The sequence below is a fragment of the Streptomyces sp. NPDC003016 genome (assembly GCF_053591455.1).
In genome coordinates this window covers 1-111875 of record NZ_JBSFTV010000002.1, presented here as the reverse complement: position 1 = coordinate 111875, position 111875 = coordinate 1, and the positions used below count along the sequence as shown (strand labels likewise).

At 71.8% G+C, this 111875-nt stretch carries 104 protein-coding genes, 2 tRNA genes and 1 riboswitch (1 of these 107 running past the window's edge); of the genes, 47 read left to right on the top strand and 59 right to left on the bottom strand.

The genetic code is table 11. From position 1 onward, the window contains the following. Positions 1–390, bottom strand: partial view of a Uma2 family endonuclease gene (locus ACWDZ4_RS01940; RefSeq protein ID WP_451506515.1) — the 5' portion only. The gene continues 201 nt to the left of window position 1, outside the view; 390 of the gene's 591 nt are visible here — the first part of the coding sequence; the start codon lies at positions 388–390; the stop codon falls past the left edge of the window. A 112-nt stretch (positions 391–502) separates the two neighbouring features. Next, positions 503–626: riboswitch (cobalamin riboswitch) on the top strand. A gap of 139 nt (positions 627–765) precedes the next feature. Here ACWDZ4_RS01940 and ACWDZ4_RS01935 point away from each other — a divergent pair. After that, positions 766–3159 carry a ribonucleoside-diphosphate reductase subunit alpha gene (locus ACWDZ4_RS01935; RefSeq protein WP_451506514.1) on the top strand — a complete coding sequence of 798 codons (2394 nt, stop codon included), beginning with the start codon at positions 766–768 and terminating at the stop codon, positions 3157–3159. A gap of 2 nt (positions 3160–3161) precedes the next feature. Further along, the gene (locus ACWDZ4_RS01930; RefSeq protein ID WP_451506513.1) at positions 3162–4169 is read left to right on the top strand and encodes a ribonucleotide-diphosphate reductase subunit beta; all 1008 of its coding nucleotides are present in this window, start codon (positions 3162–3164) and stop codon (positions 4167–4169) included. A 114-nt stretch (positions 4170–4283) separates the two neighbouring features. Here ACWDZ4_RS01930 and ACWDZ4_RS01925 read toward each other — a convergent pair whose 3' ends face one another. The 9 genes from ACWDZ4_RS01925 to ACWDZ4_RS01885 form a co-directional block, all read right to left on the bottom strand. Next, positions 4284–5024: a D-Ala-D-Ala carboxypeptidase family metallohydrolase gene (locus ACWDZ4_RS01925; protein ID WP_451506512.1), complete on the bottom strand. Its 741-nt coding sequence runs from the start codon at positions 5022–5024 to the stop codon at positions 4284–4286. Positions 5025–5169: 145 nt separating this feature from the next. Continuing rightward, positions 5170–5802 carry a peptide deformylase gene (gene def, locus ACWDZ4_RS01920; protein ID WP_451506511.1) on the bottom strand — a complete coding sequence of 211 codons (633 nt, stop codon included), beginning with the start codon at positions 5800–5802 and terminating at the stop codon, positions 5170–5172. An 80-nt stretch (positions 5803–5882) separates the two neighbouring features. Beyond that, the gene (locus tag ACWDZ4_RS01915) at positions 5883–6869 is read right to left on the bottom strand and encodes a tetratricopeptide repeat protein (RefSeq protein ID WP_093803323.1); all 987 of its coding nucleotides are present in this window, start codon (positions 6867–6869) and stop codon (positions 5883–5885) included. Positions 6870–6986: 117 nt separating this feature from the next. Beyond that, positions 6987–8279, bottom strand: a complete 1293-nt coding sequence (locus ACWDZ4_RS01910; protein ID WP_451506510.1) for an HD domain-containing protein — start codon at positions 8277–8279, stop codon at positions 6987–6989. 103 nt (positions 8280–8382) lie between these two features. After that, positions 8383–9816 carry an HD-GYP domain-containing protein gene (locus ACWDZ4_RS01905; protein WP_451506509.1) on the bottom strand — a complete coding sequence of 478 codons (1434 nt, stop codon included), beginning with the start codon at positions 9814–9816 and terminating at the stop codon, positions 8383–8385. Positions 9817–9982: 166 nt separating this feature from the next. Next, the gene (gene rsrA, locus ACWDZ4_RS01900) at positions 9983–10309 is read right to left on the bottom strand and encodes a mycothiol system anti-sigma-R factor (protein ID WP_093799134.1); all 327 of its coding nucleotides are present in this window, start codon (positions 10307–10309) and stop codon (positions 9983–9985) included. Next, a complete protein-coding gene (locus ACWDZ4_RS01895; RefSeq protein ID WP_451506665.1) occupies positions 10306–10965 on the bottom strand; it encodes a sigma-70 family RNA polymerase sigma factor in 660 nt (219 codons plus the stop codon). The genes rsrA and ACWDZ4_RS01895 overlap by 4 nt, the downstream gene beginning before the upstream one ends. A 234-nt stretch (positions 10966–11199) precedes the next feature. Next, positions 11200–11859 (bottom strand): alpha/beta hydrolase family protein, encoded by a 660-nt coding sequence (locus ACWDZ4_RS01890; protein WP_451506508.1) that lies wholly within the window; start codon positions 11857–11859, stop codon positions 11200–11202. A gap of 52 nt (positions 11860–11911) precedes the next feature. Then, a complete protein-coding gene (locus tag ACWDZ4_RS01885; protein ID WP_451506507.1) occupies positions 11912–12727 on the bottom strand; it encodes an SOS response-associated peptidase in 816 nt (271 codons plus the stop codon). A gap of 88 nt (positions 12728–12815) precedes the next feature. Here ACWDZ4_RS01885 and ACWDZ4_RS01880 point away from each other — a divergent pair, with 88 nt between their 5' ends. From ACWDZ4_RS01880 to ACWDZ4_RS01855, 6 genes are all read left to right on the top strand, one after another. Next, the gene (locus ACWDZ4_RS01880) at positions 12816–13529 is read left to right on the top strand and encodes a M50 family metallopeptidase (protein ID WP_451506506.1); all 714 of its coding nucleotides are present in this window, start codon (positions 12816–12818) and stop codon (positions 13527–13529) included. Between the two features lie 129 nt (positions 13530–13658). Further along, complete coding sequence (gene aroA / locus ACWDZ4_RS01875; RefSeq protein ID WP_451506505.1) at positions 13659–15002, top strand: 3-phosphoshikimate 1-carboxyvinyltransferase; 1344 nt, start codon at positions 13659–13661, stop codon at positions 15000–15002. A 14-nt stretch (positions 15003–15016) separates the two neighbouring features. Next, positions 15017–16027, top strand: a complete 1011-nt coding sequence (gene rsgA, locus ACWDZ4_RS01870; RefSeq protein ID WP_451506504.1) for a ribosome small subunit-dependent GTPase A — start codon at positions 15017–15019, stop codon at positions 16025–16027. A 93-nt stretch (positions 16028–16120) separates the two neighbouring features. Beyond that, positions 16121–16444: a DMT family transporter gene (locus tag ACWDZ4_RS01865; protein WP_451506503.1), complete on the top strand. Its 324-nt coding sequence runs from the start codon at positions 16121–16123 to the stop codon at positions 16442–16444. A gap of 96 nt (positions 16445–16540) precedes the next feature. Continuing rightward, positions 16541–17335 carry a histidinol-phosphatase gene (gene hisN / locus ACWDZ4_RS01860; protein WP_451506502.1) on the top strand — a complete coding sequence of 265 codons (795 nt, stop codon included), beginning with the start codon at positions 16541–16543 and terminating at the stop codon, positions 17333–17335. 214 nt (positions 17336–17549) lie between these two features. Continuing rightward, positions 17550–17957 (top strand): CBS domain-containing protein, encoded by a 408-nt coding sequence (locus tag ACWDZ4_RS01855; RefSeq protein ID WP_451506501.1) that lies wholly within the window; start codon positions 17550–17552, stop codon positions 17955–17957. A gap of 64 nt (positions 17958–18021) precedes the next feature. Here the strand turns inward: ACWDZ4_RS01855 and ACWDZ4_RS01850 are convergent, their stop codons facing one another. Continuing rightward, on the bottom strand, positions 18022–19491 hold the full coding sequence (locus tag ACWDZ4_RS01850) for a catalase (RefSeq protein ID WP_451506500.1): 1470 nt from the start codon (positions 19489–19491) through the stop codon (positions 18022–18024). Between the two features lie 126 nt (positions 19492–19617). Between ACWDZ4_RS01850 and ACWDZ4_RS01845 the strand changes: the two genes are divergently transcribed. Next, positions 19618–20034 (top strand): Fur family transcriptional regulator, encoded by a 417-nt coding sequence (locus tag ACWDZ4_RS01845; RefSeq protein ID WP_451506499.1) that lies wholly within the window; start codon positions 19618–19620, stop codon positions 20032–20034. 145 nt (positions 20035–20179) lie between these two features. On the opposite strand, the gene ACWDZ4_RS01840 is transcribed toward ACWDZ4_RS01845, so the two are convergent. The 4 genes from ACWDZ4_RS01840 to ACWDZ4_RS01825 all read right to left on the bottom strand — a co-directional run bounded on the left by ACWDZ4_RS01840 (position 20180) and on the right by ACWDZ4_RS01825 (position 25767). Then, positions 20180–20253: transfer RNA gene (locus ACWDZ4_RS01840), tRNA-Met, on the bottom strand. A gap of 109 nt (positions 20254–20362) precedes the next feature. Further along, a complete protein-coding gene (locus ACWDZ4_RS01835) occupies positions 20363–22495 on the bottom strand; it encodes a sel1 repeat family protein (protein ID WP_451506498.1) in 2133 nt (710 codons plus the stop codon). A gap of 213 nt (positions 22496–22708) precedes the next feature. Further along, positions 22709–22782, bottom strand: a tRNA-Met gene (locus tag ACWDZ4_RS01830). A 42-nt stretch (positions 22783–22824) separates the two neighbouring features. Further along, complete coding sequence (locus ACWDZ4_RS01825) at positions 22825–25767, bottom strand: UPF0182 family membrane protein (protein WP_451506664.1); 2943 nt, start codon at positions 25765–25767, stop codon at positions 22825–22827. A 127-nt stretch (positions 25768–25894) separates the two neighbouring features. Here ACWDZ4_RS01825 and ACWDZ4_RS01820 point away from each other — a divergent pair, with 127 nt between their 5' ends. Continuing rightward, complete coding sequence (locus ACWDZ4_RS01820) at positions 25895–26461, top strand: PPA1309 family protein (protein WP_451506497.1); 567 nt, start codon at positions 25895–25897, stop codon at positions 26459–26461. Positions 26462–26502: 41 nt separating this feature from the next. On the opposite strand, the gene ACWDZ4_RS01815 is transcribed toward ACWDZ4_RS01820, so the two are convergent. From ACWDZ4_RS01815 to ACWDZ4_RS01800, 4 genes are all read right to left on the bottom strand, one after another. Beyond that, on the bottom strand, positions 26503–27591 hold the full coding sequence (locus ACWDZ4_RS01815; protein ID WP_451506496.1) for a YlbL family protein: 1089 nt from the start codon (positions 27589–27591) through the stop codon (positions 26503–26505). Between the two features lie 99 nt (positions 27592–27690). Further along, positions 27691–27861, bottom strand: a complete 171-nt coding sequence (locus ACWDZ4_RS01810) for a hypothetical protein (RefSeq protein WP_451506495.1) — start codon at positions 27859–27861, stop codon at positions 27691–27693. Between the two features lie 147 nt (positions 27862–28008). Next, positions 28009–28470: a molybdenum cofactor biosynthesis protein MoaE gene (locus tag ACWDZ4_RS01805; RefSeq protein ID WP_451506494.1), complete on the bottom strand. Its 462-nt coding sequence runs from the start codon at positions 28468–28470 to the stop codon at positions 28009–28011. An 80-nt stretch (positions 28471–28550) separates the two neighbouring features. Then, on the bottom strand, positions 28551–29684 hold the full coding sequence (locus ACWDZ4_RS01800) for an SDR family oxidoreductase (protein ID WP_451506493.1): 1134 nt from the start codon (positions 29682–29684) through the stop codon (positions 28551–28553). Between the two features lie 191 nt (positions 29685–29875). Between ACWDZ4_RS01800 and ACWDZ4_RS01795 the strand changes: the two genes are divergently transcribed. Both ACWDZ4_RS01795 and ACWDZ4_RS01790 read left to right on the top strand, forming a co-directional pair. Beyond that, positions 29876–31384, top strand: a complete 1509-nt coding sequence (locus ACWDZ4_RS01795) for a zinc-dependent metalloprotease (protein ID WP_451506492.1) — start codon at positions 29876–29878, stop codon at positions 31382–31384. Further along, positions 31381–31938, top strand: a complete 558-nt coding sequence (locus tag ACWDZ4_RS01790; RefSeq protein WP_451506491.1) for an NUDIX hydrolase — start codon at positions 31381–31383, stop codon at positions 31936–31938. The genes ACWDZ4_RS01795 and ACWDZ4_RS01790 overlap by 4 nt, the downstream gene beginning before the upstream one ends. Before the next feature lie 131 nt (positions 31939–32069). Here the strand turns inward: ACWDZ4_RS01790 and ACWDZ4_RS01785 are convergent, their stop codons facing one another. The 4 genes from ACWDZ4_RS01785 to ACWDZ4_RS01770 form a co-directional block, all read right to left on the bottom strand. Continuing rightward, positions 32070–32825 (bottom strand): AIM24 family protein, encoded by a 756-nt coding sequence (locus ACWDZ4_RS01785; protein WP_451506490.1) that lies wholly within the window; start codon positions 32823–32825, stop codon positions 32070–32072. Between the two features lie 19 nt (positions 32826–32844). Beyond that, positions 32845–33525, bottom strand: a complete 681-nt coding sequence (locus ACWDZ4_RS01780; protein WP_451506489.1) for an AIM24 family protein — start codon at positions 33523–33525, stop codon at positions 32845–32847. 11 nt (positions 33526–33536) lie between these two features. After that, entirely contained in the window at positions 33537–35198 is a 1662-nt protein-coding gene (locus ACWDZ4_RS01775; RefSeq protein ID WP_451506488.1) for a TerD family protein, read from the bottom strand. Between the two features lie 106 nt (positions 35199–35304). Further along, a complete protein-coding gene (locus ACWDZ4_RS01770; RefSeq protein ID WP_451506487.1) occupies positions 35305–35880 on the bottom strand; it encodes a M48 metallopeptidase family protein in 576 nt (191 codons plus the stop codon). A 272-nt stretch (positions 35881–36152) separates the two neighbouring features. Between ACWDZ4_RS01770 and ACWDZ4_RS01765 the strand changes: the two genes are divergently transcribed. Both ACWDZ4_RS01765 and ACWDZ4_RS01760 read left to right on the top strand, forming a co-directional pair. Then, entirely contained in the window at positions 36153–37316 is a 1164-nt protein-coding gene (locus ACWDZ4_RS01765) for a ThiF family adenylyltransferase (protein WP_451506486.1), read from the top strand. A gap of 42 nt (positions 37317–37358) precedes the next feature. Then, positions 37359–38804 (top strand): ABC1 kinase family protein, encoded by a 1446-nt coding sequence (locus ACWDZ4_RS01760; protein WP_451506485.1) that lies wholly within the window; start codon positions 37359–37361, stop codon positions 38802–38804. A gap of 129 nt (positions 38805–38933) precedes the next feature. Here the strand turns inward: ACWDZ4_RS01760 and ACWDZ4_RS01755 are convergent, their stop codons facing one another. From ACWDZ4_RS01755 to ACWDZ4_RS01740, 4 genes are all read right to left on the bottom strand, one after another. Next, positions 38934–39257: a hypothetical protein gene (locus ACWDZ4_RS01755; RefSeq protein ID WP_451506484.1), complete on the bottom strand. Its 324-nt coding sequence runs from the start codon at positions 39255–39257 to the stop codon at positions 38934–38936. Further along, positions 39254–39643, bottom strand: coding sequence for a WhiB family transcriptional regulator (locus tag ACWDZ4_RS01750; RefSeq protein ID WP_451506483.1), 390 nt, complete (start codon positions 39641–39643; stop codon positions 39254–39256). Before ACWDZ4_RS01750 ends, ACWDZ4_RS01755 begins: the two co-directional genes overlap by 4 nt. A 157-nt stretch (positions 39644–39800) precedes the next feature. Next, positions 39801–40103 (bottom strand): hypothetical protein, encoded by a 303-nt coding sequence (locus ACWDZ4_RS01745; protein WP_451506663.1) that lies wholly within the window; start codon positions 40101–40103, stop codon positions 39801–39803. 184 nt (positions 40104–40287) lie between these two features. Continuing rightward, positions 40288–42495 carry an ATP-dependent DNA helicase UvrD2 gene (locus ACWDZ4_RS01740; RefSeq protein WP_451506482.1) on the bottom strand — a complete coding sequence of 736 codons (2208 nt, stop codon included), beginning with the start codon at positions 42493–42495 and terminating at the stop codon, positions 40288–40290. A gap of 172 nt (positions 42496–42667) precedes the next feature. Between ACWDZ4_RS01740 and ACWDZ4_RS01735 the strand changes: the two genes are divergently transcribed. Next, complete coding sequence (locus ACWDZ4_RS01735) at positions 42668–42922, top strand: glutaredoxin domain-containing protein (RefSeq protein ID WP_451506481.1); 255 nt, start codon at positions 42668–42670, stop codon at positions 42920–42922. Positions 42923–43042: 120 nt separating this feature from the next. On the opposite strand, the gene nudC is transcribed toward ACWDZ4_RS01735, so the two are convergent. From nudC to ACWDZ4_RS01710, 5 genes are all read right to left on the bottom strand, one after another. Further along, positions 43043–43996, bottom strand: a complete 954-nt coding sequence (gene nudC, locus ACWDZ4_RS01730; protein WP_451506662.1) for an NAD(+) diphosphatase — start codon at positions 43994–43996, stop codon at positions 43043–43045. 77 nt (positions 43997–44073) lie between these two features. Next, entirely contained in the window at positions 44074–45474 is a 1401-nt protein-coding gene (locus ACWDZ4_RS01725; protein ID WP_451506480.1) for a dipeptidase, read from the bottom strand. Between the two features lie 10 nt (positions 45475–45484). Next, positions 45485–49222, bottom strand: coding sequence for a UvrD-helicase domain-containing protein (locus tag ACWDZ4_RS01720; protein WP_451506479.1), 3738 nt, complete (start codon positions 49220–49222; stop codon positions 45485–45487). A gap of 70 nt (positions 49223–49292) precedes the next feature. Further along, positions 49293–52826: an ATP-dependent helicase gene (locus tag ACWDZ4_RS01715; protein ID WP_451506478.1), complete on the bottom strand. Its 3534-nt coding sequence runs from the start codon at positions 52824–52826 to the stop codon at positions 49293–49295. Between the two features lie 230 nt (positions 52827–53056). Next, positions 53057–53461: an MGMT family protein gene (locus ACWDZ4_RS01710; RefSeq protein WP_451506477.1), complete on the bottom strand. Its 405-nt coding sequence runs from the start codon at positions 53459–53461 to the stop codon at positions 53057–53059. Positions 53462–53637: 176 nt separating this feature from the next. Between ACWDZ4_RS01710 and ACWDZ4_RS01705 the strand changes: the two genes are divergently transcribed. The 6 genes from ACWDZ4_RS01705 (at position 53638) to ACWDZ4_RS01680 (ending at position 63028) form a co-directional block, all read left to right on the top strand. Continuing rightward, on the top strand, positions 53638–56331 hold the full coding sequence (locus tag ACWDZ4_RS01705) for a flippase-like domain-containing protein (RefSeq protein WP_451506476.1): 2694 nt from the start codon (positions 53638–53640) through the stop codon (positions 56329–56331). 88 nt (positions 56332–56419) lie between these two features. Next, on the top strand, positions 56420–56815 hold the full coding sequence (locus tag ACWDZ4_RS01700) for a TOBE domain-containing protein (RefSeq protein ID WP_451506475.1): 396 nt from the start codon (positions 56420–56422) through the stop codon (positions 56813–56815). Then, positions 56793–57638 (top strand): molybdate ABC transporter substrate-binding protein, encoded by an 846-nt coding sequence (modA, locus tag ACWDZ4_RS01695; protein ID WP_451506474.1) that lies wholly within the window; start codon positions 56793–56795, stop codon positions 57636–57638. The genes ACWDZ4_RS01700 and modA overlap by 23 nt, the downstream gene beginning before the upstream one ends. Beyond that, positions 57635–59647, top strand: coding sequence for an ABC transporter permease (locus ACWDZ4_RS01690; protein WP_451506473.1), 2013 nt, complete (start codon positions 57635–57637; stop codon positions 59645–59647). The genes modA and ACWDZ4_RS01690 overlap by 4 nt, the downstream gene beginning before the upstream one ends. Before the next feature lie 97 nt (positions 59648–59744). Beyond that, positions 59745–61307 (top strand): alpha/beta hydrolase, encoded by a 1563-nt coding sequence (locus tag ACWDZ4_RS01685; protein WP_451506472.1) that lies wholly within the window; start codon positions 59745–59747, stop codon positions 61305–61307. 125 nt (positions 61308–61432) lie between these two features. Next, on the top strand, positions 61433–63028 hold the full coding sequence (locus tag ACWDZ4_RS01680; RefSeq protein WP_451506471.1) for an alpha/beta hydrolase: 1596 nt from the start codon (positions 61433–61435) through the stop codon (positions 63026–63028). A 121-nt stretch (positions 63029–63149) separates the two neighbouring features. Here the strand turns inward: ACWDZ4_RS01680 and moeZ are convergent, their stop codons facing one another. The 6 genes from moeZ to ACWDZ4_RS01650 form a co-directional block, all read right to left on the bottom strand. Next, positions 63150–64328 (bottom strand): adenylyltransferase/sulfurtransferase MoeZ, encoded by a 1179-nt coding sequence (moeZ, locus tag ACWDZ4_RS01675; protein ID WP_451506470.1) that lies wholly within the window; start codon positions 64326–64328, stop codon positions 63150–63152. Positions 64329–64391: 63 nt separating this feature from the next. After that, a complete protein-coding gene (locus ACWDZ4_RS01670) occupies positions 64392–65147 on the bottom strand; it encodes a spherulation-specific family 4 protein (RefSeq protein WP_451506469.1) in 756 nt (251 codons plus the stop codon). Next, on the bottom strand, positions 65135–66145 hold the full coding sequence (locus ACWDZ4_RS01665; RefSeq protein ID WP_451506468.1) for an NAD-dependent epimerase/dehydratase family protein: 1011 nt from the start codon (positions 66143–66145) through the stop codon (positions 65135–65137). Before ACWDZ4_RS01665 ends, ACWDZ4_RS01670 begins: the two co-directional genes overlap by 13 nt. Before the next feature lie 177 nt (positions 66146–66322). Then, the gene (locus ACWDZ4_RS01660) at positions 66323–67615 is read right to left on the bottom strand and encodes a hypothetical protein (RefSeq protein WP_451506467.1); all 1293 of its coding nucleotides are present in this window, start codon (positions 67613–67615) and stop codon (positions 66323–66325) included. Between the two features lie 97 nt (positions 67616–67712). Next, positions 67713–69470 (bottom strand): DUF3492 domain-containing protein, encoded by a 1758-nt coding sequence (locus ACWDZ4_RS01655; protein WP_451506466.1) that lies wholly within the window; start codon positions 69468–69470, stop codon positions 67713–67715. 217 nt (positions 69471–69687) lie between these two features. Beyond that, on the bottom strand, positions 69688–70761 hold the full coding sequence (locus ACWDZ4_RS01650) for a DUF3152 domain-containing protein (RefSeq protein WP_451506465.1): 1074 nt from the start codon (positions 70759–70761) through the stop codon (positions 69688–69690). Between the two features lie 72 nt (positions 70762–70833). Between ACWDZ4_RS01650 and ACWDZ4_RS01645 the strand changes: the two genes are divergently transcribed. After that, entirely contained in the window at positions 70834–70998 is a 165-nt protein-coding gene (locus ACWDZ4_RS01645; protein ID WP_451506464.1) for a hypothetical protein, read from the top strand. Between the two features lie 239 nt (positions 70999–71237). On the opposite strand, the gene ACWDZ4_RS01640 is transcribed toward ACWDZ4_RS01645, so the two are convergent. Then, on the bottom strand, positions 71238–72200 hold the full coding sequence (locus tag ACWDZ4_RS01640; protein WP_451506463.1) for an alpha/beta fold hydrolase: 963 nt from the start codon (positions 72198–72200) through the stop codon (positions 71238–71240). A gap of 114 nt (positions 72201–72314) precedes the next feature. Here ACWDZ4_RS01640 and ACWDZ4_RS01635 point away from each other — a divergent pair, with 114 nt between their 5' ends. From ACWDZ4_RS01635 to ACWDZ4_RS01620, 4 genes are all read left to right on the top strand, one after another. Continuing rightward, entirely contained in the window at positions 72315–72548 is a 234-nt protein-coding gene (locus ACWDZ4_RS01635) for a hypothetical protein (protein WP_451506462.1), read from the top strand. A 175-nt stretch (positions 72549–72723) separates the two neighbouring features. After that, positions 72724–73374: a TetR/AcrR family transcriptional regulator gene (locus ACWDZ4_RS01630; RefSeq protein ID WP_451506461.1), complete on the top strand. Its 651-nt coding sequence runs from the start codon at positions 72724–72726 to the stop codon at positions 73372–73374. A gap of 230 nt (positions 73375–73604) precedes the next feature. Further along, positions 73605–73832 carry a DUF3107 domain-containing protein gene (locus ACWDZ4_RS01625; RefSeq protein ID WP_344497090.1) on the top strand — a complete coding sequence of 76 codons (228 nt, stop codon included), beginning with the start codon at positions 73605–73607 and terminating at the stop codon, positions 73830–73832. A gap of 190 nt (positions 73833–74022) precedes the next feature. Continuing rightward, the gene (locus ACWDZ4_RS01620; RefSeq protein WP_451506460.1) at positions 74023–74289 is read left to right on the top strand and encodes a hypothetical protein; all 267 of its coding nucleotides are present in this window, start codon (positions 74023–74025) and stop codon (positions 74287–74289) included. A 15-nt stretch (positions 74290–74304) separates the two neighbouring features. Here the strand turns inward: ACWDZ4_RS01620 and ACWDZ4_RS01615 are convergent, their stop codons facing one another. Next, positions 74305–75045 carry a ferritin-like fold-containing protein gene (locus ACWDZ4_RS01615; protein ID WP_451506459.1) on the bottom strand — a complete coding sequence of 247 codons (741 nt, stop codon included), beginning with the start codon at positions 75043–75045 and terminating at the stop codon, positions 74305–74307. Between the two features lie 473 nt (positions 75046–75518). Between ACWDZ4_RS01615 and ACWDZ4_RS01610 the strand changes: the two genes are divergently transcribed. Next, complete coding sequence (locus ACWDZ4_RS01610; protein WP_451506458.1) at positions 75519–77210, top strand: DEAD/DEAH box helicase; 1692 nt, start codon at positions 75519–75521, stop codon at positions 77208–77210. Between the two features lie 143 nt (positions 77211–77353). Next, positions 77354–78217, top strand: a complete 864-nt coding sequence (locus ACWDZ4_RS01605; RefSeq protein ID WP_451506457.1) for an alpha/beta fold hydrolase — start codon at positions 77354–77356, stop codon at positions 78215–78217. A gap of 10 nt (positions 78218–78227) precedes the next feature. Here ACWDZ4_RS01605 and ACWDZ4_RS01600 read toward each other — a convergent pair whose 3' ends face one another. Further along, positions 78228–79145, bottom strand: coding sequence for an NYN domain-containing protein (locus tag ACWDZ4_RS01600; RefSeq protein ID WP_451506456.1), 918 nt, complete (start codon positions 79143–79145; stop codon positions 78228–78230). Between the two features lie 202 nt (positions 79146–79347). Here ACWDZ4_RS01600 and ACWDZ4_RS01595 point away from each other — a divergent pair, with 202 nt between their 5' ends. Further along, entirely contained in the window at positions 79348–79500 is a 153-nt protein-coding gene (locus ACWDZ4_RS01595; RefSeq protein WP_093799180.1) for a hypothetical protein, read from the top strand. A gap of 62 nt (positions 79501–79562) precedes the next feature. Here the strand turns inward: ACWDZ4_RS01595 and ACWDZ4_RS01590 are convergent, their stop codons facing one another. From ACWDZ4_RS01590 to ACWDZ4_RS01575, 4 genes are all read right to left on the bottom strand, one after another. Then, positions 79563–80168, bottom strand: a complete 606-nt coding sequence (locus tag ACWDZ4_RS01590; protein ID WP_451506455.1) for a MarC family protein — start codon at positions 80166–80168, stop codon at positions 79563–79565. Positions 80169–80236: 68 nt separating this feature from the next. Further along, positions 80237–81112: a PHP domain-containing protein gene (locus ACWDZ4_RS01585; RefSeq protein ID WP_451506454.1), complete on the bottom strand. Its 876-nt coding sequence runs from the start codon at positions 81110–81112 to the stop codon at positions 80237–80239. 75 nt (positions 81113–81187) lie between these two features. Continuing rightward, a complete protein-coding gene (locus ACWDZ4_RS01580; protein WP_451506453.1) occupies positions 81188–81826 on the bottom strand; it encodes a DUF6758 family protein in 639 nt (212 codons plus the stop codon). A gap of 114 nt (positions 81827–81940) precedes the next feature. Continuing rightward, complete coding sequence (locus ACWDZ4_RS01575) at positions 81941–82525, bottom strand: suppressor of fused domain protein (RefSeq protein ID WP_451506452.1); 585 nt, start codon at positions 82523–82525, stop codon at positions 81941–81943. Positions 82526–82985: 460 nt separating this feature from the next. On the opposite strand from ACWDZ4_RS01575, the gene ACWDZ4_RS01570 reads away from it, so the two are divergent. Further along, the gene (locus ACWDZ4_RS01570; protein WP_451506451.1) at positions 82986–84101 is read left to right on the top strand and encodes a magnesium and cobalt transport protein CorA; all 1116 of its coding nucleotides are present in this window, start codon (positions 82986–82988) and stop codon (positions 84099–84101) included. Here the strand turns inward: ACWDZ4_RS01570 and ACWDZ4_RS01565 are convergent. Beyond that, positions 84079–85014, bottom strand: a complete 936-nt coding sequence (locus tag ACWDZ4_RS01565; protein WP_451506450.1) for a DMT family transporter — start codon at positions 85012–85014, stop codon at positions 84079–84081. The genes ACWDZ4_RS01570 and ACWDZ4_RS01565 overlap by 23 nt on opposite strands. A 254-nt stretch (positions 85015–85268) precedes the next feature. Between ACWDZ4_RS01565 and ACWDZ4_RS01560 the strand changes: the two genes are divergently transcribed. Continuing rightward, on the top strand, positions 85269–85775 hold the full coding sequence (locus ACWDZ4_RS01560; RefSeq protein WP_451506449.1) for a hypothetical protein: 507 nt from the start codon (positions 85269–85271) through the stop codon (positions 85773–85775). Positions 85776–85781: 6 nt separating this feature from the next. On the opposite strand, the gene ACWDZ4_RS01555 is transcribed toward ACWDZ4_RS01560, so the two are convergent. Next, on the bottom strand, positions 85782–86555 hold the full coding sequence (locus tag ACWDZ4_RS01555; protein ID WP_451506448.1) for a hypothetical protein: 774 nt from the start codon (positions 86553–86555) through the stop codon (positions 85782–85784). A 173-nt stretch (positions 86556–86728) separates the two neighbouring features. On the opposite strand from ACWDZ4_RS01555, the gene ACWDZ4_RS01550 reads away from it, so the two are divergent. From ACWDZ4_RS01550 to ACWDZ4_RS01540, 3 genes are read left to right on the top strand one after another with little or no spacing between them, the layout of a single operon-like run. Continuing rightward, positions 86729–88033: a magnesium transporter MgtE N-terminal domain-containing protein gene (locus ACWDZ4_RS01550; protein ID WP_451506447.1), complete on the top strand. Its 1305-nt coding sequence runs from the start codon at positions 86729–86731 to the stop codon at positions 88031–88033. Continuing rightward, the gene (locus ACWDZ4_RS01545; protein WP_451506446.1) at positions 88023–88610 is read left to right on the top strand and encodes a DUF1003 domain-containing protein; all 588 of its coding nucleotides are present in this window, start codon (positions 88023–88025) and stop codon (positions 88608–88610) included. The genes ACWDZ4_RS01550 and ACWDZ4_RS01545 overlap by 11 nt, the downstream gene beginning before the upstream one ends. A gap of 42 nt (positions 88611–88652) precedes the next feature. Further along, entirely contained in the window at positions 88653–89786 is a 1134-nt protein-coding gene (locus ACWDZ4_RS01540; RefSeq protein ID WP_451506445.1) for an Mrp/NBP35 family ATP-binding protein, read from the top strand. A gap of 90 nt (positions 89787–89876) precedes the next feature. Here ACWDZ4_RS01540 and ACWDZ4_RS01535 read toward each other — a convergent pair whose 3' ends face one another. The 5 genes from ACWDZ4_RS01535 to sigE all read right to left on the bottom strand — a co-directional run bounded on the left by ACWDZ4_RS01535 (position 89877) and on the right by sigE (position 94714). After that, on the bottom strand, positions 89877–90557 hold the full coding sequence (locus ACWDZ4_RS01535; RefSeq protein WP_451506444.1) for a hypothetical protein: 681 nt from the start codon (positions 90555–90557) through the stop codon (positions 89877–89879). Positions 90558–90675: 118 nt separating this feature from the next. After that, positions 90676–91146, bottom strand: coding sequence for a sec-independent translocase (locus ACWDZ4_RS01530; RefSeq protein WP_451506443.1), 471 nt, complete (start codon positions 91144–91146; stop codon positions 90676–90678). A 232-nt stretch (positions 91147–91378) separates the two neighbouring features. Beyond that, positions 91379–92914 carry a trypsin-like peptidase domain-containing protein gene (locus ACWDZ4_RS01525; protein ID WP_451506442.1) on the bottom strand — a complete coding sequence of 512 codons (1536 nt, stop codon included), beginning with the start codon at positions 92912–92914 and terminating at the stop codon, positions 91379–91381. A 94-nt stretch (positions 92915–93008) separates the two neighbouring features. Next, a complete protein-coding gene (locus ACWDZ4_RS01520; RefSeq protein WP_451506441.1) occupies positions 93009–93938 on the bottom strand; it encodes a zf-HC2 domain-containing protein in 930 nt (309 codons plus the stop codon). Next, on the bottom strand, positions 93935–94714 hold the full coding sequence (sigE, locus tag ACWDZ4_RS01515) for an RNA polymerase sigma factor SigE (protein ID WP_451506440.1): 780 nt from the start codon (positions 94712–94714) through the stop codon (positions 93935–93937). The genes ACWDZ4_RS01520 and sigE overlap by 4 nt, the downstream gene beginning before the upstream one ends. Positions 94715–94854: 140 nt before the next feature. Between sigE and ACWDZ4_RS01510 the strand changes: the two genes are divergently transcribed. Next, entirely contained in the window at positions 94855–95520 is a 666-nt protein-coding gene (locus ACWDZ4_RS01510; protein WP_451506439.1) for an O-methyltransferase, read from the top strand. Between the two features lie 122 nt (positions 95521–95642). On the opposite strand, the gene ACWDZ4_RS01505 is transcribed toward ACWDZ4_RS01510, so the two are convergent. After that, positions 95643–95810, bottom strand: a complete 168-nt coding sequence (locus tag ACWDZ4_RS01505; RefSeq protein WP_003966491.1) for a DUF3117 domain-containing protein — start codon at positions 95808–95810, stop codon at positions 95643–95645. Positions 95811–96112: 302 nt separating this feature from the next. Here ACWDZ4_RS01505 and chcB point away from each other — a divergent pair, with 302 nt between their 5' ends. Continuing rightward, the gene (chcB, locus tag ACWDZ4_RS01500; protein ID WP_451506438.1) at positions 96113–96913 is read left to right on the top strand and encodes a 2-cyclohexenylcarbonyl CoA isomerase; all 801 of its coding nucleotides are present in this window, start codon (positions 96113–96115) and stop codon (positions 96911–96913) included. Positions 96914–96935: 22 nt separating this feature from the next. Here the strand turns inward: chcB and ACWDZ4_RS01495 are convergent, their stop codons facing one another. Further along, positions 96936–97535 carry a DNA-3-methyladenine glycosylase I gene (locus ACWDZ4_RS01495; protein WP_451506437.1) on the bottom strand — a complete coding sequence of 200 codons (600 nt, stop codon included), beginning with the start codon at positions 97533–97535 and terminating at the stop codon, positions 96936–96938. Next, positions 97532–97981, bottom strand: coding sequence for a DivIVA domain-containing protein (locus ACWDZ4_RS01490; RefSeq protein ID WP_451506436.1), 450 nt, complete (start codon positions 97979–97981; stop codon positions 97532–97534). Before ACWDZ4_RS01490 ends, ACWDZ4_RS01495 begins: the two co-directional genes overlap by 4 nt. A gap of 49 nt (positions 97982–98030) precedes the next feature. On the opposite strand from ACWDZ4_RS01490, the gene folP reads away from it, so the two are divergent. After that, the gene (gene folP, locus ACWDZ4_RS01485; RefSeq protein ID WP_451506435.1) at positions 98031–98891 is read left to right on the top strand and encodes a dihydropteroate synthase; all 861 of its coding nucleotides are present in this window, start codon (positions 98031–98033) and stop codon (positions 98889–98891) included. Between the two features lie 127 nt (positions 98892–99018). Here folP and ACWDZ4_RS01480 read toward each other — a convergent pair whose 3' ends face one another. Next, positions 99019–99768 (bottom strand): LOG family protein, encoded by a 750-nt coding sequence (locus ACWDZ4_RS01480; RefSeq protein WP_451506434.1) that lies wholly within the window; start codon positions 99766–99768, stop codon positions 99019–99021. A 69-nt stretch (positions 99769–99837) separates the two neighbouring features. After that, positions 99838–100917: a succinyl-diaminopimelate desuccinylase gene (gene dapE / locus ACWDZ4_RS01475; protein WP_451506433.1), complete on the bottom strand. Its 1080-nt coding sequence runs from the start codon at positions 100915–100917 to the stop codon at positions 99838–99840. Positions 100918–101013: 96 nt separating this feature from the next. Here dapE and ACWDZ4_RS01470 point away from each other — a divergent pair, with 96 nt between their 5' ends. Both ACWDZ4_RS01470 and ACWDZ4_RS01465 read left to right on the top strand, forming a co-directional pair. Continuing rightward, entirely contained in the window at positions 101014–102000 is a 987-nt protein-coding gene (locus tag ACWDZ4_RS01470) for a heavy metal transporter (protein WP_451506432.1), read from the top strand. 309 nt (positions 102001–102309) lie between these two features. Beyond that, positions 102310–102738, top strand: coding sequence for an ATP-binding protein (locus ACWDZ4_RS01465; RefSeq protein ID WP_451506431.1), 429 nt, complete (start codon positions 102310–102312; stop codon positions 102736–102738). A 103-nt stretch (positions 102739–102841) separates the two neighbouring features. On the opposite strand, the gene ACWDZ4_RS01460 is transcribed toward ACWDZ4_RS01465, so the two are convergent. After that, entirely contained in the window at positions 102842–103942 is a 1101-nt protein-coding gene (locus ACWDZ4_RS01460; protein ID WP_451506430.1) for a bifunctional succinyldiaminopimelate transaminase/glutamate-prephenate aminotransferase, read from the bottom strand. A gap of 118 nt (positions 103943–104060) precedes the next feature. Further along, complete coding sequence (gene fdxA / locus ACWDZ4_RS01455) at positions 104061–104381, bottom strand: ferredoxin (protein WP_019058397.1); 321 nt, start codon at positions 104379–104381, stop codon at positions 104061–104063. Positions 104382–104522: 141 nt separating this feature from the next. Here fdxA and ACWDZ4_RS01450 point away from each other — a divergent pair, with 141 nt between their 5' ends. From ACWDZ4_RS01450 to ACWDZ4_RS01415, 8 genes are all read left to right on the top strand, one after another. After that, the gene (locus ACWDZ4_RS01450; RefSeq protein ID WP_451506429.1) at positions 104523–105518 is read left to right on the top strand and encodes a GNAT family N-acetyltransferase; all 996 of its coding nucleotides are present in this window, start codon (positions 104523–104525) and stop codon (positions 105516–105518) included. A 78-nt stretch (positions 105519–105596) separates the two neighbouring features. Next, complete coding sequence (locus ACWDZ4_RS01445; protein ID WP_451506428.1) at positions 105597–106430, top strand: transglutaminase-like domain-containing protein; 834 nt, start codon at positions 105597–105599, stop codon at positions 106428–106430. 143 nt (positions 106431–106573) lie between these two features. Next, complete coding sequence (locus ACWDZ4_RS01440) at positions 106574–107209, top strand: MerR family transcriptional regulator (RefSeq protein ID WP_451506427.1); 636 nt, start codon at positions 106574–106576, stop codon at positions 107207–107209. A gap of 248 nt (positions 107210–107457) precedes the next feature. After that, positions 107458–108570: a sensor histidine kinase gene (locus ACWDZ4_RS01435; RefSeq protein ID WP_451506426.1), complete on the top strand. Its 1113-nt coding sequence runs from the start codon at positions 107458–107460 to the stop codon at positions 108568–108570. After that, positions 108533–109201, top strand: coding sequence for a response regulator (locus ACWDZ4_RS01430; protein ID WP_451506425.1), 669 nt, complete (start codon positions 108533–108535; stop codon positions 109199–109201). The genes ACWDZ4_RS01435 and ACWDZ4_RS01430 overlap by 38 nt, the downstream gene beginning before the upstream one ends. Positions 109202–109474: 273 nt before the next feature. Next, on the top strand, positions 109475–110272 hold the full coding sequence (locus ACWDZ4_RS01425) for a UbiA prenyltransferase family protein (protein WP_451506424.1): 798 nt from the start codon (positions 109475–109477) through the stop codon (positions 110270–110272). A 135-nt stretch (positions 110273–110407) separates the two neighbouring features. Further along, entirely contained in the window at positions 110408–111145 is a 738-nt protein-coding gene (locus ACWDZ4_RS01420; RefSeq protein ID WP_451506423.1) for an AfsR/SARP family transcriptional regulator, read from the top strand. Further along, positions 111142–111875, top strand: a 734-nt coding sequence (locus ACWDZ4_RS01415) for a 4'-phosphopantetheinyl transferase family protein (protein WP_451506675.1), incomplete at its 3' end; no start/stop codon positions are given. The genes ACWDZ4_RS01420 and ACWDZ4_RS01415, both read left to right, overlap by 4 nt.

Genomic DNA, 111875 nt, shown 5'->3' with positions numbered 1-111875 from the left:
CTCCACCCGGTCGCGCTGGTCGGTGTCGGTGTCGGTGTCGTACGAGGTGACTTCGACGACCATCAGCACCTCATCGGGGTCCGCCCACTCGCCCTGGCCGACGAAGGCATCACTGGGAGCGAGTGAGCCGTCCGGGCGCGCGCGGCCCTTGCGGTATGCCTGCACCTTCAGCCCTTGGTCAGGGTGGAGCCACAACTCGGGACGGGACTGCATACACATGCGTGTCAGCCACTGAATGATCCGCCCGTGGTCCCCGTCCGGCACAACCCTGCTCCTCAGCCTCCCGTCGATGAGCTCCAGCCGCACGCCCTCGGTCGTACGGGCCAGTATGCGAGTGGCCTCGTCGAATTCTTCGGGGAACAGGTGGGGCCGGTCGTCGACAGCTGACATGGGGCGTACCTCCTTGTCCTCACGACGATAGCGGAGCGCTGTGACAGCCGCCTTCGCTCTTCCCGCGCGACACAACATGTGGGGGCCGCATCATCCAACCGCCCCCACATGTATGCTCATGCTCGCTGTCGCCGCAGGGGAATCCGGTGTGAATCCGGAACTGTCCCGCAACGGTGTGATCGGTGCGCTTTTGTGCACCCAGGAGTCCGAGGACCTGCCGACGGTGTATCCGGCTCGACCGAACCGGATACCGACACGTCCGGGCCTCGCGGTTGGGCCGGTGGACGCTACGCGGTGTGCCGCCCTTCAGGGGTGACGTGTGCCCGTACGCCCCCGCTCTCCGCCGGCCCCGAGCCGAGCGAGGGAGAGCACCGCGTGACCATCGCGCCAGCCGATCCGGCCACTGCCACGGAGTCGACGGAGTCGTCCGACGGACCCGGGACCGCGCTCCTGCGGACCCTCACCGACCTGACCGCCGACCTCCCCGACACCGACCCGGGCAGAGTCGCCGCGGCCGCCCTGCGCGGCCGCAACGCGGCGTCGGACGCGGCCGAGCTGCGGGGTCTCGCCACCGACGCCGCCGCCGGGCTGATCTCCGAGGACCCGGCGTACTCCCGCCTCGCGGCCCGTCTGCTGACCCGCACGATCCGGGACGAGGCGGCGACACAGGGCGTTCGCACCTTCTCCGATTCGGTTGCCGTCGGCCACCGCGAGGGCCTGATCGCTGACCGTACGGCCGGCTTCGTGACCGCCCACGCGGCCCGCCTCGACGCGCTGGTCGACCCGGCCGCCGACGACCGCTTCGGCTACTTCGGCCTGCGCACGGTCTACAGCCGCTACCTCCTGCGCCACCCCATCACCCGTCAGGTGATCGAGACCCCGCAGCACTTCATGCTGCGCGTGGCGTCCGGTCTGGCCAAGGACGACTCCCCCGCGGCCGCCGACGAGGTCGCCGCGCTGTACCGCCTGATGAGCCGCCTGGACTACCTGCCGTCCTCGCCGACGCTCTTCAACTCCGGTACGCGCCACCCGCAGATGTCCTCCTGCTACCTGCTGGACTCGCCGCTCGACGAGCTCGACTCGATCTACGGCCGCTACCACGAGGTCGCGCGCCTCTCCAAGCACGCGGGCGGCATCGGCCTCTCGTACTCCCGCATCCGCGCCCGCGGTTCCCTGATCCGCGGCACCAACGGCCACTCCAACGGCATCGTCCCCTTCCTGCGCACCCTCGACTCGTCGGTCGCCGCCGTCAACCAGGGCGGCCGCCGCAAGGGCGCGGCCTGTGTCTACCTGGAGACGTGGCACGCGGACATCGAGGAGTTCCTGGAGCTGCGCGACAACACGGGTGAGGAGGCGCGGCGTACGCACAACCTGAACCTCGCGCACTGGATCCCCGACGAGTTCATGCGCCGCGTCGACGCGGACGCCGACTGGTCGCTGTTCTCGCCCTCGGACGTTCCCGAGCTCGTCGACCTGTGGGGCGACGCGTTCGACCGGGCGTACCGCAAGGCGGAGGCGGACGGTCTGGCCCGTACGACGATTCCCGCGCGCCAGCTGTACGGCCGGATGATGCGCACCCTGGCGCAGACCGGGAACGGCTGGATGACGTTCAAGGACGCGTCGAACCGTACGGCGAACCAGACCGCCGAGCCGGGCTCCGTCGTCCACTCCTCGAACCTGTGCACCGAGATCCTGGAGGTCACGGACGACGGCGAGACGGCCGTCTGCAACCTCGGCTCGGTCAACCTCGGTTCGTTCGTGTCCGGGAACGGCGAGATCGACTGGGAGCGGCTGGACGAGACCGTCCGTACCGCCGTCACCTTCCTCGACCGCGTCGTCGACATCAACTTCTACCCGACCGAGCAGGCCGGCCGCTCCAACGCCAAGTGGCGCCCGGTGGGCCTGGGCGCGATGGGCCTCCAGGACGTCTTCTTCAAGCTGCGCCTGCCCTTCGACTCCCCCGAGGCGCTCGCCCTCTCCACGAGGATCGCCGAGCGCATCATGCTCGCCGCGTACGAGGCGTCCTGCGACCTCGCCGAGGTCAGCGGCCCGCTCCCGGCCTGGGAGAAGACCCGCGCGGCACGCGGCGTCCTGCACCCCGACCACTACGGCGTCGAGGTCACCTGGCCCGAGCGGTGGGACGCACTGCGCGCCCGTGTCGCCAAGACCGGAATGCGCAACTCCCTGCTCCTCGCGATCGCGCCGACCGCGACCATCGCGTCGATCGCGGGCGTGTACGAGTGCATCGAGCCGCAGGTCTCCAACCTCTTCAAGCGCGAGACGCTCAGCGGTGAGTTCCTCCAGGTCAACGCCTACCTGGTGGAGGACCTGAAGAAGCTCGGCGTCTGGGACGCCCAGTCCCGCGAGGCGCTGCGCGAGTCCAGCGGCTCGGTGCAGGGCTTCAGCTGGATCCCCGAGGAGGTACGGGCCCTCTACCGCACCGCGTGGGAGATCCCGCAGCGCGGACTGATCGACATGGCGGCGGCCCGTACGCCGTACCTCGACCAGTCGCAGTCCCTGAACCTCTTCCTGGAGACGCCGACCATCGGGAAGCTCTCCTCGATGTACGCGTACGCGTGGAAGAAGGGGCTGAAGACGACGTACTACCTGCGCTCGCGCCCCGCGACCCGCATCGCCCGGGCCGCGGGCTCCGGCGCGGCGGCCGCGGCCCCCTCCGCCCCCATCCCCGTACAGCAGGCCACCGCCCCCGACGCGGACGCGATCGCCTGCTCCCTTGAGAACCCCGAGTCCTGCGAGGCGTGCCAGTAATCATGAGTGACAAGAACCTTCTCGACCCGGGCTTCGAGCTGACCCTGCGCCCCATGCGCTACCCGGACTTCTACGAGCGCTACCGGGACGCGATCAAGAACACGTGGACGGTGGAGGAGGTCGACCTCCACTCGGACGTCGCCGACCTCGCGAAGCTCTCGCCCGGTGAGCAGCACATGATCGGCCGGCTGGTCGCGTTCTTCGCGACGGGCGACTCGATCGTCTCCAACAACCTGGTGCTGACCCTCTACAAGCACATCAACTCCCCCGAAGCGCGCCTCTACCTCTCGCGCCAGCTCTTCGAGGAGGCCGTGCACGTCCAGTTCTACTTGACGCTGCTGGACACCTACCTCCCCGACCCGGACGACCGCGCGGCGGCGTTCGACGCGGTGGAGGAGATCCCCTCGATCCGCGAGAAGGCGCAGTTCTGCTTCAAGTGGATGGACTCCGTCGAGAAGATCGACCGCCTGGAGACGCAGGCCGACCGCCGCCGCTTCCTGCTGAACCTGATCTGCTTCGCGGCGTGCATCGAGGGGCTGTTCTTCTACGGCGCGTTCGCGTACGTCTACTGGTTCCGCTCGCGCGGCCTGCTGCACGGCCTGGCGACCGGCACCAACTGGGTGTTCCGCGACGAGACGATGCACATGAACTTCGCGTTCGAGGTCGTGGACACCGTCCGCAAGGAGGAGCCGGACCTCTTCGACGACGCCCTCCAGCAGCAGGTCACGGACATGCTGAAGGAGGCCGTCGAGGCGGAGCTCCAGTTCGGCCGCGACCTGTGCGGTGACGGCCTGCCCGGCATGAACACCGAGTCGATGCGCGAGTACCTCCAGTGCGTCGCCGACCAGCGCCTGGAGCGCCTCGGTTTCGCCCCGGTGTACGGCTCCGAGAACCCGTTCTCCTTCATGGAGCTCCAGGGCGTGCAGGAGCTGACGAACTTCTTCGAGCGCCGTCCGTCGGCGTACCAGGTCGCGGTCGAGGGCTCGGTCGCCTTCGACGACGACTTCTGATCCCCTCAGCACACGCCCCTGCCCGGCCGCCTCACAGCTGAGACGGCCGGGCAGGGGCAGAGCCGTTCCCCTCCCCCTCCCTCCACGGGAAGCGGAAGGGCTCTCAGGCGCGCGTCAGGAGACGCCGCAGCTCGAAGCCGACCAGAAGCGGCTCGCGCGGTGGTCCAGGTGGGTGTGGTCGCCGTGGCCCGGGTAGCCGGGGCCGAGGATGCCGTTGAAGCCGTGGTTGCGGGCCTGCTTGGCCAGCGTGCACAGGGAGTGCGGGCCGGAGCCGAGGTCGGCGGCGTCGCCGTACAGGTGGCGGCTGCTCGACGCCCCGCCCACCGCGTCGTTGCAGGCGTGGGAGCGGAAGCCGCTGGTGACCCGGAGGGACTGGTCCCCGAGGGCGTGCCGGAGTGCTTCCAGCTTCCACATGGTGCGCAGGGCGTTCGACTTGGCGGTGGCGGCGCTCACCGCTCCGCCGGACCAGGTGCTGTTGCAGTTGTTGAGCTCGGCGTACGAGAAGTGGACGGGTGTGCAGTCGTCGTCCTGGAGGTCGTAGAGCTTGCTGAAGGTGGCGGGGCCCGCGACGCCGTCCGAGGAGAGCCCGTACGCGGACTGGAAGCGCTTGACGGCGGCGGTGGTGGCGGGGCCGTAGTCGCCGTCGGCGGCGAGCACCGCGCCGTAGCCCGGGTAGCCGCCGAGCCGGATCTGGAGCTGGGTGACGTCGGCTCCGGTGGCGCCCTGGGAGAGGGTGCGGGACCAGGTGTAGCAGCCGTCGGCGTGCGCGGTGCCCGCGGTGGCGACCGTACCGCCCAACGCGGCAACCATGAGCATGACAAGACAGAGGACGGATCTCACCGTACGCCGGAACATGGGGCCTCCGTACCGAGGAGCACAGGAGCGGGGGGCACGCCCGAGACTGGCGCGTCCGCGCACACACGTCAACAGGGCGACTGCCAGGGGCATTCGTCCGGCCCATGGCAGTCGCCCGGCCGCCCCGCGGCGACGGCGGAGAAGATCAGTCGTTCGGGACGGTCTCGTAGCGCGGCGTGCCCTCCGCCATCTGCTTCAGCGCGTCCTTGCGGTCGCGCTTCGACAGGCGGTCGATGTAGAGGCGGCCGTACAGGTGGTCCGTCTCGTGCTGGAGGCACCGCGCGAAGTAGCCGGTGCCGCGCACCTTGATCGGGTGGCCCTCGGCGTCCTGGCCGCGCACCACCGCGTAGTCGGGACGGGCCAGTTCGGCGTACGCCGTCGGGACGGACAGGCAGCCCTCGTTGGCCTCGTCGAGCATGCGCTGCTCCTGCGGGAGCTCTTCCAGGACCGGGTTGCAGACCACGCCGACGTGGCGCACGCCGTCGTCGTCCGGGCAGTCGTACACGAAGACCTTGAGGTCGACGCCGATCTGGTTGGCGGCCAGGCCGACGCCCTCGGCGGCACGCTGGCTGGCGAACATGTCGTCGATCAGCGCCGCGAGCTTGTCGTCGAACTCGGTGACGTCCTTGCACTCCTGGTGGAGGACCGGGTTCCCGACGACGGTGATGGGGCGGGCGGTACCGCGCTCGCGGTACGCCTGCTCGCGCTCCTCGGTGTTCTCCGTGTCCACGACGAACCCGTCGTTGATGTCCTGCTGGGCCGTCTCGTGCTGCGCCATGTCCGCCGTACGCCTTCCTCAAAACCCCGAATACCGAATCCGATGCCCGTACAGCCTACGGGCAGGCTCCGGCGGACCCCTCAGCAGACTTCTTCGAGATCCCGCCACTCGCGGCTGTCGGGGTTGTCGGCGACCCACCCGTCGAGCAGCCCGCGCACCAGTCCGGCCGGTGCCGCGATGCCGCACTCGCGCTCCGGCAGCCACAGCTCACCGGCACCGGCCGTGCGGTGGCCCAGCGGCCCCGGATGGCCGGGCTCGCTGTGGTCGTGCGGGTCGAGGTGCTCGCCGTCGCCCTCGTCGCTGGGCATCTGCGACTCGGAGCAGGCCCGGCAGAGCAGCCGTACGGACGACGACCAGTCCTCGGCGGCGAACCCCGCGTCGGCGGCGAGCCGCTCCAGGGCGTCCCGGTCCGACTCGGTGGCGGCCTCCAGGAGGACCACCCAGGTGGGTACGGGCGACGGCGCCCACAGCTCGATCTCGTCGAAGACGGGGAACGACGGACCCGCGGCGGTGACGCGCTCGCCGTGCGGTACGCCGTCGTGCAGGACGACCTCGCCCCAGCGGCGCCCGGAGGACGGCAGCGGGATCGAGAGCACCTCTATCCGGGCCGGGTCGAGCCTGCGGCCCCACACCACCTCGGCCTCGCCCTCCGGCGAGAGGCGGACGGCGGCGCTGCCCAGCTCCATGCCGTGGGGCTCGCCGCTCTCGGTGGGCTCGCCGGGCACCTTCAGGCCGTACGCCTGCCAGGCGCGGCGGGCCAGCGGCCAGTCCTGGAGGGCGGTGGCCGCGATGCCGACGTTCCACCAGTCGGGAGCGCCGGTCTCCCGGTCGAGCAGCGCGACGGCGCGCAGGCCGGCGGAGCGCGCCTGCTCCCAGTCGTGCCGGAACTTGTGCAGCAGCGCGAGGTTGAACCAGGACTCCGACAACCAGGGTTCGAGGTCCGCCGCGCGTGTCAGCAGCGCTCCCGCGTCCTCGTACCGACCGTCGCCGATCAGCGTGAACGCGCGGTCGGTGGCCTGCCGCCACGAGGCGGACGGCCTGTGCCGTACCTTCCCGAAGATCTTCACGATTCCCGCCTGTCCCGCCTGCCGGTCGTTGAAGGTCCAGTGCCCCCCGGACACCCTCTTCTTCCTCTTCTTGGCATCCAACCATGCCGGGTCACAGGGCCGCTCATTACCCATGGGTTACCCCGGTGGGGACGGGGCCGCACCACCCCGGGACAGAACACGCGCCAGGGATTCCACAACCTCGGGCTGATAGTCGCGGCAGGTGCCGAGACGCAGCTGTTCCAGGGCGCTGAGCGGCCCGCCCAGTCCTCCTCCGCTTTCCCCTGAGAAATCGTCGTATGCATTGACGGCGCGGACGATCCGGGCAGGCAGCGGCTGCTCCCGGTACGGGTCGGCCTGCCGCTCGACGACCACCGCGACCTCGGCGGGGACTCCCGTCCGGCGTACGACGGCTCCGCCCAGGAGCGCGATGCGGCGCTGTTCGGCGGGCGGGAGGGATGCGGTGGCCCCGGCCGGGACCGGGTCGAGGAGGGAGAGCTGTCCGATGTCGTGCATCAGGGCGGCGTACTCCAGGACGGTGAGGTCGGGCTCGGACAGGCCCAGCTCGCGCCCCACCGCGCGGCTGAGCAGCGCGACGCGGTGGGCGTGGCCCTGCGGGGTGTAGCCGGCGATCTCGGTGGCGCGGGCGAGCGAGGCGATGGTCTGGCGGTACGTCGTGCGGACGGCGGCGTACCGGCGGAAGGACAGCTGGGTGAGCAGCAGGGGCACGCAGAAGACGGGCAGGGCCCACAACCCGGCGACGGCGACGGCGAGCGCCATGACGGCGCCGGTGGCGCAGACGGCCGAGCCGATCCCGAGGAGCGCCCGCAGCTCGTCGCGCAGGAGCGGACCGTACGGATAACCGGTGCGGGCGCGGGCCATGACGGCGGCGAGGACGGCGTCGCAGAGGGCGGTGAGGACGAGGAGCAGCAGGAGGAAGAGCGCGTGGTACGGGCCGTGGCCGGCCCACTGTTCCCACAGGCCGCAGTTGTAGAGCGGCTGGAAGCAGACGGCGGCGAACGCGACGGTGAGGACGCGGCGGACGACGTGGTCGAGAGCGGGCCCGTGGCCTGCGGCGACGTGCGGCACCGCGCCGGCGAGGGCGGCCGCGACCACGACGGCGACGACCTGGAGGACGCCGTGGACGGTCGGTTGCCCGGCGTTCTGCCCGAGCAGGGCGTAGGCGAGGGCTCCGGCGGCGCCGAGCGGGGCGGGTTCACGCTCGGCCGGCAGGGCGCGGGGGCCGCCCCGTACGCCCCAGCGGGAGAGCTCCCCGACGGTGACGAGCGCGCCGAAGGCGAGGGCGACGCCGGGTTCGGCGACGCCGTACCAGAGGGTGTCGCCGAGGGCGTGGACGGTGAGCACGGCGGCGGCGCCGTACACGAGCCCGAGGGCGAGCGCCGGCCGCGCGGCCTTCCCGCCCCGCTTCATGCGGCACGCTCCGCGCGCGTACGGGCCCGGCAGTGCCGCTTGCGGCGGCTTTCGGCCCCTGCGGCGTTCGAGGAGCGGGGCCCGGCGGCCGGGGCGGCGGCGCTCACGCGGGCCGGCCGGGGTCGCGGCGGGGCACGGCGGCGACAGCGGGTGCCGGATCCTCGTCCGGGGCGGGGGCGGAGAGCGCGTCGCCCGCGAGTGGTGGCGGGACGTTTCCTCCGGGGCCGCACTGCTCGTCCGAAGTGACCCGGTAGTGCCAGCCGTGGCGGGCCACCGCCCGGTTCAGGGCAGCCACCATCAGCGGGTCGAACTGCGTGCCCGCGCACCGGTCGAGTTCCCGCAGGGCGGTCCCCACCGGCCGCGCCCGCCGGTACGAACGCGTCGACGTCATCGCGTCGAAGGCGTCCGCGACGGCGACGATCCGCGCGAACTCCGGGATCCGGCCGCCCGCGAGACCGTAGGGGTAGCCACTGCCGTCGAGCCGCTCGTGATGGTGCAGGATCGCCGCCCGCGCCTCCCCGAGGAAGCCGATGCCGCGGACCATCTCGTGCCCGTACTCGGGATGCAGCTCGATGACACGGCGTTCCTCGGGGGTGAGCGGCCCGTCCTTGCGGAGCAGCCGCGTCGGGACGCCGAGCTTGCCGACGTCGTGCAGGATGCCGGCGAAGCGCAGGACCTCGACGCGGTCCTCCTCCATGCCGAGCTCGCGGGCGATCATCACGGACGCGCGGCCGACGCGTTCGCTGTGCCCGCGCGTGTACGTGTCCTTGATGTCGACCGCCTGCACGAGGGCGCGGATGGTGGCCTGGTGGGCTGCGCGCTCGCGGTGGTACTGCGCGAAGACCCAGCAGGAGATGTACATCGGCAGCAGCACGAAGAGCGCGGCGACCGGGCCGTACGGGCTGCGCCAGAGCACCGCCGTCATCAGCCCCGCCAGCCCCTGCACACCGTGCGGCGCGACGGACCGCAGCAGCAGCCCGCGCCACGCCGTCCGCACGGGCAGCCGTTCGGCCGTCGCCAGGATGCCGCCGTCGAGGGCGGTCAGGACCAGGCAGAAGGCGAGGACGGCGGCCCCGGCGGGCAGCAGGACGTACGGAAAGTCGGGCGCCGCCGCCGACCCGGCCGCCCCGCCCCCGCCCAGCGACGCACCGCCGCCGAAGAACGTGCAGACATGGGCCGCGGACCACGCGGCGAGCGCGAGCTGCGCCGCCCGCCAGGCACGCCGCACGGCGCGCGGGCGCCGCTCGACATGGCCGACGAGGGCCCCGGGTACGGCGACGAGCGCGGCGGCCGGCGGCGGCAGCAGCAGTACGGCGGCGAGCAGCACGGGGAAGAAGGACCCCGCGCCGACCCGCAGCGCGCTGACGAGGAACGGCCGGCGCCCGAGCAGCTCGCAGGCGGCGTGGAGCGCGGCGAGCAGTACGGCGGTGCCCCAGGGGGTGCCGGCGCCGGGCCGCAGGGCGGGGAGCGCGCACCAGGCGGCCGCCAGCAGCGCACACAGGATGTACGCGCGCGCCGCCACCGAAAGGACTCTCACCAGCCTCGCTCCTGTTGTCCCGAGTCCGCCCGCCACAATCAGTGCGTCACGCTAGCGAGTTGAGCGGAGCTGGAGACGACGAAGCGGCTGATTAGCACCTTCGAGTGATAATCAGCCGCTTCCTGACGCGGGAGCCCGGCCGGGACGGGACAGGGCGGAGCCGGGGCTACGCCTCGTTGGCGGCGGCCGGCAGGTCGGCGGACGTCGTGGCCGTCACGTCCTGCTCGGGCACGGCCTGCCCCGACCGGATCAGATCGATGCGCCCCATGACCTTGGCCCGCAGGTCGGCCGGTACGTCGTCACTGCCGCAACAGCGCTTCACCAGCTTCTTGACGGCCTGCTCCAGGCCGTACTTCTCCAGGCACGGGGAGCACTCCCCGAAGTGCACCTCGAACTTGGTGCAGTCGCTGTCCGGCATCTCGTGGTCGAGGAACTCGTAGAGGTGATCCAGGACCTCAGAGCAGTCAGTCTCGTGCGGCTCTCCGCAGCTCATGAGCCCGAACCTTTCCGGTCGTTCGACTCTCCGGCACCCGCCGGGACCAGTCCGCGGTCACGCGCGTAGTCCTCGAGCATGCCGCGCAGTTGACGGCGGCCCCGGTGCAGCCGGGACATCACTGTGCCGATGGGTGTTCCCATGATGTCCGCGATCTCCTTGTACGCAAAGCCCTCTACATCCGCGAGGTAGACCGCGATGCGGAATTCCTCGGGGATCGCCTGCAGCGCGGACTTGACGTCCGAGTCGGGCAGGTGGTCGAGCGCCTGCGACTCGGCGGAGCGCAGGCCCGTCGACATGTGCGACTCGGCGCGCGCGAGCTGCCAGTCCTCGATCTCCTCGGCGCCGCTGCGCTGCGGTTCGCGCTGCTTCTTCCGGTACGTGTTGATGAAGGTGTTCGTCAGAATGCGGTAAAGCCACGCCTTCAGATTCGTACCCTCACGGAACTGGTGGAAGGACCCGTACGCCTTGGCGTACGTCTCCTGCACCAGGTCCTCCGCGTCGGCCGGATTGCGCGTCATGCGCAGCGCGGCCGAGTACATCTGGTCGAGGAAGCCCAGCGCGTCGCGCTCGAAGCGCGCGTTGCGCTCGGCGGTGCTCTCCTCCGCCGCCTGGCCGTCGTCGGTCCCTGTGTCGGTCCCAGTGACCGGACCCACCTCCTCCAACGCCGTGGCGGGGCCGAATGCGGACCCGCTCGAAACGGAGGATAGACGACGATCCTGCCCGGCCGCCGCCCGACGGGAGGCGGTCTTGGCCGCGGTGAGCACCGTCCACTCCAGGTCAGCAGTGTTCGAGCGGCTCGGGCAGATGGTCGATCCCATGCGACGGACTCCCTCTCCACGTACGTGCGGTCTATGTCGACGCACGGAACAACAGAGGTCTCGCGCAGATCATTCCCTGAGCCCGCCGATCCAGTCCCCGACGGCGTCCGTGATCACTTCCACCACCTGCCCGCCGGTGGTGCCGGCCTTCTTCGGCACGGCGAACCCGTGGTCGGCGTACGCCACTTCCACCAGGTCGTACGTCCCGTCCGGGAACTCCCCGGGCTTCCCGAAGGGATCGTTTCCGCCCTGTACGACCAGAGTGGGGACCCCGGCGCCCAGAAGTTCCTCCGCCCGGGACTTCTCGGGGCGGCCGGGAGGGTGGAGCGGAAAGCTCAGCGCGAGTACGGCGCGCGCGCCCAGTCCGGCGGCGGTCCGGCACGCGACGCGCGCCCCGGCGCTGCGCCCGCCGGAGACGACCGGCAGTCCGGGCCTCTCCAGGGCGGGCCACAGCCCGCGCCACCCGGCGTCCAGGGTCCCGGGCGCGGGCGCGAGCTTCTTCCCGGCCACCCGCCAGGGCTGCTCCACCAGGGCGACGCTCACCCCGCGCGCGGGCAGCGCGGCCGCGAGCCCCTGGAGGTCCCGCGCCTCGATGCCGCCCCCGGCGCCGTGGCTCACGGCCAGGACGATCCACGGCGCCTCGGCCCCGAACCAGGTGATCCGGGCCTCACCGGCCGCCGTCTCCACCGTCTCCACCGTCTCCACCGTCTCCACCGTCTCCACCGTCATGACCGTCCCGCTCCGCGTCACACGCACCGTCCTCCCCGCTCCCCGTACCGCCTCAGAACAGCGTTTCCTCCTCCGGCGCCGCCAGTTCCTCCAGCAGCTCCGGACCGTTGTTGCGCACGTTGCTCACCGCCGTGCCCACCGGATACGCCCGCATCAGCCCGCCCGGCGGCGGCGCCAGCAGCGCCCGTACGTCCTCGGCGTCCGTACGGGCCGGATCCAGCCACGCGTCCCACCGGTCCGGCGTCAGCATCAGCGGCATCCGGGGGTGGATCTCGGCCAGCGATCCCGGCCCGTCGGCCGGTGCGACCGCCAGCGGCGACGTCTCCGCCTCGGTGGTGATGACCGAGCACGTCGCCCACCACGCCTGCGGGTGGTCGTCCGGCAGCGTCCGGTCGCGCCAGAACTCGTACAGCCCGGCCAGCGCCATGACCGACCCGTCCGCCGGGGTCACGAAGTACGGCTGCTTGCGCGGCCGCTTCTTCTTCCCCTGCTCCTCCAGCTGCCGCTCGTCCGCGCCGGTGACCCACTCGTAGTAACCGTCGGCGGGAAGGACACAGCGCCGGGAGACGAACGGCCGGCGGAACGACGGCTTCTCGTGCACCGTCTCCGCCCGCGCGTTGATCATCCGGGCCCCGCCGTCGGGCGACTTCGCCCACGAGGGCACGAGCCCCCATTTCAGCTTCCTCAACTGCCGAACCGGACGCTCGTCGCCCGCGTCCTTCACAGGACGCTCCAGGACCGCGTAGACCTCCTTCGTCGGAGCCACGTTCCAGTCCGGGGCGAGCGCCTCCTCGGGCTCCCACTTCTGCACATCGAAGAGCCCGACGAGTTCCTCGGCACTCCGGCTCGCTGCATACCGTCCGCACATGGATGCCACACTGCCACGACTTCACGACTTCCCGACTTCCCGACTTCCCGACTTCCCGACTTCCCGTCTTCAAGGAGCCGCCCTGACCATGGACAGCACCCCTCTCGGCGATCTGTGGGACCGCCTCTCCGGTACGCAGCCCGATCCGGGCCAGTGGCTCGTGGCGGCCGCGGCCCTCCTCGCCCTGGCCGTCGTCGTCCCGCGCCCCGTGTGGCGCCTGTCGCGCAACGCCATCACCATCGCCCACGAGGGCGGCCACGGTCTGGTCGCCCTGCTCACGGGCCGCAGCCTCGACGGCATCCGCCTCCACTCCGACACGAGCGGCCTGACCGTGAGCCGGGGCAGGCCGACCGGCATCGGCATGATCCTGACGGCCGCCGCCGGCTACACCGCGCCCTCCCTCCTGGGCCTCGGCGGTGCCTGGCTGCTCGCCGCGGACCGCATCACGCTCTTCCTCTGGATGGCGACGGCCCTGCTGCTGGTGATGCTGGTGATGATCCGCAACGCGTACGGCGCCCTGACCGTGATCGTCACCGGCGCCGCCTTCCTCCTGGTCTCCTGGCTCACGGCCCCGGAGATCCAGGCCGCCTTCGCGTACGCCGCCGTCTGGTTCATGCTCGTCGGCGGTGTCCGTCCCGCCTTCGAGCTCCAGTCCAAGCGCCGTCACGGGGGTGCCCCCGACTCGGACGCCGACCAGCTGTCGCGGCTCACGCACGTACCGGCCGCGCTGTGGCTGTTCTTCTTCCACACGGTGTCGCTCTGCGCCCTGCTGGGTGGCGGGCGCTGGCTGCTCGGCCTGTGACGGCGGCCGGAGCGGCCCCGGCCGGAGACCGTCACGCACCGTCCGCACGCCGACACCATTGAGTTACGTCCCGGTTTCAGGGCATTTGATCAAGATCCGGGCCCGCCGCGAACCATTAAAGTGAAGGCCATGACCGAAAGCCCCGTGCACCCCGCCCTCTGGCCCGCACCCCACACCGGCGAAGCCGTCGACGCGACCGTCACCGTGCCCGGATCGAAATCGGTCACCAACCGCGCTCTCGTCCTGGCCGCCCTCGCCGCCGAGCCCGGTTGGCTGCGCCGCCCGCTGCGCTCCCGCGACACCCTGCTGATGGCCGACGCGCTGCGCGCGATGGGCGTGGGCATCGAGGAGACCGTGTCGTCCTCCTCGTCCGCCACGGGTGAGCTCGACGGCTCCGGCGAGGCCTGGCGCGTGATCCCGGCGGGGCTGCACGGACCGGCCACGGTCGACGTCGGCAACGCGGGCACCGTGATGCGCTTCCTGCCGCCCGTCGCGGCGCTCGCCGACGGCCCCGTCCGTTTCGACGGCGACCCCCGTTCCTACGAACGCCCGCTCGGCGCCGTCATCGACGCGCTGCGCACCCTCGGCGCCCGTATCGACGACGACGGCCGCGGCGCGCTCCCGCTGACCGTGCACGGCAGCGGCGCGCTGGACGGCGGCCCGGTCGAGATCGACGCGTCCTCGTCCTCGCAGTTCGTCAGCGCGCTCCTGCTGTCCGCCCCGCACTTCAACCAGGGCGTGGAGGTGCGCCACACCGGCGCCACCCTCCCCTCCATGCCGCACATCCTGATGACCGTCGACATGCTGCGCGCGGTCGGCGCCCAGGTGGACACCCCCGAGTCCGGCGGCGAGCCCAACGTGTGGCGGGTCTCCCCCGGCGCCCTGCTCGGCCGCGACCTGACCGTCGAGCCCGACCTCTCCAACGCGCAGCCGTTCCTCGCCGCCGCCCTGATCACCGGCGGCCGGGTCACCATCCCCGACTGGCCCGAGCGCACCACCCAGCCGGGCGACGCGCTGCGCGAGATCTTCACCGCGATGGGCGGCTCCTGCGAACTCACCGAGCAGGGCCTGACCTTCACCGGCAGCGGCACGGTCCACGGCATCGACGTGGACCTCGGCGACGTCGGCGAGCTGACTCCCGGCATCGCGGCGGTCGCCGCCCTGGCCGACTCCGAGTCCGTACTGCGCGGTGTCGCGCACCTGCGGCTGCACGAGACCGACCGGCTGGCCGCCCTCACCCGGGAGATCAACGCGCTCGGCGGCGACGTCACCGAGACCGAGGACGGCCTGCGCATCCGGCCGCGCCGCCTGCACGGCGGGACCTTCCACACGTACCACGACCACCGCATGGCGACCGCGGGCGCGATCATCGGCCTCGCGGTCAAGGACGTGCTGATCGAGAACGTGGCGACCACCGCCAAGACACTGCCCGACTTTCCGCAGATGTGGACCGGAATGCTCGACGGAAACTGACGGGGCCTGACGACATGCGCCGCTACGGCAAGAACCCCGACGAGGACGACATCCGGGTCCGCCCCAACCGCAAGGGCAACCGGCCTCGCACCCACACCCGCCCCAAGCACGAGGACGCCGTCGAGGGCTTCGTCCTGACCGTCGACCGGGGCCGCATCACCTGCCTCGTCGAGGACCGCACGGTGGTCGCGATGAAGGCCCGCGAGCTGGGCCGCAAGTCCGTCGTCGTGGGCGACCGGGTCGCCATCGTCGGCGACCTGACGGGCGACAAGGACACCCTGGCCCGCATCGTCCGCGTCGAGTCCCGCCGCTCGGTGCTGCGCCGTACCGCCGACGACGACGATCCGTTCGAGCGGGTGGTCGTCGCCAACGCCGACCAGCTGGCGATCGTCACGGCCCTGGCCGACCCCGAGCCGCGCCCGCGCATGATCGACCGCTGCCTGGTGGCGGCGTACGACGCCGGGCTCGAACCTCTCCTCGTACTGACCAAGTCGGACCTGGCCCCGGCGGACCAGCTGCTGTCCGCCTACCGTCCCCTCGGTGTCCCGTACATCGTGACCAGCCGCGAGGACCTGGCGAACGGGGCCGCGACCGAGCTGGTGCGGCGGCACCTGGAGGACAAGGTCACGGCCTTCGTCGGCCACTCGGGCGTCGGGAAGACGACGCTGGTCAACACGCTGGTGCCGGAGGACCGCTGGCGTACGACCGGCGTGGTCAACGCGGTCACCGGCCGCGGCCGGCACACCACCACATCGGCGCTCGCGCTGCCGCTCACGGGGGTGGACGGCTGGGTGATCGATACGCCCGGCGTCCGTTCCTTCGGGCTGCACCACGTGGATCCGTCGCGCGTCATCCTCGCCTTCCCGGACCTGGAACCGGGGACGGAGGGCTGCCCGCGCGGCTGCAGCCACGACGAGCCGGAGTGCGCGCTGGACCGGTGGGCGGCCGACGGTCACGCCGATCCGGCCAGGCTGGACTCGCTGCGGCGGCTGCTCGCGACGCGGGAGCGGCGCGAGGGCGACTGACCCGCCGCGCCGCGTTCACCTCTGCCCGCTCCCGGTAAGGGCATACTCGCACCAAGTACGACGAAGCAGTCACCGACGCGGGAGGAACCGGCCATGGCGTGGCTGCTGGTGGTGGTGGCGGGGCTCCTGGAGACCGGCTTCGCGGTGTGCCTGAAGCTGTCCCACGGCTTCACCCGGCTGTGGCCCACGATCGCCTTCGCCTCGTTCGCGCTGGGCAGTTTCGGGCTGCTGACGCTCGCCCTGAAGAAGCTCGACGTGGGACCCGCGTACGCGGTGTGGACCGGCATCGGGGCCGCGGGCACCGCGATCTACGGGATGGTCTTCCTCGGCGACGCGGTCTCGACGCTGAAGCTCGTCTCGATCTCGCTGGTGATCATCGGCGTCATCGGGCTCCAGCTCTCGGGCTCGGTCCACTGAGAGCGGTGCGCGGGATCCGCGGCATACGGACAGGAGAGCGCGCCCGCACACCGGGACCGTGTGGTTCGCGGAGGACGTGGTCGATACTGTTCGGTCATGCCCGACTATCACGATGATCTGCGCTTCGCCCATGTCCTCGCGGACGCCGCGGACGCCACGACGATGGAGCGCTTCAAGGCCCTGGATCTCAAGGTCGAGACCAAACCGGACATGACTCCGGTGACGGAGGCCGACAAGGCCGCCGAGGAGCTGATCCGCAGCCACCTGCACCGCGGCAGGCCGCGCGACGCCGTCCTGGGCGAGGAGTACGGGCTGCAGGGCTCGGGCCCGCGCCGCTGGGTGGTCGATCCGATCGACGGCACCAAGAACTACGTGCGCGGCGTGCCGGTCTGGGCGACGCTGATCTCGCTCATGGAGGCCGGCGAGAACGGCTTCCAGCCCGTGATGGGCGTCGTGTCCGCACCCGCGCTGGGCCGCCGCTGGTGGGCGGCGAAGGGCGGCGGCGCGTACACCGGGCGCAGCCTCACCTCGGCCACGCGGCTCCACGTCTCCAAGGTCGACCGGATCGAGAACGCGTCCTTCGCGTACTCCTCGCTCAGCGGCTGGGAGGAGCAGGGACGCCTCGACGGCTTCCTGGACCTGACCCGCGCCTGCTGGCGGACGCGCGGATACGGCGATTTCTGGCCGTACATGATGGTCGCCGAGGGGTCGGTGGACATCTGCGCGGAGCCGGAGCTCTCACTCTGGGACATGGCCGCGAACGCGATCATCGTCCAGGAGGCCGGCGGTGTCTTCACCAGCCTCGACGGTGTGACGGGACCCCACGGCGGCAACGCGGCGGCGTCCAACGGCCTGCTCCACGAGGAGATGCTGGGCCACCTCCGCGGATAGGGCGCCCTCCCCGTACGGAAGTCCGACACCCGGCGTACTTCGTCCCGGCCCTCATGAAACCGGCGCGCGGAGGCGTGTGATCGCGTCACACGCCTTCCCGCGCCCTCTTGTTGCCGCCCCGCCCGGCTGCCACTCTGGGAACCCCCCACTTGTGAACTTGTGAATCGGTTCTCGCAGTTCGTGGGTTCGCTTCACCCAGGAGGTGGCTCCTTCCATGCTCGTCCGTGACGCCATGAGTACGGTGGTCCTCACCATCGGCCCCGCCCACACACTCCGCCAGGCAGCCCGGCTGATGGCGGAGCGCCGCGTCGGGGCGGCCGTCGTCCTCGACACCGACGCCGACGGACTCGGCATCCTGACCGAACGCGACATCCTCGTCTCCGTCGGGTCGGGCCAGGACCCCGACCTCGAAACGGCCGGAGCGCACACCACCACCGACGTCGTCTTCGCCGCACCCTCCTGGACCCTGGAGGAAGCCGCGCAGGCCATGGCGCACGGGGGCTTCCGGCACCTGATCGTGCTGGACGGCAACGGCCCCGTGGGCGTCGTCTCCGTACGCGACATCATCCGCTGCTGGGCACCGGCCCGACGGCGGCCGCAACCGACCGCACTGGTGATCTGAGGACGCGAGAGGGCCGGACTCCCCTCGGGGAATCCGGCCCTCCGCCCACGACAAGCGGTCCGTACTAGCCGCGCAGGGCCTGGACCGCGGCTTCCAGCCGCTTGCCGAAGTCACCGTCGGCCTGACGGAAGTTGTTGATCGCGCGCTCCGCGATGTCGTCGCGCGACACCTTGGAGATGAACTGGGCCAGGTTGTCGACCAGACGGCCCTTCTCGTCCTCGGACATCAGGCGGTAGAGGTTGCCCGCCTGGACGAAGTCGTCGTCCTCGGCATGGCGCGGAGCCTCGTGGTTGCCCGTGGCGCCCTCGACCGGGAGGGGCTGCCACAGCGGCTTGTCCGTCTGGAACGGGCCGCCGAAGCTGTTGGGCTCGTAGTTCTTCGTGCCGTTGTGGCGGCCGTCGTACAGGTAGCCGTCACGGGAGTTCGTCCGCGCCTCGGTGGCGTGCGGGCGGTTCACCGGCAGGTGGTCGGCGTTGATGCCGACGCGGTAGCGGTGGGCGTCGCCGTACGCGAAGAGACGGCCCTGGAGCATCTTGTCGGGCGAGGGGCCGATGCCCGGCACGAAGTGCGCGGGGCTGAAGATCGACTGCTCGACCTCGGCGAAGATGTTCTGCGGGTTGCGGTTGAGCTCCAGCTTGCCGATCTCGATCGGCGGGTAGTCCGCGTGCGGCCAGACCTTGGTCAGGTCGAACGGGTTGAAGCGGTACGTCGCCGCGTCGGCCGCCGGCATGATCTGCACCTGCACGGTCCAGGACGGGAACTCACCGCGCTCGATGGCCTCGCGCAGGTCGCGCTGGTGGCTGTCCGGGTCCATGCCGGAGAGCTGGTTGGCCTCGTCGGTGGTGAGGTTCTTGATGCCCTGGTCGGTCTTGAAGTGGTACTTGACCCAGAAGACCTCGCCGGCCTCGTTGTTCCACTGGTACGTGTGCGAGCCGTACCCGTTCATGTGGCGCAGCGTCGCCGGGATGCCGCGGTCACCGAACAGCCAGGTCACCTGGTGCGTCGACTCGGGGCTCAGGCCCCAGAAGTCCCACACGTTGTCGGCTTCCTGCGAGCCGGTGTACGGGTCGCGCTTCTGGGTGTGGATGAAGTCGGGGAACTTGATGGCGTCCTTGATGAAGAAGACGGGCGTGTTGTTCCCGACGAGGTCGTAGTTCCCCTCCTCCGTGTAGAACTTCAGCGCGAAGCCGCGGGGGTCGCGCACGGCGTCCGCGGAGCCGAGGTTGCCCGCGACCGTCGAGAAGCGCAGGAAGGTCTCGGTCTGCTTGCCGACCTCGGAGAGGAATTTCGCACGCGTCCACTGCGAGACGTCACGGGTCACCGTGAAGGTGCCGTACGCACCGGCGCCGCGTGCGTGCACGACGCGCTCCGGGATGCGCTCACGGTTGAAGTGCGCGAGCTTCTCGAGCAGCGCCTGGTCCTGAACCAGGACCGGACCTCCGGCGCCCGCGGTCTCACTGTTCTGGTTGTCGGCTACCGGCGCGCCGGCCTCCGTAGTGAGCGGTCCGTGCGTCACGTGCGCCTCCTGCGTCATACCTGCAAGTCCTGTCCCTTGGCGTTTGCCATTGCCGATCCTACAATGGACTTTGTCTAAGTCAAGCAAACATCCAAAGTCACACCCGTTCGGGACCTGGGTCCCACCACTGTTAGGCTGGACCTCATGAGTGACCTGTTGGAACGACTGCGCGGACGCGGCTGGCGCATGACTGCTCAGCGGCGCGTCGTGGCCGAAGTCCTCGACGGGGACCACATCCACCTCACCGCCGACGAGGTGCACGCGCGCGCTGTGGCCAAGCTGCCGGAGATCTCCCGGGCGACCGTCTACAACACGCTGGGCGAGATGGTGTCCCTCGGCGAAGTGATCGAGGTCTCCACGGACCGCCGGGCGAAGCGGTACGACCCGAACGCGCACCGGCCGCACCAGCACCTGGTGTGCGCGCAGTGCGGCGCCATACGCGACGTGCACCCGGTGGGCAATCCGCTCACGGATCTGCCGGACTCCGAGCGCTTCGGCTTCACCATCTCGGACGTAGAGGTCACCTACCGGGGCACCTGCCCCCACTGCGCCTCCGCCTGACGCCGGCACCCGAAGGGCCCGGCACCGGTTTCCGGCGCCGGGCCCTTCGGCCCTTCACGCGCACGCCCGCACGCGCCCTTGTGCGTCCGTACACGACGAAGGCCCGGATCTCTTTCGAGATCCGGGCCTTCGGCTACCTCTTCAGTAGCGGGGACAGGATTTGAACCTGCGACCTCTGGGTTATGAGCCCAGCGAGCTACCGAGCTGCTCCACCCCGCGTCGGTAAACACGACTGTACGTCGCCCCGCCGACCAGCGCAAATCCGTTCCCGCGCGAGGTGGCCGCGCGAGGTGGCGAAACGATCCGTCGGCCGCCTGGCCGGGCCCGGTCAGGCGGTGAGCTCCTGGTGCAGTGCCTCGCGCAGCCGCGCCGCGCGCTCGGCGACCTCGGGGGGCCCGAGCTCCACCGCCCGCGCGCACCACCGCTCACCCTCGTCCAGCTCACCGTGGCGGGCGGCGAGCAGCGCGAGGCGCAGCGCGGCGCGGCCGTGGCCGGCGTGCGCGGCGCGCGACCACCACAGGGCGGCCTCCGGTTCGCTGCCCTCCCGGGCGAGCAGCAGGCCGAGGTTGAAGGCGCCGTTGCGGCTGCCCGCCTCGGCGGCCTCCCGGTACCAGCGCGCGGCGCCCTCCAGGTCGCCGCGGCCCGCGGCGAGCATGCCGACGCGCACCTGCGCACGGCGGTGCCCCTGCTCGGCGGCCCGCTCGTACCACTCCTCGCACTCGGACTTCTCGTTCAGCGTCTCGCCGAGGGCGGTCTGGCCCGCGGGGGGCTGCCGGCAGTCGAGCAGCGTGGCGAGGCGGAAGGCCGCCTCGGCGCTGCCGCCGCCCGCGGCGCAGCGCAGATAGCGCTCGGCCTCCTGCTCCTCGCCGTCCCGCAGCAGGGCGATGCCGACCTGGAGTGCGGCCTCCGTGTGCCCGGCGGCGGCCGCGCGCTCGTACCAGACGAAGGCCGTACGGTCGTCGTCGCGGCCCGCGTACAGGATGCCGAGGTTGAAGGCGGCGTCGACGCTGCCGGCCTCGGCGGCCTTGGAGAACCAGGGCTCGGCGCCCGCCGCGTCGCCGCCCTGGAGCAGCAGGATGGCGAGCGCGTTGGCGGCCTCGCGGTGGCCCGTGTAGGCGGCGCGGCGGTACCACTGGTCGGCCTGGGCGGTACGGCCCTGGGCGGCGCACAGCAGCCCGAGGTTGTACGCCCCGTTCACGTCACCGGCGTCCAGGGCGGCGCGGTACCACCGCTCGGCGGTCTGCTGTTCACCGCGGGCGGCGTGCAGGGCGCCCAGCGCGTTGGCGGCGTTGCCGTCGCCGTCCTGGGCGGCGCGCAGCCACCACACGGCGGCGCTGTCCTCGTCGCCCGCGTCGCGCAGCAGGAAGCCCAGTGCGCAGGCGGCCCGGGGCTCGCCGTCCTTGGCGGAGGTCAGGTACCAGCGCCCGGCCTCCTTGAGCTCGCCGCGCTCCTCCAGGATGGCGCCGAGGTGCAGGGCGGCGCGCCGGTGCCCGCGCGCGGCGGCCTGCCGGTACCACTGCTCGGCCTCGACGGCGGGGGCGAGCTCCCCGGCGCCGCTCCCGGCGTGCCGGGTGCCCGTGCCGGACTGCCACGTACCGGACTGCCCCTCACCGGTGCCCGCGCCGGGGTGGCTGTGGCCGGGCCTGCGGGTGTCGGTGCGGGCGAGCGCCGCGGCGGTGCCGACACCGGCGCCGGTGCCGGGGAGGCGGGTGCCGGTGCCGAAGTCGAGGAAGCCGGTGCCCATGCCGGCCCCGGTGTCGGGGCCGGGCCGGCGGAGGTCCGTGCGGTCGGTGGCAGGAGCCGCGCCCGGGTGCGGCCCGCCCGCGTCCGTACGCGGGTCCGCGCCGCCCGGCGCCGTACCGGAGTCGGCCGCGCCGGCACGCGCCTCCGCGGCGGCGCGGCGGTCCAGGGTGCGGGCGAGGCGGTACGCCGCCTCGCGGTGCCCCTGCTCGGCGGCGGCGCGCAGCCAGCGCTCGGCGCCCACGTCGCTGCGGTGTTCCAGGAGGTCGGCGAGGGCGTACGCCCCCAGCGCGTGCCCCTGCTCGGCGGACTGGCGCAGCCAGTACTCCGCGGCGGGCTCGTCGCCGCGCTCACGGTAGTGGCGGCCGAGTGCGTGCGCGGCGGCGGCGGAGCCGGCCACGGCGGCGATGCGCCACCAGCCGGCCGCTTCGTCGGCGTACCCGCGCTGATGGAGGAGGACTCCCAGGTTGTTGGCGGCGGCGCGGTCGCCGTCGGCGGTCGCGGCACGCAGGTAGGGTTCGGCGCCGTCGAGGTCGCCGCGGCGCAGCAGCAGCGAACCGAGCACGCTCATGGCCTCGGTGTCGCCGTTCTCGGCGGCGCTCCGGTGCCGCGCCTCGTACTCGGCCTCGGCGGTGTCCACAGCGTCAACAGCGTGCTCTTGGTCTCGCTGCACAAACCGCCCTGTCTCCAACAGAGTTGTCCTGTCCCCCATAAAACCCATCGTCGCACCACCCGTAACCCGCGTACACCTGGTATACCGCAGCCAGTGAGGTCACTTCAGCGTTTTGTCGACATGCCCACAGAGAGACACTTCAAACGCCTTGACCCCAACTCTCCCCACCAGAACGGGAGTTCGTACGGGCACACGGATGTCCGGGCACACGACGAGGGCCCGGATCTCGAAAGAGATCCGGGCCCTCGTCTTCTTCTTCAGTAGCGGGGACAGGATTTGAACCTGCGACCTCTGGGTTATGAGCCCAGCGAGCTACCGAGCTGCTCCACCCCGCGCCGTTGTGTTCAAACAGTACCACGGCGCGGGGACGTCCCTGCTCAGCTGCCCTTCTGGTCGCCCTTCTCGTCCTTCTCCGCCTCGGCGCCGGGCTTGTCGCCGGGCTCGGACCCGGCGCCCGGCTTGGCCGGCGCCCCGGTCTCCGCCCCGGCGTCGGCGGCCCGCTGCAACGCGTCCTGGAGCTCCTCCTGCGCCTTGCCGTACGCGGTCCAGTCCTGCTCCTTCAGCGCCTCCTCGCCCTCGTCGTACGCCTTCTGGGCGTCCTCGATGGCCTTCTGGAGCGAATCGTCGCCGTCGGACGGGGGCCTGGTGGTGTCGTCGTCACCGTCACCCGGCGGCGGAGGCGTCTCGCCCTCCTCGCCGAAGACCGCGTTCAGCGCCTCACCCAGCGTGTCCTTGAAGACGGTCTCCCTGCCGTAGGAGACGGCGACCTTCTTCAGGAGCGGGTAGGCGTTGTTGCCCTGGGCGTACACCGGCTCGACGTACAGGAAGCCGTCGTTCAGCGGGATCGTCAGCAGGTTGCCGTACTCGATGTCCGAGTTGGCGCCCTTCAGGTTCCTGACGAACTCGGCGACTTCGGCGTTGCTGTTGAGCCGGTTCTGCACCTGCTGCGGTCCCGGTACGTCGCCCGTGACTCTCAACAGCCTTATCGTGCCGTAGTCCTTGCTCGACGCGTCGGCGTCGACCGCCATGAACGCACCGAGATTCGGGCGCCCGTTGGGGGTGAACGTCGTCGTCAGCGAGAACTTCCGCTCCTGCTCCTGGGGCATCTTCAGGCTCAGGTAGTACGGCGGCACCGAGCTCTTCTCGCCGGTCGTCGGGTCGTCCGGCACCTGCCACGCGTCACTGCCGCTGTAGAACTGCGACGGGCTCTCGACGTGGTAGCGGGTGAGCAGCTCGCGCTGCACCTTGAAGAGGTCCTGCGGGTAGCGCAGGTGGTCCATCAGCGCGGGGGCGATCTCGCCCTTCGCCTTCACCGTGCCCGGGAACGCCTTCATCCAGGTCTTGAGGACGGGGTCCTCGGTGTCCCACTGGTACAGCTTGACCGTGCCGTCGTACGCGTCGACGGTGGCCTTCACCGAGTTGCGGATGTAGTTGACCTGGTTCTGCTGGGCGATCACCGCGCGCTGGCTGTCGGTCTGCGACAGCGAGTCGGCCGTCGTGTCCCCCAGCGTCGTGCGCGAGGCGTAGGGGTAGCCGTTGGTGGTGGTGTACGCGTCGACGATCCACTGGATGCGTCCGTTCACGACCGCCGGGTAGGCGTCGCCGTCGAGGGACAGCCAGGGCGCGACCGCCTCGACGCGCTCCTTGGGCGTGCGGTTGTACAGGATCCGCGAGCCCTCGCCGATGGCTCCCGAGTAGAGGATCTGCGGCTCGCTGAAGGCCGCGGCGTACGCGGCGCGGTTCAGCGGGCTCGACAGGTTGACCCCGCTCCTGCCCTCGTAGCTCGTGGTCTTGGTGGGCTCGCCGTTCTTCTCGTAGTCGAGCTCCTTCTGCGGCCCGCCCACGATCGAGTACTGCTCGGTCTTCTCGCCGTAGTAGATCCGCTGCTCGTACTCGCCGAGCGTGCCCCGGGACGGCAGGCCGGACTGCACGAAGTCCGGGGCGCCCTCGGTGTCCGGCTTGACCGCGGTGCCCTTGGCGGCGACCACGCCGTATCCGTGGGTGTACGTGAAGTGGTCGTTGATCCAGTTGCTCTTGGGGATGCCCTTGACGTCGAGCTCGCGCAGACCGACGACCGTGTCCTGGCCGTTGTACCGGTCCACGTCCAGCGTCGTGGGGAACTGGTAGTACTTGCGCTCCTGCTGGAGCTGCTGGAAGGTCGGCGAGACGACGTTCGGGTCGATCAGGCGGTAGCTGGCCGCCGTCTCGGCGTCCTCGCGCAGCTTGACGTTGTCCTTGCTGTCGCCGACGCCCTGGTAATCGTCCACCTTCGCGTCGTCGATGCCGTACGCCTCACGCGTCGCGTCGATGTTCTTCTTGATGTACGGCGCTTCCTTGGCCTGCTCGTTCGGCTGGACCTGGAACTTCTGCACGATCGCCGGGTAGAGCCCGCCGATGAGGATCGCCGAGAGCACCATCAGGCCGAAGCCGATGACGGGCAGCTGCCAGGTGCGGCGCCACAGCGTCGCGAAGAACAGCAGTGCGCAGATCACGGCGATGCAGAAGAGGATCGTCTTCGCCGGCAGGTAGGCGTTCGCGTCGACGTACCGCAGGCCGGCCCAGTTGCCCGTGGCCTTGAAGTCACTGGACTTCACCGCCAGGCCGTACCGGTCGAGCCAGTACGCGACGGCCTTGAGCGCCACGAAGATGCCGAGCAGCACCGACAGGTGGCCGGTCGCCGCGGCGGTCGCCCTGGCTCCCGGGCTGGTGATGCGCAGGCCGCCGTACAGGTAGTGCACCAGCGCGGCGGCGATCAGGGAGAGCACGGCGGCCGCGAAGCCGAAGCCGAGCAGGAAGCGGTACCAGGGGAGGTCGAACGCGAAGAACGACACGTCCAGCCGGAACTGGGGGTCCTTCTGGCCGAAGGAGACACCGTTGACCCACATGAGCCAGGTGCGCCACTGCCCGGACGCGGATGCTCCGGCGATCAGCCCGACCAGGGCGGTGACCGCGAGGAGCACCCACTTCTTGTACGGGGCGATGCCCATCCGGTAGCGGTCCAGGTTCTGCTGCTCCAGCGACATCGCGCTCAGCGGCGGCCTGAGCCGGTGCGCGAGCCAGATGTTCACGCCGACGGCCAGGGCCATCAGCAGGCCGAAGACGGCAAAGAGCCCGATCTTGGTCCACAGGGTGGTGGTGAAAACGGACGAATATCTGACCGAGCGGTACCAGAGCCAGTCCGTCCAGAACCCGGCGAACATGACGAACGCCATGGCCAGTACGGCCAGGACGCCCAAGGTCATGAGCAGGTTCCTGGCACGCCGGGAGGGCCGGCCGACTCTGATCCGTGGCCCTGTCGGGCCTCCGCCGCGGTCCGGCATCTGGAAAGCCAAGGTGCGCACCTCGAAAGTTCGCTGTCGTAGGAGCAGGCTCCGCGATCGTAGAGCCCACTCATGCAACTTACTGAAGCTTTACTCAGTTCCCGCTTCGGGGTCCGAAGGAGGCAGGATGTCAAGCATGTCCAACGTTTCCCCCTCCGGGCCCCCCATGGCCACGAGCCCGCTCACCCGCGCCGTGCTCGAAATCGACGAATACACCTCCGGTCTCGGCTGGGACCAGCCCGCCAGGCTGTTCGCCCTCGTCGACACCGCCCAGCTGCGTGCCCAGGAGCCGGGCCTCGCCGCCCAGCTCGGTCTCGCCGACGGCGAGTCGACGGCCACGCTCACCCCCGTCGAGCAGGAAGAGATCCCGTCGGGCACCGCGCTCGACGAGTTCCTCGCCACGATCGCCTGGCCCGACGCGGTGGCCGGCTGCGCGCTGACGGTGGAGCGGCTGATGCTGCCGCCGTCCGCCGAGACGTCCGTACCCGAAGGGCTGAACGAGGCCCAGCTGGCGAAGTGGGTCGCGAAGCACCCGGACCGTCAGGAGGTCCGCATGACGGTGGCCGTGCTGCGCGACGGGGCGCGCGAGTCCGCGCTGCGGCTGCGGGAGAAGGACTCCCCGACCGAGGTGCTCACCGGCTCCATGCTCGTTCCCGGTCTCGCCGAGGCCCTGGCCGCGACCTTCGAGGCGTAGGCGCCGCGAAGCGTCACCGCCGTCCCCCGGGGGCGCGGCCGTCAGCCCGTCGTGCACTGCGGCAGGCCGGCCGTGTCCCCCTTGCCGATCTTCTCCAGCGACTTCTTCGCGTCGTCGATCGTCTTGACCTTCACCAGGGTGAGGCCGTCGGGGATGTCCGCGACGGCGGACGCGCAGTTCTCGCTGGGCGTCAGGAAGTACTCGGCGCCCGCGTTGCGCGCGCCGACGGTCTTCATCTCGATGCCGCCGATCGGGCCGACCTTGCCGTCCTCGTCGATCGTTCCGGTGCCCGCCACGAACTTTCCGCCGGTCAGGTTGCCGGGCGTGAGCTTGTCGACGATGCCGAGCGAGAACATCAGGCCCGCGCTGGGGCCGCCGACGTCCGCGAGCTTGATGTCGATGTCGAACGGGAAGGTGTGGTCGGGGCCCGCCTGGATCCCGACGATCGCGCGGTCGTCGTCCTCGGCCTTCTCCGTGGTGATGACGACGTCCTCGCTGCCCATCGGCTCCTTGCCCGCCTTCTCCGCCGCGACCGCCTCCTTGGCCGGGACGACCGTGAAGACGACCCTCTCCGTGGGCTTGTGCCGGGTGACGAGCTCGGCGACGTCCTCGGGGGCCTTGACGGCCGTGCCGTCCACGGCCTTGATGACGTCGCCCGCGTGCAGCCTGCTCTCGGCGGGGCTGTTCTTGAGAACAGTGGAGACCACGACCCGTGTCTTCACCGGAATGCCCAGTTCCCTCAGCGCCGCGGTCTTGGCGGTCTCCTGGGACTGGCTGAACTCCTCGGCGTTCTCCTGGGTCGACTGCTCCTCCGTCTTGCCGTCCGGATAGAGCGTGTCGTGCGGTACCACCACGCTGTCGTGTGCCAGCCAGCCGTAGACCGCCTCGACGAGGTTCATCCGGTAGTCCGCGCCGGTGACTCTGACCGTCGTCATGTTGAGATGGCCGGTCGTCGGGTATGTCTTGTGACCGGAGATCTGCAGTACCGGCTCGCCGTCGGCCTCGCCGAGGGTGTTCACCGTCGGGCCGGGGGACATCTCCGAGTACGGAGGAGTGATGAGTACGCCCGCGCACAGCAGCGCGATCATGATGAGGGTGGAGGCGAGCATCGTCGCTGTGCGGCGTGGCATGGAACGACAGTACGGGACAGGCCTGTCAGTACACCGCTGGGGCCGGTCCGTACGGGGCCTCCGGGTCCGGGCGTACGGGCGGGGCCGCTTCACGGGGGCTCAGGCGGCGTCGGAACCGGAGCGGGATTTCTCCATGGCCTCACGGAACCGGGCGTAGCCGGCGAGTTCCGAGACGTCGCCGGCTGTTCGACTACGGGTCGCCCAGGTCCCCCATATCGCAGCGCCGAATGCGGCGAACAGCGGAATCAGCAACCACGCGAGTGCCGCCATTCCGACCTCCCGACCCCAGGGACCGACCGCTATCGGCCGATCAGCAGATTAGCCATTGGTCAGTCCAACGCTCACGGCAGGGGTCCGGTTACGCAAATCGGGGCGCATGGACGCCCCCCAGGTTTCAACGGTCCCGACGGGGATCCGTCAGCACGCTCCGACCCACTCCTCCGTGCCGTCGGAGAACGTCTGGTGCTTCCAGATCGGCACTTCGTGCTTGAGGTCGTCGATCAGCCTGCGGCAGGCCTCGAACGCCTCGCCCCGGTGCGGGCAGGAGACCGCCACGACGACCGCGAGGTCGCCGACCTCCAGGTCACCCACACGGTGGACGGCCGCCAGCGCGCGCACCGGGAAATCCGCGGCGACCTTTTCGGCCACCCGGCGTAGTTCGTCCTGGGCCGAGGGGTGACAGGAGTAGCCGAGCCGGTCGACGTCGGCGCCCCCGTCGTGGTTGCGCACGGTGCCGACGAACAGCGCCGTTCCGCCCGCGGCGTCTTCGCCCACGGCGGCGAACACCTCGTCGACGGAGAGCGGGGTGTCGCGGATCGCCAGCAGCCGGATGGGGTCCTGTGCCGCCTGCTCGCCCGGGTGGGGGTACGTACCTGCCATGGCGCCCATCGTGCCGTACCGCACCGGCATTGCGGAATAGCGCTTTCGACCGGCTGTACGGGACCCGCGTATGGAGGGTCCTACATGCGGCCCCGCGCCTTGCGTACGCGGCGCACCAGTGCGGCCGTGCCCAGCAGGGCGACCGTGGCGCCCGCCGCGCCCGCCGCCGTGGCGTCCTTGCGGCCGAGGCGGCGGCCCGCGACGGTGTGCCGGCCCGCGACCTCCGCCAGCAGTTCGGCCAGTACCTCCTCGTTGGTCCACTGCGGCCGCCAGCCCGCTTCGTGGAGCCTGCTGACGCTCACCACCCAGGGGTGCATCGTGTAGGCGAGGTCCCCGGCCGGAGAGGGCGTGAGACCGATCCGGTGCAGCCGGGCCGCGGCGCCCAGGGCGACCGCGGACGGCAGCTCCATGCGGCGGATGCCGCTGAGCTCCTCGACCTCCTCCTGCTCCAGCCAGCCGTCGCAGCCGACCGCGATCTCGCCGTCGACCTTCTCCAGCACGGCGTACTCCAGCGCGCTGACCAGGTCCTCGACGTGGCAGAACTGCCAGGTCGGGCGGGACCCGGCGACGACCAGGAGGCGCGGGGACTCGAAGTACCGGGTCAGCGCGGTGTCCGTGCCGCCGACCAGGACGGCGGGGCGGACCACGGTGACGTTGAGGCCGGGGTGCGCGCGGGGCGCCCGGCGGCCGAGGCGCTCGATCTCCAGGAGGTCGCCGACGCCGGCGGCCTCCGCGGTGGCGCGCAGTTCCGCGTCCTCGGACAGCGGGATGTCGTTGTCGGGCAGGGCGCCGTAGACCATGGCCGACGTGCAGAGCACGACGCGGTGGACACCGGCGGCCGCGGCGGCGGTGAGCACCGTCTGGGTGCCCCGCACGTTGTACGCCGTACGGGCGGCGGGGTCGGACTCGAGGTCGAGGTCGAGTGCGAGGTGCACCACGGCATCGGCACCCCGCAGCTTCTCAGCGATGGCCGGGTCGCGCACGTCCAGGATGTGCCACTGCGCCTCGGCCACCTCGCCGCGGCGCTCGTCGATCGCGACGACCTTCTTGATCTCCTCGGACTCGGCGAGGCGCCGGATGAGCAGCGCACCGATGCCCGAGGCGGCACCTGTGACCGCGACCACGAGCCCGCGGGCCGACGGGGACGATTCGTTTCGCCTCTGGCGAACTTCAGCACTCTGTGATGCGCGAACCTGCGGATCTGGGGAACTCACCGGGCGTCTCCAGCGGTTGTCTTCAGTACGTGCACGCTGTGACGCGTACGTACCAGGTGGCGTCCATCCTGCCGCAGGCAACGAGTCGGCGGAGCACCGAGCCCATCTTCGGCTCGGGTGTCTACGCTGGGTGGTGATGTCGGGCAGCCGCCGCCGGCCGGAGCCGGCGGCCTTACGAGCCGAGGAAACCCGTGAGTGACACCCCATTCGGATTCGGCCTTCCGCCGGAGGAGCCGGAGGACGGCGACGATGGCAAGAAGAAGGGCAGCGAGGGCGGTGGCCAGGGTGGCCAGGGTCCGGCGAACCCGTTCAGCGGGTTCGGCGGTCTGCCGGGCGGCGCGGGCGGAGACAATCCGTTCGCCGCGATGTTCGGCTCGCTGAACCCGAACGACCTGGGCGCGGCCTTCCAGCAGCTCGGGCAGATGCTCAGTTACGAGGGCGGTCCCGTGAACTGGGACATGGCCAAGGACATCGCGCGCCAGACGGTCTCGCAGGGCACCGCCGACGGCTCCAAGGACTCCAGCGTGAGCCCCGGTGAGCGGTCCGCGGTCGAGGAGGCGGTGCGTCTCGCCGATCTGTGGCTGGACGGCGTGACCTCGCTGCCCTCCGGCGCGAGCACGTCGGTGGCGTGGAGCCGCGCCGAGTGGGTCGAGGCGACCCTGCCCGCGTGGAAGCAGCTGGTGGACCCGGTCGCCGAGCGCGTCGGCGCGGCCATGGGCGACGTACTGCCCGAGGAGATGCAGGCCATGGCGGGCCCGCTGCTCGGGATGATGCGCTCCATGGGCGGTGCGATGTTCGGCCAGCAGATCGGGCAGGCCGTGGGCGTGCTGGCGGGCGAGGTGGTCGGCTCGACCGACATCGGCCTGCCGCTGGGTCCGGCCGGCAAGGCCGCGCTGCTGCCGCTGAACATCGAGGCGTTCGGCAAGGACCTGGGCATCGAGAAGAACGAGGTGCGGCTGTACCTGGCACTGCGCGAGGCCGCCCACCAGCGACTCTTCGCCCATGTGCCGTGGCTGCGCTCGCACCTGTTCGGCGCGGTCGAGGGATACGCGCGCGGCATCCAGGTCGACACCTCGAAGCTGGAGGACGTGGTCGGCCAGCTCGACCCGTCGCACCCGGAGCAGCTTCAGGAGGCGCTCCAGCAGGGCATGTTCCAGCCGGAGGACACCCCGGCGCAGAAGGCGGCGCTGGCCCGTCTGGAGACGGCGCTCGCGCTCGTCGAGGGCTGGGTGGACGCCGTGGTGCACGAGGCGGCCAAGCCTCGGCTCACGTCGGCGGACGCGCTGCGCGAGACGCTGCGCAGGCGGCGGGCCTCCGGTGGTCCCGCCGAGCAGACCTTCGCGACGCTGATCGGCCTTGAGCTGCGTCCGCGGCGGCTGCGGGACGCGGCGCGACTGTGGGCCTCGCTCACGGACGCGCGCGGACTGGACGGGCGCGACGCGCTGTGGGAGCACCCGGACATGCTGCCGACGGCAGAGGACCTGGACGACCCGGACGGGTTCGTGCACCGCGAGCAGATGGACTTCTCCGAGCTCGACAAGATGCTCGGCGAGGCGGCCGACGGGGGTCCGGCTCCGAAGCCGGACCTGAAGAAGGACGACGGCAGGGGCAGCGCCGCAGAGGGCGACGACGCAGAGGGCCACAGCGCAGAGGGCCACAGCGCAGAGGGCGACAGCGCAGAGGGCGACAGCGACAAGTGAGCCTGCACGACGACGCGGTCCTCGTACTGAAGAGCTACGAGGACCAGGAGGAGCTGCGCCGGACGTACCTGGATCACCTGGCGGCGCACCCGGACGGGATGTGGAAGGCATGCGAGGCCGGGCACGTCACGGCGAGTGCGCTGGTCGTCGATCCGGAGCGCGGCCGGGTGCTGCTCACACTGCACAAGAAGCTGAACATGTGGCTCCAGATGGGCGGCCACTGCGAGCCGGGCGACGCGACGCTCAAGGAGGCCGCGCTGCGCGAGGCCACGGAGGAGTCCGGCATCCCGGGGCTGACGCTGCTGCCCCTCGGCCCGGTGCGGCTGGACCGGCATCCGATTCCGGCGCCCTGCAACTGGCACCTGGACGTGCAGTACGCGGCGCTGGCGCCGGGTGGTGCGGTCGAGGCGATCAGCGAGGAGTCGCTGGACCTGCGCTGGTTCGCGTACGACGAGGTGGCGGGTGTGGCCGACCAGTCGGTCGTACGGCTGATGGAACGTACGCGGGCGGCACTGCAGACGGGCGTACGCGTCGCAGGTGAGTGCCGCAGGTGAGTGCCGCAGGTGAGTGCCGCAGGTGAGTGCCGCAGGTGAGTGCCGCAGGTGAGTAAGGGGCGGGCTCCTGGGAGCCCGCCCCTTACCTGTGCTTACGTGCGTGCCTGCGCGTTCCTGTGCCCCGTGCGCGCTCAGTTCCAGGCGTTGTTCTGGTTCTGGCTGCGGGCACCCTGCTGGCCCACGCCGAACTGCGCAGCGGCGCCCTGCCCCAGCTGCGCGTTCTGCGGCGGCATCACCTCGCTGGGCTGCACGAGTGCGAAACCCTGGCCGAGGAAGCTGAGTTCCCAGCCCTCGCCGGTGGTGCCGCGCCGCCGGCGCACGTTGGACGAGTGCGTCTGGGCCTGCATCTGCACGCGCAGGGAGCTGGACCAGGCGACGATCGCGTCGGCGTCGGCGTTGACGTACTTCTCCGGCGTCACCTGGAGCATCAGCGGCTGGCCGGAGGTCATCAGCGCGACCTTGCCCTGCCCCGAGATGTTGAGCTGGTACTTGCCGGTGCCGGAGATGCCGTACTGGCTGTCGACGGCGATGACCTCGGTGTTGAGCGAGGAGTCCAGCGCGAGGACGTAGGCACTGTCGACCGTCATGCCCTCGCGGTCGACGTCCACGAGATGGACGTACTGCGCGAGGTTGGCGAGGTAGACGGTGCCCTGCCCGGAGCAGCGCATCAGGTCGAGGCCCTCACCGGTGTTGGCCCGGGCGCGCCGCTGGCTGTTCGAGCGGTACTCGCCGTCGAAATCCATCAGTCCCTGGTACGCGACCATCGCACCCTTGCGGGCGAGGACGTCGTCGTGGCCGGTCAGCGAGATCCGCAGGAGCTGCGGGTTCTGCACGGTGTACCGGTCCTGGGACTGCTGTTCGGTATGACTGAAAAGCGGACTCTGCATGGTGTGTTCTCGCTCCCCCTCAGCCCCGGATCCGCAGGCGGTCGGTGCTGTCCTCGCTCGGCTGTACGACGACGATTCCCTCGCCGGAGAAGGCCATCTGGTACGCCTCTCCGCTCCCCCGTCCGACCAGGGCGGACGCCTTGAAGCTGCGCTTGCCCTTCACCTTGAGGTTCGGGGACCAGGCGACCAGGGCGTCGGGGTCGACGTACGTCTCGTCCTCGCCGCGTCCGGATTCGACGACGATCGGCGTACCGCGCGAGGTCACGGCGACCCAGCCGGTGCCCGTGATCTCGACGTTCCACAGACCCTGGCCGGCGAACTTCGCCATGCCCTTGACCTTTTCCACGCTCCACTGGAGGTGCGCGTCGAAGGCCAGCACATTGCTGCCGTTGACCGAGAGCGAGTCGTTGTTGAGGTTGATGACGACGACGTCCGCGCCGTAGTCGGCGAGGTAGAGCAGGCCGTCACCGGCGCACTTCATGATCGGCGCGCCCTCGCCGGTGACCCACTGGGACGCGACCTGGCGGGCCGCCGGCGGATTCGGTTCGTACTGGATGAAGCCCTCGTACGCCACCATCGAGCCGGTGCGCGCGTAGAGGTCCTGACCGGTGGCCATGGCGACCTTGAGCATCGAACGCCCGTGGTTCTCCATGCGGGCCGCGATCGGGGTCGGGGCGTAGCCCGCGAGTTGCTGATTCATGACGGGCTCCCTCAGACCTCGTAGGGCTGGACGACGATGAAGTTGCCGGGCGCTCCCCGGAACTGCAGGTTGACGGTCTCTCCGCTGTGGCCCGGGTAGGCGTTGCGACGCAGCCGCACCTGACTGGAGAGGATCACCTGGGACGCCGCGGACCACGCGACGACGGCGTTGGCGTCGGCGAACGTGGTAGGTGTGACCGGCAGGACGACCGGGATGCCGTGGGTCTTCACGACCACGGTGCCCGTGCCCTGGAACTGCATGGTGAACAGGGCGCCGCCGGGGATGCCGTGGCCCTCGATGCGGCGGACCTCGTACTGGAGCGACTCGTCGAACGCGAGAACGTTCTCGGCCGATACGCAGATGCCGTCGCCCTGGAGTTCGATGGGGTGCAGGTTCGCGCCGTCCTCCGCGAGGAAGACCTGGCCGCGTCCGGTGCAGCGCATCAACTGCATCTCCTGGCCGGTCGCGTTGCCCACGATGCGGCCGGTGAAGCCCGCGCCCTTGTGGCTGAAGTCGACCTTGCCCTGGTACATCACCATGCTGCCCTGGCGGGCCAGGATCGGCGTACCGCCCATGGTGAGGTCGGCCCGCATGAGCTGCTGGTTCTGCGGGGTCCAGCGCTGGCCGGTGGCTGCCTCGCGGTACGGCTGGAGGGCGGCCTTGAGACCGCCGCCCTGCGGGGCGCCTTGGGGCATGCCGCCCTGCGGTACGCCCTGGGGCTGTCCGTACGGGGCCGGCTGTCCGTACGGGGCCGGCTGTCCGTACGGGGCCGGCTGTCCGTAGGGGGCCGGCTGTCCGTACGGGGCCGGCGCACCCGGCGGCTGGGTCTGCCCGGGGACCTGTCCCGGCATCTGGCCCGGCACCTGGCCGAACTGCGGCTGCTGGGGCGGCTGTCCGTACGGCGACGGAGGGGCCGGCGGTACGGCGCCACCCTGCGGCGGCAGGGGCATGGGCGCCGCGACGGCAGGGGCGGCGTACATCTGCGGGGCGGGCTGCGGCGGCGGGGCGAAGCCCTGCGCGGGGGCCGGAGCGGGCGCGGGAGCCGGCGGGGTGGTGGGCGCGCCGAAGGACGGGGCGGGCTGTGCCGCCTGGGGCGGTGGGGCGAAGGAGGGCGCCGCAGCCTGCGGCTGGGCGGCCGGTTCCTCCTCGGCCACCTCACCGCCGAAGTTCTTCAGCAGGGCCTCGAGTCCGCCGTCGAACCCCTGGCCGACGGCGGCGAACCGCCACACGCCCTTGAGGTAGAAGTCGCCCAGCATCACCGCGCGCTCGGTGGTGAACTCCGAGCCGTCGAAGGCGTACCTGACGACCTCTTCGCCCCCTGCGACGATCCGGATGTAACCGGGCCCCACCTGCGACATCTGCCCCGCACCGTCGATGGTCGCGGTGAAGGAGAGCCGGTGGATGTTCGCCGGGACGCGGTCCAGCGTGACACGGAACGACTCGGTGTCCCCCGACTGCGCACCGAGTTGCTGGATCGACTCCTCGGGCGACTTCGGCTGGTTGAAGAAGATGAAATACCGGTCGTCCGAGAGCTGCTCATTGGCGTCGAGCCCGAAGCAGCTGATGTCGAAGGACAGCCCGGGTCCCGCGATCTGTACTCCTACGTACAGATCCGTACCCGCTGTGAGGTCACTGATTCTGGCCTTGTGGCCGCGTTGGAATTCCCTGGCCATGCGTAACGACCGTCCCCCATCCCGAGGTGAATGCGTCGCGTCAGGCTAACCGCAAATGCCGACATCCGGCCAAGCCGGTACAGAGTCGGTACAGAGCCGCCCGGAGTCACTCAGCGCGTGCGCCCGGCGGGTGCGGCAACCGCTCGGCGGCGATCACTCCTTCGAGATAACCGCGGGCCCGCTCGGTGCGCGGGTACGCCTCCAGGAGCTGCCAGAAGCGGGGACCGTGTCCGGGCACGAGCAGATGGGCGAGTTCGTGGACGAGCACGTAGTCGACGACGTACTCCGGCATGCCCTGGAGGCGGTGCGAAAGACGGATGCTGCCTTCGGCCGGAGTGCACGACCCCCAGCGGGTGCTCTGGTTCGTCACCCAGCGCACCGAGACCGGGCGCGCCCTGCCGCCGAAGTACTGGGCGGAGAGCCGCTGGGCGCGCTCGGCGAGCTCGGCGTCGCCGAAGAGGCGCTTGCTCTCCTGGGCGGCGAGCTTGTCGAGCATCACGGTCACCCAGCGTTGCTCCTCGGCCTCCGACATCCGGTCGGGGATGAGCACGATGGTGCGGTCGCCCTCGCGGTACGCGGAGACCGTCCTGCTGCGGCGGGCGCTCCTGCGGACCTCGACGGCGTTCGACCGTGAGCCGCGGGGCGGCGGGTTTGTCGCACTGTGCAGAGGGTCGGCGGGCACGGCACGACGTTACCCGTTGCCAGTGGTGGAAGTCCCGCCTCCGGATGATTCGAACGCGATCTATTCTCTCGCGTGCGGCGTGCGGCGTGCGGCGTGCGAACGACCGATGTGATTCGTACGACTAATACGCAGTGCCTGTGGACAACTTTCAGCCCTCTTCCGTCAGGCCGTGCATTCTGAGACCCGAGAGCGGATCTTGCGACAGACCGACGGACCGGCAGGCCGGTGAACCGGCAGATCGCCAGACCGACGGACCGACGGGGGGCGACGAAATGCATCCGATGGTGAAGCCCGCGCTGCGGCGCGCATGGCGGGACCGGCAGACCGTGCAATTCGGCATGACGTCCGCGCACGCGGTGACGGTGGGCCCGGTGGACACGGCGACGGGCAGTTTCCTGGGGCTGCTCGACGGGACACGCGGCCTACCGCTGCTGCGGGAGGAGGCGCGGACGATGGGGCTGCCCGACGGGAGGGTGGACGACCTGGTGGCGCGGCTGACGGCGGCAGGTCTGATCGACGACGCGACGGCGGGCGGCGCGGGGGCGGACGCCCTGCGGGGACGCGCCGAGGCGTTCGACCGGCTGCGCCCCGATCTGGCGTCGCTCTCCGTGGTCCATGCCGAACCGGGCGGCGGGGCACGGCGCCTGGCGGCGCGGCGCGCCATACGGGTTCAGGTACGGGGCGCCGGACGGGTCGGTGCGACGATCGCGTCGGTGCTGGCCGCCGGTGGGGTGGGCCGCGTCGAGGTCCTGGACGGCGGGTGCACAGAGCTCTGGGACGTCGCACCGGGCGGGCTGCCCGCGGAGTCGGTGGGCGGTCGGCGGGACGTGGCGGCACGACAACTGGTGCGGCGGGCCGCGCCCGGCCGGCTTCCGCGTGCGGCGGAGATCGCGGATCGGGCCGGGCCCGCCGGGGCCGCGGCCGGTGGTGAGCCCGGGTTGTCACTGGTGATCGTGGCGCCCCGGGACGGATCCGCCGCGTACGCTCCCGACCCTGTCGCCGCCGAGCCCTGGCTGCGTTCGGGGACGCCCCACCTCTATGTGGGGGTCGCCGAGGCGACGGGAGTGGTGGGGCCACTGGTGCTGCCGGGCGGCAGTGCGTGCGCGGGCTGTATGGCGCTGGGGCGTGAGGAGCGGGATCCGGGGTGGCTGCGGATGCTGGCGCAGTGGCGCTCCGGCCGCGGCGGGCCCGTACCGGCCTGCGACATCGGTCTGGCGACCGCGGTGGCAGGGCTGGCGGCGGCACACGCCCTGTCCTTCCTGGACGGCGAGCTGCCCGCCACCACCGGGGTCCGGTGGGAGACCTCGATGCCCCTGCTGGACTGGCGGCAGGAACGGATGGATCCGCACCGCGACTGCGCCTGCGGCGCCGGTGGGCGGGCTGAGGGGGAGTGCGCCTCGGCTGCCGGAAAGCCACAGGACACAATGGCCGGGTGACCGTCGTAGGCGGCCACGGGTGTCTGGGATTTGGAGGGGCTCATGTCTGATCTTCCCCGGAAGGCGGTCACCCGTACCGCCAAGCTGGCAGCACTGCCACTGGGCTTCGCCGGCCGAGCCACCTGGGGCCTGGGCAAGCGGATCGGCGGCAAGTCGGCCGAGATAGTGGGCCGTGAGATCCAACAGCGCACGGCAGACCAGCTGTTCAAGGTCCTCGGCGAGCTGAAGGGGGGCGCGATGAAGCTGGGGCAGGCCCTGTCGGTCTTCGAGTCCGCGCTTCCCGAGGAAGTCGCGGGCCCCTACCGGGCGGCGCTGACGAAGCTCCAGGAAGCCGCGCCGCCGATGCCGACCCGCACGGTGCACTCGGTGCTGGAGGAGCGGCTCGGAAAGGAATGGCGCGAGTTGTTCCTGGAGTTCGAGGACAAGCCGTCGGCGGCTGCCTCGATCGGCCAGGTGCACCGGGCCGTCTGGCACGACGGGCGCGAAGTCGCCGTCAAGGTGCAGTACCCGGGGGCCGGGCAGGCACTGCTCTCCGATCTGAACCAACTGAGCCGCTTCGCGCGGCTGCTCGGCCCGCTCGTCCCGGGGATGGACATCAAGCCGCTCATCACCGAGCTGCGCGACCGGGTGTCGGAGGAGCTCGACTACGAGCTGGAGGCGCAGGCCCAGCGGGAGCACGCGGAGGAGTTCGCGGACGATCCGGACGTGCTGGTGCCCGGTGTGGTGCACCAGAGCGATCAAGTCCTGGTGACGGAGTGGATCGACGGGATCCCGCTGGCCGATGTGATCTCGGGCGGTACGGCGGAGCAACGGGACAGGGCGGGGCAGCTGCTGGCCCGGTTCCTCTTCTCCGGGCCGGCCCGCACAGGGCTGCTGCACGCGGATCCGCATCCGGGCAACTTCCGGCTGGTGCCCGTGGGGAGTGCCGACGCAGATACCGGCGGCGCAGAACCCGGCGGTGCCGTCCCCGACGGCGAGGGCGGGGGGAACGAGGACGGGGCGGTCGCACAATGGCGGCTCGGCGTCCTGGACTTCGGCACCGTGGACCGGCTGCCCGGAGGGCTGCCCGCGACGATCGGTGAATCGCTGCGGATGACGATCGACGGCGAGGCCGACGCGGTGTACGCACTGCTCCGCGAGGAAGGCTTCGTGAAGGAGACCATCGACCTCGACCCGGACGCGGTGCTGGACTACCTGCTGCCGATCATCGAGCCGGCACAGGCAGACGAGTTCACGTTCACCCGGGGCTGGATACGCGGACAGGCGGCGCGAATAGCCGATGTCCGGTCCCCCGCGCATCAGTTGGGCAAGCAGCTCAATCTGCCGCCGTCCTATCTGCTGATCCACCGGGTGACCCTGAGCACCATCGGAGTGCTCTGCCAACTGGGTGCGACCGTACGACTGCGGCACGAGCTGGAGGAGTGGCTGCCCGGTTTCCTCGCCGACGACCGTGTCGAAGTGGAGGAGGAGGCGGCGGCCGGGGCGTAGCCGGGCCGGACTTCCCCTTGTGGCGGTGCTCCCGCCGACGTGCGGGGGCCGGTCAACGCGCTGCGGGGGCCGGTCCGTTCGGACCGGCCCCCGCGGCGGGCCTTCATGTACCGGCCTGCCGAGTGCCTGTTACTGCATGACCGCCATGGCCAGGGCGCGGCGGGCGCGCAGTGACACGCGCTCTGCGCGGCGCTGCATCCGCCGGGCGGCGACCATGCGCACGGCCTGGTGTTCCGCCTCGGCCTCCCGTCGGCGTTCTTGCATATGGGCACGGGCCAGGGCTTCTGGGATGAGTTGCATCTCGCGGTTCCTGTTCTGACGCGAGTCGTTCGCGCCGGTGATGGTGACGTCGTGGGTGGCGGTGCCGAAGGGCTCGCTGGGGGAAGAGGTCATCGGGGCCTGCTTTTGGGGATCGTGCGTATGGGGTCGGTCGATGGTTCCGATGGCGTTCATGCCGCGACCGGGTTCTTGCGCGGGCGGCCGCGCGGCCGCTTGCGGGCGACGACGACACCCTGGACGAAGAGCTCGCCACCCCAGACGCCCCAGGGCTCGCGACGCTCCTTGGCCCCTGCCAGGCAGGCCTCGACCAGCGGGCAGGTCCGGCAGAGCGACTTGGCGTACTCGACATCGGCCGGGGTCTCGGCGAAGAAGACCTCCGGGTCGTAGGAGCGGCAGGGGACGGGCGTACCGAGGTTCTCGATGGCGTCGTCGAGCGCGGTGAGCGCGGTGAGGGGGGTCAAGGCGGTCTGGGCAGTCAAGGCGGGGTCCTCCGTGAGACCGGGCGGCGAGGTGATCGCTCGGGAAGGCGGTACGGACGGGGCGTGCGTTTCGAGTTGCACGGTGGTTTTTTCCTCGTCGAGTCGTTCCGGCCGGTCGGCCGGGTGGCGGTTGCTGTCCCGAGGCCCCTTCGCTCTGTCTCTCCACTGCGGGAAAAACAGAAGGGCCGCGGATCCCTGGTGGGGTTCCGCGGCCCTGAGGCGCCAGCCTGATCCTGGATCAGGCTGGATCACTCCAGGGTTCGAGCCCACGGAAGGCCCACATCGTGTGGTGCTGCGTCGTCTGCTTCTTGAATCCGGCACCGGCTGCCGCAAAGGCATAGGCCTTCGCCTGTGCCGCTGCTCCTGCTGCTTCCGGTGCCTCGGTCGGTCGCTCATTGCGCGCCAGGGCCAGGACGGGGAGGCCCGCGAGGGACGCCGGACGGACGGCGGCAATGCCGCCGGACATACCGGTGCCACGGAGCGAGGAGCCGAGCGGGCAGGAGGCGACGACCGAGCGATCGGTCATTTTGGTGAAGGTCATGAAGCTGGTCACTGGGCTCGCCTCCTCTCGGCGTCTTGGGGGACCTGGTGGCACGAGGCCGGTCCCTACGTATTCGGATAAGTACAGCACGGAATCAGGGCTTCAGAGAAGTCGCTGTTCCCGTGGTTAAGAACCTATGGGGATTCCCGGGGCATGCGCAAACTATTTTTTCGACGAGTTTGAATCAGTCCTCCTCGTCGGCCCCGCCACGCTCCTGGCCTGCGCAAAGAGCCAGTACATCGGCTCCGAAACGCTCCAGCTTGCGCGCGCCGACTCCTGAGATCACTGCCAGTTCTCCCGCTTCGGCCGGCGCCGCCTCGGCGATCGCCATCAGCGTCTTGTCGGTGAAGACGCAGTACGCGGGCTGGCCCAGCTCCCGCGCCTGATCGGCTCGCCAGGCGTGCAGCCGTTCGTACAGCGCCTCGTCCATGTCGGACGGGCAGTCCTCGCAGCGCATCAGCTTCACCTCGCCCGCGTCGGTGAGCGTCTTTCCGCACACCCGGCACAGGGCCGAGCTGCGACGCCTGCGCTTGACCACACCGCCGGTGCCTCCGCTGCTGCCGCTGCCGCCCCCGCCGTGCTCGATGCTTCCGCCGCCGCCCGCGCCACGGCTGCCGGAGAGTGCGGAGCCGGGGCGCAGTCCGCTCAGGAACCGGCTCGGACGGCGGGAGGCCCGGCCGCCCGGCGAGCGGGACAGGGCCCAGGACAGGCCGAGGTGCTGCCGGGCGCGCGTGACTCCGACATACAGCAGGCGCCGCTCCTCCTCGATCTGCTCGTCGGTCTTGGCGTAGGTGATCGGCATCATGCCGTCGGTGAGACCGACCAGGAACACGGCGTCCCATTCCAGGCCCTTCGCCGAGTGCAGCGAGGCGAGGGTGACGCCCTGGACGGTGGGCGCGTGCTGGGCGGCCGTGCGCTCGTCGAGCTCCGTGACGAGGTCGGAGAGCGTCGCGGCGGGCCTGGCCTTCGCGAAGTCCTCCGCGAGGCGCACCAGCGCGGCCAGTGACTCCCACTGGTCGCGTACCGCCCCGGAGCCCGCGGGGGGCTGCGTGGTCCAGCCGTTGCCGCTGAGGACGGCGCGGGTCTGGGAGGGGAGGTCCACGAGGTCGTCGAGCAGGGGGTCGTTGTTGCCGAACCGGGCGGCGCTGCGCAGGCCGTGGATGGCCTTCCGCACCTCCTGACGTTCGAAGAACCGCTCCGCGCCGCGCAACTGGTAGGGCACGCCGGCGTCGGCCAGAGCCTGTTCGTAGACCTCCGACTGGGCGTTGATGCGGTACAGCACGGCGATCTCGCCGGCCGGGACGCCCGCCGTGATGAGGTCGCGGATGCGGCGGGCGGTGCCCTCGGCCTCGGTGGGCTCGTCTGCGTACTCCGTGTAGACGGGCTCGGGCCCTGCCTCGCGCTGGGAGACCAGCTCCAGGCGGTGCTCGGCGGCCCGGCCCCGCGCCTGGCTCAGCAGGCCGTTGGCCAGGTGGACGACCTGCGGCGTCGAGCGGTAGTCGCGGACCAGCTTCACCACGGTGGCATCCGGATGCTTGGTGCGGAAGTTCAGCAGGTGGTCGGGGGTGGCGCCGGTGAAGGAGTAGATCGTCTGGCTGGCGTCGCCGACAACGCACAGGCTCTGCCGGTCGCCGAGCCACAGTTCGAGCAGCCGCTGCTGGAGCGGGCTGACGTCCTGGTACTCGTCCACCACGAAGTGCTGGTACTGGCTGCGCACGTGGTCGGCGATGTCGTCCCGGTCCTGGAGGATGCCGACGGTGAGCAGCAGCACGTCCTCGAAGTCGATCATGGCCCGGTCGCGCTTGAGCTGCTCGTACATCGCGTAGATCTGGGAGATCTCCGCCGCGTCCCTGGGGACGTCACGGCCGGACTTGGCGGCCGTGGCCGGGTAGTCGCCGGGGACGGTCTGCGTGACCTTCGCCCACTCGATCTCGCCTGTCACGTCCCGCAGCTCGTTGCGGTCGAGACGGACGCGGCAGCGGGCGGCGGCTTCGGCGACCAGCTGGATCTTGCGCTCGACGAGACGGGGCAGGTCGCCACCGACTGCTTTCGGCCAGAAGTACTGGAGCTGGCGCAGCGCGGCGGAGTGGAACGTCCGGGCCTGGACGCCGCCCGCGCCGAGCTGGCGGAGCCGCCCGCGCATCTCGCCGGCGGCCCGGTTGGTGAACGTGACGGCAAGCACGCTGGCGGGCTGCAGGATCCCGGCGCGTACGCCGTACGCGATGCGGTGCGTGATGGCACGCGTCTTGCCGGTGCCCGCTCCCGCCAGTACGCACACCGGACCGTGCAGGGCCGTGGCGACCGTGCGCTGCTCGGGGTCGAGCCCTTCGAGCACCGCGTCTGCCGAGTCGGGGACCTGCGGGAAAGGAGAGAGGTGCGTTGCTGCTGTCACCCCGCCATGCTGCCAGGTCGTGAGAGGTGGGTGCGGCCGTTGTCCACAGGGGCCGGGTGCCGGTCGTACTGATGCGGGATGCGGGAATGACGGTCGGGTCACGTACGTTCACACACTGGCATTTCCGACTCACCGGGGACACGTCCCGGCGAACCAGAGGAGCGCATACGACATGCAGGGCACTGTGACGATGTACAGCACCACGTGGTGCGGCTACTGCCGTCGGCTCAAGAGCCAGATGGACCGCGAGGGCATCGCGTACACCGAGATCAACATCGAGCTGGACCCTGAGTCGGCGGCCTTCGTCGAGAAGGCGAATGGCGGAAACCAGACGGTCCCGACCGTCCTCGTGGTCCCCGCCTCCGGTGAGCAGAAGGTCATGACCAACCCGAGCCTCGCCCAGGTCAAGCAGGCGCTGGCGGTCTGAGGCGCGCGTAGGCGGAGCGCCGCGTACGCAGAACCACCGCGTACGCAGAGCACGCGGAACACATACGGAAGGGCCCCCGGCAGCGCAGCGGCGCGGGGGCCCTTCCGTATGGCGCGGGGGTTACGGGTTCAGTGGCTTCGGCAGGGGCTTGCCGTACCAGATCTCCACCAGGCGGGCCGCGATGGAGATGCCCGAGGGGGACACGATCTCGCCGGACTCGATGGCGCTCCGCAGGTCGTCCCGGGAGAACCAGCGCGCCTCTTCGATCTCCTCGCCGTCCACGTTGATCTCCGACGACGTGGCGCGTGCCATGAAGCCCAGCATCAGGCTGGACGGGAAGGGCCACGGCTGGCTGGCGACGTACTCGACGCTGCCGACGGTGACGCCCGCCTCCTCGAAGACCTCACGGGCCACCGACTCCTCGATCGACTCGCCGGGCTCCACGAAACCCGCGAGCGTCGAGAACCGGCCTTCGGGCCAGTGCACCTGGCGGCCGAGCAGCGCGCGGTCCTCCTCGTCCGTGACCAGCATGATCACAGCCGGGTCGGTACGCGGGTAGTGCTCGGCGCCGCACGCCTGGCAGCGGCGGATGTGCCCGGCCGCCGCGATGACGGTGCGCTCGCCGCAGCGCGAACAGAACCGGTGCAGCCGCTGCCAGTTCTCCAGGGCCACCGCGTGGACCATCAGGCCCGCGTCGCGCGGGGAGAGCAGGAGCCCGGCTTCGCGCAGGCCCGCAGGCCGCGCGGACTGGTCCATCCGGCCGGGCAGGGAGTCCTTCTGGAGCGCGAAGTAGCTGACGCCGTCCTCGTCCGTACCGAGGAAATAGCGGTGCGTCTCGGTGACCGGGGCCTCGAAGGCCGGGGTCATGACGAGTTCGGTGCGGCCGTCAGCGTTGTCTGCGGGTTCGTCGATCAGGGCCTGGCCGCCGGAGACCACGAAGACGCGGGTCGTCGGGTGGCTCCACGCCGCGGCCAGCCAGGCCTCGTCGAGGCGGTGGTGCGCGGCGCGGTCGATGCCGCTCGGGGCGGTGAGCCCGATCGGCCGCTCCGTGGTCCGCGCGGTCTCCGTGGTCAGGCCCGTGCCCGTGTGGTCGGTCGAGGTGCTCACAGGTGCTTCCAACTCCCCCTGGTGGATTCGGACGGTGTTCAGGTTCAGGAGGCGCGCCAGTGCGCCGCGAGGTCGCCCCACAGGTACGCGGTGGTCTCGACGCCCTTGAGGAGCAGGTCGAGCTCGACCTTCTCGTCGGGTGCGTGCCAGCCGTCGGACGGTACGGAGATACCCAGGAAGAGCACCGGTGCACCGAGTACGTCCTGGAGGTCGGCCGCGGGTCCCGAACCGCCCTCGCGGGTGAAGCGGATCTTCTGGCCGAAGGCGCGGCCCATGGCCCGTACGACGGACTGGAGGGCGGGGTGGTCCAACGGGGTCAGGCACGGGCGGGTGGCGGCGCCGAACGTGATCCCGTGGCGGATGCCGGCCGGGACGCGGGTGGCGATCCAGTCGCGTACGGACTGCTCGATCTTGTCCGGGTCCTGGCCCGCCACCAGGCGGAAGGACAGCTTCAGGTGGGCGGAGGACGGGACGATCGTCTTGCCGCCGGGGCCCTGGTAGCCGCCGCCGATGCCGTTGACCTCGGCGGTCGGGCGGGCCCAGACGCGTTCCAGGGTGGTGTGGCCCGCCTCGCCGAGGGTGGCGCGGGACTTGGCCGTACGCAGCCACTGGGCCTCGTCGAAGGGGAGCTCGGCGAACAGCTCGCGCTCGCGGTCCGTGAGCTCGACGACGCCGTCGTAGAAACCGGGGATCGTGATGCGCTCGTCCTCGTCGTGGAGAGCGGCGACCAGGCGGGCGGCGACGGTGGCGGGGTTGGGGACGGCGCCGCCGAAGGATCCCGAGTGGATGTCCTGGTCGGGGCCGTACAGCTCGATCTCGCAGTCGGCCACGCCGCGCATGCCCGTGCAGACGGTCGGGGTGTCCTCGGACCACATGCCGGTGTCGGAGACGATCACGGCGTCGGCGGTGAGGCGCTCGGCGCGCTCCTCGACGAGGGCGCGGAAGTGCGGGGAGCCGGACTCCTCCTCGCCCTCGACGAGGAGCTTGAGGTTGACGGCGGGGGCGGTGCGGCCGGTGGCGGCGAGGTGGGCGCGTACCCCGAGGGTGTGGAAGAACACCTGCCCCTTGTCGTCGGCGGCGCCGCGGGCGTAGAGCCTGCCGTCGACGATCTCCGGCTCGAAGGGGTCGGTGTGCCAGCCGTCCGCGCGGGCGGCGGGCTGCACGTCGTGGTGTCCGTAGACGAGGACGGTGGGGGCGGCCGGATCGCCGCTCGGCCACTCGGCGAAGACCGCCGGGGCGCCCGCCGTGGGCCAGATCTCGGTGACGGGGAAGCCGGTCTCCTCGAGCTTCGCGGAGAGCCATTCGGCGCTGCGGCACACGTCGGCGGCGTGTGCGGGCTGCGCCGACACGGACGGGATGCGCAGCCAGTCGGCGAGGTCGCCGAGGAAGGCCGCGCGATGCGTGTCGATGTACGTACGGACGACGCTGTCCGGGGTGTCGCTCATGTCCTTGAGCCTATCCGCCCGTCGGAGGGGGCTCGTCCAGCAGGATCCGTTCGAGCTCGGCACGGCCGGGGAGGGGGGCGGGGCGCGCGATTTCGCCGGTGCGCACGTAGAGGAAGGCGGCGGCCACGGAGTCGAGGGGCAGGTCGTACCGCTCGGCCCAGGCGAGGCGGTAGACCGCGAGCTGGAGGGGGTCGGCGGTGCGCTCGCGGCTGGTCTTCCAGTCGACGATCTCGTACGCGCCGGTGTCCTCGTCGCGGTACACCGCGTCCATACGGCCCCGGATCACCCGGCCCGCGAGGGTGAGGTGGAAGGGCACTTCGATGCGGTACGGGGTGCGGCGGGCGTACGGGGTGCGCTCGAACGCCTCCTTGAGGGCGGCCAGGTCGCGCTCGTCCGCGATCTCGGCCTCGGTCACGTCGCCGCCGGGCAGCTCGTCGGGGCCGAACATGGGCAGCGGCAGCTCCTCGAAACGTGACTCCACCCACGCGTGGAACCGGGTGCCGCGGCGGGCGGCGGGCTGGGGCGGGCGCGGCATGGGGCGGGCGAGCTCGTGGGCGAAGCCGTCGGGGTCGGCGGCGAGCCGCAGGAGCTGGGAGGCGGTGAGGGAAGGCGGTACGTGGACGTCGCGGGTGGTGGCGCGGGCACGGCGGAGCTCACCGGCGAGGGCGTCGAGGTCGCGGTCCCAGGAGGCGACGGCGCGGGCCTCCTCGGGGGTGAGGGTGCTCCCGCTCCGGCCCGCCTCTTCCCGGGGCTGTGGGACGAATCCTGCGGGCCTCCGGGTCCCGGGGAGGTCTGCCGGGTCCGCCGGGTGGGGCGGGTCCGTCGGGTGGGGCGGGTCCGCCAGGTCCGTCGGGTCCGTCGGGTCCGTCGGGTGGGGGCGTGCGGGCGCGGTGTCGTGGTCCCGGGCGCCGGAAGCGGGGTGGGCGTGCTCCGGTACGGCGCCGGGGCGCTCGGGGCCCGGGGGGGTCCGGGGTGCGGGTATGGCACCGGGGCGCAGCGTCGGCCAGCTGTCCCAGTCCGCCGGGCCGGGATCTTCTTCTTCTGGGGCTTCTTCTTCTGGGGCTTCTTCACCTTCGTGGAACGCGTCCGGAGGACCGTCGGGGCCGGCATCGGCGTAGAGGCCGGCGTCGGCCCCGGCGTCGGTGCCGGCCGCCGTGGGGCGTTCCGTCAGGAGGGTGTCCCAGTCCGCCGGGCCGTTGGCGGTGTCTTCGTCCGCGTAGGCGGCGGGCTCCTCGTCGGTCCGGGCCGTGGCCAGCCTCTCCAGGTGGGCCATGACCGTTTCCGCCGCCCGGCGGCGGCGGGCCATGGACGTGGGGTCCAGCGGCAGGGGCCAGGCGCGGTCCGCCGCCGACTCGCGCAGGGAGGGGTTCTCCTCGTCCTCCGCCGGCTCGTCCGCCCATGCCTCGATCTCCCCGAAGCCGGCCGCGCAGTGGTCGTACAGCGCCCGCAGGAAGCCGGAAGGGCCGCGCGGCTTCTTCTGGGTCGGGCCCCACCAGTGGCCCGAGCCGAGCAGCAGCGAACGCGGGCGCGTGAAGGTGACGTACCCGAGGCGGAGCTCCTCGGTGTGCTGGTGGGCCTTCATGTCGTCCTTGAACGCCTTGATGCCCTTGCTGTCCCACTCCCCCACGTCCGGCAGGGTCGCCGCGTCACCGCGCAGCGCGTGCGGCAGCACCTTGGCCTGGGACGTCCAGGAGTCGCGGGACTGCTCGCTCGGGAAGTGGCCCGCGACCAGGCCCGGCACCGCCACGACGTCCCACTCCAGGCCCTTGGACTTGTGCGCGGTGAGCACCTTGACGGTGTTCTCGCCGCCGGGCAGAGCGTTGTCCAGGCCCTTCTCGTACTGGGCGGCGGTCCGCAGGAAGCCGAGGAAGGCCAGCAGGTTGGCCTCTCCGTCGAGCGCCGCGAACCCCGCCGCCGTGTCCAGGAAGTTGCTCAGCGTCTCGCGCCGGCGGGCGGCCAGGGCGTGCGGTGAGGCGGACAGTTCCACTTCGAGGCCCGTCGTGGCGAGTACCCGGTGCAGTACGTCCATGAGCGGGTCGGCGAGCGAGCGGCGCAGGTCGCGCAGTTCGGCCGCGAGACGGGCGAAACGGACCCGGGCGTCCGCCGAAAAAGGCAGGCCGTCGTCCGTACCGCCACCGGACTCCAGGAAGGTGTCGAGCGCGTCGGCGAGGGAGATGACCTCCGCCGGGTCCACGCCCTCGACGGCCTCGGCCAGCCTCCCGTCGGGGTCGGCGTCCGGGTCGGCGCCCGGCGCGCGGTGCACGAGCAGGCGTGCCCGGCGTCCCAGCAGCGCCAGGTCGCGCGGGCCGATGCGCCAGCGCGGGCCGGTGAGGATGCGGACGAGCGAGGCGTTGGCGCCCGGGTCCTGGAGGACCTCGCAGACCGCGACGAGGTCGGCCACCTCGGGGAGGTGGAGCAGTCCGGAGAGGCCGACGACCTCGACCGGTACGTCGCGGGCCACCAGCGCGCCCTGGATCTCGGCGAAGTCCCCCGCCGTACGGCACAGGACGGCGATCTCGCCCGGCTCCTTGCCCGTACGGACGAGGTGGGCGATCGAGTCGGCCAGCCACTCGATCTCCTCCGCGTGGGTGGGCAGGAGGGCGCAGCGGACGATGCCGTCGCGCTCAGCGCCGGGGGCCGGGCGCAGCGCCTCCACGCCCTCGTGCATGGCACGCAGCCCGGCGGCCATGCCGTTGGCGAGGTCGAGGAGGCGGCCGCCGCTGCGGCGGTTCTCGCTGAGCGAGAACCGGGCGGCCGGGCTTCCGTCGGCGTACGGGAAGTGGGCGGGGAAGTCGTCGAGGTTGGCGACGGAGGCACCGCGCCAGCCGTAGATCGCCTGGCAGGGGTCGCCGACCGCCGTCACGGCGTGCCCGGTGCCGCCGCCGAACAGGCCGGAGAGGAGCAGGCGCTGCGCGACCGACGTGTCCTGGTACTCGTCGAGCAGGACCACCCGGAACTCGTCGCGCAGGGCCCGGCCGGTCTCCTCGCTGGTGAGCGCGAGCTCGGCGGAGAGCGCGATCTGGTCGCCGAAGTCGAGGAGGTCGCGGCTGCGCTTGGCCTCGCGGTAGCGGGTGGTGAGGTCGAGCAGTTCGAGGCGGGCGGCGGCCGCCTCGGGGACCTTGCGCAGGTCGGCGTTGGAGAGCTTGACGGACGCGAGGGTGCTCAGCAGCTCGGTGTCGTACGCCGCGAGGCGGGCCGGCTTCACGAGGTGCTCGGCCAGCTCGGCGTCCAGCGCCAGCAGGTCGCTGACCAGGGACGGGAACGACCTGGTCAGTGCGGGGTACGGGCCGGGCGCCTCGCGCAGCACACGGGCGGCGAGCTGGTAGCGGGTGGCGTCGGCGAGGAGGCGGGCGGTGGGTTCGAGGCCGATGCGCAGGCCGTGGTCGGCGAGGAGCTGCCCGGCGAAGGCGTGGTACGTCGAGATCCGGGGCTCGCCGGGAGGGTTGTCGGGGTCGATGACGTCGGGGTCGGTCACTCCGGCGCGCACCAGCGCCTTGCGCACGCGCTCGGCGAGCTCACCGGCCGCCTTGTTGGTGAAGGTCAGGCCCAGCACCTGCTCGGGGGCGACCTGCCCGGTGCCGACCAGCCACACCACGCGCGCGGCCATGACCGTCGTCTTGCCCGAACCGGCTCCGGCCACGATGACCTGCGGGGCGGGCGGTGCGGTGACGCACGCCATCTGCTCCGGGGTGAACGGGATGCCGAGGAGCTCTTTGAGCTCCTCGGGGTCGGTGATTCGAGCTGACACCCGAGAGAGGCTATCCGGCCCCACTGACAGCGACGTTCCGTGGCGCCGGCGCCACTCGACGACGCCGGCGCTACTCGACGATGTGGCGGCCCTCCGGCTGCGCGCTGCACGCGGCGCGGAACGCGCAGTGCGTGCAGTGCTGGCCGGTGGCCGGGCTGAAGCGTTCGTCGAGTACGCGGCCCGCGGCGGTGGCGAGCAGATCGCCGACCCACTCCCCGGCGAGCGGCTCCTGCGCCTGGATCTTGGGGAGGGCCTCCCCGCCGTCCTTCTTGGCGGCCGGCTGCCGCAGCTGTACGAGTTCGGCGCCGCCCGGCTCGGGGCGCGTCCCGCCGAAGACGTCGTCCACCGCGCCTTCCCGTACGGCGAGCTGGTAGACGGCGAGCTGGGGGTGGTGGGCGACCTCCTCGCGCGTGGGGGCCGCTTTCCCGGTCTTGAAGTCGACGACGTACGCCCGTCCCTCGGCGTCCGCCTCGACGCGGTCCATGGAACCTCGGATACGCACCTCGTACGCGCCGCCCGCCTCCAGGGTCACGTCGAAGTCGTGCTCGGTGGCCACCGGGGTGCGGCCGCCGCGGTCCATGACGTGCCACTGGAGGAAGCGTTCGAGCGCCACGCGCGCGTGCTCCTTCTCCTGCTGGGACTTCCAGGGGGCGTCGAAGGCGAGGGCGTTCCAGACGGAGTCGAGGCGTTCCATGAGTACGGCGAGATCGGCGGGCGTACGGCCGGACGCGACCTCGTCGGCCAGGACGTGCACGACGTTGCCGAAACCCTGCGCGGCGGTCGCGGGCGCGTCGGCTTTCACCTCGCGTCCCAGGAACCACTGCAGGGAGCAGGTGTTCGCGAGCTGGTCCAGGGCGCTTCCCGAGAGCGCCACGGGCTGGTTGCGGTCGCGCAGGGGGATGCTGCTGTGCGTCGGGTCGTACAGGCCCCACCAGCGGTACGGGTGCGCGGAAGGGACCAGCGGCTGGCCGTCCTCGTCGGCGAGGGCGGCGAGGCGGGCCAGCCTGCGGGCGGCGGCGTCGCGCAGGGCGGGGGTCGCCGCCGGGTCGACGGTGGTGGCGCGCAGTTCGGCGACGAGGGCGGCCACGGCGAGGGGGCGGCGGGGGCGGCCGGTGACGTCCTTGGGTTCGACGCCGAGTTCGGTGAGGAAGCGGGAGGGCTGGTCGCCGTCGTCGGCGGGGGCCTTGACGGCGGTGACGACGAGGCGCTCGCGCGCGCGGGTCGCGGCGACGTAGAAGAGGCGGCGTTCCTCGGCGAGGAGGGCGCCGGGGGTGAGGGGCTCGGCGAGGCCGTCGCGGCCGATCCGGTCCGCTTCGAGGAGCGAACCGCGGCGGCGCAGGTCGGGCCACAGGCCCTCCTGTACGCCTGCCACGACGACCAGGCGCCACTCCAGTCCTTTCGAGCGGTGCGCGGTCATCAGGCGTACGGCGTCGGGGCGTACGGCACGCTTGCTGAGGGTGTCGGCGGCGATGTCCTGGGCGTCGAGCTCTTCCAGGAAGTTCAGGGCGCCGCGGCCGCCGGAGCGTTCCTCGGCGCGGGCGGCGGTGTCGAACAGCGCGCACACGGCGTCGAGGTCGCGGTCGGCGTTGCGGCCGGCCGGTCCGCCGCGCAGGGCGGCGCGCTCCAGGCGTCCTGGCCAGGGAGTGCCGTTCCACAGCTCCCAGAGGGCCTCTTCGGCGGTGCCGCCGGCTTCGAGGAGGGTGCGGGCCTTGCGCAGGAGCGTGCCGAGGCGCTGGGCGCCACGGGCGTACGCCGGGTCGTGCGCGGCCAGGCGCTCGGGTTCGGCGAGAGCGCGGGCGAGCAGTTCGTCGGAGGGTGGCGGGAGCCGGTTGCCGGCGGCACGCTCCTCGTCGCGCAGGGCTCGGCCGAGGCGGCGGAGGTCCGCGGTGTCCATGCCGGCGAGCGGCGAGGCGAGCAGTTCGGCGGCGGCTTCCGTGCTGAGCCAGGTGGTGGCGGCAGCGGGCGGGGTGGGACCTGTCCGGTCCCTCTCTTGCTCTTGCTCTTGCTCTTGCTCTTCCTCGGGTTCCTCGGGCTGTGGGCCGGGCTCCCCGGACTCCCCGGCAACGTCCGTGTCGTGACGCGCGGCGGACGTGTCCGGCCCGCCGGGGACGTCGGTTCCGCTGCCCTGGGCCGGCGCCGCAAGGGGCTGCTCCCCGCTGCCGGGGCCGGATTCCCGGGACATGGCGGCGGACGGAGCGACCGCCGCCCCGGCCACTGCCCTCAGGGCCGTCAGCAGGGGAGCCACCGCGGGCTCGTGGCGCAGGGCGAGGTCGTCGCCGTCGATCTCCAGGGGAACGCCCGCTGACGTGAGGGCCCTGCGTACGGCGGGGATCGTGCGGCCGCCGGCGCGTACCAGTACCGCCATCTCGTTCCACGGCACGCCCTCCTCCAGGTGGGCGCGGCGCAGGATGTCCGCGATGTTGTCGAGCTCCGTGCCCGCCGTCGGGTACGTGAAGACCTCCACGCGGCCCCCTTCGCGTACCGGAGCCAGATCGCGGTGGGCCCGTACCTTCTCGGCCGGCAGGCGCGTCAGCGGCATCCGGCGGGTGAGCAGACGGGTGGCCGCCAGGAGGCCGGCTCCCGAGCGGCGCGAGGTCGTCAGCACCTCCACCGGGGAAGGGGCGCCGTCCGTTCCGCGGAATCTGTCCGGGAAGTCGAGGATGCCGCCGACGTCCGCACCACGGAACGCGTAGATCGACTGGTCCGGGTCGCCGAAGGCCACCAGGGTGCGGCCGGAACCGGCCAGGGCGTGGAGGAGACGGACCTGCGCGGGGTCCGTGTCCTGGTACTCGTCCACGAAGACCGCGTCGTACCGCGCGCTGAGCCGTCCCGTGGACTCCGCCCGCTCGGCGAGCAGCACCGCGCGGTGCACCAGTTCCGCGTAGTCCAGGACGCCCTGCATGTCGAGTACGTCGAGATACTCGGCCAGGAAGGCCGCCGCGGCCTTCCAGTCGGGCCGTCCCGTACGCGCCGCGAAGGCCCCGAGGGCGTCGGGGCCGAGCCCCAGCTCCCGGCTGCGCGCCAGCACCGCGCGGACCTCGTCGGCGAAGCCGCGCGTGGTGAGGCAGGCGCGCAGCTCGTCCGGCCACCGGACGGGGGAAGGCAGGCCGGTGCGCTCCAGCTCCACGTGGCCGGCGAGCAGGTCGCGTACGGCCACGTCCTGCTCGGGGCCGGACAGCAGGCGCAGGGGTTCGCTGAAGAGGTCGCTGTCCTGATGGGCGCGGACCAGGGCGTAGCAGAAGGAGTGGAACGTGGTCGCCTGCGGCCCGTACGCGCCGCCGAGCCGCAGCGCCATGCGGTCGCGCAGTTCCACCGCCGCCTTGCGGCTGAAGGTGAGCACCAGGATGCGCGCCGGGTCGGCCCCCTTGGCGACGCGCGCGGCGACGGCCTCCACCAGGGTCGTCGTCTTGCCGGTGCCCGGGCCCGCGAGGACCAGCAACGGCCCGCCCGGGTGGTCAACCACAGCGCGCTGTCGTGCGTCCAGGAGAGGGGGATCCACCGGGCCCGGCGGGGTACGCACCAGTCGGTACGCGCTCGGGGTCCGCTGCCGCGCCTGACGGTGCGGGGGATTCCAGGCGGAACCTGTGGAAGTGGAGGAGCTCACGTGGATCGCCGGTCCTGGTGGGTGTACGGATTGACTTGTCGCCGCGCGCGGGGCGCGGTGGGTGCGGGATGAGCGCTCTGCGCGCGCCGCGTCCTGAGGACGCTACGCCAGTGGGCGCCGGGGACGCAGCGACTCCGCCCCGTACCCCGTGCGGTGACCCGGACCGTGCCCTTCCCCGCGCGCCGTACGCTCCTGGTACCGCCCGCCGCGCCGCCGCATGCTGGAGGCTGTCAGGTGTGAGCCGTGTGAGTTTGTCCACTTCCACCGGCCGGACCGCCGGCCGGACCACCGGCCGCGGCGCCGTCCCACCGCGCTCGCTTCATGTCCAGGCGCGGCAGGTGGTCCCCGGACTGCCGGGTGGCCGTGCGCAGCGGGGTGCCCTCCGCGCGGTAGTGCCCCAGTGCGCGCAGTTCGTGGCCGGGCAGCAGCACGCCGTCGGAACGCACCACGCGCCACCAGGGCGCGCCGCCGCCGTAGAGCGCCATCACCCGCCCCACCTGACGGGGGCCGCCCTCCTCGAGCCACTCGGCGACGTCCCCGTACGTCATCACACGTCCGGGCGGAATCATCTCCGCCACCTCCAGCACGCGTTCGGCGTACTCGGGGAGTGCGGGGGCTTCCGGCTCGTCGTTCATCCGGCCCATCCTGCACCACGGCACCGACCGTGCACGCTGCCCCCCGGGGCATGTCCAAAACACCGCACGCCCCCGCAATGCACCCTGATGCCCCCCTCTGTCATCCGGTCATGCCACCATCATCCGGGCGGTGACAGGTGATACGAGATCGAGAAGACGTGACGAAGGAGCAGGGCGTGCAGCCTCCCCCGGTGGCGAGCACCCCTGGCGCCGAGTCGCATCCTGACGCTCCCGAGAACGCTCCCGAGAGGCCCACGAAGAACATGGACAGCGGGCCCGGAGGAAGCCACATCGACCGAGTGTCCGGCGACGAACCGCTGCTCTCCGCGCGCGTGCACCGCCCCTCCGACCTGGTACGGCTGCTCGTCGGCGTACTGGGCATCGTCTGCGTACTGGCCATCGCGGCCTTCGCGCACGGCACGGCGTCCGGGCTCGAACAGGACATCAGCAAGGGCACGGGCCAGACCCCGGACGTCTTCATCAAGCTGGCCGGCCTCATCTCCAGCATCGCCGTACTGATCCTCCCGGTAGCCTTCGCGATCGAGCGGCTGGTCAAGCGCGACGGGCTGCGGATCGCGGACGGCGTTCTGGCGGCCGTGCTCGCGCACGGTGTCGCGCTCGCCACCGACCTGTGGGTCTCCGAGGCCGCCCCGGACGCGATCAGGGAAGCGCTCACACAGGCCGCGGAGAACGGCGAGCTGACCGATCCCGTGCACGGTTACCTCGCGCCCGTCATCGCCTACATGACAGCCGTCGGCATGGCCCGCAGGCCGCGCTGGCGCGTGGCGCTGTGGGGGGTGCTGCTGCTCAACTCGTTCGCCGTCCTGGTCGGCCGCCAGACCACCCCGTTCTCGATCATCGTCACTGTGCTGATCGGCTGGACCGTCGCGTACGGAACGCTCTACACCGTCGGATCCCCGAACGTACGGCCCACCGGACAGACCCTCCTCGCGGGCCTGCGGCGCGTCGGCTTCCGCCCCGTGACGGCGATGCGCGCCGAGGACGTGCCCGACTCGGCCGAACAGGGCGACCGCGGGCGGCGCTACCTCGTCACCCTGGAGGACGGGCCGCCCCTCGACGTCACCGTCGTCGACCGCGAGCAGCAGGCGCAGGGGTTCTTCTACCGGGTGTGGCGCCAGGTGACCCTGCGCGGCATCACCCAGCGCCGCTCGATCCAGTCCCTGCGCCAGGCCCTGGAGCAGGAGGCGCTGATCGCGTACGCCGCCATCGCCGCCGGGGCCAACGCGCCGAAGCTGATCGCCACGTCCGAACTCGGCCCCGACGCCGTGATGCTCGTGTACGAGCACCTGGGCGGCCGTTCCCTGGACTCGCTGCCCGACGAGGAGATCACCGACGAGCTGCTGCACGGTGCCTGGCGTCAGGTGAAGGCCCTCCAGTCGCGCCGCATCGCGCACCGCAGACTCGTCGGCGACGCGATCCTGGTGGATCGTTCCGGCAGGGTCATCCTGACCGATCTGCGCGGCGGTGAGATCGCCGCGGGCGACGTCGTCCTGCGCATGGACGTCGCACAGCTCCTGACGACGCTGGGGCTGCGCGCGGGCGCCGAGCGCGCCGTGGCCGCCGCCGTGGCGGTGCTGGGGCCCGACGCGGTCGCCGACAGCCTGCCGCTGCTCCAGCCGATCGCGCTCAGCCGCTCCACGCGCGCGACGCTGCGCAAGCTGGCGCGCGAACGCTCGCAGCGCGAGCGCGAGGCGGTGCTCGACGCCTCGCACGCCACCACGGCGGCCGAAACCGGGGAGCCCGGCGCCGGCCAAGCCGCGGCGGCCGGTGGCCGCAAGTCCGTACGCGCGGGGAAGAAGGCCGGGAAGGGCGCCACGGAGGAGGCCCTGGAGGAGGCGCGCGAAGAGGACCTGCTGACGCAGATCCGCCACCAGGTGCTGCTCATCCGGCCGCAGGCGCTGGTCGAGCCGGCCCGCCTCGAACGCATCAGACTCCGCACGCTCGTCAGCGTCGTCGCCGGCGCGTTCGCCGCGTACTTCCTGATCTCGACGCTGATGGCCAACGACATGGGCGAGGCGATCGCGAAGGCGGACTGGCGCTGGGCCGCGGTGGCCGTGCTGTTCTCGGCGCTGAGCTATCCGGCCGCGGCGATGAGCCTGCTCGGCTTCGTTCCCGAAAAGGTCGCCTTCTGGCGAACGGTCAAGGCACAGGTGGCCGGGTCCTTCGTGAAGCTGGTCGCGCCGGCGGCGATCGGCGGCGTGGCGCTGAACACCCGTTTCCTCCAGCGCGCCGGTGTACGCCCGGGGCTCGCCGTGGCGAGTGTCGGCGCCTCGCAGCTCTTCGGCCTCGCGAGCCACATCACGCTGCTGATGATCTTCGGCTATGTGACGGGCACCGAACACACCCCCACGCTCTCCCCTTCCCGGACGGTGATCGCGGGACTGCTGACGGCGGCGGTGCTGGCGCTGGTGGTGACGGCCGTGCCGATCCTGCGCAGGTTCGTGGTGACGCGGGTGCGGTCGTTGTTCGCGGGTGTGGTGCCGCGCATGCTCGACGTACTGCAGCGGCCGCAGAAGCTGATCACCGGTATCGGCGGGATGCTCCTGCTGACCGCGGCGTTCGTGATGTGCCTGGACGCCTCGATCCGTGCCTTCGGCAGCGACGTCCACCTGAGCTACGCCACCGTCGCTGTCGTCTTCCTGACCGCCAACGCGCTCGGCTCCGCGGTGCCGACGCCCGGCGGTATCGGCGCGGTCGAGGGCGCGCTCATCACGGCGCTGACGTTCGCGGGCCTGCCCTACGCGGTCGCGACCCCGGCGGTGCTGCTGTACCGGTTGCTGACCTTCTGGCTGCCGGTGCTGCCGGGCTGGCTGTTCTTCAACCACCTGACACGCAAGGAACAGCTCTAGTCGCTTCGTACGACCCTTACCGCATTCGCCAGGAGTATCCGCCGATCTTCCTTGCAGGCGCGGCCCCAGCGGCCTTACATTGCCGCACATGCGGTCCTACACCACTCAGCAGGCGGCGCGGCTCCTCGGCGTCAGCCCCGACACCGTCCGCCGCTGGGCCGACGCCGGTCGGCTCACCACGCGCAGGGACGAGACCGGCCGGCGGCTGATCGACGGGCCCGTTCTCGCGGCGTACGCCGTCGAGCTGGCCCAGCAGGCCAACGAGCACGGCGAGGTCCCGTACACGACCGCGCGCAACGCCTTCGCCGGGATCATCACCGCGGTGAAGCTCGGCGATGTCGCCGCCCAGGTCGAGATACAGGCGGGCCCGCACCGACTGGTCTCCCTGCTGACCCGGGAGGCCGTCGAGGAGCTCGGCCTGGAGGTCGGGATGGAGGCGGTGGCCCGCGTGAAGTCGACCAATGTCCACATCGACCGTGCGTGAACCGGCCGTGTTCCCGCCGTCCGTGACCGACACCCCGGGGGTTTCCGTGCGCCGTACTGTCCTGCCCGTCATCGCCGCCTCGCTGCTCGTCCCGCTGCTGGCCGCCTGTGGCGCCGAGGACGGCGACGGGGGCCCGCCGGCCGGCGGGAAGACGGGTACCACCGAGATCACCGTGCTGGCCGCGGCCTCGCTCACCGGTGTCTTCGAGGCGGCCGGAGCGGCGTACGAGAAGGAACACCCCGGCACGGAGGTCACCTTCTCCTTCAACGGTTCGCAGGAACTCGCCTCCCAGGTGCGCCAGGGAGTGCCCGCCGACGCGCTGGTCACCGCCGACACCAAGACCATGGACGGGCTGGAGGAGAACACCGGCGACCCGGTCGTCATCGCCAGGAACCGCCTCACCATCGCCACCGCGAAGGGCAATCCGGAGAGGATCGGCGGCCTGAAGGACCTCTCCAGGGGCGGCCTGAAGGTGGTTCTCGCCGCGCCCGAGGTGCCGGTCGGCCGTTACAGCCAGAAGATTCTGGACGGGGCGGGGGTGAAGGTGAAGCCCGTCTCCCAGGAGCCGAACGTGCGCGCGGTGCTGAGCAAGGTGGAGCTGGGCGAGGCCGACGCCGGTCTGGTGTACGTGACGGACGCCGCGGCGGCCGGGGACAAGGTCACCACGGTCGCCGTACCCGACGCGCAGAACGCGGTCGCGTCGTACCCGGCCGCGGTCCTCGACGACTCGGAGCACAGCGGGGATGCCTCGGAATTCGTGCGGTGGCTCGCTTCCCCGAAGGCGCAGAAGCTGCTGCGTGACGCGGGATTCCAGGCGCCGTGAGCCCGGTGAAGGGGCTGAAGGGGCGTGCGCCGCTCACGCTGACGCTTCCGGCGGGGCTGGCTGTCGCCTTCCTGCTGCTCCCGCTGGCGGGGGTGCTCGCCGGCGCGCCGTGGTCGTCGCTGCCCCGGCGGCTGTCCGCGCCCGCCGTGACCGAGGCGCTCGGCCTGTCACTGGTGGTCTCCGGGTGGGCGCTGCTCCTGTCGCTCGTACTCGGCGTGCCGCTGGCGTGGCTGCTGGCGCGGGTCTCCTTCCGCGGCAAGGCTCTGGTGCGCGTTCTGGTGATGCTGCCGATGGTGCTGCCGCCGACGGTCGCCGGTGTGGCGCTCCTTCAGGGGTACGGGCGGCGCGGGCTGATCGGCGGGCAGCTGTCGGACTGGTTCGGGGTGACCCTGCCGTTCTCGACGGCGGGGGCGGTCGTCGCGTCCGCGTTCGTCTCGATGCCGTTCCTGGTGATCAGCCTGGAGGGGGCACTGGCCGGGCTGCACCCCCGGTACGAAGAGACGGCTGTTTCGCTCGGCGCGTCACCGCTGCGCACGTTCTTCACGGTGACCGTTCCGATGGTCGCTCCGGGACTGCTCGCGGGTGCGGCGCTGTGCTGGGCGCGGGCCCTGGGCGAGTTCGGGGCGACGATCACCTTCGCCGGCAATCTGCCGGGCACCACACAGACCCTGCCGCTCCAGGTCTACCTGCTGCTGCAGAGCGACCCGGACGGCGCCGTGGCGGTGTCCCTGCTGCTGCTCGCGGTGGCGACAGCGGTACTGGTCGCTCTGCGGGGCCGCTGGCTGGGCCCGCAGGGCACGGACCGCGGCGCGCCGGTGACGGCGCCTGCGTCGGCTTTTGAGGACGACGCGCTGTTCCCGGGTGCCTTGTCCGGGGGCCCGGGCTCCGTTCCCGGGAACGGAGCCTCCGCCGGTGACGCCGGTGGCCTGTCCGGTGACACCGGTGGCCTGTCCGGTGACCGGTCCGGTGACATTCCCCGGTGGCCGCTGGCCGCCCGAATCGACGGGCACGCGCGCGTGGGGCTCGACGTCGCGGGCGGCCGTACGGTCGCCGTCGTCGGACCCAACGGGGCAGGCAAGACCACCCTCCTGCGCGCCCTCCTCGGACTCACCGACCGGGCCACCGCACTCTCTCTCCGGCTCGGTGAACAGGACGTCGCTGCGCTCCCGCCGCACCGGCGCGGCATCGCCTGGGTGCCGCAGGACGGCGCGCTGTTCCCGCACATGACCGCACTCGCCAACACGGCGTACGGGAGGACCTCCCAGGGCGCTTCCAAGGCACACGCGCGCGCGGAGGCCCAGGAGTGGCTCGACCGGCTCGGCGTCGGCCACCTCGCGCACCGCAGGCCCGGCCAGCTCTCGGGGGGCCAGGCGCAGCGCGTCGCCCTCGCCCGCGCCCTCGCCGCACGCCCCCGGCTCCTCCTCCTCGACGAGCCGCTCGCCGCACTGGACCAGACGACCAGGGCCCACGTCCGGCACGCCCTGCGCGACCACCTCGCGGGCTTCCCCGGCGTCTGTCTGATCGTCACGCACGATCCGGTCGAGGCCGTTTCGCTGGCGGACCACGTCCTCGTACTGGAGGAGGGCGAGTCCGTGCAGTACGCCCCTCCGGCGGAGGTCGCCCGGCATCCGCGTTCGCCCTGGGTGGCCCGGATGCTCGGCCGCAACGCCTGGCCCGGCACGACGACGGCCGACGGCCTGGAGCTGCGCGGCGGCGCGCACCTGATCGCCGCGGAACCGCTCCCCGGCGGTGCCCCGGGCCTCGCCGTCGTGGGACCCGAGGCCGTGTCCGTGCACCGGAACCGGCCCACGGGAAGTCCGCGCAACAACTGGCCGGGAACGGTCCGCGAGCTGACGGCGCACGGGAGCCGTCTGCGCGTCCTGATCGACGCGGCCCCCGAGGTCGTCGCGGAAGTCACTCCGGCGGCGGCCGCGGAACTGGGACTCGCGGAGGGCGTGCGGGTATGGGTGAGCGTGAAGGCGACGGAGGTCACCCTGGTCGCGCTCTGAGCCGTACCCCGGCGCGTACGGCCGGCACGGCTGCCCGCGCCGTCCCGAATGGCGCTCCCGGAGCGCACGCTCCCGCGCCCCGTCGCACGATGGATCCATGCCGACTTCCGCCGCCCTGCGTGCCACGGCCGTTCTCGCCACCACCGCCGTTCTCGTGTCCCTCGCCGGCTGTTCCGGCAGCGGCGGCCAGGGCGAGGGCGGGACCGGGGACAGGGATTTCGCCACCCAGAAGCTGGACTGGGCGGACTGTCCCGCCCCGTCCGTCGCGGAGGGCGGCGGCGCTTCCCCGGCCCCCCTCCCCGGCGGCGACGCCTGGCAGTGCGCCTTCATGGAGGCCCCGCGCGACTACGCGAAGCCCGGCGGCGAGACGATCGAAATCGCGCTCATCCGCGCGAAGGCCCGTGACACGGACAACCGCATCGGCTCCCTCGTCTTCAACTTCGGCGGCCCCGGCGCTTCGGGCGTGACCGGCCTGCCCTCCCTGGCCGCGAACTACGAGCGGCTGCGCTCCCGTTACGACCTCGTCAGCTTCGACCCCCGCGGCGTCGGCCGCAGCGTGGGCATCCAGTGCCAGGACGACAAGGAGCTCGACGAGTTCTACGCCCAGGACGGCACCCCGGACGACGCCGCCGAGGAGAAGACCTTCACCGACAGCCTCGCGTCGTACGCCTCCGCCTGCGAGGAGAACTCGGGCGACGAGCTCCCGTACGTCGGCACCGCCGACGCCGCTCGCGACATGGACCTGATGAGACAGGTCCTCGGCGACGACAAGCTGCACTACTTCGGCTTCTCGTACGGCACCGAACTGGGCGGCGTCTACGCGCACCTGTTCCCCGAGAACGTCGGCAGGGCGGTCTTCGACGCCGTCGTCGACCCCACCCGGTCCTCCGAGGAGAGTTCGCTCGGCCAGGCCGAGGGGTTCCAGCTCGCCCTGGAAAACTTCGCCGAGGACTGCGTCGAACGCGGTGACGAGTGCGCGCTGCCCGGCGGTTCCGTGGAAGAGATCGAGGACTTCGTCGCCGACCTCCTCCAGAGGCTCGACGGGAAGCCCGTCAAGGGCATCGGCGACCGCGAGCTGACGCAGAGCCACGCCACCAACGGAATCATCCAGACCCTCTACTCCAAGGAGTACTGGAAGTACCTGGAGCAGGGCCTCGACGAGGCGGACAGCGGCAGCGGCGAGCTTCTGCTCAGCCTCTCCGACTCCCTGAACGGCCGCAGCCCCGACGGTTCGTACAGCAATATCGGCGCCGCCAACACCGCCATCAGCTGTGTGGACAACAAGGAGCGTTACGACCTGGCGCAGGCCAAGGCGAAGCTCCCCGGGTTCCGCAAGGTCTCGCCCGTCTTCGGCGGCCCCCTGGGCTGGGGCCTGATGGGCTGCGCCGAGTGGCCGGTGCCCGGCACGTGGGACACCCCCGACGTGAGCGCGCCCGGCTCGGCCCCCATCGTCGTCATCGGCACCACCGGCGACCCGGCGACACCCTACGAAGGAGCGAAGAAGATGGTCGGCGAGCTGGGCAAAGGCGTCGGCATCGAGCTGACGTACAAGGGCGAGGGCCACGGCGCGTACAACAACGGCGACCAGTGCGTGCGGAGAGCGGTGGAGGCGTATCTGCTGAGGGGCAAGGTCCCGGCCGCCGGGACCGTCTGCCCGTGAGCCTGCCGGCGGCCCTGCCCGTGTCCCTGTCGCTGGTCCTGTCGCTGGTCCTGCCACTGGTCCTGTCAGTGGCTCCGCCTAGGATGACGAATCCGTTTTCGAATGCTGGTGTCTGTGGGGCCGCGATGGCGAATCTTGTACGGGCAGTCGCCCTGACGGCCGCTGCGCTGCTCACGGCGGGGGCCGCCACCGGCTGCGGCAGCGGTTCCACGGGCGGCCGGGACAAGTCCCCCACGTCCACGACGGCCACCTCCGCCGCCCCCCGGGGCGGCCATGACGACGGCGAGCAGCCCCCCGCCCTCCCCGCCGCACTCACCGGCCAGCAGCTCGACTGGAAGCGGTGCGCCGCGCCCCGCAAGGCGGACGGCAGCGCCGCCCGGGCCCCCGGCGGCGACTGGCAGTGCGCCACCCTCACCGCACCGCTGGACTACCGCAAGCCGGACGGCGGCACGATCGGCATCGCGCTGATCCGCTCCAAGGCCACCGACGGCGACCGGCGCATCGGTTCGCTCCTGTTCAACTTCGGCGGGCCCGGCGGCTCCGGCGTGGCGGGGCTGCCCGGCGCGGCACCGGCGTTCGACACCCTGCACGCCCGCTACGACCTGGTCAGCTTCGACCCGCGCGGCGTCGCGGAGAGCTCCGCCGTCGTCTGCCAGGACGACAAGCAGGCCGAGGCATCCTTCCGGCTGGACTCCACCCCCGACACCCCCGCCGAGGAAAAGGCCTACCTCGACGACTCGGCCGCCTTCGGCGCGGGCTGCGTCAAGCGTTCCGGAAAGGTCCTGCCGTACGTCGGTACGAGCAGTGCCGCCCGCGACATGGACCTGATCCGCCACGTCCTCGGCGACAAGAAGCTGAACTACTTCGGCTTCTCCTACGGCACGGAGCTGGGCGGCACCTACGCCCACCTGTTCCCGGAGAACGTCGGCCGCATGGCGCTGGACGCGGTCGTCGACCCGTCCGCGGACTTCGTCCGCCACGCCCGCAACCAGGCCCTGGGCTTCCAGCGCGCGCTGGAGAACTACTTCAGGAGCACCGGCACCACGGCAGAGGCGGGTACCGCGCGCGTCGTGCGACTGCTCGACCGGCTCGACAAGAAGCAGCTGACCACCGGCACAGGCCGCCCGCTGACGCAGAGCCTCGCGGTCACCGGCATCATCACCCCGCTGTACGGCGAGGACGGCTGGCCGACGCTGACCAAGGCCCTGCGCGAAGCCGAGAACGGCGACGGCACGACGCTGCTGACGCTCGCCGAGTCGTACAACGACCGCGACCAGGAAGGGCGTTACGGCACGGCGCACCACGCCCAGCGCGCCATCTCCTGTGCCGACGCCAAGGGACGTGTGAGCGGCGAGCGGGTCAGGGCGGTCCATCTGGCCGACTTCCGGAAGGTCTCCCCCGCCTTCGGCCCGTACCTCGCCTGGGACCTGGCCGGCTGGTGCGCCTCCTGGCCGGTCGACGGGGAGCACGAGACCCCCGAGGTCGGCGCGGAGGGCGCGGCTCCCGTCCTCGTCATCGGGGGCAAGGGCGACCCGGCCACGCCGTACGAGGGTTCGCTGCGGATGGTCGAGGAGCTCGGCAGGGGCGTCGGCGTACAGATCACGTACGAGGGCGAGGGCCACGGCGCGTACCTGACGGCCAATGCGTGCATAGCGCGCACCGTCGACCCGTACTTCCTGGACGGCGAGGTCCCGGCGAACGGCACCACCTGCGCCGCGTGACCGAAAGCCGCGCGGAGCGCCGGACCTGGTCCGTACAGAACGGGTCCGGCTCGCACCGGGGAAAGGGGCCGTCCCGCACGTGACGTGCGGGACGGCCCCTCCTGCTTGCGCCGGCGAAGACCTAGTAGACCGGCTTCTCCGGCTCGATCTGGTTGACCCAGCCGATGACGCCGCCACCGACATGCACCGCGTCCGCGAAGCCCGCGGACTTGAGCACCGCGAGGACCTCCGCACTGCGGACGCCCGTCTTGCAGTGCAGGACGATGCGCTTGTCCTGCGGCATGTCCTGGAGGGCGGCGCCCATCAGGAACTCGTTCTTCGGGATCAGCCGCGCGCCCGGAATGGAGACGATCTCGTACTCGTTCGGCTCGCGGACGTCGATGATCTCGATCTTCTCGTCGGCGTCGATCCACTCCTTGAGCTGCCTGGGAGTGATCGTGGAGCCGAGCGCCGCCTCCTGCGCCTCCTCGGACACGACGCCGCAGAAGGCCTCGTAGTCGATGAGTTCGGTGACGGTCGGGTTCTCGCCGCAGATCGCGCAGTTCGGGTCCTTGCGGACCTTGACCTGGCGGTACTGCATCTCCAGGGCGTCGTAGATCATCAGCCGGCCGACCAGCGGGTCGCCCACGCCGGCCAGCAGCTTGATCGCCTCGGTGACCTGGATGGAGCCGATGGACGCGCAGAGCACGCCCAGCACGCCGCCCTCGGCGCAGGACGGGACCATGCCCGGCGGCGGGGGCTCCGGGTAGAGGCAGCGGTAGCAGGGGCCGTGCTCGGACCAGAACACGGACGCCTGGCCGTCGAAGCGGTAGATCGAACCCCAGACGTACGGCTTGTTCAGGAGCACGCACGCGTCGTTGACCAGGTAGCGGGTCGCGAAGTTGTCGGTGCCGTCGACGATCAGGTCGTACTGGGAGAAGATCTCCATCACGTTCTCGGCTTCGAGCCGCTCTTCGTGAAGGACCACGTTCACGTAGGGGTTGATGCCGAGGACCGAGTCACGGGCGGACTCGGCCTTCGAGCGGCCGATGTCGGCCTGGCTGTGGATGATCTGGCGCTGCAGGTTCGACTCGTCGACCTCGTCGAACTCCACGATGCCGAGCGTTCCCACGCCGGCGGCCGCGAGATACATCAGCGCGGGCGAACCCAGGCCGCCGGCGCCCACGGCGAGCACCTTGGCGTTCTTCAGCCGCTTCTGCCCGTCCATCCCGACATCCGGGATGATCAGGTGGCGGGAGTACCGGCGAACCTCGTCGACAGTGAGCTCGGCAGCGGGCTCGACCAGGGGTGGCAGCGACACGGGGACTCCGTAGGTCGGTCAATCAGTACGGTTGTTCTCCGCGTAACACTGCCACGCCCCTCCTCATTCCGAGACACCCGGTCCGATCCGCGAGACGATTTCGTCCCAGTAGCCGGGCAGTGTCTCGAATGGATCGTTTTGTCCGTCATGGTCGCCGCGGTCGGTCAGGAAGACCGTCCCGGCGCCCTGCCAGCGGGCGATCCGCACGGCCTCCTCCAGGTGCGTACGCGGCAGGCCGTGCACCAGGTGGCAGAAGCGCTCGGGCGGGTGGTCCGCGGTCCATTCCGCCACCTGTGACCAGCGGTAGTCCGCCCACGGCCCCGAGAACGTCACCAGTTGGTCGGCGGTCTCCGCGTAGCCCGGATGCGGGTGCGTGCCGTGTCCGAGGACCAGATGGCCGCAGCCGTCGGCCGGTGCGGACAGCGCGGTGCTGAGGCGCCGCACCCCGGGGAGCTCTGTCCGGCCGGTGGGACAGCGGTCCAGGTAGAAGCCGTCGACCCGGTACCAGTCGCGGAACCGGTGTGCGTCGGAGACGAGTTCGCCGAAGGATCTCGCTCCGTACGCCGCATCGAGCCGGCCCAGCACCCTGACACCGGCGTTGCGGATGCGGCCCGCGGCCTCCAGGCAGTGCGGGTCGGGGCGGGCGCCCGGGCCGTTGGAGACGTTGAGCACCACCCAGTGCAAGGGGGCCCCCGGACGGGTGAGTTCGGCCCATTCGACCGGGGCGACGAGCGGGTGGGCGTAGCCGGGGACCCCGAAGCCCATGCGGTCGGCGGCGGTCGCGGCCCGGTGCGGCCGGGGCGTGGTCAGATGCGGCACGCGGCCTCCATCCAGATGTCGGCGAGCGACTCCTCCAGGTTGATCCGGGGACGCCAGCCGAGCCGGTCGCGCGCGGTGCGCACGTCGGCCTGCTGCCAGCTGCCGCAGCCGTCCGGGTACGGGTAGGGGGCTCCCAGGTGCTCCGGGGCCATCTCGCCGCGCGGTGCGCCCACCGAGGCGAGCACGCTGCCCACTCCCCCGTTGCGCGCCGCCGCCGACGCGCTGCCCGCGGCGTGACCGGGAGGGGCGTCGAGTTCGTGCAGGGCGCCGCCGTAGCCCGCGACCCTGGCCAGGACGGCCGCGGCGTCCCGCAGCCGGACCGCGCGGCCGGTGCCGATGTTGATGGCGCCCTGCGCGGCGGAGAGGGAGGCGGCGTGCACGGCGCGCGCCACGTCGCGCACATCGACGAAGTCGCGCTGCACGCCGAGCCCGCCGAGTTTCAGCTCGCCGTCCCCGGACTGCATCGCGCGGCGCATCGCCTCGGCGAGCCGGCCGAGTGGTGAGCCGGCGGGCGTGCCGGGCCCGACCGGTGAGAAGACCCGGAGCACGACGGCGTCGAGCCCGGAGCCGAGGACCAGCTCGGTGGCGGCGAGCTTGCTCACGCCGTACGGGCCGCCGGGGCGGGGTACGGCGTCCTCGGCGGTGGACGACCCCGGCTGCGAGGGACCGTACTCCGCGGCGCATCCCAGCTGGACGAGGCGCGCCCCGCAGCCGCTGCGGCGCAGGGCCTCGCAGACGGTGGCGACGGCGACGGTGTTGTGCCGGGTCAGGTCGCGGGCGCCGCCGCGGGTGGCGCCCGCGCAGTTGATGACGACTCCGGGGTGGACGGCGTTCAGGAAGCGGGTCAGCGCACCGGGACTGCCGGTGGCGAGGTCGAACCGTACGTCGGCGTCGTCGCCCCGACCGAGGGCGGTGAGCTGCACGGCCGGGTCGGCGAGCAGCCGGTCGGCGACGAAGCGGCCGAGATATCCGTTGGCACCCAGCAGCAGGACCCTCATCGCGCGTCCCCTCGGTGCCGACCGGCTGTTGCTGGGGGTTGGGGGGTCATGGTCACGTTCTCCTTCGGGGATGTTTCGGTGAGTGCTGCGGTGTATGCCCGCGACGTCGGCTCCGCGGGAGGCGGTGGCTGGGACGGTGGCGGTGGCGGTGGCGGTGGCGGTGGCGGATCTGTGGGGTCAGTGCGGGCCCTGCGGACCGGATGTGCCGGATGCGTCGGGCGTGCCGGGTCCGGGCGCGTGGGCGGAGGCGCGGGAGAGCGCCGCCGCGGCGTGGACGAACAGGGCGAGCGCGGCCAGGGTGCAGGCGGCGGCCGGGACGGCGCCCGCGCCACCGGCCTCCACGAGCACCTCGACGGGCCGGGCGAGGAAGCCGCAGCCGGGCAGGCGGGCGGCGAGTACGGCGGAAAGCGCGGCGATCTGCACGGCGGACGCGGCGGCGAGCCCGGCGGATGCGGACCTGGAGAAGCCGTGGACGGTGAGCAGTCGGGCGAGGAAGAGGAGCGCACCGAGGGCGACGCCGGACGCCGGAGCGGCCCACCCGCTGTCACCGGTCACGCTTCCCGCCCCGATGCGGAGGCAGAGGAGCACGCCCACGAACAGTCCGGTGACGCCGAGCACGAGGGGCCGGGCCGCCGCCGCGAACTCCTCGGTGCCACGGCTCGCGACGAGTTTGCGCCGCGCCTGTACGGCGATGAGGTGCGCGCACCAGGCCGCGGGGACCAACGCGGCGGCGAGGGCCACCAGCGTCGCTGTCGCCACAGGCCAGAGCCCTTCGAAGCCGGGGCCGGGGCCGGGACCAGGACCGGGGCCGGGTCCAGGACCGGGACCGGTACCGGGACCGCCCGTGAGGAGCCGGCCGAGCAGTCCGTCGCCGAAGACGGCGTATCCGAGCAGCCAGCACAGCCACAGGCGCGCGGCGGGCGCCGTGCGCCCCTCGGCGCGCAGGGGCCCGTGGCGCAGGGACAGGGCGAGCGTGGCCGCGGCGACCAGGAGCCCTGCCGCGCCGACCACCGACGTCGCCTGGCCGGAAGCGAGTTCGACCCCAGCGGCGGTGAGGACGCAGGCGGCGCCGGGCAGCAGCGCGTACGCGGTCCAGCCGGTGCGCGCGGGCGTCTCGGGCGCCGGGGGGCGCCGGACGCTGTCACCGATGCGCGGCACGCGTGCGTACAGCTCCTCGGCGAGCGCGAAGACGTCCCGGTGGCGGAAGCGCGCGGCGGTCCTGTCGGTCACCCCGTGCGCTTCGAGGCCGGCGGCGATCTCCAGTGGATCGACGGCCCGCTCGCAGAGCTCCCGGTGCCGGTGCATGAGCGTCCGTACGGGGTCGGCGGGCCCGCGGCGCGGCGCGGGGGTCCCGGAGCCCCCGCCGCGACCGGGGGCGGCGGGCGCCGCTTCCGGTACGGCCACGGCCGCCGGTGTCCGCGAGTCGCCGCCCCACCCGCCGGGGGCGGCCGGCGTACGGGATGCGCTCATCGGCGTACCTCCTGCGCTGACGGTCGAGGTCGTAGTTGCGGTTGCGGTTGTGCTTGCGCTTGCGGAGGATCTCGCCGGGTCCTGCCGGCTGGGCCGCTCAGACACCGCGCTCCCCCGGCCCGGCGCCCGCCCCCGCGCCCACCGGCCGGGCCGCACCGGCGCCCCCCGCCCAGCGCGGCCCCGGCGCCCCGCCGCCCGGACCGCCCGCGCCGCCTCCCGCCCAGTGGCCCGGCACATGCTCTTCCGCCGGGTTGGCGAAGAGCAGGGGCTCACCGTCCGTCCCGAGCGCTTCGCGACGCACCGGGCAGTGCGAGATCAGCTCCAGGTAAATGCCGCGAAATGCCTCGATGTTCTGCTCGACCGTGAAGAGTTCGACCGCGCGTGCGCGCGCCGCCGCACCCAGCCGTTCGCGCCGCCGCGGATCACGGAGCAGCGCCACACAGGCGTCGGCCAGTGCGCGGGGATTGCGCGGCGGGACCACCAGGCCCGTACCGCCGATGACTTCGACGACCGCGCCGACGTCCGTCGAGACCGTGGCGCGTCCGCAGAACATCGCCTCGACCAGGCTGACCGGGAAGCCTTCGACGACGCTGGAGAGCACCACCACGCTCCCCGCGGCGTACGCGTCGGCCAGGTCCGCCGCCTCGGGGCCGCCGATGTCCTCGAAGGAGACGGGATTGTCGCCGACGGCGTGCGCGTCGGCCGCCTCGTCGGGGAAGAGCTGGGCGGCGAGTGCCTTGCAGTGCGCGAGATAGGCGGCGGCCTCGCCGCCCTGCCCGTGCCTGCCGTGGACGATGCGCAGCCGGGCCTGCGGCTCCTCCTTGCGCACCCCGGCGAAGGCGTGGAGCAGCGAGACGAGGTCCTTGGCGGGCTCGACGCGGCCGACCCAGACCAGCGTGCGGGGGTCACCGCCGTCGTCCCCCTCCCCCACGGCCGCGAAACGGCCGGACTCCATGCCGGGGTAGACGGTACGCAGCTTGGCGCGGTCGGCGCCGCATCGCTCCTGCCACCGCCTGACGTGCGCATTGCCCGGTGTGATGAGGGCGGCCCGGGCGTACACCTCGGCGGCGAGCCTGCCGTGGAAGGCGGCCAGGAGCGTCCGCACCGGCATGCTCCGGGACGTGCCGCCGGCCGCGAGGTAGTGCGCGCGCAGCTGTACGCCGTACTCGGTGACCAGCAGCGGGACGCCGAAGAAGCGCTGGGCGAGCAGCCCCGGCAGAGCGGCGGACCCGCCGGAAGCCGCGTGGCACAGGTCGACGGCGCCGAGGCCCTGTGCGTCGTACCAGTCCAGGGACAGGGGCCGCAGCGCGTGCTCCAGCAGGCCGACGGCTTCGAGGTAATCGGAGACCTTCGCGGCGTGCACCGCGCGGTGGGCGCCGGGGGTGCGGCAGGCGGCTTCGAGGGTGCGTACGGCGGCTTCGGAGCGCAGGGCGGTGGGGAGTCCGCCGCGCTCCGTGGCCAGTTCCGCGAGCCCGTAGAGACCGCCGGCGAAGCGGTCGCCCGCGCCTCCTCCGCCCGGCTCTCCGCCCGGCTCTCCGCCCGGCTCTCCGTCCGGTCCTCCGCCCGGCGCGCAGATCGCCCCGGCCAGTTCCCCGAAGTGCTCGGTGAAGCGGCGCCGTTCGCGTCGGCCGTACGTCCTGCCGTCGTCCTCCGGCGTCCACAGCGGTGCGGTGCGCACACTCCGCACCTGGGGCGGCAGCCGGACCAGGCCCCGCGCCTCCTGGCGGGCGCTGCGGCTCAGGGCGTAGATGTCGAATTCGTGCTGCGCGAGCCCGCGCACGAGCCGGTCGCACCAGAGCCTGGACTCACCTGTGGCATACGGATAGCCACCCTCCGTAAGCAGTCCGATCCGCACGGGCGCACCTCCGATCTCCCTTGCGGGCGGCCGCCGTTGGTCCGGCGGCTCGCAGCGGGACGACCGTATGCGGACATGCCGGTGACGCGACGGACGGTTGTCCGTCGCGCCACCAAAAGGGGTGAACACGCGTAACTTTCGCCCCGCAGTAGCGTTCTGTCGCGCTAGGGGGCCCTACGGTTACGGAGGGTCAGGCTGCGGCCAGTGCACAACGGCCTCAATTGCCCGGATACACCCAGGCATTGGGCTTGCACGTGATGCCGCCGATCTTCAGCGACTTCGTCTGCTGCTGCATGATCGGCGCGAGCTCGCCGGGCGTCTCGCAGTTCTTGTGACCGTGCCCGAGCCGGTGGCCGATCTCGTGGTTGATCAGCATCCGGCGGTACTCGAACATCCTGTCCTTGCCGAACGTCTCCGCCCCCTGCGCCCACCGGTACGCATTGATCATGACGCGCTCGGTCGCCGCCGAATCGCACGAGACGTTGCCGGAGAGCGTGTCGAGACCCGACTTCGCACACCACACACCCGTGGTGCCCGGGCTCGCGAGCGTGATGACGAAGTCCGGCCGGCCGGAGGAGATCCGCTCGAACGTCATGGCACCGTTGTGCGCCCAGCTCCGGTCGTCGTTGAGCGTCTCCTGCACGGCGCGGGCGAAGAGCGCGCCGTCGAGTCCGAGCCCCTTCTCGACGTCCACCCGGTAGGAGAACTTCTGTCCCTTGCCGGGCGCCCTGTCGAAGCCGCCGATCGCCTCGAAGTCGCCACTCCCCTTCAGCTTCGGGTCGATCGGGTACGTCCTGGCCATCTGCTGCTCGTACGTCGCCGGGGCGGCGTCCGCTTCCCGGGACGGCGTCGGCCGGGCGTCCGAACGGGAGGTGTCGCTCGCCCTGGTGCTCCGGTCCGCGGCGGCCGGGGCCGCGGCGGACTCCTTCTCGCCCTGGGCGACCTGCCCGGCCACCACAACGGCGAGCACGGTGGTCACCGCGGCTGCGGCGATCCCGGTGAAGGTCCGCCCCTTGCCGCCCCTGGCCGGCGCGTCGCCCGCGTCGCCCGCGTCGCCCGCCTCGCCGAAACCACCGTCGTGCCCGTCGTGGTCATGACGACCACCGGCAGCGGCAGGGTCAGGGGCAGGGGCATCAGCAGCGGCTTCGCGTCCTGCTTCCCGACGGTCCGGGCCGGTTGCCGTAGTGCCGGAAGGGGCGCGCGGGGCGGACGGAATCCGGGGCGGGGCGTCGAACGCCTTGAGGAAATCCTGCCGCGGGCCCGGTATCCGGGCCCCGGCCGCGAACCGCACCCGGGGCCGAGGGCCGGTCGAGTCCAGCTGCGGTCCCTGCGACCCTTGCGGTTCCTGGGCCCCCCGCGTCCCATGCGACCCCTGCGGTGCGCGAGGCGCACCCTGCAAGTCGCCGTACCGGCCGTCGTCCTGTGCGACGCTCCAGCCACCGCCCGACTCACGCTGCTCGGGATGCCCGCCGCGCACGTGCGGCACCCCGCGAGCCGGAGTGCCGCCGTACTGCTGACGCTGCTGTGACTGCTGTGGTTGTGGCTGTGGCTGTGGCTGTGGCTGTGGTGGCAGCGGTGGCTGCGGTGGCCCTTGTCGGTACCCGGGCGCCGGCGTGGTGTCGTACCCCGCCTCTTCCCCACGCCTGCGTCGCCCGCTTCCCGCGCCCCGCCCCGCCACGGCTTCCTCGGCGGTACCGGATATGACGGGGTTCTCGGCTGCCCCCCGGGGGACGGGGCCTCGGCGACTATGACGTCCCACGCGCCGGATCAGCTCCTACCGCAGTCATCGATCAGTTCCCGGACAGCGCTGGCGACCGCCTCCGGATATTCCATCATCGCCACGTGCCCGGCGTCGGGCAGTGTCAGCAGCCGCGCATCGCGGAAAGCCGCTGCCGCCCTGCGCGCCATACGGTACGACACGAGCTGGTCCCGCCCTCCGTACACCAGCAGCGTCGGCGCGAGCACCCGCTCCGCCTGGCGCCACAGGCCGTGCTGTCCGCCCAGTGTGTACGCGTCGACGATGCTCCGCGCCGAACGTGTCATCGCGTCCCAGAAATGAGGCAGTTGCAGCCGCCGCTCCATCTCCTGCACGGCGTGCTGGAAGGCCTCGGGCTCGACCGCCTCGGGATCGCCGTAGCAGAGCGCCATCACACCGCGCGTGCGCTGCTCCGCCGTCCAGTCCTTGCTCAGCCGGGCGAACAGCGAGGCGACCCCCGGCACCGCGAGCAGCCCGGTCGGCACCGCCGTGCGCTGCACCCGGAGTTCCGGGAGGGCGGGCGAGACGAGCGTGAGCGTGCGCACCAGGTCGGGCCGGACGGCCGCGATACGCGTGGCGACCGCGCCGCCCAGCGAGTTGCCGAAGAGGTGCACCGGTCCGCGCCCGCTCGCGTCGAGCAGCCGGATGCACGCACGCGCCTGCCCGCTGAGCGAGTAGTTGCCGTCGTCCGGCGGCGGGGAGTCCCCGAAGCCGGGCAGGTCGACGGCCTCGCCGTCCACGTGGTCGGCGAGCAGCGGCATCAGCGCCGACCAGTTCTGCGAGGAACCGCCGAGCCCGTGCACGTACAGCGCGGGCGGGAGGCCGGCGCGCGTCGCGGGCCGCGTGCGTACGTTCAGCGTCAGCCCGGGCAGGGTGACGGAGCGCAGCTTCTCGCCCTCGGCGATCCGCACGGCACTGACCCGTGGCACCGCGGTGGCGGCGAGGCTGGATCCGGGCAGCTCGGTCGGAGACATGCGGCAATGTTACGAGACGATCACGTACTGAATCGTGTGTTCGCCGTCACAGATCTACCCTCGGAGCAAGGGGGTACGCGTCGCCCCTGTCTCCTCCCCGGAAGGAAGCCACGCATGACTGTCGATCCCACCGACCCGGACACCTTCGTGGAAGTGGAAGAGGAGTCCCTCGACGCACCGGGCGTACTCGACGACGACGTCTCCGAGGCGGACGCCGCGGAACAGCACACGGAGTGGCAGGAGAACCATGACGCTCCGCTGACCGGCCTCGACCCCGGCTCCGCGAACGAGGCGGACGCCGCGGAACAGGCCCGCGTCGTCGCCCTCGACGAGGACGACTACCGCTGATCAGCTCCTGATCAGCGCCTGATCAGCCTTCCGCGGCTGTCCGGTCCGTGAAATTCTGCGTCCGCACCGCGCACAGGCGGGTTACCCAAAAGTACGATGGCGGGCGTGGCGCACACGGCGCACGGAACGGCCGTGCTGTTGAAAGGCCGCGACACTGAAAGACATGGGAGGCGGCGTGACAGCCACCGAGCAGACAGAGGCGGCACGCCCACGGGGCACGCGCCTGCCCCGCCGAGCCCGACGCAATCAACTCCTGGGTGCGGCACAGGAGGTCTTTGTCGCACAGGGGTACCACGCGGCGGCGATGGACGACATCGCGGAACGGGCCGGCGTGAGCAAGCCGGTCCTGTACCAGCACTTCCCGGGCAAGCTGGAGCTCTACCTGGCCCTCCTCGACCAGCACTGCGAGTCGCTGCTCCAGGCGGTACGCACCGCCCTCGCGTCGACCACGGAGAACAAGCTGCGGGTGGCCGCGACGATGGACGCCTATTTCGCGTACGTCCAGGAGGAGGGCGGCGCGTTCCGCCTGGTCTTCGAGTCGGACCTGACGAACGAGCCCGCCGTGCGCGAGCGCGTCGACCGGGTGTCGCTCCAGTGCGCCGAGGCGATCAGCGAGGTCATCGCCGAGGACACCGGCCTGTCCAAGGACGAGTCGATGCTGCTGGCCGTCGGGCTCGGCGGCGTCTCCCAGGTGGTCGCCCGCTACTGGCTCTCCAGCGGCAGCACCATCCCGCGCGACACGGCGGTGCAGCTGCTGACGTCGCTCGCCTGGCGCGGCATCGCGGGCTTCCCGCTGCACGGCGCGGAGCACGGCGCGGAGCACTGACGCGGCGCGTTCCGGGGAGTTCCCGGGAACGCTCGGAAACGTACTCCGGAGCGTCCTTCGGAACGTTCCCCGGAACGCCTTCCGGATCGTCCCGGGAGCGTGTTCCCAGTCCGTGTTCGCTTCTGGCGTGCGGCGTCGGAGCGTTCCGTGTCCCCTCACCGGGCTAATGTGTGCTGCGTACAGCGCGGCTGACCGCGCACCGCAGCACCGACCGTCGGAGGGACATAGCCGTGGAGGTCAAGATCGGCGTGCAGCACGCGCCCCGGGAGATCGTTCTGGAGAGCGGGCAGTCCGCCGAGGAGGTCGAGCGCGCGGTATCCGACGCGCTGGCCGGCAAGGCGCAGCTGCTCAGCCTCAAGGACGAGAAGGGCCGCACGGTCCTCGTTCCCGCTGACCGGATCGCCTACGTGGAGATCGGCGAGCCGATGACGCGCAGGGTGGGCTTCGGCGCGCTGTAGGCGTCGACGGCACAGCAGCATCACAGACGGAACCGGCCCGGTGGGATGTCCCACCGGGCCGGTTCCGTCCGTCTGTACGCCGGGCCTCTCCGCAGGCCCTCTCCACCGGGCCGGGGAGGGTTGCCTTCCGCAAGGCGGGGGTAGTACGGGCTACGACCCATTCGCACCCGGCTGCACGGGAGGAAACCACGTGATTCTGGAAGCTCTCGGCTCCATCGCCCTCGGCTTCGCCCTTGCCTGGGCGGCCGGCCACCGGCTCGGAGACCGACTGCCCTCACGGCGCCTGGTCCTGGCCGCGGGCCCGCTCGGCGCCCTGTTCGGCGCGTACGTCACCCACTCCGCCCTCGGCCCCGGCCACGTCGTCGCGACACTGGCCGGCGCGGTGGCGGTGGGAGCGGTCCTGCTGTCGCTCCTCATCCGCCCCAGGGGCCGCGTCCACCGTTCGGCGGCGGCGTAGCGTCCCTCTGCGGCGTTACGCCGCCAGCCCCAGCGCGGCCATGCGCTTCGTGTGCGTCTCGGTGATCCGCGAGAACATCCGTCCCACCTCCGCCAGGTCGAAGCCGTCGGCGACACCGCCCACGAGCATCGTGGAGAGCGCGTCGCGGTCCGCCACCACCCGCTGGGCCTGCGAGAGTGCCTCACCCATCAGCCTGCGCGCCCACAGCGCGAGCCGGCCCCCGCAGCGCGGGTCCGCCTCGATCGCGGCACGCACCTTCTCCACCGCGAAGTTCCCGTGGCCGGTGTCGTCGAGCACGGCGAGCACCAGCCCCCGGGTGTCCGAGTCGAGCCGCTCCGCGACCTCGCGGTAGAAGTCACTGGCGATCGAGTCGCCGACGTACGCCTTGACCAGGCCCTCCAGCCAGTCCGACGGCGCGGTCTGGCGGTGGAAGTCGTCCAGCGCCTTCGCGAAGGGTTCCATCGCCGCCGTCGGCTCCTCGTCGATCGCGGTCAGCCGGTCCCGCAAACGCTCGAAGTGGTGGAACTCCGCCGACGCCATCTTCGCGAGCTCCGCCTTGTCGGCGAGCGTCGGCGCGAGCTTGGCGTCCTCGGCGAGGCGCTCGAAGGCCGCCAGCTCCCCGTACGCGAGCGCGCCCAGCAGGTCCACGACCGCGGCGCGGTAGTGCGGCTCGGCGGACGCCGTCGCCCAGTCCTGGGCTGCGATACCGGTCCGGGGTGTCTCGTCGGGTGCAATGGCGTTGTCAGGCGTCTCCATGGACCGCACAATAGCCCGCTCTGCACGGTACGTAAGGGCCTGGTCAGCCACTCCCGTCACACCGATCCGGGAAATCGTTCCAACACACCTGCGCGAATCCGGGGTACAGTGGTAAAGCGCCTGCAGAGTACCCAGGGTATTTCGCGGCGCAATTGAATGAGGATGCCCGGTCGGTGGCCCGATCGGCTCCGACCCGACAGCCCTCCACGCGGTGCGTACCAAGGCGTACGACCGCAAGATGAGGGGCCCCCTCAGCGGCACGAGCGCTTGAGCGACGGCACGTGGTCCCGCGCCACCCGGCCCATCAACGGCCGGACGAGAAACAGGCACGGTACGACCCCCTTCGTTCGCGTCATGCCGCGTCTCACAGAAGAGGCAGCACCCTGACTACGTTCCGAGACCTCGGGATTCTCTCCGAGACCGCCGAAGCCCTTGAAGCCGTCGGCATTCTGTCCCCCTTTCCCATCCAGGAGATGACGCTCCCCGTCGCGCTCGCCGGCAGCGACGTCATCGGCCAGGCCAAGACCGGCACCGGCAAGACGCTCGGCTTCGGCCTTCCGCTGCTGGAGCGCGTCACCGTCCCCGCGGACGTCGAGGCGGGCCGGGCCGAGCCCGCGAAGCTGACCGAGGCTCCGCAGGCGCTCGTCGTCGTCCCCACCCGTGAGCTGTGCCAGCAGGTCACCAACGACCTGCTGACGGCCGGCAAGGTCCGCAACGTCCGCGTGCTCGCCATTTACGGCGGCCGGGCGTACGAGCCCCAGGTCGAGGCGCTCAAGAAGGGCGTCGACATCGTCGTGGGCACGCCCGGACGTCTGCTCGACCTCGCCGGCCAGAAGAAGCTCGACCTCTCCCACGTGCGTTCGCTCGTGCTCGACGAGGCCGACGAGATGCTCGACCTGGGCTTCCTGCCCGACGTCGAGAAGATCATGAAGATGCTTCCGCCGAAGCGCCAGACGATGCTCTTCTCGGCGACCATGCCGGGCGCCGTCATCGGCCTCGCCCGCAAGTACATGTCGCGGCCGACGCACATCAGCGCCACGTCGCCCGACGACGAGGGCGCGACCGTCGCGAACATCACGCAGCACGTCTTCCGCGCGCACAACATGGACAAGCCGGAGCTCGTCTCCCGCATCCTCCAGGCCGACGGCCGCGGGCTCGCGATGATCTTCTGCCGTACGAAGCGGACCGCCGCCGACATCGCCGAGCAGCTGGAGAAGCGCGGCTTCGCCTCCGGCGCGGTCCACGGCGACCTCGGCCAGGGCGCGCGCGAGCAGGCGCTGCGCGCGTTCCGCAACGGCAAGGTCGACGTACTGGTCTGCACCGACGTCGCCGCGCGCGGCATCGACGTCGAGGGTGTGACGCACGTCATCAACTACCAGTCGCCCGAGGACGAGAAGACGTACCTGCACCGCGTCGGCCGCACCGGCCGCGCGGGCGCGAAGGGCATCGCCGTCACGCTGGTCGACTGGGACGACATCCCGCGCTGGAAGCTCATCAACAAGGCGCTGGACCTGCCGTTCGACGAGCCCGAGGAGACGTACTCCACGTCTGCTCACCTGTACGAGATCCTGAGCATCCCCGCCGGCACGAAGGGCGTACTGCCCCGGGCCGACCGGACCCGCGCGGGACTGGGCGCGGAGCAGGTCGAGGACCTCGGCGAGACGGGCGGCCGTGGGCGCAAGTCCACTGCCGCTGCGGCGGCGGCTGCCGCCGCGCCGGCCGTCGTCGAGGAGCGCGCCCCGCGTACGCCGCGTCAGCGTCGCCGTACGCGCAACGGCGCGCCGGTGACGTCGGACGAGGCGAACGAGGCGACGGCGGTCTCCGCCGAAGCCACCGCGGCGCCGGAGACGGCGACCAAGGCGTCCGAGGCCGCCGAGGCCCCTGCCGAGCCGCGTACCCCGCGCCGTCGCCGCCGCACCCGCGCGGTGAACCCGGCGAACGCGGTGGACACCGCGGAGGCCGTGACGGAGACGGCGGAGGCCCGGATCCCCGCTCCCGCGGAGGAGTCCGAGACTCCGAAGAAGCCCCGCCGCCGTACGCGCGCCGTGAAGCCGGCCGAGGCCGCCGCCGAGGCTCCCGCGTCCGCCGAGGCGTCGGCCCCGGCTCCGGTGAAGGCACCTCGCCGCCGCACGCGCGCTGCCGCCGTGGCGCAGCCCGAGAGCTGATCCAGCACGCCCCGATGGCCCGGTTCCCCTTCGCGGGGGCCGGGCCATCGGCGTACGGCGGCGGGGGCGCGGCCTCCCACCGCCACGAAAGGTGCGGCCCGTGCGGCCCGTACGCAGCGCCGTGCAGCCGTTAGCCTCGTCGCATGAGCAGGCCGCCCACTTTCACCCCGCCCCCCGGCTCCCGCGCCCTCCCCCTGCGCACGTCGCGCGGCGTGTTCGCCGCGCTCGAAGCGCGGCCGCGACACGCGGAGCCCAGGGGCACCGCGCTGCTGCTGCCCGGGTACACCGGGAGCAAGGAAGACTTCATCGCGATGCTGGTACCGCTCGCCGAGGCCGGGTACCGGGTCGTCTCGGTCGACGGGCGCGGGCAGTACGAATCCGAGGGGCCCGACAGCGAAGAGGCTTACGCGCAGGGCGAGTTGGCCCGGGACGTGCATGCGCAGGCGGCCGCGTGCGGTACGCCGGTGCACCTCGTCGGGCACTCCCTCGGAGGCCAGATCGCCCGCGCGGCCGCACTGCTCGACGCGGCGCCGTTCGCGTCGCTGACCCTCATGTCGTCGGGCCCGGCCGAGGTCTCACCCGCGCAGCAGCAGAAGATCGCACTGCTGACGCAGGCCCTCGGCTTCATGACCATGGCCGAGGTGTGGGAGAGCATGAAGGCGCTCGACCCCCCGGAGGACGCCGACCTCGACGGCGCCGCCCTGCGCGCGCGCTGGCTCCGGCACAGCCCCGCACAGCTCGTCGCCACCGGCAGGCAGCTGGCGGGCGAGCCGGACCGCGTGGCCGAGCTCGCCGCGCTGGGACTCGCGGCGCACGTGGTGTCGGGGTCCACGGACGACACCTGGCCGGTACCGCTGATCGACGGGATGGCCGAACGGCTGGGCGCGTACCGGACGGTCGTCGAGGGCGCCGGGCACTCCCCGAACACCGACCGGCCGGAGGAGACCGCGAAGGCGCTGGCGGGGTTCTGGGACGCCCTTCGGGGCTGGGCCGGGCCGCACAGTTGAGGGGCCAGGGTTAGTACTGGGCCTGGAGGTGGTGCCAGAAGCCGTCCCGCAGCGCCCGGCGGAGGTCCGCGTGGCCGCGCAGGGACCGCTGGAGCAGCCGCTCCGCCTCCACCAGGAGCTCCTGGTCCACCGAGCCCGGCAGGTAGGGGTGGCCGGGCAGCAGGTCGGCCAGCGATTCCCGGCCCCGCGCCCCCAGCCACGCCGCCGCGATCTGCGCGCCGATGAAGCGGACGTCCTCGCGGGACGGCCGCGGGGCGCCCTCGTTCTCGTACGTCGTGACGGGGCGCCGCGTGACGTACGGCTTGCAGAAGTCGAGGTCGAACGTGCGCTGGCTGTCGACCTCCCACAGGAGCGGTTCGGCCTGGTTGCGGCCCTCGCCCGCCTCGATGCCCCACAGGTGGACCCGCGCGCCGTAGCCCTGGGCGGCCTCGACCGCGGAGACCAGGTCCTCGTCACCGCCCACCAGGGCCGCGTCGCTGATGGCGCGGTGCCTGGCCAGTGACTCCAGGTCCGTACGGATCAGGGAGTCGACGCCCTTCTGCTGGTTGTTGGCGTTGAGGTTGCCGAGGCGGACCTTGACGTCGGGCAGCTCGGCGATCGACTGCTGCTCGGTGGTGTGGATGCGGCGCCTGGCCCCGTCGTACCAGTACACCCGCAGCAGCCTGCTGTCCGCGAAGATCGTCCGGGCCTTGTCGATGAACGCCTCGATCATCCCCTCCGCGTCCAGGTCGAAGGACCTGCGGTCCTCGGTCCCGGTCACGAGCAGCCCGGCCGCCGCGTAGACGTATCCGGCGTCGACGAAGATCGCGTGGGTGGAAGGGGTCTTCGCCACCTCGGCGAGCATGCGCTGGAGCAGCTCGTTGGTGCGCTCCAGGCGGGAGGCGATCCCGGCCAGTTCAGTGGGGCCCGAAGGCTGTGCGTCGTCCATACGGATCTCATTGTCCGTGGCGTGAGCGAGCGGGCACAACCGGTCCCGCCACCCGTGAGTATTTAGAGAGCCGAAAATTTTCTTTAGCGTAGGGAATGACCGCGGTGGGTACACCGTTGTAACCCTCAGAGAACGTGCGACGCCTAGTCTCGCGTTCCCACCCACAGTTCTCCAGCAGGAGGATCAGACGAAGGGAGAAGCCTTGCGCTTCGAAATCATGCGCCTGGACGACGTCGACGGTTCCGCCGTCGACAGCACCGTCGTGGACGCCGCCTCCGTCAACCGGATCGTGCAGCAGGCCGCCTCTGTCGGCCAGCGCATCTACATCCGCCCGGCCGAGACCTCGGCTTCATAACGCCATAGCGGTTTGTTGAGGTAAGCGCCCCCGTACGTCGCGTACGGGGGCGCTCGTGCGTGTCAGCCGCCCCGGATCACCTGGGTGACGCCGTTGATGATCTGCTGCACGGCGATCGCGGACAGCATCATGCCCGCGAGACGCGTCACCAGGACCACGCCGCCGTCCCTGATCACACGGATGATCAGCAGCGAGTAGCGCATGGCCAGCCACAGGACCACGTGCATCGCGGCGATCGCCGCCCAGACCGAGACCTGCGCCGTGACGCTGTCCGCGTGCTGTACGGCGAGGATCACCGAGACGATCGCGCCGGGGCCCGCCAGCAGCGGCATCCCCAGCGGTACGAGCGCGACGTTGACGTCCTTGGTCTGCGTCGGCTCGTCGGTCTTGCCGGTCAGCAGGTCGAGCGCGATCAGAAGGAGCAGCAGGCCGCCCGCGATCATCAGCGCCGGCACGGACACGTGCAGGTAGTCGAGGATCTGCTGGCCGAGGACGCCGAAGACGGCGATCACGCCGAAGGCGACGGCGACGGCCTGCCAGGCCATCCTGCGCTGCACCTTGGCGGGCCGGCCCGAGGTCAGGGCGAGGAAGATCGGAGTGATCCCAGGGGGATCCATAATCACAAAAAGCGTGAGAAAAAGGGATCCGAAAACAGCGAAGTCGAGCACAGTGATGCCTTGCGGGAAGAGGGTCGTACGAGGGGGAAGTGCAGCGGGAAGCGCGCCGGGGTACGGCGTTACGGACGGAGGCTTCCGCCCGCGCCGGGCACCGGGAAAGCGCCGGTGGCGCGTCGCGTGATCTCGCCGTAGATCTCGGGGTCCGTCGTGAACTCACCGAGCTGTACGGTCTTGCGGCTGCCGTGGTAGTCGCTGGACCCGGTCGTCAGCAGCCCCAGATCGGCGGCGAGGCCGCGCAGCCGGGCGCGGGTGGGCCCGTCGTGGTCCATGTGGTCGACCTCGATCCCGTCGAGCCCGGCGGCGGCCAGCTTCGCGATCGCGCTCTCGGGAACGGTTTCGCCGCGCTTGGCGGCGCCGGGGTGCGCGAAGACGGTGACTCCGCCGGCCGCCTTGACGAGGCGGATCGCGTCGAAGGGGTCGAGCTCGTGCTTCTCGACGTACGCCCGGCCGTCGTTGGCCAGCCAGTCGGACGTGAAGGCGTCGGAGACGCTCTCGACGACGCCGAGCTCCATCAGCGCGGACGCGATGTGCGGGCGGCCGACCGAACCGTCTCCGGCGATACGGGCCACCTGGTCCCACTCGATCGCGACGCCCAGCTCCTGGAGCTTGCCGACCATGGCCCGCGCGCGGGGCACCCGGTCGTCCCGCACCAGCTCGCGCTCGCGCGCCAGCCCGGGCTCGTCGGGGTCGAAGAGGTACGCCAGCATGTGCAGCCCGACGCCGTCGAGGCGGCAGGAGAGCTCGGCGCCGGTGACCAGCGTCAGCCCGGTCGGGAGCGACGCGAGCGCGGCGATCGCCTCGGCGTGGCCGCGCGTCGAGTCGTGGTCGGTGAGCGCCACGACGTCGAGCCCGGCCGCGGCGGCGTTGCGCACCAGTTCCGCGGGGGTGTCCGTGCCGTCCGATGCGGTGGAGTGGGTGTGCAGGTCGATGCGCACGACGCGTGACTCCGGGGCTCGGCGGGACGGGGGACCGGTCCAGGATAGCCGGGAATCGAACAGTCCCCTGTCCCGTCAGGAGAGGAGACGCGGCGACAGCGCCCCGCACGGCACCAGGTCCACTTCCGCGCCCGCGTCGCGCAGATCGGTCAGTATCAGTTCGTCGTACATCAGCAGGCCCGCCTGTTCCGGCCAGGCGATCGCCCACACCCACAGCCCGCACGCCTCGCCCGCGAAGACCGCGCGGTCGTCGGGGGTGCCGGAGACGTGCCACAGCGGGGTCGGCCGGCCGGCCGCGAGGACCTTGGCCTGCGGCGGTTTCCTCATGTCGATGTACGCCCCCGGATCGGGCCCGTCCACGCCCGCGTAGCGCGCGCCGAGACCGACCCCGAGCTCCTCGGCCACCAGCAGCAGCTCGCCGAGTCCGCCGAGCGGTCCGGGCCCGGAGCAGGCGACGACGGTGGCACGGGAGCCACTGCGGTCGTCACCCGCGCAGGACACCCCGGTGAAAAGCCACCCGACGGGCAGCGGCCACGGCATCCACACCGGAACCTTGGCGCGCTTCACCGCGACGGTGAGGGCCTCCACGCTGGGCGGGACCACGGGCTGCTGTGGATGCACCGTCCCGTGCACATCGCACTGCCAGGAGTCGGAAAAGAGACCGGGCGCCCTGACCCGGCCACCGCACTTCGGGCAACTGGGTTCGCCCCTCATAGGGCCCAACGGTCCTCCCCGGCCGTCCCCGCGTCAAGGAAGATCACCCGTCCGGACCCGATTCCGCTGCTCGCGGGAGGTCCCGGGGCGGGGCTCCGGGGAACGATCGAACGATCAGTCGAGCGGCACCGACGCACGCAGCGGATCGCGCAGGTCCGTGCCGTGCGTCAGCCAGCGCTCCTGGAGTTCCTGCGCGCCCTTGACCCGCTTCCACGCCGCCTCGTTCGGTGTCATGGGCAGCAGGGGCAGAAAGCGCACCGGGTCCATCGGGGCGTCCAGCTCCAGGTCCTCCACCAGGCCGCCGGACTCCGCGACGAGTACGGAGCTGAACGGCGCCCCGGGCCACAGCGGCTCCCCGAGGTCCAGCGAGGCGCCCGGGGCCACGATCACACCCTCCACCTGCGGCGACGCCGCGAGGACCGCGAGCGGGCGCAGCACCTTGTCGGTGTCGGCGAGACCGGCCCGCACCGACAGGACCAGCTCGGCGCGCGGGCCCTTCACCGGGTCGGCGAGGACCGCGGTCGGGTCGGCCATCGGCTGGGCCGACATGCCGAGGGTGGCGTAACGGACGACGTCGCCGTCCACGAAACGCAGTACCTCCGTACGGTCCGTACCGAGGAACGTGACGGCGGCGCGCGCGTCCGGTTCGCCCAGCGCCGTACGCAACCGGGCTTCCACCAGCGCAAGAACATCTCCCATGCCCGTGAGCATAGGCGCGCATGGAAGCGGTGAAGAAAGGTCTTGACACAACAGTGGGCTGATAGTCTTGGCCGCTGGCCGGGACAGCACGCAGAAGCGTGGCTTTCGAGTCCCGGCATCACGTCATCCCCCAAGGGGGACCGGCCGGAGGAGGTGGGGCTGCGGTGGATCGAAGTCGACCAGGCAGTACCAACCGCTCTTCCGCACCGTCAGTGTTCCCCGGGGCCTGAAGCCCTTCGTACCCGGCCGCCAACCGGTGAAACCTACGGGGCTCACGGCATTTCGCGCGACGGAAGAGCACTTCGTTTTTGCCTGATCCGTGTCTGAGCGAACGCCGTCACCGCGTCCCTGCGGTGCCGCCCGCTTTGCCGACGTACGGCGCCCCGATGCCGTGGCCCGCACGTCTCCATTCCGGGCAGTGCCATGCCTCGCTGACGGCTTCTCCGTGAAGGAGCCCGCCATGTCGATGATCCGTGACCTGCGCGCAGCGGTCCGTCCGTCCCTGCGCAAGAGCAGCACCGTGTACAGCAGTTACGACACCACCCGTGACCCGTCCGCGAGCAGCGCGGTCGTCGACTGCGCGGTCTACCGCGACGGGCGCCGGATGAAGGACGCGGAGTGCCTCACCCCGCACGAGGCGATGGTCCGCGTCCGGGAGGGCGGCGGCTTCGCCTGGATCGGTCTGCACGAGCCGACCGAGGCCGAATTCGCCGGTATCGCCGCCGAGTTCGGACTGCACCCGCTGGCCGTCGAGGACGCCGTACACGCGCATCAGCGGCCCAAGCTGGAGCGGTACGACGACACCCTCTTCACCGTCTTCAAGACGATCCACTACGTCGACCACGCCGAACTCACCGCCACCAGCGAGGTCGTGGAGACCGGTGAGGTCATGTGCTTCACCGGCAAGGACTTCGTCATCACCGTGCGGCACGGCGGCAAGGGGTCGCTGCGGGCGCTGCGCCACCGGCTCCAGGACGACCCGGAGCTGCTCGCCAAGGGGCCTTCGGCGGTACTGCACTCGATCGCCGACCATGTCGTCGACGGGTACATCGCGGTCGCCGCGGCCGTGCAGGACGACATCGACGAGGTCGAGATCGATGTCTTCTCCGCGCCCGCCAAAGGGAGTCCGCGCGGCTCGGACGCCGGCCGGATCTACCAGCTCAAGAGGGAAGTGCTGGAGTTCAAGCGGGCCGTGGCGCCGCTGCTGCGGCCGATGCAGCAGCTCAGTGAGCGGCCGATGCGGCTCGTCGATCCGGACATCCAGAAGTACTTCCGTGACGTCGCCGACCACCTCGCGCGCGTCCACGAAGAGGTCGTCGGCTTCGACGAGTTGCTGAACTCGATCCTCCAGGCCAACCTCGCGCAGGCGACCGTCGCCCAGAACGAGGACATGCGCAAGATCACGTCCTGGGCGGCCATCGTGGCCGTACCGACGATGATCTGCGGTGTCTACGGCATGAACTTCGACCACATGCCGGAGCTGCACTGGCGGTACGGCTATCCGCTGGTGCTGGGCTCGATCGTGGTGGTCTGTGTGTCCATCCACCGCACGCTCAAGCGGAACGGCTGGCTCTGACCACGAGCGCGAGCCCGGCCAGGATCACCAGCAGGGCGGGGTAGGCGGCCACCGGCGGCTGCTGCCCCAGCCAGAGCGCGGCGATCAGGGCGGCGCCCGGGGTCTCCAGGAGGATCGCCGTCGAGGTGACGGAGGGGCCCAGGGTGCTCACGACGCGGTTGAGGAGCGAGTGGCCGAGGAGCTGGGCGGCGGCGGTGAGGGCGGCGAGCTGGAGCCAGGTGGTGGCGTCGTACCCGCCGAGGCCGACGCCCGAGACGAGACAGACCGCCAGCAGGATCAGGGCGGTCGTCGAGTAGCAGATCCAGGTGTACGCCGTCGTGCTCACCGTCCGCCGCACCTCGGCCCCGAGCAGGACGTATCCGGCGGCCGCGATGCCGCCGCCGAGCGCGAGGGCGTCGCCGGCGAGGGCCCGGGGGGACAGCGTCAGGTCGACACCGGTCAGGACGACGACACCCACGACGGCGAGTACGGTCCCGGCCCACACCATGCGGGGCGGCCGGTGGCCGCGCATCCGCAGCAGGATGGTCGTCCAGATGGGCGTGGTGGTGCAGAGCGCGGTCGAGGACGCCACGGAGGTCATCCGGAGGCTGGGCAGCCAGAGCCCGAAGTGCAGGGCGAGCAGGGCACCGGCGGCGACGGCGAGCAGCAGTGGCCCGCGCCCGATGCGGCGCAGCTCGGCACGGTGCTTCAGCAGCACCACCGGGCTCAGTACGCCGACCGCCATGGCGTTGCGCCAGAACGCGATGGCGAGCGCGGGGGCGGCGGTCGCCGCGATGAGCGGCGCGGAGAACGACACGGCGGCGACGGCGACGCCGAGCAGGACGAGGTCGGTGCGGGGGGCGGCGTGGAGTCCGGGCTGCTGCGGATTGGGCGCGGTGGTGGGGCCGTCGGTGCGGCGGGCTGTTGCGGACACGGGATCACGGTAAGCGGTAAGAGGTAAGGGGCATGACCCGGTGACGGAGCTGTCCGGCCCCACCGCACCCACCCGGCCCGGGCCGGGTCCTGCGGAGCGATTCCCCTGCCCGCCCCTTCCCGAACCGGGACGGGCCCCAGACCTTCGGACGCAGTCCGGGGCGGATCGAGGACCGGGGTCCGGGGCGGAGCCCGGGTGCGGGAAGGGGCGGGCAGGGGAAAGCCCCACCGCGCACGGGGCCTAGGCTTGCGCCCATGACGCAGACCTTGCTCGACCAGGCCCTCGTCGAGGAGGCCACCAAGAAGTCCGGGCTCATCTGGGTACGGGGCACCGGCCCCGCCCGCTCCCTGTGGCACGTGTGGCACGACGGCGCCGCGTACGTCGTCGGCGACGGCCCCGGCGAGCAGCCGCTGCCCGGACTGGCCGACGGCGAAAGCGCCGAAGTGACCGTACGCAGCAAGGACAAGGGCGGCCGGATCGTCGCCTGGACGGCCGCGGTCACCGAGCACGCGGCCGGGTCCGAGGCGTGGGAGGCGGCGGTCGCCGAGCTCAAGGGCAAGCGTCTGAACGCGCCCGACGCCGAGCAGATGACCGAGCGCTGGGCCCGCGAGTGCCGCGTACTGCGCCTGGAGCCGCGGAGCGTGCACACCGGCCTGCCGGACGGCTCGCTCTCGGCCGCCCCGCTGCCGACGGACGCGACGACGCGGCGGCCCGCGCCGGCAGCGCTCCCGCGCCTCCTGCTCAAGCGCGGGAAGCGCTAGCGGCGACTAGGAAGCGCCGTCCGAGGTCTTGGGGAGCCGGCCGCCGTAGTCGACGGTCTCGTCCTTGTCCGGCGCTTCCAGCGCGAACTCCTCGTCCCAGTCGGCCAGCCTGACCACGCCCGCGCCGCCCGCCCGCTCCAGCTTCAGCGGGTACGGCGTGCCGATCAGCGACACGGCGAGGCTGCCTCCCGTGCCCCTGCCGCCGGTGACCTCGATCGTGCGGACGCCGCCGACCTTGCGGCGGTCGCCCTTGGCCAGCTTGCCGTGCAGTCCGAGCAGGCCGTCGAGCAGGACGTCCTTGTCCGTGAAGCCGCGCAGCTGGTCGTACGCCGGGTCGCCGTCCGGGACCTTCACGTACTTGTCCTCCAGCTTGCCTGCGGCCGTCTCGTCGGACTCGGTGGGCTGCTGCGCCCCGTGGTCCCAGAAGTCGGCGCCGGCCTTCATGAAGAGCTCGTCCTCGATGCGCAGCAGCTCGAACGTGCTGTCCTCGGAGGTCACGGAGCCCGTGCCGCCGTCCTCCTTGAGCCGCATGTCGAGCGTGTACGAGCGTTCCTTGCTGACGACGGTGCCCGAGAGCCGTACCGATTCCGCGTCGCGCGCCGCGTTCCGCGCCTTGGCCTCGATGGCCGAGGCCGAGAGTCTGCCCATCCCGTTCGTCCCCTTGTCCGGGTCCGGTTTCGGTTCCTCACCGCAGGCGGTGAGCGCCGCGGTCAGCCCGACGCACACGGCGCCGAGCAGGGCAGCCCGGCGGGCTCGGGCGGCCGGGGGAAATGCAGTCACAAGCGCACTGCCTCTCATACGGGTGTCCGGGGTGGCAGCAGGCAGCGTACCTGTGCCGTCTACGCTGTCCGGAAGGGAGCCGTCCGGACGTCTCTTGGGAGCGGGGCGGACCTGCACGGGCTAGCCTGAACCCGTTATCGGCCTCTATTTACTGACACAGGGAGGCGCATCGGATGGCATCAGGCGCTCCCCGGATCTTTGTCTCGCACCTCGCGGGCATCGCCGTGTTCGACCCGAACGGCGACCAGGTCGGCCGGGTCCGCGACCTGGTCGCGATGTTGCGGGTGGGCCGCAGGCCGCCGCGTCTGCTCGGCCTGGTCGTCGAGGTGGTGAGCCGGCGCCGGATCTTCCTCCCCATGACGCGCGTGACGGGCGTCGAGTCGGGCCAGGTCATCACGACGGGCGTGGTCAACATGCGCCGCTTCGAGCAGCGCCCGACCGAACGCCTCGTCCTCGGCGAGCTCCTCGACCGCCGGGTGCGCCTGGTGGACACCGGCGAGGAGGTCACCGTCCTCGACGTGTCGATCGTGCAGCTGCCCGCCCGCCGCGACTGGGAGATCGACAAGGTCTTCGTACGCAAGGGCAAGGGCGGCGCGCTGCGGCGCCGTGGGGAGACGCTGACCGCGGAATGGTCCGCGGTCACCGGATTCTCGCTGGAGGAGCACGGGCAGGGCGCGGAGAGCCTCCTGGCCACCTTCGAGCAGTTGCGCCCCGCCGACCTGGCCAACGCCCTGCACCACCTGACGCCCAAGCGCCGTGCCGAGGTGGCCGCGGCGCTCGACGACGACCGGCTCGCCGACGTACTGGAAGAGCTGCCCGACGACGACCAGGTGGAAATCCTCGGCAAGCTCAAGGAGGAGCGGGCGGCCGACGTCCTGGAGGCGATGGACCCGGACGACGCCGCCGACCTGCTGTCCGAGCTGCCCGAGGAGGACAAGGAGCGGCTGCTGATGCTGATGCGACCGGACGACGCGGCCGACGTACGGCGGCTGCTGGCGTACGAGGAGCGGACGGCCGGCGGCCTGATGACGACCGAGCCGATCGTCCTGCGGCCCGACGCGACGGTCGCGGACGCCCTGGCGCGGGTACGGCAGCAGGACCTCTCCCCCGCGCTGGCCGCGCAGGTGTACGTCTGCCGGCCGCCGGACGAGACGCCGACGGGCAAGTACCTCGGGACGGTGCACTTCCAGCGGCTGCTGCGCGAACCGCCCTTCACCCTGGTCAGCTCGGTCGTCGAGTCCGACCTGCCGCCGCTGTCGCCGGGCACGCCGCTGCCCGCGGTGACGAGCTACCTGGCGGCGTACAACATGGTCGCCGCGCCGGTCGTGGACGCGAGCGGTTCGCTGCTCGGCGCGGTGACGGTCGACGACGTACTCGACCACCTGCTGCCCGACGACTGGCGCGAGACGGAGTTCCACGATCCGCCGCCGCAGACGCCGGCGGCCGTGCGGGGCGGGGAGGCCGTTCGTGGGCACTGAGAGGAGTACCGAGCCGAGGGAGCGCGGCCGGACCGCGACGGGCGCCAGCGCGCTGCCGCGCGCGTCCCGGGTGCGCCTGGACCAGCCGCGGCCCGCGCGCAAGCGGCTGCTGCCGGAGTACGACCCGGAGGCGTTCGGCCGGTTCTCGGAGCGGATCGCGCGCTTCCTGGGCACGGGGCGCTTCCTGGTCTGGATGACCCTGACCATCGCCGTGTGGGTGCTCTGGAACATCTTCGCGCCCCCGGCCCTGCGCTGGGACGAGTACCCCTTCATCTTCCTGACGCTGATGCTGTCGCTCCAGGCCTCGTACGCCGCCCCGCTGATCCTCCTCGCGCAGAACCGCCAGGACGACCGCGACCGGGTCACCCACGAGCAGGACCGCAAGCAGAACGAGCGGTCCATCGCGGACACCGAGTACCTCACGCGGGAGATCGCGTCGCTGCGGATGGGGCTCGGCGAGGTCGCCACCCGCGACTGGATCCGCTCGGAGTTCGTGGACCTGATCAAGGAGATGGAGGAGCGGCGCTCCCCCTTCCCGCCCGAACCTGCTTCCGGGAGTGACGAAGGCGACCGCTGACGGGCTTCCCCGGGGCGGCGGTACGCGCCGTACCATCACGGTATGGCTATGGAAGACGCGGTGCGCGAAGCACTGGCGACGGTGAACGACCCCGAGATCCACCGACCGATCACTGAACTCGGCATGGTCAAATCGATTGGGATCGGGGCAGACGGCGCGGTTGCTGTCGCGGTCTACCTCACCGTCTCCGGCTGCCCGATGCGCGAGACCATCACCAGCAACGTGCGCGAGGCGGTCGAGCGCGTCGAGGGTGTGACAAGCGTCTCCGTCGAGCTCGACGTGATGAGCGACGAACAGCGCAAGGAACTCGCGGGCGCGCTGCGCGGCGGCACCGCCGAGCGCGAGGTGCCCTTCGCCCAGCCCGGCTCGCTGACCCGGGTCTACGCGGTGGCGTCCGGCAAGGGCGGCGTCGGCAAGTCCTCGGTGACGGTCAACCTGGCCGCGGCGATGGCGGCGGACGGGCTGAAGGTCGGCGTCGTCGACGCGGACATCTACGGTCACAGCGTGCCGCGCATGCTGGGCGTGGACGGCAGGCCCACCCAGGTCGAGAACATGATCATGCCGCCGTCGGCGCACGGCGTGAAGGTCATCTCGATCGGTATGTTCACCCCGGGCAACGCTCCCGTGGTGTGGCGCGGGCCGATGCTGCACCGCGCGCTCCAGCAGTTCCTCGCGGACGTGTACTGGGGCGACCTGGACGTACTGCTGCTCGACCTGCCGCCGGGCACCGGCGACATCGCCATCTCGGTGGCGCAGCTCGTGCCGAACGCCGAGATCCTCGTCGTGACGACGCCTCAGCAGGCCGCGGCCGAGGTCGCCGAGCGGGCCGGCTCCATCGCCGTGCAGACCCACCAGAAGATCGTCGGCGTCGTCGAGAACATGTCGGGCCTGCCGTGCCCGCACTGCGACGAGATGGTCGACGTCTTCGGCACCGGCGGTGGCCAGAAGGTCGCCGAGGGGCTGACGAAGACGACCGGCGCGAACGTGCCGGTGCTGGGCTCCATCCCGATCGACGTACGGCTGCGGGAGGGCGGCGACGAGGGCAAGCCCGTCGTGCTGACCGACCCGGACTCGCCGGCCGGTGCCGCGCTACGGGCGATCGCGGGCAAGCTGGGCGGCCGCGCGCGCGGCCTGTCGGGCATGTCGCTGGGCATCACCCCCCGCAACAAGTTCTGACCTGTCCCGGGTACGTCCCGGGTACGACGAAGGGGGCGCCGCCCACGCGGGGCGGCGCCCCCTTCGTCGTACCTCCGGTCCCGGCTCCGCCTAGTCGTGGGCGTACGTCGAGATGTCCTTGATCACCGAGAAGCCCAGTCCGTACGCGCTGATTCCGCGCCCGTACGCTCCCAGGATCACGCCGTCCCCGCCGGCCCCCGCCAGTACCCAGCCGAACTCCGTCTCGCGGTAGTGGAAGGGCCTCGCCACCTCGTCCACCGGCAGCGACAGCGCCGACCAGGCGGGCCCCGACAGATCGTCGGCCAGCTCGAAGGCCGTCTCGGTCTGCTGGTCCAGCCAGTCGTCGCGCAGCGAGTGGTCGAGCTGCGCGGGCCAGGTGGAAGAGAGCAGGCCGGAACCGGCCAGCAGGGCGGCGGAGGAGACCGACGTGGCCTCCAGTACACCCGTACCGTCACTGCTGCGCCGAACGGGGCTGCTGGCGACGGTGACGACCACCACGAAGCTCTCCTTCTCCTGGGTGTCGTCGGTGACGGGCCGTATCGACGGCTCTTCTCCGTGGCCCGTGGAACCGTGCTGCACCGTGCCGTCCGCCGCCATGCCGACCTGCATCAGCCAGCGGGGCCCGGTGAACGCCTCATCCAGCCCGTACCAGGGGAAAGGTGCTCGGAGATAGCCGTCGACCGTACGCCGGGCTGCTGGCACCCCCTCCGCTGTGGACGTGCTGGGCGGCAGGGGTGCTCCCTGCGCTCCGACCCGACTCGTGGTCTCCATCTATCCGGCCGCCTCCTTGATCCGTGGCGTCCGGCGCGGCCCGCCCCCCTCGGGCGTCCTCGCATCCGGACAGATGGAGGATAGCCACCTTGACGCGACTCGGCCCGAAGGGCGGGCCTCAGGTGGCGTCTGCGTCGAAGGGCGGGCGCTCGCCCCGGGCGGGCGTTTCGCGCTTCTTGAGCGGGTCCGGGGCGCCGGCCGGTTCCTTCGACAGGTTCGCCCTGCCGGCGGAGCCGTTCGGGGAACCCGTCGACGAACCGCTGTCGCGCCCGTGCACGGCGTCCGCGACCTCGGCCATCTCGCTCTTGAGGTCGAAGCTGCTGCGGATCTCCTTGAGCCCGAGGTCGTCGCTCTCCATCAGCTGCTTGCGCACGAAGGTCTTCGGGTTCAGGTCCTCGAAGTCGAAGTCCTTGAACTCCGGACCGAGTTCGGAGCGGATGTCCTGCTTCGCGCTCTCGGAGAACTCGCGGAGCTTGCGGATCATCCCCGTGACGTCCTGGATCAGCTTCGGCAGCTTCTCCGGCCCGAAGACGAGCACAGCGAGGACCACGAGCGTCACCAGCTCGAGTGCGCCTATGTCACTGAACACCTTGTTGCTCCTTGGGTTCTCCGCGCCCGCAGGTCGGGTGGGTCTCCCCGCCGCAGGCAGAGGACCGGTCCGGCCCGGTCAACGGTACCCGCCCCGTCTGTCCGGACGGTACCTTCACGCAACACTCATATGGACGCCTGTGTCGTCGCTCACCTTCCGTCGCTCACCTTCCGTCGCTCACGTGTCGCCGCTCGCGTCCGGTCCTCGCGTGCCGTCGCCCGCGTGCCTCCGCTCACTTGCCGTCCGCCGAGCCGAGCGTCACGGTGACGGCCCGTTCCCGGCCGGCGCGCACCACGGTCAGTTCGAGGCGGTCGCCGGGGCGGTGGGCGCGGATCCTGACGATCAGCTCCTGGCCGTTGTGCACCTTCTGGCCGTCGACCTCGGTGATGATGTCGCGCGGCTCGATCCCGGCCCGGGCGCCGGGGCCGCCGGGCGTCACCGCCGGGCCTTCCCCGCCCTTGGCGCCGACGCGGGCGCCGTCGCCCGTGTACTTCATGTCCAGGGTGACGCCGATCACCGGGTGCGTCGCCCGGCCGGTGTTGATCAGTTCCTCGGCGACCCGCTTGCCCTGGTTGATGGGGATCGCGAAGCCCAGGCCGATGCTGCCGCCCTGGCCGCCCTCCAGGCCCGTACCGCTGTCGGCCGCCCGTATGGCGCTGTTGATGCCGATGACGCGGGCCTGCGCATCCACCAGCGGACCACCCGAATTGCCCGGGTTTATCGGAGCGTCGGTCTGGAGCGCGTTGACATAGCTGATGTCGCTGCCGTCGCCCTTCTCGCCGCCCGCGGTGATGGGGCGCTCCTTGGCGCTGATGATCCCGGAGGTCACGGTGTTCTGGAGGTCGAACGGAGCGCCGATGGCCACCACCGGGTCCCCCACCCGCACGTTCTCGGAGTTGCCCAGGGGCAGCGGCTTGAGCCCGTCGACCCCCAGGACGCGGACGACCGCGAGGTCGTAGCCGCTGTCCTTGCCGACGATCTTCGCCTTGGCGCTCTGGCCGCCGCTGAAGGTGACGGTGACGGTGCCGCTCGCTCCGGCCGGCGCGACCACGTGGTTGTTGGTGAGGATGTGGCCCTTCGCGTCGAGTACGAAGCCGGTGCCCGTGCCCTGCTCGCCGGCCCCGCTGACGTGCAGGGTGACCACGCTCGGCAGGGCGCTGGCCGCGATGCCCGCGACACTGTCGGGGGCGCGGCCCCTGCCGTCCTCCGCCCGGGCCTGGGGAAGCTCGACGCGGGTGACGCCGCCGTTGCGTTCGACGTACGCCCCGACGCCGCCGCCGATGCCACCGGCGACCAGCGCGATCAGCAGCGCCCCGGCGAGCAGCGCACCCCGGCGGCCTCTCCTCTTCCGGCCGCCGTCCGTCCCCGACGGGTCACCGGGGTGGACCAGCGGCTGCCGGTGCGCACCCCAGGGGTCGTACTGCAGCCAGTGGGAGGGCTGGAGGTGCGGCGTCAGGGGCACGCCGGTCCGGGTCGCCGAAGGCGCTGCCGGCGGTACGAAGGTGCCCTGCGGCGGGGTCGGCACCGGCCGCTGCACGGGCGGTGCGGGGGCCCAGGGCCCCGCGCCCCCGTACGGCGGTGTCGCGTACGGGTCGGGCGCGTGCAGGGGCTGCGGACGCGGGTGCGGCTGCGTGGGCTCGGAGCCCAGCGACGTCACGGGGCCGGACTCCGCGGGTACCGGTATCGGTGCCGGCCCCGGTGCCTGGCGGACCGGCGCGGGGCGGCTCCACCACTTCGCCTTCGGCCCGGTGGGCACGCCCTCGTCCATGTTCTCCCCGCAACCCCACGGGCACGCCCGTGGGGCAGTGCCACTTCGCTGTCCGCGCCCCCGTGGGGACGCCCCTCCCAGGATTCAACCAGTCTCAGGGGGAAACGGGCAGCCCGGACTGGGACGGAGCGGCCAGGCGGAGCGGCGACGGCGGTGCGGTCAGCAGCAGGCTCCGGCCGGGGACGGGCCCCGGCGACAGGACAGCGGCCGACGGACGTATCAGCGGCAGCGGGAGCTGGCCGGTGAGCGCGGGCGCCGAGAAAGGCTGTGTCAGCGAGACGCTCCGGACCCCGGCGGCGACCGGGCCGGCCGTGGCAGCGGGGGCGGGCCGCCCGGTGGACGCGGCGAGGAGACCGTTGCCCGGGGGGCGGCGGCGGGTGTTCTCCGTGGCGCCGCCGCTCGGGCTCGCCGCACGCGGCGGCGTGACGTTGTTGCCCGATCCGCCGCTCCTGGCACTGGGCTCGCCCGCGGATCCGACGGGCATGGCGCCGCCGAGCGCGAACGCGGCGAGCGAGACGGCGCTCGCCGCCGCGAAGGCCAGCCGCCTCCCGCGCCCACCGGAGCGCTCCGCATCCGCGCGGCCCACGTCATGGATCCGGAAACCACGGCCGGACGCGGCGCCCGGCAGCGCACCGCCGTGCCCGGCGGCCGGCACGTAGTGGAAGTCGAAGGTGCCGCCGGGTCTGCCGGGTCTCGCCCCCGGGGCGTCGCCGCCGAAGACTCCGTGCCCGAAGCTTCCCTGCCCGAACGGCCTGGTGCCGTCGCCGTCCTCACCACCGTCGGGTCCGCCACCGGGCAGCCCCTGGAGCCGGGCGAGCAGCCCTTCGGAGGGCGGGGGCGGTGCGGTGGTGGAGAAGACGTTCTTCAGGCGGCGCTGGGCGTCGGCCTCGGCCTTGCACTTGGCGCAGGTCGCCAGGTGCGACAGGACACGCTCGCGGACGTCGTGGCTCAGCTCGCCGTCCACCAGGGCGGCCAGCCGGTCCCCCAGGTGCTGCTCGGCAGAGGTCGGTCGGGTGCCACTCACTCGGCTCCGCCCTCTCCGCCCACCACGGGGGCACCGGGGCCCACGGTCGCGAGCGAACGCTGCTCGGCGCGCGCTTCGGGAGACCGGTGCTTCAGAGCCTTGCGCAGGTGGGAGCGGCCGCGGTGGATGCGGCTGCGTACGGTCCCGAGCTTGACGCCCAGGGTCGCGGCGATCTCCTCGTACGACAGGCCCTCGATGTCACAGAGCACGACCGCCGCCCGGAACTCGGGCGCGAGGGTGTCCAGCGCCTGCTGCACGTCCGCGTCGAAGTGGGTGTCGTTGAAGACCTGCTGCGGGGACGGCTCGCGGCTCGGCAGCCGCTCCGCGGCGTCGTCGCCGAGCGCGTCGAAGCGGATGCGCTGCTTGCGGCGGACCATGTCCAGGAACAGGTTGGTCGTGATGCGGTGCAGCCAGCCCTCGAAGGTGCCGGGCGTGTACGTCGACAGCGAACGGAAGACGCGGACGAAGACCTCCTGCGTGAGGTCCTCGGCATCGTGCTGATTTCCTGTCAGGCGGTAGGCGAGACGGTACACGCGACCGCTGTGCGTGCTGACGATCTCCTCCCACGTGGGAGGCGTCCACGCCTGGGATTCCGCATCTGAGGCGAAGGTCGCGGTCTGTGCGGAGTGCGTGGGACGTGCGCGGTCAGCAATGTCGGTCACGGATTTCGGCTCACCCGCCGACCTGAGAAAGCGCCGCAGCACTCCTCCCCGATCCACAGGCGCAGCCGCACCTCCCCTATCGGCTCTGGTGGTGTCCAGTGGAGCCCCTACCATAGCCACCTCGCCCGTTAGCTCCGGATAAGCATCTTTACGAGAATTTGGAACTCGCATGCCGTCCTGATCCATGTCCCCCCGTCCTCTCCTAACGCCCGGTCCCATCTGCGGGTTCCCGACGCCAGCGGATACAGTCACGGTTGCGCCAACTACGGGGACAGGAGAGGGCCATTACCGCCAACCGGCAGACGAACTGGGCGTTCGCCGACGCCTATGTCGCCGAGGACGAAGCCCTGCGCTGGGCGCGTGACCGGGCCGAGGAGGCAGGACTGCGCTCGGTGTCACCCGGCACCGGCGCCGCGCTGCGCCTCCTCGCCGCCACCGCGGACGCCAAGGCAGTGGCGGAAATCGGTACGGGCACCGGCGTTTCCGGCATCTACCTGCTGAACGGGATGCGACCCGACGGCGTACTCACCACCGTGGACCCGGAGCCGGAGCGGCAGCAGTTCGCCCGCGAGGCGTTCCGCGCGGCCGGCTTCGCCGGGAACCGTGCGCGCTTCATTCCCGGACACGCCCTGGACGTGCTCCCCCGCCTCGCCGACGGCGGGTACGACCTCGTCTTCTGCGACGGCGACCTGCACGAGTGCATGGACTATCTCGCTGAATCGTTGCGCCTGTTGCGACCCGGCGGAATCGTCGTGTTCGAAGGCGTCTTCGCGGACGGCCGTACGGTCGACTCCTCGGCGCAGGCGGCGGAGGTCCAGCGCCTGCGCGAACTGCTGCGCGAGGTGCGCGAGAGCCGCAGCCTCCTCCCGACGCTGCTCCCGGTCGGCGACGGCCTCCTCTGCGCGGTACGCCGCAGCTGACCCGGGTGCGGCCCCCGCACCTGACCCGGGTGCGCCCCGCGCGGCGGATCCGGGGCCGGACACACCACTGCCCCGGCACGCCAGTGGCGTGCCGGGGCAGTGGAAAGTTCGGTGCTTCCGCGTTAGCCGACGACCTTCTTCAGAGCGTCGCCGAGCGCATCGGCCTCATCCGGAGTCAGCTCGACGACAAGTCGTCCGCCGCCTTCGAGCGGAACGCGCATGACGATGCCCCGCCCCTCCTTGGTCACCTCGAGCGGGCCGTCGCCCGTTCGCGGCTTCATGGCCGCCATGCTCGTTCCCCTTCCTGAAACCAGCTCATCGCAGCCGACAACCCAGGTGTCACCGGCATCGAACACATTGCTTCCAGGCCATTATCCCGCATCACAGGACCCAATGACCAACATCGTTCGGCATCGCTTGCGCAACGCGCTCTCTCAAAACCACTCAATTCGGCGTTCCGCCTGCGATACTTCGCCGCCGTTGGGCACCTGGGGGCCTCACTTTGTTAGACGCAGGTCACATGTGCAGCTCCGGTGATCTCCGCCATGCTGGGCGAGGACATGCCTGCCGAGCTGCAAAAGGGGACCCACCGATGGCCGACACCGTGCTCTACGAGGTGACCGACGGACTCGCGACGATCACGATCAATCGTCCCGAGGCCATGAACGCCATGAACACCGAGGCCAAGGTCGCCCTGCGGGACGCGGTGCAGGCCGCGGCCGCCGATCCGGCGGTACGGGCGGTCCTGCTCACCGCCGCCGGCCGGGCGTTCTGCGTCGGCCAGGACCTCAAGGAGCACATCTCCTCGCTCGCCGCCGACCGCGAGGCGGGCACCGGCCGGACCATGAACACGGTGCGCGAGCACTACAACCCCATCGTGCGGGCCCTGACCGGGATGCCGAAGCCCGTCGTCGCCGGGGTCAACGGCGTCGCCGCCGGCGCGGGCGCGGGCTTCGCGTTCGCCGCCGACTACCGGGTCGTCGCCGACACGGCCGCCTTCAACACGTCCTTCGCGGGGGTCGCACTGACCGCCGACTCGGGCGTCTCGTGGACCCTGCCGCGCCTGATCGGCCAGGGCCGCGCCGCCGACCTGCTGCTCTTCCCGCGCTCGGTCCCCGCGCAGGAGGCGTTCGAGCTGGGCATCGCCAACAAGATCGTGCCCGGCGCCGACCTGGCCGCCGAGGCCGAGGCCGTCGCCCGCGCCCTGGCCGCGGGCCCCACCCTGGCGTACGCCGCGCTCAAGGAGTCCCTGGCGTACGGCGCGGACCACAGCCTGGACGAGACCCTCGAGAAGGAGGACGAACTCCAGACGCGGGCGGGCGCGTCGGAGGACCACGCCATCGCGGTGCAGGCGTTCATCGCCAAGGAGAAGCCGCAGTACCTCGGCCGCTAGGACCGCCAGTCCGCCGGGTCCGCTACGTCCGTGCCGCTCCGCCGCGCGCCACGCACGGGGCGAGATGGTCGTCGACCAGACCGCACGCCTGCATCAGCGCGTACGCCGTGGTGGGGCCGACGAACCGTATGCCGCGCTTCTTGAGCGCCTTGGACAGCGCGACGGACTCCGGGGTGATCGCGGGGACGTCCGAGACCGTCCGCGGGGCCGGGCGGGTCGCGGGGTCCGGGGCGTACGACCAGATCAGGGCGTCCAGCTCGCCGGCGCGCCAGCCGGCGAGCGTCCTGGCGTTGGCGAGGGTCGCCTCGATCTTGGCGCGGTTGCGGATGATCCCGGGATCGGCGAGCAGGCGCGCGGCGTCCTCGTCGGTGAAGGCGGCCACCGACGCGATCTCGAAACCGGCGAAGGCGGTACGGAAGCCCTCCCGCCGGCGCAGGATCGTCAGCCAGGACAGGCCGGACTGGAACGCCTCCAGGCAGAGGCGCTCGTACAGCGCGTCGTCGCCGTGGACCGGCCGGCCCCACTCGCCGTCGTGGTACGCGACGTACTCCGCGGTGGCCAGGCCCCACGGGCAGCGGAGCCTGCCGTCGGGGCCCGGCGCGGCGCCGCCCGCCTCCGTCATGACCGGGGCCCCTCGTCGGAGGCGTCGGAGGCAGGGGCGTCCTTGAAGGGGGCGTCCCCCAAGAGGCCCGCACCGCCGACCGCGCCGGCCTGGACACCGGCCAGCGCGGCCTCCAGCTCGGCGATCCGCGCGTCCCGCTCGGCGAGCTCGGCGCCGAGACGGCCGAGCACGTCGTCGACGTCACCCATCCGGTAGCCCCGGGGAGCCATCGGAAGGCGCAGCGCCTCGATGTCGGCGCGGCCCACCGGGCGCGTCACGGGCAGCGGGTCCACGAGCTGCTCGGGCGCCGCCTCGGGCAGGGCCCCGCCTGCGCCGTCGCCTCCGCCGACCACGACGAGGGTGACCGCGGCGACCACGACGACCATCGCCACCACCAAGAACAAGAACACGAGTGTCTCCCCGGGCCACGCGCACCTACCGAAACCGTCCAGTCCCGATCGTGCCATGCGGCACCGACAGTTAAGGTCGCAGGCGACCGACGCGAGGAGGAAAACGGTGCTCAGGCTGGGACAACGCGAGTTCGGAGCGCACGAGCCGGTGATCATGGCGATCGTGAACCGGACCCCTGATTCCTTTTACGACCAGGGTGCGACGTTCCGCGACGAACCCGCGCTCGCCCGCGTCGAGCAGGCGGTGTCGGAGGGCGCCGCCATCATCGACATCGGCGGCGTGAAGGCCGGTCCCGGCGAAGAGGTGAGCGCGGCCGAGGAGGCGCGGCGCACGGTCGGTTTCGTGGCCGAGGTGCGCAGGCGCCACCCGGACGTGGTGATCAGCGTCGACACCTGGCGCCACGAGGTGGGCGAGGCGGTCTGCGAGGCGGGGGCGGACCTGCTGAACGACGCGTGGGGCGGCGCCGACCCCCGGCTGGCCGAGGTGGCGGCCCGTTACGACGTGGGCCTGGTGTGTACGCACGCGGGCGGCGCACAGCCGCGGACCCGGCCGCACCGGATCGCGTACGACGACGTGATGGCGGACATCCTCGGTGTCACGCTCGGCCTGGCAAGGCGCGCGGAGGGCCTGGGCGTACGGCGTGACGCGATCCTGATCGACCCGGGGCACGACTTCGGCAAGAACACCCGGCACAGCCTGGAAGCGACCCGCAGGCTGGGCGAGATGGTGGAGACGGGGCGGCCGGTGCTGGTCTCGCTGTCCAACAAGGACTTCGTCGGCGAGACGCTCGACAAGCCGGTGAAGGAACGGCTCGTCGGGACGCTGGCGACGACGGCGGTGTCCGCGTGGCTGGGGGCGCAGGTCTACCGCGTGCACGAGGTGGCGGAGACGCGGCAGGTGCTGGACATGGTGGCGTCCATCGCGGGGCACCGGGCGCCGGCGGTCGCGCGGCGGGGGCTGGCCTGAGCGGGGCGGGCGGGGCGCCGCCCCTGGCTCCGCTCCTCTCGCACTCCCCGGACTCCGTCCCGGGGCCCGAGGGGCCGAAGGCTGCCGCACTGCCGCGGCCTTCAGCCCCTCGGGCGTCCGCCGGCTGCTACCGCTCCGACTCCTTCGACACCAGCGCCACCGCCTCCTTCACGCTGTCCGTCACGTGGAACAGCAGCAGGTCCCTCTCGGACGCCTTGCCCTGGGCGATCACCGTGTCGCGCAGCCAGTCGACCAGGCCGCCCCAGTACGCCGTGCCGAAGAGCACGATCGGGAAGCGGGTGACCTTGCGGGTCTGGACGAGGGTGAGGGCCTCGAAGAGCTCGTCCAGGGTGCCGAGGCCGCCCGGCAGGACCACGAAGCCGTGCGCGTACTTCACGAACATGATCTTGCGGACGAAGAAGTAGCGGAAGTTCACGCCGATGTCGACGTGCGCGTTGATGCCCTGCTCGAAGGGCAGCTCGATCCCGAGGCCGACCGAGATGCCCTTGGCGTCCCGCGCCCCCTTGTTCGCCGCCTCCATCGCCCCGGGACCGCCGCCCGTGATGACCGCGAACCCCGCTTCGGCCAGCCCCCTGCCGAGTTCCACGCCCGCTTCGTAGTCGGGCGTACCCGGCCGCGTGCGCGCCGAACCGAAGACGCTGATGGCGGGGGGCAGTTCGGCGAGGGCGCCGAAGCCGTCCACCAGCTCCGCCTGCATCCGCATGACCCGCCAGGGGTCCGTGTGCACCCAGCCGGTGTCGCCGTCGGAGTCCAGCAGCCGCTGGTCGGTGGTGCCCGGCTGGATCTGGTCGCCACGGCGTACCACAGGGCCCAGACGCTGCTCTTCCGGTACCCGCTCCTCTTCAGGAATCGTCATGCCGTACTCCCTCCGCTGCCGAACATTGTCCGGTCAGGGTAGATCCACAGACGTGACGAACAGTGAAATTCAGGCAGTCAGCCAGGCGCGCAGCCGTTCTTCGCAGTGCGTGATCCGCTCGACGGCGACGTGCTCGTCCCGCTTGTGCGCGAAAAGCGCGTCCCCGGGGCCGTAGTTGACCGCGGGCACGCCGAGCGAGCTGAAGCGCGCGACGTCGGTCCAGCCGAACTTGGGCCGCGCGCTGCCGCCCACCGCCGCCATGAACGCCGCGGCGGCCGGGTGCGAGAGGCCGGGCAGGGCCGCCCCCGAGTGGTCGTCCACGACGAACTCCGCGACGCCGCAGTCCTGGAAGACCTCCCGCACGTGCGCGATCGCCTCCTCCTCGCTGCGGTCGGGCGCGTAACGGAAGTTGACCGTCACCGTGCACGCGTCGGGGATGACGTTGCCCGCCACGCCGCCCTCGATCGCGACGGCGTTGAGGCCCTCGCGGTACTCCAGTCCGTCGATCACGGGCCGCCTCGGCTCGTACGCCGCCAGCCTGGCCAGGATCGGCGCCGCCGAGTGGATCGCGTTGGACCCCATCCAGCTCCGCGCCGAGTGCGCCCGCTCCCCCGCGGTGCGCAGCAGGACCCGCAGCGTGCCCTGGCAGCCGCCCTCGACCTGCGCGTCGGACGGTTCGAGGAGTACGGCGAAGTCGCCCACGAGCCAGTCGGGGTGCGCGTCGGCGACGTGTCCGAGGCCGTTCAGGTGCGCGGCGACCTCTTCGTTGTCGTAGAAGACGAAGGTCAGGTCCCGGTTGGGCGCGGGGACGGTCGCGGCGATACGCAGCTGGACGGCGACGCCGGACTTCATGTCGCTCGTACCGCAGCCCCACAGGACGCCGTTCTCGTCGAGCCTGGACGGCACGTTGCCGGCGATCGGCACGGTGTCGATGTGCCCGGCCAGGACGACCCGCTCGGCGCGCCCCAGGTTCGTCCGGGCCACCACGTTGTTGCCGTGCCGGCCGACGGTCAGGTGCGGCAGCGCGCGCAGCGCCTCCTCGACGGCGTCGGCGAGTGCCTTCTCGTTGCCGCTCTCCGACGGGAAATCGACGAGCCGGGCGGTCAGCGCGGGGGCGTCCAGGGCGAGGTCAAGCAGGGGTTCGGCCATGCCCCGAGCCTAACGGCCCGGGCCGGGGAGGAGGCGGGCGGACGGAAGCGCGAGGACCCCACGGGGCCCGCGGCCGCCTCCAGTACCTTTGGCAGCGTGCCTGAGTCCACCTCTTCCCTCACTCGCGGCCGCACCCTGCGCATCGTGGCGGGTGTCGCCGTGCTGCTGGCGCTGGCCGGGTACCTGGTGGCGCAGTACGTGACCGGCGGCGGAGGCGCGCCGCGCTGTGTCGTGCGCTCCGCGGAGGGCGACGGGGCGACGTACGGGATCAGTCCGGAGCAGGCGGTCAACGCCGCGACGATCTCCGCCGTCGGCACCTCGCGCGGGCTGCCGGAGCGGGCGGTGACGATCGCGCTCGCGACCGCGCTCCAGGAGTCGGCGCTGCGCAACATCGAGCACGGCGACCGGGACTCGCTGGGGCTCTTCCAGCAGCGCCCGTCGCAGGGCTGGGGCACCGAGAAGCAGATCCTCGACCCCGGGTACTCGGCGGGGAAGTTCTACGAGCAGCTGGAGAAGGTCCCCGGCTACTCCCGGCTGCCGCTGACCGTCGCCGCCCAGCGCGTCCAGCGCAGCGGCTTCCCGCAGGCGTACGCGAAGCACGAGCCGGACGCGGCGCTGCTGGCCGCCGCGCTCACCGGGCGCGCGCCCGCGTCGCTGACCTGTTCGGCGCCCCTGGACGCGCAGCGGGGCGAGCCGGCCGACGTACGGGCCGCGCTGGTACGGGATTTCGGGTCCGACGTACTGCCCGGGGCCCCGGCGGCGGGGTCCCCGGACCCGGCGCGGACCACCGGCGCGCCGGCCGGTGCGGGCGGCTCCGCGGACGCGGGCGCGAAGCCCGGCAGCGCCTCCGCGACGACGGTGACCGTGCCGGTGCCCGCGCAGGCGGCGGGCGGCAGCAGGGCCGGCGGGGACCGGCGCGGCTGGGAGCTCGCGCACTGGGCCGTCGCTCACTCCTCCGAGCTGCACATCGAACAGGTCTCCTACGCGGGCCGCGTGTGGACCACCGGGGATGCCGGGAAGAAATGGCAGCCGGAGAACACGGGAAAGGGCTCCGGAGAGGTCCGGATCACCACCGCGCAATAGTGCGAACGGTCACCCGGAAGCGGTAAGCGGATCACGCGGGAGCCCGGGCGCGCGCACACCGGCGGGCCCTTGCCCCTCCCTCCCCCCGATTCCCCGGGAAACAAAGGGGAGCAGCCTTCCCGAAGCCCTCCGGCGCCCCATTCCCGCACAGATCATTTGCCCGGGTTCATCCGCAGCCGATAATGCGACGCATTGCAAACTCTTTACCTTGGTGCACCGCAACCTCTCCCGCCCTGTGAGCGGTTGTCATGGCGTCTGATCGTCGGACCGACCGTCCCGACTCAACGTCTCTCCCGTCTAAGGAGCACCATGTCTCTCCCCCTGACCCGTCGGATCGCCCGCGCCGCACTGATCATCGCGGCCGGCGCAGCCCCCGTGGTCGGTGCTGCCGGCTCCGCGAGCGCCGCCGGCCTTCCCGCCCCGGAGCTGGGCGGCCTGACCGCCCTGGACGGCGCCGGTCTCGGCGACACCGTCGACGGAGCGGCGCAGAACAGCACCAAGGCGGCGGGTGACACCGGCAGCAAGGCCGTCAAGAAGGCCGTCCCGGCCGCGGGCAAGACCGTCGGCAAGACCGGCAAGACGGCCACCCCGGCCGCGCAGAAGGCGGCCGGTGACGTCGCGGGCTCCGCCGGTGAGGTCGTCGGCGAGACCACCTCGACCGCGACCGACGGGGGCCTGCCCGTCGGCGGCGGCCTGCCGGCCGACCAGCTGCCCACCAAGGGCCTCCCGCTCGGCTAGTCCGTACGCGGAACAGAGCCAAGCAGAACAGAAGAAGGCGGAAGGGGCCCCGGGGAGCACGAACTCCCCGGGGCCCCTTCGCGCGCCGTGTGCGCGTGGGCCGTCAGCCGCCGAGGCGCTTGACCGCCGCCGCGACGCGCTCGTCGGTGGCCGTGAACGCCACCCGTACGAAACGGCCCCCCGCGGGCCCGTAGAAGTCGCCGGGGGCCACCAAAATCCCCAGCTCCGCCAGACGGGCCACCGTCTCCCAGCACGGCTCGTCACGCGTCGCCCACAGGTACAGGCTCGCCTCGCTGTGCTCGATCCGGAAGCCGTGCGCCTCCAGCGCGGTCCGCAGCGCCGCGCGCCGGTCCGCGTACCGCTCCCGCTGCTCCGCCACGTGCGCGTCGTCGCCGAGCGCCGCGACCGTCGCCGCCTGCACCGGCGCCGGCGTCATCATGCCGCCGTGCTTGCGGATCTGGAGCAGGTCGCCGAGGACGGCCGCGTCGCCCGCGACGAAGGCCGCACGGTAGCCGGCCAGGTTGGAACGCTTGGAGAGCGAGTGGACGGCGACGATGCCCTCGTACGTACCGCCGCAGACGTCCGGGTGCAGTACGGAGACGGGCTCGGCCTCCCAGCCCAGCTCCAGGTAGCACTCGTCGCTGAAGACCAGCACGCCGTGCTCGCGCGCCCACGCGACGATCCGGGTCAGCTCGTCCTTGGCCAGGACACGGCCGGTCGGGTTGGAGGGCGAGTTGAGCCAGAGGAGCTTGAGGCGGGCGGGGTCGAGGTCCGCCACCGGGTCGTCGTACACGACCGGCTCGGCGCCCGCCAGCCGCGCGCCCACCTCGTACGTCGGGTACGCGAGCCGGGGGTACGCCACCTGGTCGCCGGCGCCCAGTCCGAGCTGCGTCGGCAGCCAGGCCACCAGCTCCTTCGAGCCGACGACCGGCAGGACGTTGGCGTGCGTCACACCGCGTGCGCCCAGGCGCCGCTCCACCCACCCCGTGAGCGCGTCCCGCAGCGCGGCCGTGCCCCACACCGTCGGATAGCCCGGGGAGTCCGCAGCCGCGACGAGGGCCCGCTGGACCAGTTCGGGGACCGGGTCGACGGGCGTGCCGACGGACAGGTCCACGATGCCGTCCGGATGGGCGGCCGCCGTCGCCTTGTACGGCTCCAGCTTGTCCCAGGGGAAGGTGGGCAGACGGTCAGTGACTGCGGACACGGTGGGTCGCTTTCTCGTGCTCGGACGGGCGCGGACTCTGGCTCTGGCTCTGGAAACGCCCCGGTCCCGTACGGCGGGCAGGCCGTACGGGACCGGGGCGGCGCACTTGCCTCGTCGCTTACTGGTTCTGCGGCGGGAGCGCGGCGACGAAGGGGTGGTCGCGCTCGATCAGGCCGAGCTTGGAAGCACCACCGGGCGAGCCGAGCTCGTCGAAGAACTCGACGTTCGCCTTGTAGTAGTCCTTCCACTCCTCGGGGGTGTCGTCCTCGTAGAAGATGGCCTCGACCGGGCAGACCGGCTCACAGGCACCACAGTCGACGCATTCGTCCGGGTGGATGTACAAGGACCGGGAGCCCTCGTAGATGCAGTCGACCGGGCACTCCTCGATGCACGCCTTGTCCTTGACGTCGACACAAGGCTGCGCGATGACGTAGGTCACGCTGTCGTTCCTCCTCGATAGGGCGCGGCGGGCCGATCTGCGGCTCCGTCCACGTGGCGCGCGGGAGCGCGGCGTCGTCGATGCCCGCCTCTAGTATCTCCGTTCCCGGGCACGATCCGAACAGGAGGGGCGGACAGAGCTGTGGAATTCACTGCCGGCGGACGACTCGAGGTCCGCATTTCGCCTGCTGACGTGGGCAAACGGGTATCAGTCAGACGACTCGACGAGGCCGGGGCGCCGGGGGCGAAGTTCACCGACACGGTCGGTGTTCTCACATCCTGGGACGACGGGGTGCTGTCGATCACACGGCGCGGCGGCGAGTCGGTCCGTATCTCCGAATCCTCCCTGATTGCGGGCAAGGTCGTGCCCTCCGCTCCGGCCCGGCGGCGCGGTCCCGCGGCGACTTTCGGGGAGCTGGCGCGCGTGTGCGCACGCGCGTGGCAGCCCGTCGAGAGCGAGCCGCTCGGCGAGTGGCGGCTGCGCGCCGCCGGCGGCTTCACCCGGCGCGCCAACTCGGTGCTGCCGCTCGGGGAGCCCGGGATGCCCGTCGATGTGGCGCTGGAGCGGGCACGGGAGTGGTACGCGGCGCGGGGGCTTCCCGCGTACGTCCAGGTCTCCACCGGGGCCGAGGGCACGCAGGAACGCCTCGCAGCCGAACTGGAGCGGCTCGGGTGGACGCGCGAAGTCAGCGCCGAGGTGCGGATCGCCGCGCTCGCACCGATCGGGGACCGGGACGCGGACGTGTCGCGGGTCCGGCTGGAGCGGGCGTGCGACGCGGCCTGGCTCGCGCGCTACCAGCGGTTCGGGGAGCCGGGGCCGCACGTGATGAAGGTCCTGGAGAGCGGGCCTTCGGTGTGGTTCGCCTCCGTCCCCGGCGAGGGGGAGGTGCCCGCCGCGATAGGGCGGTGTGCCGTCGACGGGCGGTGGGCCGGGTTCCTGGCGGTCGAGGTCGATCCGGCGTACCGGCGGCAGGGACTCGCCGGCGCCGTGATGACGGCGCTGGCGCGGCGGGCGCTGGAGGAGGGCGCGTCGGCCGCGTGGCTCCAGGTCGAGGCCGGAAACGAGGGCGCGCGGGCGCTGTACGACGGCATGGGTTTCGCCACCCACCACAGCTACCACCACTTCCGGCCGGCATAGGCGAGTGCGGGCGTAGACGGGCTACGCGCGTGGAGGGGCACGAGGGGCACGAGGGGCGTAGAGGGGCACGAGGGGCGCATGGGACGATCGACCGAACACGAACGGCGGCAGCGGTTCGCCGAGGAGGCCCGCTCCGAGCGGCCGGACCTCGCGCTGCTGTGCCTGCTGGTGGCCGCGGAGGCGGACGCGTCGCTGGACGAGGCCGGGATCGACGCGGCCGAGATGGAACTCGACCGGCTGGCGGGCCTGCTGCCGTTTCGTCCCGGCGGGGCGCGGGGGTGGGCCTCGGCCGTGTCCGGCCTGCTGGGTGCGCGCTGCGGGTTCGGGGGATCGCCCGGGGACTACCGGCGGCTGGAGTCCTCGCTGCTGCACGAGGTGCTGCGGCGGCGGCGCGGACTGCCGATCCTGCTGTCCGTGGTGTGGATCGAGGTCGCCCGGCGGGCGGGCGCGCCGGTGTACGGGGTCGCCCTGCCCGGCCACTTCGTCGTGGGCTTCGGGTCCGGGGAGGAGCGGGTCCTCGTGGACCCCTTCGACGGCGGACGGCTGCTGACGGAGGCGGACGCGGAGCTGCTGGTGGCGGGGGCGACGGGGGAGCCGCTCGGTCCTTCGATGCCGGCGCCGGCGGATCCGCCGGCGATCGTGGCGCGGATCCTGAACAACATCCGGACGTGGGCGGCGGCCCGCCCGGAGCGTACGGACGTCCAGTTGTGGGCGGTGGAACTGTCCCTGCTGCTGCCGTCGCACGCGGCCCGGCTGAGGTTCGAGCGGGCGCAGCTGCTGGTGCGGCGCGGCGACTTCCTGGGCGGGGCGGCGGAGATGGAGGCGTACGCGGAGGTGGTGGCGGCGGTGGACCCGGCGGCGGCGAAGACCCTCCGCGGCCAGGCACGGGCGGCACGGGCCCGCCTGAACTGAACAGCTTCCCTGTACCCGTGGGGTGAGGGGCGCTGTTTCTTTCGAGGCAGTGGGGGACGGAGTCGGGTTCACGGGCTTGTAGGGGGGTCCGCGGCCTGCATAGGGTCCCGGCAACCCCGACCAGATCCCGAAGGTGGTGAGGTGTGCCGCTTTCAGAGCTGAGCCGCCAGACAGGCGTCCCCGTCCGGGCGCTCCAGATGTACCTCGACATGGAGCTGCTGCACGCCGAGCCCGTGTACGACGAGCGGCATGTCCGCCGGGTCACGTTGATCAGGACGCTGCTGGACGTCGGTGGCGTCCCGTACGCCGCGGTACGGAAGATCCTGCGCCGCATCGACTCCTCCCCGCCGTCGCTGCACGAGGTGCTCGAAACCGTGCTGTACGCCCTGCCCGTACGCGGAACCGCCTCCCAGGAGGAAGAGGAGCAGGAGGAGTGGGCCCGGGCCCGGCAGCTCACGGCCCGGCTGGCCGAGGCGCGCAACTGGCAGGTGAACGAGGAGAACCCGGCGTGGCTGACGCTCACCCAGGTGCTGGTCGCGTGCGAGTGGCTGGAACAGCGCGACGTGCTGCGGCTGCTGGACACCTACGCCGACGCGCTGGAGCGGATCGGCGAGGCGGAGGTGGCGCTGCTGAGGTCGCGGCCGGCCCCGGACAGCGTCGCGGCCGGCATGGTGACCTCCGCCGTGCTGGGCGACGTCGCGCTGTCCGCACTGCGCAGGCTTATTCATGAACATTTCTCAAATCTCGCGGAGCAGGGAGAGCCGACGCAGCGCAATTGACCGGGGGACGGCACGCGGCACGCCTGTTCCCGGTGTCGGCCCATTGCCCAGTACCCTTGAAACCGGCTCAAGTTGATGAATGAACAACCGTATTCCGTCACTTGACAACCCGACGGGACACGCGGCATCATCCAAACGATCCCCGACTCCCTTTCCCCTTGACAGCGTCGTCGAGATGTGCGAAGAGCGGCGTCGGGTGTCGACCGGCGGGGGGGACAGGTGTGAGTAGCGCGCCATGCCAGGATGCGTTGAACGATCAGATAGATCCGGAGGGTTCGAGGCTTGCCGCGCAATTACTGGCACTCGAACCCGAAATCCTCGACGCCTATCGGCGACTTCTGATCGAACAGAAGAACCCGCTGGGAATGCATGCCGAGATCTGGCTCTCCTGCAGTGAGCAGGGCCGTCACATTCTCGCGGAATGCGCCCACGCACTGCGGCACGGAAATTCCGCACCGCTCAATCCCCAACTGACCAGCAAAACCCGCAAGCTGGGCGGGGCTCGGATATCCCAGGGGGTTACGCCGGTATATTCCGTGCGCGCCGGGTCCCTGTTCTTCAACCTCACGCTGGACTTCCTGGGGCGGCTCCTCGAAGGCAGCCCGGGCTCCGAGCACTACCTGATGAAGGCACTTCCCGCCCTGCAGACCGCCATCACCCGGCGGCTGGAGGAGGGTTCCACCGGTCAGGAACTGTTCCTGCTGGACGTCGTACGCGACGCCGCCCAGCAGGGCCGGCACGGGATGGCCCGCGAGATCCACGACCGGATCGGCAGCTCGGCCAGCCTGGCCCTGCGCCAGCTGGAGCTCTACGAGCTCACCCAGAACTCCTCGTCGCCGGCGGACGTCCGGCTGAGCAGCCTCAAGCAGGCCATCCTGGAGACGCTGTACACGACCCGGGACATCGTCACCGAGCTTCGCACCCGAAACGACTCCACCCGGTCCCTCCAGGTCGCGCTCTCCGCCTTCGTGACCGCGATGGCGGTCGAAGTGCCCTCGGTGGGAATCCAGGTGGCCGACCCCGACGACCTGCTGCCGTCCGCGCTCTGCGACGACCTGTTCATCATGGTGCGCGAGTGCCTGCGCAACGCGCTGGCCCACGCGTCCGCCTCCCGCGTCACCATCGACGTGGAGGTCGGCGCGTACGAGGCGCGGGCCGTGGTGCGGGACGACGGCATCGGTTTCTCGCCCGCCAAGCAGCGGGGGAACGGGCTGGCCTCGCTCCGCGAGCGAGCGCTGCTGCTGGGCGGGCAGGTCACCATCACCAGTACACCGGGAGCCGGTACAGCCGTCACGCTTCGCGTCCCCATCACGGAGGAGAATCATGCAGACGACGGACCACGACGTGGAGCCGACGACTGAGCCCATCCGCATCATCGCCGTAGACGATCACTCGCTCCTGCGCAGCGCGCTGTGTGAGCTGATCAACACCGAGCCGGATCTCCATGTGGTGGCGGACGTGAACACCTCCAAGGGCCTCGGTGACCTGATCGAGCGGACGGGGGCGCAGGTGGTGCTGCTCGACGTGGAGATGCCCGACCACCACGCGCCCAGCGTGGTGAGCGAATTGACGGAGCGTTTCCCCGAGCTGCACGTGCTCATGCTGACCATGTACCACGAGGCACAACTCGTGCAGGAGCTGATCGCCCGCGGCGCACGCGGCTATCTGCACAAGAGCGTGCCGCGCGAGTCGCTGATCTCCGCCATCCGCAACACGGCCACGCACACCCCGAACATCACCATTGCCGTACCGCGCAGTGGAATATCAGAATCCGGTTTTGGTGAGGCGAGACAGACGCTCTCGCCCCGGGAACGCGAAGTCATCACCCATGCGGCGGCGGCTCTGAGCAACCGCCAGATTTCCAACAAGCTGCATATCACCGAAGGAACCGTCAAGCGTCACCTTCGGAACATCTTCGAGAAACTTGGCGCCGTCTCCCGTATCGACGCCGTGAACAAAGCCATCGAAGCCCAGCTGATCAGAAGGCCCTGACGGCCCGCCCGGTGAAACGACGGAATACCGCCGGTCATACGTCTTAGGGAGTACAGCTGCTGCTCCATGGTGGTCTGTGCCGCCACCGACGCCCAGCATAAATTCATCAGCATGCCGACAGCGACGTACGCGAGGCCCCAGACTTCCAGTACCCCCAGATATTCGAGCTATTCGCGTGACACGAAATCTACGGGATTCCACCGCGCACGGCTTCTCCTGTTCTGCCTCCAGGAATGCCGGCCCGCCGTCCTGACCATTTTCCTCGTTCGTTTCGTGGTGGCGGGCACGGCCGGCCTGCCCTCGGTCGCCGCGGCCCCCTCCGCCCTGGTGCTCGGCTCGCTGGTGTGGCTGGCTTCGGTCGCCTTCACCTACCTCTACAACGGGGTGACGGACATCGGGGAGGACCGCGCCAACGGTTCCCGCCGCCCCATCGCCCGCGGCGACCTGCCCGTCGCCCACGCCCGGCGCATCGCCTGGGCGCTGGCCGTCTTCGCCCTGGCCGGGGCCGCCTCCCTCGGGCACGTCATGTTCGCCGTCACCCTCTGCATGATCGCGCTCGGGTACGCCTACTCCGCCCCCGGACTCTCCCTCAAGAGCCGGACCCCGGACACCATCGCGGTGGTCGTCGCCAGCGGCGCCCTCACCTACTTCGCGGGGTGGCTCGCCGGAGCCGCGCCGCTCACGGCCCACCTGGTCGTACTCGCCATCGCCATGACGCTGTGGATGGGACTGGTCGGCGCCGTGGCGAAGGACTTCTCCGACGCCCAGGGCGATGCCAAGCACGGCCGGCGCAACTGGACGGTGCTGTGGGGCGGCCGCGTCACCGCGGTCATCGTCTCGGTCGGCGCCGTCGCCGTCGGAGTCGGTCTCCTGGTCTGCGCCGTGGCTCTCGCGCTGCCGGAGCTGCTGGCCCCCGCCGGCGTGGTGCTGGCCGGTGCGCTGGCCCTGGCTGTCGCGGCACTCACCGCACGGCCCGGCGACTCGCGCTCCCGCAGGCGTCTGCCGTACCGAATCTTCATGATCACGCAGCATGTGACGCATCTCGTCACACTCGCCCAGCCGGTCTCCTGACACCGCCCGAAAACTCCCGGAACCGACTGGAACCGGCTGGAGCCGACCGGAGCCGACCGGGCCCACCACGCAGAACGGGGATTCATGATGAGCGACATCAGTGGAGTCAAGGCCGGTTTCCGAATACTGGGGCCCTTGGAGGGGTTCAGCGGCTCCGCGGTGCACCGGCCCCGCGGGCCCAAGGTCCGCAACCTGCTCGCCCTGCTGGCCGTGCGCGCGCACGACATCGTCGAAGTGGACACGCTCGTCGAGGAGCTGTGGGACGGTTCGCCGCCGTCCACCGCCGTCAGCACCGTACGTACCCACGTGTACCACCTGCGCCAGGAACTGGAGCGCGAGCTGGGCGCCGAGGCCATGCACGGGGTCATCGCCACCGAGGCCACCGGCTACTCGCTGCGCCCGGCGCCCGGCCAGCTCGACCTCGATGCCTTCACCCGGCTGTACGGGCAGGGACGCGCCGAGATGCGCGCCGGGAACCGCGAGACCGCTCTGGAGCGGTTCGACGCGGCGCTCGGCCTGTGGCGCGGCCGCACCCTCGCCGATGTGACGCAGGGCCGGGTGCTCGCCGGTCACGCCGTCAGGATCGAGGAACTGCGGGTGCGCGCGCAGGAGTTGCGCATCGAAGCGGCGATGGGCCTGGGCCGCCACCGGGAGCTGGTGCCCGAACTGCGCCGGCTGGTCGCCACGCACCCGCTCAACGAGTGGATGCACGCCAGGCTGATCGACGCCCTGCACCGGTCGGGGCGCCGCGGCGACGCGCTCCGCGCGTTCCACGACGTACGGGCCGTACTGGACCGGGAGCTGGGCCTGGAGCCCTCCGAGGACCTGCGGCAGCTTCAGCACCACATCCTGGCAGGCGGTTCAGCAGCGTGAGTACGGCCGGCATCAGCATCTGGACGGTGCGCAGCGAGCGGGGGGCGGCGTCCCCGGAAGAGGAGTACGCCGTCCTCGACGCGGCGGAGCGCGAGCGGATGGCCCGGTTGCGGCGCGAGCGGGACCGGGCGCGGTACCGCACCGTCCACCACGCGTTCCGGGTGATCCTCGGGCAGCGGCTCGGGATCGCGCCCCAGGAAGTGGGCTTCCGCCGCCACTGCGCGCACTGCGACGAGGACGGGCACGGCAAGCCGGTGCCTCACGGGCCGGACGGGACGGTGCTCTCCGCGAGCCTGTCGCACTCCGGCCGGTACGCCCTGATCGCGGTCTGCGACTCCCCGTGGGTGCCGGTCGGCGTCGACATCGAGCGCATCCGGCCGCACATGGACTGGACCGCGATCCCGTGCGTGTCGGGCGGCCGCGGCACCCACGGCTTCGAGCAGTGGACCCGGGCCGAGGCCCTGGTCAAGGCGGCCGGCACGGGCCTCAGCCGCACTCCCCCGCGCTACACCGGCCAGTCCTTCGGGTCCTGGCGCGCGGCGCGGGTGCCGGGCTCGGGGCGCGACTGGTTCGTACGGAGCGTCCGCAGCCCCGACGGGTACGCGGCGTCGGTGGCCGGCGGCAGCCCGGAGGCGCCGAAACCGCCGAAATATCCGGCGAACCCGAGCGCCATACCGGCCGCAAGGCCGACCACCGCCATGTTCATCCTGCGCTCCCTCTACTGGAGACG

Coding starts and splice junctions, on each gene's coding strand:
- ACWDZ4_RS01930 (WP_451506513.1), top strand. CDS start 3,162: ATGAGTGACAAGAACCTTCTCGACCCGGGCTTCGAGCTGACCCTGCGC.
- ACWDZ4_RS01925 (WP_451506512.1), bottom strand. CDS start 5,024: ATGTTCCGGCGTACGGTGAGATCCGTCCTCTGTCTTGTCATGCTCATG.
- def (WP_451506511.1), bottom strand. CDS start 5,802: ATGGCGCAGCACGAGACGGCCCAGCAGGACATCAACGACGGGTTCGTC.
- ACWDZ4_RS01910 (WP_451506510.1), bottom strand. CDS start 8,279: ATGAAGCGGGGCGGGAAGGCCGCGCGGCCGGCGCTCGCCCTCGGGCTC.
- rsrA (WP_093799134.1), bottom strand. CDS start 10,309: ATGAGCTGCGGAGAGCCGCACGAGACTGACTGCTCTGAGGTCCTGGAT.
- ACWDZ4_RS01890 (WP_451506508.1), bottom strand. CDS start 11,859: ATGACGGTGGAGACGGTGGAGACGGTGGAGACGGTGGAGACGGTGGAG.
- ACWDZ4_RS01885 (WP_451506507.1), bottom strand. CDS start 12,727: ATGTGCGGACGGTATGCAGCGAGCCGGAGTGCCGAGGAACTCGTCGGG.
- ACWDZ4_RS01880 (WP_451506506.1), top strand. CDS start 12,816: ATGGACAGCACCCCTCTCGGCGATCTGTGGGACCGCCTCTCCGGTACG.
- aroA (WP_451506505.1), top strand. CDS start 13,659: ATGACCGAAAGCCCCGTGCACCCCGCCCTCTGGCCCGCACCCCACACC.
- rsgA (WP_451506504.1), top strand. CDS start 15,017: ATGCGCCGCTACGGCAAGAACCCCGACGAGGACGACATCCGGGTCCGC.
- ACWDZ4_RS01865 (WP_451506503.1), top strand. CDS start 16,121: ATGGCGTGGCTGCTGGTGGTGGTGGCGGGGCTCCTGGAGACCGGCTTC.
- hisN (WP_451506502.1), top strand. CDS start 16,541: ATGCCCGACTATCACGATGATCTGCGCTTCGCCCATGTCCTCGCGGAC.
- ACWDZ4_RS01855 (WP_451506501.1), top strand. CDS start 17,550: ATGCTCGTCCGTGACGCCATGAGTACGGTGGTCCTCACCATCGGCCCC.
- ACWDZ4_RS01850 (WP_451506500.1), bottom strand. CDS start 19,491: ATGACGCAGGAGGCGCACGTGACGCACGGACCGCTCACTACGGAGGCC.
- ACWDZ4_RS01845 (WP_451506499.1), top strand. CDS start 19,618: ATGAGTGACCTGTTGGAACGACTGCGCGGACGCGGCTGGCGCATGACT.
- ACWDZ4_RS01835 (WP_451506498.1), bottom strand. CDS start 22,495: ATGGGTTTTATGGGGGACAGGACAACTCTGTTGGAGACAGGGCGGTTT.
- ACWDZ4_RS01825 (WP_451506664.1), bottom strand. CDS start 25,767: ATGCCGGACCGCGGCGGAGGCCCGACAGGGCCACGGATCAGAGTCGGC.
- ACWDZ4_RS01820 (WP_451506497.1), top strand. CDS start 25,895: ATGTCAAGCATGTCCAACGTTTCCCCCTCCGGGCCCCCCATGGCCACG.
- ACWDZ4_RS01815 (WP_451506496.1), bottom strand. CDS start 27,591: ATGCCACGCCGCACAGCGACGATGCTCGCCTCCACCCTCATCATGATC.
- ACWDZ4_RS01810 (WP_451506495.1), bottom strand. CDS start 27,861: ATGGCGGCACTCGCGTGGTTGCTGATTCCGCTGTTCGCCGCATTCGGC.
- ACWDZ4_RS01805 (WP_451506494.1), bottom strand. CDS start 28,470: ATGGCAGGTACGTACCCCCACCCGGGCGAGCAGGCGGCACAGGACCCC.
- ACWDZ4_RS01785 (WP_451506490.1), bottom strand. CDS start 32,825: ATGCAGAGTCCGCTTTTCAGTCATACCGAACAGCAGTCCCAGGACCGG.
- ACWDZ4_RS01780 (WP_451506489.1), bottom strand. CDS start 33,525: ATGAATCAGCAACTCGCGGGCTACGCCCCGACCCCGATCGCGGCCCGC.
- ACWDZ4_RS01775 (WP_451506488.1), bottom strand. CDS start 35,198: ATGGCCAGGGAATTCCAACGCGGCCACAAGGCCAGAATCAGTGACCTC.
- ACWDZ4_RS01765 (WP_451506486.1), top strand. CDS start 36,153: ATGCATCCGATGGTGAAGCCCGCGCTGCGGCGCGCATGGCGGGACCGG.
- ACWDZ4_RS01760 (WP_451506485.1), top strand. CDS start 37,359: ATGTCTGATCTTCCCCGGAAGGCGGTCACCCGTACCGCCAAGCTGGCA.
- ACWDZ4_RS01755 (WP_451506484.1), bottom strand. CDS start 39,257: ATGAACGCCATCGGAACCATCGACCGACCCCATACGCACGATCCCCAA.
- ACWDZ4_RS01745 (WP_451506663.1), bottom strand. CDS start 40,103: ATGACCTTCACCAAAATGACCGATCGCTCGGTCGTCGCCTCCTGCCCG.
- ACWDZ4_RS01735 (WP_451506481.1), top strand. CDS start 42,668: ATGCAGGGCACTGTGACGATGTACAGCACCACGTGGTGCGGCTACTGC.
- ACWDZ4_RS01725 (WP_451506480.1), bottom strand. CDS start 45,474: ATGAGCGACACCCCGGACAGCGTCGTCCGTACGTACATCGACACGCAT.
- ACWDZ4_RS01710 (WP_451506477.1), bottom strand. CDS start 53,461: ATGAACGACGAGCCGGAAGCCCCCGCACTCCCCGAGTACGCCGAACGC.
- ACWDZ4_RS01700 (WP_451506475.1), top strand. CDS start 56,420: ATGCGGTCCTACACCACTCAGCAGGCGGCGCGGCTCCTCGGCGTCAGC.
- modA (WP_451506474.1), top strand. CDS start 56,793: ATGTCCACATCGACCGTGCGTGAACCGGCCGTGTTCCCGCCGTCCGTG.
- ACWDZ4_RS01685 (WP_451506472.1), top strand. CDS start 59,745: ATGCCGACTTCCGCCGCCCTGCGTGCCACGGCCGTTCTCGCCACCACC.
- ACWDZ4_RS01680 (WP_451506471.1), top strand. CDS start 61,433: ATGGCGAATCTTGTACGGGCAGTCGCCCTGACGGCCGCTGCGCTGCTC.
- ACWDZ4_RS01665 (WP_451506468.1), bottom strand. CDS start 66,145: ATGAGGGTCCTGCTGCTGGGTGCCAACGGATATCTCGGCCGCTTCGTC.
- ACWDZ4_RS01660 (WP_451506467.1), bottom strand. CDS start 67,615: ATGAGCGCATCCCGTACGCCGGCCGCCCCCGGCGGGTGGGGCGGCGAC.
- ACWDZ4_RS01645 (WP_451506464.1), top strand. CDS start 70,834: ATGCGACCCCTGCGGTGCGCGAGGCGCACCCTGCAAGTCGCCGTACCG.
- ACWDZ4_RS01640 (WP_451506463.1), bottom strand. CDS start 72,200: ATGTCTCCGACCGAGCTGCCCGGATCCAGCCTCGCCGCCACCGCGGTG.
- ACWDZ4_RS01635 (WP_451506462.1), top strand. CDS start 72,315: ATGACTGTCGATCCCACCGACCCGGACACCTTCGTGGAAGTGGAAGAG.
- ACWDZ4_RS01615 (WP_451506459.1), bottom strand. CDS start 75,045: ATGGAGACGCCTGACAACGCCATTGCACCCGACGAGACACCCCGGACC.
- ACWDZ4_RS01610 (WP_451506458.1), top strand. CDS start 75,519: ATGACGCTCCCCGTCGCGCTCGCCGGCAGCGACGTCATCGGCCAGGCC.
- ACWDZ4_RS01605 (WP_451506457.1), top strand. CDS start 77,354: ATGAGCAGGCCGCCCACTTTCACCCCGCCCCCCGGCTCCCGCGCCCTC.
- ACWDZ4_RS01600 (WP_451506456.1), bottom strand. CDS start 79,145: ATGGACGACGCACAGCCTTCGGGCCCCACTGAACTGGCCGGGATCGCC.
- ACWDZ4_RS01580 (WP_451506453.1), bottom strand. CDS start 81,826: ATGAGGGGCGAACCCAGTTGCCCGAAGTGCGGTGGCCGGGTCAGGGCG.
- ACWDZ4_RS01575 (WP_451506452.1), bottom strand. CDS start 82,525: ATGGGAGATGTTCTTGCGCTGGTGGAAGCCCGGTTGCGTACGGCGCTG.
- ACWDZ4_RS01570 (WP_451506451.1), top strand. CDS start 82,986: ATGTCGATGATCCGTGACCTGCGCGCAGCGGTCCGTCCGTCCCTGCGC.
- ACWDZ4_RS01560 (WP_451506449.1), top strand. CDS start 85,269: ATGACGCAGACCTTGCTCGACCAGGCCCTCGTCGAGGAGGCCACCAAG.
- ACWDZ4_RS01550 (WP_451506447.1), top strand. CDS start 86,729: ATGGCATCAGGCGCTCCCCGGATCTTTGTCTCGCACCTCGCGGGCATC.
- ACWDZ4_RS01540 (WP_451506445.1), top strand. CDS start 88,653: ATGGCTATGGAAGACGCGGTGCGCGAAGCACTGGCGACGGTGAACGAC.
- ACWDZ4_RS01535 (WP_451506444.1), bottom strand. CDS start 90,557: ATGGAGACCACGAGTCGGGTCGGAGCGCAGGGAGCACCCCTGCCGCCC.
- ACWDZ4_RS01525 (WP_451506442.1), bottom strand. CDS start 92,914: ATGGACGAGGGCGTGCCCACCGGGCCGAAGGCGAAGTGGTGGAGCCGC.
- sigE (WP_451506440.1), bottom strand. CDS start 94,714: ATGGTAGGGGCTCCACTGGACACCACCAGAGCCGATAGGGGAGGTGCG.
- ACWDZ4_RS01505 (WP_003966491.1), bottom strand. CDS start 95,810: ATGGCGGCCATGAAGCCGCGAACGGGCGACGGCCCGCTCGAGGTGACC.
- chcB (WP_451506438.1), top strand. CDS start 96,113: ATGGCCGACACCGTGCTCTACGAGGTGACCGACGGACTCGCGACGATC.
- ACWDZ4_RS01495 (WP_451506437.1), bottom strand. CDS start 97,535: ATGACGGAGGCGGGCGGCGCCGCGCCGGGCCCCGACGGCAGGCTCCGC.
- ACWDZ4_RS01490 (WP_451506436.1), bottom strand. CDS start 97,981: ATGGCACGATCGGGACTGGACGGTTTCGGTAGGTGCGCGTGGCCCGGG.
- ACWDZ4_RS01480 (WP_451506434.1), bottom strand. CDS start 99,768: ATGACGATTCCTGAAGAGGAGCGGGTACCGGAAGAGCAGCGTCTGGGC.
- dapE (WP_451506433.1), bottom strand. CDS start 100,917: ATGGCCGAACCCCTGCTTGACCTCGCCCTGGACGCCCCCGCGCTGACC.
- ACWDZ4_RS01465 (WP_451506431.1), top strand. CDS start 102,310: ATGTCTCTCCCCCTGACCCGTCGGATCGCCCGCGCCGCACTGATCATC.
- ACWDZ4_RS01445 (WP_451506428.1), top strand. CDS start 105,597: ATGGGACGATCGACCGAACACGAACGGCGGCAGCGGTTCGCCGAGGAG.
- ACWDZ4_RS01430 (WP_451506425.1), top strand. CDS start 108,533: ATGCAGACGACGGACCACGACGTGGAGCCGACGACTGAGCCCATCCGC.